Here is a 115,343-nt window from a genome sequence, read left to right on the forward strand (position 1 = left end):
TACGCCGGGAAAGCGTAGTGAATCCGCGCGGCCAGTTCGGGACAGATTCCCGTCGCGGGGTCTTTCGCGGCTTCGATCATGTGCGGCCGTTCCAGACCGATGCGGCGGGCCAGCTCGTTCACGCACAGCGTTTCGTTTTTGAGTATCGTGGCGATGCGATCCCACGAAGGGGATTGAATGATTTTTTTCATCAGGCGATGCGATAATTGAAATGACGGAATGGGTGAATTATCTGCGCCCGAGGATATTTACGGCAAAACCGGATAGATTCGCAAAGTCCGGTAACGGCATAAAAAGAGGGCGCAGGGACTTATATTCTCTAACTGTAGGTCTTAGGAAACCTTAAATCGGAAAATTGCCCTACGCCCAAGTTAGCCTTGACACAAACGGTCAAGGCGTAACATGGACTGGCAACTTTTATACCCGATTTAAACAACCTCATTACAGAGGCTTCCTAAGTTTACAGTTAGGCATAAAGAGTTGTTTACCCTTTATAATTTGCAGTAAAACTGCAAATTTATCGTCTATGTCGTATTACAATGTTTCCACAAAGATAACATAACTTTTTTATTTGATGTTGGTTAAAATGATTCCTTATTGAAAACAAAGATACAATATATTTTCCAACAATTACAGTACTGTCGTTATTAAAACACTCATTTTCTCCGGTTCTTTGTTAAATATGGGACGGGAAAGATATGATTACGAATTGTTGAAATGGACCGCCGATAGGCTAAAAGCACTACGGGAAGAGCGAGGTTTGTCCCAAGAAACAGTTTATTTTCATACCAATATTAATATCGGCAGAATAGAAATCGGCAAATCCAATATTTCATTGACATCATTGTCTATTTTGTGTAAATACTTCGGCATCTCCATTGAAGATTTTTTCAAAGGAATTTCGACAGAACAAGCAGGATAACCGCAAAGTAATAGATAGATACATACGCATATGTCGCGTATCGAAACAAGAAAAGTCAATTTTACAATTAGAACTTTATATAAAATTTCTATTGCACTCAATGTAAAATTAAAAGATATTATCGACATTGACGAATAATGATTTTATAAACACATTTTCAGCAACTTACCAGACACTACAATCGGGAAAAGCATAAAAGAAGGCGCATTTGCAGCTTCTAACAGTGAGGTATTGGGATACCCTGAATCGAAAGCTGTCCTGCGCCCTTGCCGGCCCCGACGCGCCGAATTGCCGACGACCGGGCCGGCAAGCAGACGCAATGCGGCGAAACGCTCCCCTTTTGGCACGAAAACTGAAAGATTCGAAAAACGTATTTTCGAATTTCCCGACACGATGGCTAAAAGCAAAAACATTACGACCATGCAACTCGCGCTGATGACGGCCGCCGCCGTAATCAGCCTGCGGGGACTGCCGATGATGGCGCAGGAAGAACTTACGATGTTCTTCTACATTTTTTTCGCTACGTTCCTGTTCCTTATCCCCGCCGCGCTGGTCGGGGCCGAGCTGGGCAGCGCCTTCGCCTCCCGGGGCGGCGGCGTCTATTCGTGGGTCAAAGAGGCTTTCAATCCGCACATGGGGTTCACGGCGATCTTCCTCCAATGGATTCAGAACGTGGTATGGTATCCCACCGTGCTGGGATTCGCCGCGGCGTCGATCGCCTACATGATCGGGATGCCCGCCCTCGCGCAGAACGGCGTTTTCGTCGGACTGTTTTCGATCGTCATGTATTGGGCGGCCACGTGGGTGACCCTGAGGGGCACGGCGACCGCTTCCGGCCTGACGAGCAAGGGATTCCTGATCGGGACGGTGCTTCCGGGCGTGGTGATCGTGGCGATGGCGCTGGCGTGGATCGCCGGCGGTAATGAAATCGCGTTCGAACACATCCCGGCGAGCGTTTCGCAGGTCGTAAGCGCCGACGCGATGCAGCACGCGCACCCCCGCCTTTTCCCGCACATCACGGGCATGAGCGACATCGCGTTCCTGGCGGGTATCCTGCTGCTTTTCGCCGGCGTCGAAGTGCACGCGGTGCACGCTCCCGAACTCAAAGAGCCGCAGAAACAGTTTCCGAAAGCCATGTTCCTGGCCGCGCTGATCTCCTTCGGGCTTTTCACGCTCGGCTCGCTGGCCGTAGCCGTCATTACGCCGTACGACCAGATCAACCTCCAATCGGGACTGTTCACGACGTTCGACATCGTATTCAAGCACTACCGCGTCGGCTGGCTCACGAACGTCATGAGCCTGCTGATCGCTTTCGGCGTCCTGGCGGGCGTGATGTCGTGGATATCGGGCCCCAGCCGGGGCCTGCTCTGGACGGCCAAAGAGGGCCAATTGCCCGAATTTATGAAAAAGACCAACAAGAACGGCGTCCAGGTCAACATCCTGGTGATCCAAGGCTGTATCGTCTCGGTGCTCTCGTCGCTGTACATCGTGATGAAAGACGTAAGCGTCGCCTTTTTCCTACTGAGCGCCCTCACCATCGGGCTCTACCTGATTATGTACATGATGATGTACGCCGCAGGCATCCGCCTGCGCTATACGCAGCCCGACCTGCCCCGCAGCTACCGCGTGCCGGGAGGCAACGCCGGGATGTGGTGCATCGGCGGCGGCGGATTCCTCGCCGTGCTGTTCGCATTCACCGTAACGTTCTTCCCGCCGTCTCAGTTGCCGGTAGGCAGCCCGGCGCTCTATACGGGGCTGGTCGTCGCGGGCACGGTCGTATTCCTGGCCATCCCGATCGTCATCAGCGTCGCAATGGGCCGCCGGGCGCGGAAAAACCGGCAGCCGTCGAAATAAAAAATTCCGGAAACGCTTCCCGGACAGTCGTTCCCCCTTCCGACGCATCGCTGCCGGAAGGGGGAACCGTCATTCCGGACAAGCCGGAAAGGTGCGGACAGGCCGCGCCGCAAACGGCGGTTTCGCTCCCCTGGCTTACCCGCTCCTCGCTTCCCCGCGTCATGGACGATCCGAATTTACAGCACCAAGGACGCCCCGCCCCGTTTATAAAAAACGAAACGATCTTGCTTTTCATTAAAATGATTTTTATATTTAGAATGGATTCATTTTAATAACCTGAAAACAAGTTCAATGAACAAAATTATCTACGCAACGGTTTTATCGTGTTTTATCGCGTCATTCGGTTTTTCGCAACAAAGTACGAAGTATCGGAAAATAATCGAGAACAACAGCCGGGACGACTGTACACAGACCGACGACGAAAATACGATTCCGCACGGATCTTATAATTTCGACAGTAAAACGGACATCGAGATGCTTTTTTTCGGAGACATCAATGCCAGGATCGAATATTTTCTGTCTCCTTCATTCGAAAGTCCGGACGGATTGCGAATTTTAAAGGATTCAACAAACAATGCGTATTTGCTGGAGGTAAAACGTATCGCGAACTGGAAAGAAGTAGAAAATCGACTGTCTGAAAAATATCCTTCGATAGGCATTCCGGGCGAGATATATTTCTCAACACCGGAAAACATACGAAAGTTAACCCGAGAGCATAACAACGCCATGTATCGCAAAAGAGAGAAAGAAAGGCTGAAACTCTATGCGGTCGAAACACAAACGTTTCCGATAAGTCATCGATTCGCAGAAGCGTTGTATGCCGGGTTCGTTACGTCGATAGAAGGCTTTGCTATGAAAGGAAGACCGGCAATGACAGGCGACGGTTACAGTGTGACTTTCCGCTGCGTCGTCGATGACGATGTTTGGACATTGACTATCCAAAATCCTCGGGTGGAAAACATACTCGAACTGTCCGATCTGTGCAAACGAATCATCGAAGACGCGGAAGCGGGCCGATTCGACGAATCGAAGTATATCGGATCGTTAGAGAATTAATGCGCTTGTCAAAAACCCGGACGAGCGGAGCGGTCGCCGAATCGCTCCGCTTGCTTTACACTTAAATTAATATCTAACCGGCAATCCGGATGAACGGCCACGGCATTTCAGAATACCCGGCGAAGACGCGAAAATACGGAGTCTTCACCCTGTCCTTTATCATCGTGATCGGGATGGGATTTTGCTACGTCGATCTGTTTACGGATGCCGGGTGGAAATCGAAATGGTACTGGCTTTATACCGCCGTATCCGTCTGCGGCCTATCGTTCTTTCTTACCGGAGCGGGGCGCCCGGAAACCGGGAAAACGTTCCGGATCGGGCTGCCGGACTGCCTGCTGGCGGCGCTCGTGCTGTACTGCCTGTCCAGGGCCGCCGCCGGGCAATTCGCGGAAGCTTTCCTGATGCGGTGCACCGCGTTCCTGCCGATCTACTGTCTGGCCGGCCGCGTAGTCCGGAACCGGTCGTTCGAACCGCTGTCGGCAGCGGTTGCGGCATCCGCACTGCTCCTGGCCCTGTACGGCATCGCGCAGTACGCAGGGCTGCTGCCGGCCGGAAAAACGTTCCGGGTAGTCGGAAATTTCGATAACCCGGCGGGTTACGCCTCGATGCTGGCGCTGAGCGTCCCTTTCATCCTGTATTTCGCCTTATCCGGCCGACGCCGGATGCGGTATGCGGTCGGCGTCGTCTGTGCAATCGTCGTCGGGGCGATCGTCTTGTCCGGTTCCCGCACCGGAATACTGGCCGTCGCAGCGACCGGTCTTCTGTACGCCGTAAGGCGGCGCAGCGACTTCCTTAGACGCACGACGGACGGCCTGGAAGAAAATCGTACTGGCAGCAACGGCCGTTTCCGTCGCGGCCGGATTGTATTTCATAAAAAAAGAGTCGGCCGACGGACGGCTGCTCATCGGCCGATGCACCTGGGAGATGATCCGCGAAAAACCGCTGACCGGACACGGATACCGGTGTTTCGAAGCCGGGTACATGCTCCGGCAGGCGCGTTATTTCGAACGGAATCCCGAAAGCGGATTCGCTCCGCTGGCCGACAACGTAAAACACCCGTTCAACGAGTTTCTGCTGTTGACCGCAGAATTCGGAGCCGTCGCCCTGCTGCTGACGGCGCTGTGGATCGCAAGCCTGATCCGGGCTTATCGGAAAAACCCGAACGACGAATCGCACACGCTCGCGACGGCACTGTCGGCCGCGGCGGCGCTTTGCTGTTTTTCATACCCGCTCTCGTATCCGTTCACCGGGTCGATCGTCGCACTCGCGGCAGGCGGCCTGACGGCCCAGTCGCGCCGAAGTTGCGAACGGTTCCGCGCGCGGCGGGCTTCCGGAATCCTCGCCGCGCTGTCGTCCGCCGCGCTGCTGGGATTTGCAGCGAAAGAAATGTATTACGAAAACCGATGGCACCGCGTGCAGAAAACCGCATCGTCCGATCGCCCGCCGCTGCCGGAATACGAGCGACTGTACCCGTTTTTGGATAAAAACGCTTATTTCCTCTACAATTACGCAGCGGAATTGAATGATGCGGGCGAAGCGGACAAAAGCCTCGAAGCGGCGACGGCCTGCGAAAAAATGCTGAACGACTACGACGTGCAGATGTTGAAAGCCGATGCCCACAAAAAGCGGCGCGATTTCCGCCGGGCGGAAGCCTGTTACCTGCTGGCGTCGCGAATGTGCCCCGGACGATTCATGCCGCTGTACGAACTGGTGAACGTATACGACAGCACGAACCGGCCGGACAGGGCGCAGGCTCTGGCGGCGGAGATCGCAGACAAACCCGTGAAAATACCGTCGGGACTCGTCTCCGCAATAAAAATAAAAATGCGGGAACGAGTCGGCGACTAATGCTAATTGCTGTTTCCTTCTTGTAGCCCCGCGCGCGCAGTCTCGAATGGCTCCGGAGTAGGCCGGAATGACAACAACATCAGAATCGGAGATACCGACGAGCTGTTCTACAGGAAAGACAAGAATGGATGGATTTCGCTGGGCAGGCAAAAGGCCCGGGATATCAAACTGACTTTCCACGACATACCGAACAAGGCCCTCTTTCTCTTACTGTATCTCAGCCCGGACAAGGAAATCGAATATTTACGGTCGACCGGGACGAGAAACAGATCTGGTAGTAATTCCGGAAAACGACCGCCCGGCAAACCGGATACGATCCGCAGGGAAAAAGCATTTTACGTTTCACGCGCGGATTCGTGCCGGCCGGAATCGATGAAAAATGCCGAAAGGCTCTCTCTCAGGAAATGTAAGTTATAATCAGGACGGCTCTCTCGCCCAAACCGGAAAATCGTTCTTTCATCGTCTTTACCCAGCGACATCCGTAGTTGACTGCAACACACAAACAACTAAATACAAAATATTTACAAAATAAAAAGAACGAAATTACAACGAAACAGTTGGAAGTAATGAAATAAATGTTTTAACTTTGACGGCGAATCGGTTCGCCTTTTTGCACTCAGAGAAAGGCGATAAAAGGGAACCGGGTGCGAATCCCGGACAGTCCCGCTGCTGTGAAACTCCGAACAACGTCCTGAAACGATCTGAATGGCCACTGGCGGCAAACGATAACGTCGGGAAGGCATCAGGACGGGAGTCAGTCAGAAGACCTGCCGGTTCAGGTGATGTTTTACCGTCCCGAGGGTTGGATGTTAAAACGTGGAAAGTTTAATCATTTTTTTTAATCCGGATCGTTCTGCTGAATGCAGACCGTTTGCGGTGTGTGATAACGATGGAAAAAGTTTGTCCTCGTTGCGGAACACGTTTTGCATGTTCCCTCGATGCTGTTATGGATTGCCTCTGCGCGGGCGTGGCTCTGGATGACGCCCAGCGTCGGTTCATAGCGGATAATTACGACGATTGCCTATGCAACGACTGCCTTCGCATACTCAGGGAGACCTTCTACTCGACAGGGATCAATCCCCGGTATGCTCCTATTGTAAAACCTAAATCATATAGCGAATGATCGAAAAAATCGTTATAGCCAACCGAGGAGAAATCGCCGTCAGAATCATCCGTTCCTGTCGCGAAATGGGAATCCGTTCGGTAGCTCTTTTCTCCGAAGCCGACCGCATGTCGAAACACGTCATGCTGGCCGACGAAGCGTATCCCATCGGCCCGGCTCCGTCGAAAGAAAGTTACCTCGACGTCGATAAAATCATCGAAACAGCTCTGAAATGCGGTGCGGACGCCGTCCATCCGGGATACGGTTTCCTATCGGAAAACGCCGGATTCGCACGAAAATGCGAAGTGGCGGGAATCACGTTCATCGGCCCGCGTGCGGAGACGATCGAACGGATGGGCGACAAGATCTCGGCCCGCCGGTCGATGACGGAAGCCGGCGTGCCCGTGGTGCCCGGCATCCAGCGCCAACTCGAATCGGCCACTGAAGCGGAACGGATCTGCCGAGAAATCGGCTTGCCGGTCATTCTGAAAGCGGCTTCCGGCGGCGGCGGCAAGGGTATGCGCCTGATCCGGTCGGAAAGCGAAATCGGCGAGGCGTACGCCGCCGCTAAATCGGAAGCTCTGTCGTCGTTCGGGGACGAAACAGTCTACATCGAAAAATACATCGAGGAACCGCACCACATCGAATTCCAGATACTGGGGGACGCGCACGGGAATATCGTCCATCTGTACGACCGGGAGTGTTCGGTACAGCGCCGCCACCAGAAAATCGTGGAAGAGAGTCCGTCGCCGTTCCTGACCGACGAACTGCGACAGGAAATGGGAAAGACCGCGGCGGCGGCGGCCCGGGCAGTCGGTTACGTCGGGGCGGGAACGATCGAATTTCTCGTGGACAAAAACCGCAACTTCTATTTCCTCGAAATGAACACCCGACTCCAGGTCGAACATCCCGTAACTGAAGAAGTGCTGGGCCTCGACCTGGTCAAAGAACAAATCTACATCGCCTCGGGCCGCCCGCTGCACCTGCGACAAACGGACATCGTCCAGCGGGGGCACTCCATCGAGTGCAGGATTTGCGCCGAGGATGCGGACAACGGCTTCATGCCTTCGCCGGGACTCGTCAAACAGGTTACCGAACCCAACGGGCTCGGAATCCGCATCGACAGTTACATTTACGAGGGTTACGAAATTCCTGTCTACTACGATCCGATGATCTCCAAACTGATCGTCCGGGCGACTACGCGCGAATACGCCGTCCAGCGTATGCGCGCGGCACTGGACGAATACAAAGTTACAGGCATCAAAACCAACATCTCTTACCTGAACGCCATCATGCATACGCCCGACTTCGTCCGGGGCGGCTACGACACGGCGTTTCTCGAAAAAAACGAAAAGATCATACACCGCTACTTACGGGAACCTTTCCCGGCCGGAGCGGATGACAGACTGGTCGAAGACCTGGTGCTGATCGCCGCACAGATCGACTATTTGGTCATGCAACAGGAAGGCGGAGGAAGTTCACCCGCGGCGACGGACACCGGCACGCTGAACCGTTGGCGCGAATTCGGCAAACGCAAAGGCGTAATGGGAATTTAAAACGAAACGTATGGAAATACATATCGGAGAACGGGTCGCCGAAGTGCAACTCGTCGAAAAAGAAGGGAATCAGGTACGCATCGCTGTAGACGGGCAGATGTACGACGTCGATATCGTGATTGCCGACAACGGGGTTTGTTCCGTCATCTTCAATGGACAGTCGTACAACATGGAGATCGTCCGTTCCGACAACGGCAAGCGATACAAAGTGAACCGGGGATTCAATTCGTACGATGTCGGGATCGTCGACGCCCAGGAGAAATATCTCCGTTCGCGCCGCAAAGACGACGGGCGCCAGGACGATACGATCACGGCGGCAATGCCAGGCAAGATCGTAAAAATAAACGTCGCCGCGGGCGACCGGGTAACCGACGGAGATACCCTGATCGTATTCGAAGCGATGAAAATGCAAAGCAACCTGAAGGTAGTCGGCGATTGCACCGTCCGCGAAGTGCTGGTCTGCGAAGGTGATCCGGTCGCTACGGGCCAACCGCTGATAAAACTCGATATTTTAACCAACGACCAAAACAATGAATAACGATAAGATCCTAAAAGATTTCCTCGCGAAAGACAAAGCCGCTGAACTCGGCGGCGGAACCCGAAAAATCGAAAAACAACATCAGGCCGGCCGAATGACCGCCCGCGAACGCATTGAGACGCTGCTCGACAAGGGCACCTTCGTGGAATTCGATAAATTCGTCACGCACCGCTGCACGAACTACCACATGCAGCAGGAGAAAATTCCGGGCGACGGGATCGTCTCCGGATACGGCAAGGTCGACGGGCGTCCGGTGTACGTCTACGCCTACGACTTCACGGTCTTCGGTGGATCGCTGAGCCTCACCAACGCCGGCAAGATCGTAAAAGTGCAGACGATGGCCCTCAAGAACGGGGCACCGATCATCGCGCTGAACGATTCCGGGGGCGCGCGCATTCAGGAGGGCGTCGACAGCCTGACCGGTTATGCCAACATTTTTTTCCAGAATACGATTGCATCGGGCGTCATCCCTCAGATCTCAGCGATCCTGGGCCCTTGCGCCGGAGGCGCATGTTACTCGCCGGCGCTGACCGACTTTATTTTCATGGTGAACGAAAAAAGCCACATGTTCGTCACGGGCCCCGACGTAGTGAAAGCCGTCACCCATGAAGAAGTTTCCAAGGAAGAACTCGGGGGCGCTTACACACACAACAGCAAAAGCGGCGTAGCGCACTTCCTGGGTAACTCAGAAGAAGAAGTGCTGATGGGCATCCGCGAGTTACTGAGTTTCCTGCCGTCCAATAACCTCGAAGACGCGCCGGCACGACCGACCGTGGACGATGTCCGCCGGGAAGACGAACGCCTGACGGATCTGATCCCTTCCGACCCCAACGTACCTTACGACGTGAAAGAACTGATCGAATCGGTGGCCGACGACAACTATTTCTACGAAATCATGCCGCATTTCGCCAAGAACGTGGTGATCGGCTTCGTCCGCATGGGCGGGCGTACGGCGGGAATCGTAGCCAACCAGCCGGCATTTCTGGCCGGGGTGCTCGATATCGACGCATCGGACAAGGCGGCCCGGTTCATCCGTTTTTGCGACTGTTTCAACATCCCGATCATCACGCTGGAAGACGTCCCCGGGTTCCTTCCCGGCTGTACGCAGGAACACAACGGCATCATCCGCCACGGAGCGAAAATCGTTTACGCCTACGTCGAAGCCACCGTGCCGAAAATCACGCTCATTCTTCGCAAAGCTTATGGCGGAGCCTACATCGTCATGTCGAGCAAACAGACCGGTTCGGACGTGAACCTCGCCTACCCGATGGCCGAAATTGCCGTCATGGGTGCGCAGGGAGCGATCAACATTCTCTACCGCAACGCGGACGACGACCGGAAAGCGAAAGAGCTCGAAGAATATGCCGCGAATTTCGCCAATCCGTATCAGGCTGCCGAGAAAGGATATATAGACGAAATCATCCTTCCCCGCCAGACCCGTTTCAAACTGATCCAGGCCCTGGAAATGACCCAGAGCAAACTGAGAACCAATCCGCATAAAAAGCACGGCAACATGCCATTGTAGTTGCCAAAAGCCGAATGAACGGGAAAACAGACCACCCCGACAGAATACTTTCGGAAACACGTAACGGAGACTCCTGTCCGTTCGAAGACCGGAGTGAACCCGCGCACGGACATGTTTCGTCCCCCGCGGACCGCGACAACGAGGCCCTGGCTTCGGAAGAACAGGCGAAGCTGACGCCCGGTACAGTCGTCGAAATTTTAAAGCAGGGCAACAGGGATTTTGCCGGTGGAGCCCTAACGGTACGGAACAATACGAAAAGGATACGGGAAGCCGCCTTGTGGCAATATCCCAAAGCGGTTATCCTTTCCTGTATCGATTCCCGGATTCCGGTGGAAGACGTATTCCATCGCGGTATCGGAGAGCTGTTCGTGGTGCGGATTGCCGGCAATTATGTCAATGCGGATGTGTTGGGCTGCCTCGAATTCGCCTGCAAGGTATCGGGCGCGAAATTGATCGTCGTATTGGGTCACGAACACTGTGGCGCCATAAAATCGGTCATCGACCATGTCCAGCTCGGTCATGTCACCGCCATGTTGTCGAACCTGCAACCCGCCGTAGCCCGCGCCAACGAAACATTCCGGGGAGAAAAAAATGCATCCAATCCGGAGTATGTAAAAGAAGTGTGTATTCGCAATATACAACATGCGGTTCGAGGAATCCGCTCGGGAAGCGATATTCTGAAAAAAATGGAAGACAAAGGAGAAATCGGAATCGTCGGCGCCATCTACCACATGAAAACGGGAGCCGTTACTTTTTTATGAGATGTTGCGCCCGCGTGTTTATCGAACGTTTATCGCAGGAGCCTGTCGTCAACACATGCCGTACAGGCAACCCCGTCCGGGATTATCCGTTCCCTTTCCGTATCCGTAAAAAACGGACCGCGTTACCGACGTCCTCGACCTGCTGCCGAACAGCAACATGACCCTGTGCGGCGATTCGCTCTACGTTTACAGCACCGAATGGAGCTGGATCACCAACAAAAACACGATCACCTACGCCATCGTCGATACGAAAACCAAGCGGGTCGTTTCGCGCAATTTCATCCGGGACGGAACGGACAAAACGATTCAGATCCCTTACGGCGTAGCCGTCAATCTCGACACGCGGGAGATATTCGTAACCGATGCGAAAGATTACGTGACGCCCGGCACGCCGAATTGTTTCGATCCGGACGGAAAAAAGAAATGGTCCGTCACGACCGACGATATCCCCGCGCACATCGCATTCACCTACCAAAAATTACGGCCGCTCGAATAATCGCGCAACGATTGCGACCGGTGAAGCAATCGCGGGCACACCCGCCCGATCGGAAAACCCGCCAGCGATCGAACGGGCGGAACAGGAAAAGATTTTTGCAGACCGAATAGTATTTTTCCTTTTTTTTAACGATCTTAGTCGTCTGACTTTACAAACCAACCGACTAACCGATCCGAACATGAACAGACTAAGCCCCAAACGGCGGTTGCTGTATGCCGCTTTTTTACTGTTTCCTTTTGCTTCCCTGACAGCGCAAGTACCTATCGTACCTCCGGCGGACGAGCTGAACAAGCCGTTCGGCGAAAGCGACGAAGAGGCTTTCGCGTCCCCCCCGAAAGTTTTTTATCCGGAAACATGGTTCCATTACATCGGGGGCAACGTATCCCCGAAAGGAATTACCGCCGACCTGGAAGCGATCGCGGCGGCCGGCTTTTCTGGAATACAACTGTTCCACGGACAGTTCGGCGGCGTTTGGCCCGGCACGGAATCGCAGATCGCCTGCCTCAGTCCGTTGTGGGACGATGCCGTCCGGCATACCGCAGAGGAGTGCAAGCGGCTGGGACTGCGCTTTACGATGCAAGGATGTCCCGGCTGGGCGATGGCGGGCGGCCCGTGGATCAAACCGGAACAGGCGATGCGCCATCTGGCATGGAGCCGGACGGACGCCACGTCCGGGGCCAGCAACGTAACGCTGCCCGTCCCGCAGCCGAGCGAAGAGGAGTGGCGGGATTACCGCGATGTGGCGGTCATCGCTTTCCCGACCCCGACGGACGACACCGGGAAACCGCTGGAACCGGAGGACGTCCGGAGCAACCGAGCAGGCGACTGGAAAAAATTCATAAAAGGAGAAGCCGACGCTCCGATGCAACTTTCGCCGGCGGGGGAAAACGATCCCAACTGGGTGGAAATCACATTCCCCGAAGAAACGGTCGTTCGGACGGTCGAATTCCCGTCGGTCAACAGCCTGACCCATGCCTGGTGTTACGAACCGGGAGTCGAACTGACCGTACAGGCGATCCTGCCGTCCGGCAGCGCCGAGGATATTCTGCACACTTACCTACCGCAGGGCAGCTGGCAGGACGACCGTCCCGTCTCGCTGGCCTGCACGGAAACGGAAGGAGTCCGGAAATACCGGATCGTTATCAGGAACGAACACGACATGACCCTGCAATCCCTCCGGCTGTTTTCGGCGGCCCGTAAGAACAACTGGGAATCGGAAGCCGGCTGGACGCTCCGCAGCATCGAGCGGAACGGACAATCGGCCGAACAATCTCCCGACACGTACGTGAAAATGTCCCGGATCATCGACCTGTCCGACAAACTGAACGAAGACGGCTCCCTCGATTGGAAAGCGCCCGAAGGAAAATGGACCGTCCTGCGGATCGGTCACGTAAATACCGGCATGAAGAACGGCCCCGCCCCGGCGGAAGGCACCGGATGGGAGTGCGACAAACTATCGACGGCCGGTTCCGACGCGCAGTTCGACGGATATATCGGCCGGCTCGCCAAATCCGGCGGCCCCCTGGCCGGCGGACTGCTCAACGGCGTGTTGTTCGACAGTTGGGAATGCAAAACCCAGACATGGACGCCGGAAATGGAAAAAGAATTCGTCGAACGCACGGGCTACGGCCTGCGAAAATGGATCCCGGCCCTGTTCGGTTACGTGATCGACACCCCGGAAGAGACCGCGCGCTTTCTGAACGACTGGCGGAGGGTCGTCGGCAACCTCTTCGCCGAAAACTTCTTCGGCAACATGGCGCGACGGGCCCGGGAACAAGGCCTGTCGATCTCGTACGAAACCGCCGCCGGCGATATTTTCCCGGCGGACATCCTCGAATATTACAAATATGCGGACGTCCCGATGTGCGAGTTCTGGCAACCGTTTTCCGAAGGGTACGTAGGCTCGCTGAACTTCAAGCCGATCAAACCGACGGCGTCGGCAGCCCGCCTGTACGGCAAACCTCGCGTCGCGGCGGAATCCTTCACCTCGTTCGCCCATACGTGGGACGAGCATTTCCAGATGCTCAAAGAAGTTGCGAACGTCAATACGACGGAAGGGGTCACCCACCTGATTTTCCACACTTACACCCACAATCCGCAGGTCGGCTTCCCGCCTCCCGGCACCTCTTTCTCCGGAGCGGGGATCGGAACGCCTTTCCTACGGGGACAGACCTGGTGGAAATACATGCCCGAATTTACGACTTACCTGGCGCGCTGCGGCTACCTGCTCGAACGGGGAAAACCCGTCTCCGACATCCTGTGGTACCTCGGAGACGAGATCGACCACAAGCCCGACCAGGAGATCCCCTTCCCGGCGGGATTCAAATACGACTACTGCAACACCGACATCCTGCTGAACCGCCTGAAGGTCGATAACGGCCGGATCGTTACGCCCGAGGGAATCGGATACCGCGTCCTGTGGCTGCCCGAAACCACCCGGATGCTGCCCGAGACCGCCGAAAAGCTGTATGCGCTCATAAACGACGGAGCGACCGTCATCGGAAACGCCCCGCAGGGTCCGGCCACGTTGATCGGCGGAAAAAAAGCCCGAAAACGGCTGGATACGGCCGCAGCGAAAATCTGGGGCAACTCCGCTCCCGGCATCCGCAACGTGGGAAAAGGCCGGATCGTCGCCGGCATATCGCTGGACGACGCGCTGAAACGACTGGCGATCGAACCGGACGTAAATGCGCCGGAAGTCCTGTGGCTGCACCGGACGACCGACCGGGCCGACTGGTATTACGTCTGCGCGCCCAAAGGAAAAGGTTTCCGGGGGACGGTGGACTTCCGGTGTAGCGGAAGGGTACAACTGTGGGATCCGGTAAGCGGAACCGTCCGCGACGTACCCGCCGAGCCGAAAGACGACCGGACGCGCGTCGGCATCGACCTGCCCGCGGCGGGCTCCTGCTTCGTCGTCTTCCGAAAGGACGGTTCGAAGGCTCCCCGGATCGAAGCGCCAGAAGTCGTATCGACCCAAACCCTGACCGCCCCGTGGGAACTCAAATTCCCGGAAGGCTGGGGAGCGCCGGTTTCGGTCGAACTGGTCGATCTGAAACCGTGGAAAGACCTGGATATTTCCCCCGAGGGCAAAGCCTTCTCCGGAACGGCCGAATACAACTCCGCGTTCGAAATCGGGCCGGTGAAAAAAGACCGGCATTACATCCTCGACCTGGGAGACGTGGAGCGCATCGCCGAAGTCTATGTCAACGGAGAGTTCGTCCGCACGCTCTGGACGCCGCCTTACAGCCTGGATATAACGGACCGCGTCCGGGATGGTAAAAATTCGATCACGGTAAAGGTGACCAACACCTGGTTCAACCGGCTGGTATACGACGCCGCCCGGCCGGAGAGCGACCGCAAAACCTGGGTGCTGAAATGGCCGGATAAAAACGCTCCGCTCAAAGAGAGCGGCTTGCTGGGCCCCGTGTCGATCCGCACCATGCAATAGATCCGGATGCGTAAACGCGACAAACCATCGCAGATTCCGATGGTCTGTCGCTTCCAGAACGAAGGCCGGCGTCCCGATGGACGCCGGCCTTCGTCATAACCGTTTCGGAAAGATCAGAAACGCACCTTCGCGCTCCGGCGGATATCCCGCGAGGAGTGACCGGCTTCGATCGTAAACTCGTCCGAATCGCGCACCCAGGCGCGGCGATCGGGATTCCAGTACGAGAAAGCGTCCTTATCGAGCGTAAAAGTCACTTCGCGGCTTTCGCCGGGCTTGAGGAAGACCTTGTCGAAGGCTTTCAGTTCGTGAACAGGACGCGTATAGCGGCAGTTTTTCTGTCCCACATAAATCTGAACCACTTCGGCCCCGTCGCGCGAACCGGTATTTTTCACATGCAACGTCACGACGCAGTTATCCCCGTCTTTTTTCACTTTCATCTTCGAATAATCGAAAGTCGTATAACTCAATCCGTAACCGAATTCGTACCGGGGCGTCACCCGTTTCGTATCGAAGTAACGGTAGCCGACCATCAGGCTGTCTTCGTAATTGACGTTGTCCACGTCCTGCGTCGCCAGTTCGTAAACCGGGGAATCCTCCAGCCGCTCCGGCCAACTGAACGTAAGCCGACCTGAAGGATCGGCGTCGCCGAAAAGGATATCGGCCATCGCGGTTCCCCCTTCCATACCGGGGAAAAACATATCCAGCACCGCCGGCACGCGGTCGATCCACGGCAGGTCGATCGGAGCCCCGTGCATCAGCACGACGATCGTCTTGCCGTTGATCGCCGAAACCTGACGGATCAGTTCGGTCTGCCCCTGCGGGAACTGCATCGACGTCCGGTCGCGCCCTTCGCAATCGAGGTTGTGGTCGGTGCCCCCTACGAAAACGATCGCATCGGCATCGGCCAACTGCTCTCTATACGGGGCGATCTGCCCGGCAATGATATCGGCATCGCTCGGCATGGCCCATTCCAAGCGCAGCGAAGGATTGTCTTTGGCCCAATAATTCATCTCCGTAGCGTTTTTTCGACCGTCGGGCGACTGCGAATAGTCGATCCGGACGTCGTAGGTCTTGCCCGCCTCGAAAAAGAACATCGCCGTATTGCGCTGCGGGACGCCCGCTTCTGCGTTGCGTACCGCCTGGGCCCCCATATCGCTGACCCACAGTTCGGCATGGTCGTCGGTAATCAAGCGCAGGGTATAGTTTCCGGTAACGGGAGCTTTGAGCTTACCTTCGACGGTAGCATGCACGTATCCGGGCTCGATTTTTCCCGGGACGGGCGATGCGTTGAACCAGGTGAAATCGACGACCGGCTCGATACGTTCCTGCTGCACGTCGCCGCTGCCCTGTTTGCGGTAAACGGCCGTAACGCCGTTGCGTCCGTCCTTGCCGACCCAGCACTCGTTCGGGATCGGCTGGAATTCCGAATCCCCGGTCAGCGGCAGGTAGGCCAAGTCGGCCTTGCCGGCCAGTTTGGCTTCCAGACCCTTGAGCGGCGTAGTCTCGTACACGGCCTGAGCGCCCGAACTTCCGCCGAGTCCCAGCACGCAGAAACGCTGGGCGCAATTGGGACCGATCAGCACGACCTTCTTCGTCTTGTCGATATCGAGCGGCAGCAAACCGCCGTCGTTTTTCAGCAGCACCATACTCTCTGCGGCAGCCCGGCGGGCCACCTGCTGATTCTCCGGCGTATTGAGCGCAGCGCCCGCCTTCATATCCTTGTGATCGAGCATACCGGTTTTCCACTTCACCCAAAGGATGCGGCGCACCATCTCGTCGAGCACCGACTGCGGCACATCGCCGCGGGCTACGGCGTCCATCAACGGTTTTCCGAATTTGATCGTCTCGAAATCGCCCCACGGCATATCGATATCCAGTCCGGCCAGAGCCGCTTTCTCGGTAGAACGGGAGTGGCAGAAATCGGTAAGCACCAGTCCCTTGAAACCCCATTCGCCCTTCAGCACATCGTTGAGCAGCCACCTGCTGTCGCTGCACAGGTCGCCGTTCAGTCCGTTGGCCGCCGTCATGCACCCCCACGGGTCGCCCTCTTCGACCGCTATTTCGAAACCGCGCAGGTAAATTTCGCGCAGCGTCCGCTCGTCTACGTTGCTCATGTACCAATTGCGATTCAGGTCGCGGCCGTTCGCCGCGAAGTGCTTGATGCAGGCCGAAACGCCTTCGCTCTGTATCCCGCGCACCTGTGCGGCGGCGAGCTTCCCGCTGAGGAAAGGATCTTCGGTCAGGTATTCGAAAAAGCGCCCGCCCAGCGGATCGCGGTTGATGTTGAACGCAGGGCCGAATACCATGGATATGCCGTTGGCCCGGCTCTCGCTGCCGATCACGCGTCCGGTCTCTTCGACCAGCGCGGGATTCCACGTAGCGGCCAACCCCAACCCGGACGGAAATACCGTCACCGCACCGGCGCGTATGCCCCGGGGACCGTCGGCCGCGTACATGGGCAGAATCCCCAGCCGCGGAACGCCCGGCAGCACCACCTCGCCGAACTTGTCTCCGCCGAAACACAACCGCACCTTCTCTTCGGGCGTCATCCGCTCGATCGCATTCTGAATCCGCTCCTCGATCGGAATGTTCGGATCGGCGATCACTTCCGGCTGGGCGGACAACGTCCCCCCGCAGCACAGCAGCAAGCCGATCCCGCATAACAATTTCTTCATTTTCCGTATTTTATTTTAAACGACTTAATTTCCGTTTCGCCGGCTGTCCCCTCCGCCGCGATGAAACGGCATTGCTGCGGACAAGACGTTCCGCCGGCAGAACGACTATTTTTTAAACAACTTCTCCATCTCCTCCAGCGACTTTCCTTTCGTTTCGGGGACAAATTTAACCATAAAAAACGCAGAGGCCAACCCCATCAGCGCATAAATCCAGTAAGCGAACCCGTGGTGGAAATGCTCGATCAGGTAGCTCGATTTGTCCATCATCGGGAAAGTCCAGGACACCACGTAATTGGCGACCCACTGCGCGGCAACGGCCAACGCCATGGCCTGACCGCGGATCCGGTTGGGAAAAATCTCGGACAGCAGCACCCAGCAGACCGGCCCCCACGACATGGCGAACGAAGCCGTATAACACAGCATGGCGGCCAGCGAAAGCCATCCCATATGCTGCGTATAGAAGGTGAGTCCGAGCGTGACCATACTGACGGCCATACCCAGACTGCCGATAATCATCAACGGTTTGCGACCGAAACGATCGACCGTAAATATGGCCAACACCGTAAAAGACAGGTTAATCACGCCTACGATAATCGTCTGGGCCAGGGCCGCGTTGGTACCCATGCCCATACTGCGGAAAATCTCCGGAGCGTAGTACAGCACCACGTTGATCCCCACGAACTGCTGGAATACGGAGAGCAGGACGCCGATCACGATCACGGCGGCGCCGTAACTGAACAGCTTCGAGCGGACGGAACCCGCGAGCGACCTGCGAATGTCCCGCACCTCGGCATCCGTATCCGTCGCGGGATCCACGCGGCGCAGGATCGCCGCGGCTCTTCGATCCTGTCCTTTCATCACCAACCACCGCGGACTCTCGGGAACGCAGAAAATCAGCAGCAGCAGGCAGGAAGCCGGAATCACCTCGGACAGGAACATCAACCGCCAACCGGTCGTCGTAAGCCACTGCTCGTCCCCGCTCAGTGCAATGCCGTAATTGACGAAGTAGACTACCAGCATTCCGAAAATAATGGCGAACTGGTTCCACGAAACCAGGCTGCCCCGCCGGCCGGCCGGCGCCATTTCGGCAATGTACATCGGCGACAGCATCGAAGCCAGCCCCACCCCGATACCGCCGATGATCCGGTAGACGATGAAATGGGGCAGGAACTCGTGCGGATCGCCGTCGCCGAATCCCATTTCGGGATAGGCCGACCCGACGGCCGAAACGATAAAAAGGACGGCGGCCGCCATCAGGCTCCGCTTACGCCCCAGCCGGGTAGCCATCACTCCGCCGATCAATCCGCCGATCACACAGCCGATCAGGGCGCTCGACACGGCGAAACCGAGCAGAGAACTGGCCGCCGTTTCGTCCAAGCCGAGCGGTACGACGAAATTGAGATCGAGGTATTTCACCGTCCCCGAAATCACCGCCGTATCGTACCCGAACAACAATCCGCCCAAGGTAGCCACCAGCGTCAGAAATATCAGATAACCGTTGCTTTTATTCATTTTCTTTTCAGGTTCATTTTGGACGAAAGGCGGGAGCGCAACGGAAAATTCGCTGCGCTCCCGCCTCACGGCATTAGATATACATCGAAAGCAGTTGCTCGTATTTTTCCTGTTTCCCGCTGACGGTCGCGGGTTCTCCGGCCGCAGCGGCCAGATCGCGCAACGCCTCGAGGGTCAGCTTTCCCTGTTCGAATTCGGCGCCTTTGCCGCTGTCGAACGAAGCGTAGCGCTGCTTGCGCCACTGTTCGAGCGGCGAATCGCGCAGGATCGTATCGGCGATCAACAAAGCCCGGGCGAAGGTGTCCATCCCGGCGATGTGGGCGATGAAAAGGTCTTCCGCGTCGGTCGAATTGCGGCGGGTCTTGGCGTCGAAATTCACGCCTCCCGAACCGAATCCGCCGTTGCGTAGGATCACGAGCATCGCCTCGACGGTCTCCTGCAGGTTGATCGGAAACTGGTCGGTGTCCCAACCGTTCTGCGCGTCGCCCCGGTTGGCGTCGATACTGCCCAACATCCCCGCATCGGCCGCACATTGCAGTTCGTGCTCGAAGGTGTGACCGGCCAGCGTGGCGTGGTTGACTTCGATATTCACCTTGAAGTCCTTGTCCAGGCCGTAGTGACGCAGGAAGCCGATCACGGTTTCGGTATCGTAATCGTACTGGTGTTTGGTCGGTTCCATCGGCTTGGGCTCGACGAGGAACGTCCCCTGAAACCCGTTTTTACGAGCGTAGTCGCGGGCCAGGGTCAGCATCGTCGCCAGGTGCTCCTTCTCCCGTTTCATATCCGTATTGAGCAGAGACATATACCCTTCGCGACCTCCCCAGAACACGTAATTTTCGCCTCCGAGGGCGATGGTCGCGTCGATCGCGTTTTTGATCTGCACGGCCGCGCGCGAAACCGCCGCGAAGTCGGGATTGGTCGCCGCGCCGTTCATGTACCGACCGTTACCGAACACATTGGCCGTCCCCCACAGCAACTTTACGCCGGTCTCCCGCTGCTTCTGCCCGGCATACTCCACGACAGCCTGCAAATTCTTCTCGTATTCGGCTACGGAGCCGCCTTCGCGGACGAGATCGACATCGTGAAAGCAATAGTACGGAGCGCCGATTTTCACGAAGAAATCGAAAGCCGAATCCATCTTGACCTTCGCCTGCTCCACCGGATCGGCGATACCGTCCCACGGGAAACGATGGGTGCCGCCTCCGAACTGATCGCTGCCGTCGGCGCAGAACGAATGCCAGTAAGCGATCGCGAAACGAAGGTATTCTTTCATGGTCTTGCCCGCCACGACCCGGTTCTCGTCGTACCAGCGAAACGCCAGCGGATTTTTCGAATCGGGCCCTTCGTACCCGATCTTGCCGAATTTTGAAAACATGGATTCCATCATCGTTTGATTCGATTTAGTATTGTTTTTAAAGATAAATTTCAAACTGAAGTTCCGTGCGACGCGCGGCCGAGCCGGTTTTCCAGTTCGGCTTTCCAGCGCGCGTATCCCCGTTCCAACACATCCCTGTCCGCAGGATCGGGACGCACTTCGTCGATCTTGCGGAGCGACGCGAACGTCTCTTCCCGGGAAGCGTACAGTCCGGCGCCGAGAGCCGCGCCCCGGGCGGCGCCCAAAGCCCCGTCGGTATTGTACAATTCGATGTCGGCGCCGCACAGGGTAGCCAACGTCTGCCGGAACACGGGACTGAGGAACAGATTCGCATACCCGGCCCGGATCACCCGGAGCCGCAACCCGGTCTCCCGCATGACGTCCATCCCGTAGCGGAACGCAAAAGCTATCCCCTCCTGCGCGGCGCGGAGCAGGTGGAAACGATCGTGCCGGTTGAGATCCAGCCCGATCGCTTCGGCCCCCGTATAACGGTTTCCGAGCATACGCTCCGCCCCGTTGCCGAAAGGCAGCATCAACACGCCTTCGCTACCGACCGGAATCTCCGCGCACCGCCGGTTCACTTCCGGATAACTCATATCCGGGACCGTCGTTTTCTTGACCCAGGCGTTCAGGATACCCGTACCGTTGATACAAAGCAGAACGCCGTAGCGCGGCCGCCGCGGCTCGTGATTCACATGCAGAAACGTATTGACCCGCGAAAACCGGTCCGGCCGGGGAACGTCGGTCACACCGTAAACCACGCCGGAAGTGCCTCCCGTAGCTGCCACCTCCCCCGGATCGAGCACGTTCAGCGAAAAAGCGTTGTTCGGTTGATCGCCCGCACGGTAAGAGACCGGCGTACCCGCTTCCAGGCCGAGATCGGCCGCGGCGGCCGCGTCCACCCGAGCCTGTATGCCGATGGACGGATGCGCCTGAGGAATCGTCCTCGGGTCGATCCCGTAATAACCGGCGACGAAACCGGCCGGCTTATTCTCAGTGAAGTCCCACAAAATCTGCTCGGACAGTCCGCTGCGGGTCGTAGACATTTCTCCCGTCAACCGGTACAGCACGTAATCGCCGGGCAGCATGAAACGATGCACTCCGGCAAAAACTTCCGGCTCGTTCTCCCGCACCCAGGCCAGTTTGGAGGCCGTAAAATTTCCGGGCGAATTCAACAGGCGTTCCAGACAGCGATCGTGTCCGAGCGCGTCGAACGCTCGATCCCCGATCTCCACAGCCCGGCTGTCGCACCAAATAATGGATTTTCGCAACGGCTCGCCCGCCTCGTCGAGGCACACGAGTCCGTGCATCTGGTACGTGATTCCGATCGCTTTCACGGTGCCGGCCCCTCCGGCCCGCGCGACGAGCGTCCGCACCCCTTCCCGCACGTAATTCCACCACATCCGGGGATCCTGCTCGGCCCATCCCGGCTGCGGCGCGTCGATCGGCATTTCAGCCGAAGGCAGCGTCACGGCCCCGGCACACTCGCCGGTCGCCACGTCGAGCAGCGAAACCTTGACCGAAGAGCTGCCGACGTCAATACCTAATGTTTTCATCCCGTTCGTACTATTATTCCGCAAACGACAGGGTGTAGACACGCCCCGTCTCGGTTTCTATATCGTATGTATATTTCGTCGGCAACGCCACCGGATGCAACGGCGCGCCGGGAGCGATCACCGGCGGATTGATCCGCTGAAGGGCGAACAGCGGATTCGGATTTTCGCCTTCGGCAGCGCGGAAACCGCCCCCTTTGCAAGAGCGCAGCGCCGAAGACGAGCGCACGCGGCAGTTCCCCCCGATCGTGGAGCGGATCACGGCCCGCGTCAGCCGGCCGCCGTCCCACTCCATCCGCACGATCTCGAAACCGCCCCGGGCCCGCAGGCCGCACACCCGTCCGCTCCGCCATACGTCGGGAAGCGCCGGCAACAGGTCAATCACCCCGTCGTGGCTTTGCAGCAGCATCTCGGCGATGCCGGCCGTACAGCCGAAATTTCCGTCGATCTGGAACGGGGGATGCGCATCGAACAGATTGGGATAGGTTCCGCCCGATTCGAAAGATTCGCCCTCCGGCGAGATCTGGTCGGTAATCAGCTTGTAGGCATGATTTCCGTCCAGAAAACGGGCCCACAGGCAAACCTTCCAGCCCATCGACCATCCGGTCGAAGCGTCGCCCCGGTGAATCAACGAAGTGCGGGCCGCATCGAAAAGATCGGGAGTCGTATAGGCCGAGATCTGGCGTCCGGGATAGAGCCCCCACAGGTGGGAAACATGCCGGTGACGATCTTCGGGATTGTCCCAGTCCTGCTGCCACTCCTGCAACTGTCCCCAACTACCCACCTGCATGGGAGCGAGCCGGGAACGCTTTTCCCGAAGCTCGCCGGCAAGATCCGCATCGCAGCCGAGGGTTTCCGCCGCTGCGATCGTATTGGAGAACAGGTCGAAGACCATCTGGTTGTCCATCGTCGCGCCGCTGACGACGGCATGGTGGATTCCCGCCTTCGCCGGAGTGTTCTCGGGAGAAATCGACGGCACGCAGACCAGCCAGCCGTGCTCGGGCTCCTCGGTCAGAAAATCGAGGAAAAACTCGCAGGCCCCTTTCATAACGGGATATACCTCCGCCAGGTAGACCGTATCGCCGCTGAACAGGTAACGATCCCACAAATGCTGGCAGAACCAGGCGTTCGACGTAGGCCACATCCCGCTGAGCGGGGTATCGACCATTCCGCTGATGCGCCAGATATCCGTATTGTGATGGGCCGTCCAACCCCGGGCGCCGTACATTCCGGAAGCCGCCTGACGCCCCGTAACGCTCAGGTCGCGGATCAGGTCGATCAGCGGGCCGTGCAGCTCGGACAGGTTGGTCGCTTCGGCGGGCCAGTAATTCATTTCGGTATTGATGTTGATCGTGTATTTGCTGTCCCAGGCAGGAAACGTCTGGTGGTTCCAAATGCCCTGCAACGTGGCCGCCTGTCCTCCGGGCTGCGACGAACAGATCAACAGGTAGCGGCCGAACTGGAAGTACAGCGACACCAATTGGGGATCGAAATGCGTGGCGAACTCGCGAACCCGCGCGTCGGTCGTCTTGGCGGCCTGAGCGTTGACGCCCAAATCGAGCGAAACCCGTTCGATCCACGGACGGTAAGCGGCGATGTGATCCGCCCGCAACCGCTTGTAAGACTTCTTTTTGGCCTGAGTCAAATAAGCCTCGGCCCGGGAGACCGGATCGCCGGAAATATCTTTGTAATCGTTGAAATTGGTTGCGATCGAAACCAGGATCGTAACCGCATCGGCTCCGGTCACCGTAATTCCGGCGCTGTCGGCGACCGTCGTTCCGCCCTCCGGAGAAATCTCCGCGACCGTACGGTACTCCACCTGGCCGGGGATCGTTTCATGGCCGTCGGTTCTGCCGTCGATCAGCAGCCGGTCGTTCCCCTGCGTGGTTACCCGGTAGTTTTGCATCGGGGTAGCGAACGAAATCCGGAACGAAATCCGGCGCCGTTCGGAAGCCGTCAGCCGCACGACCGCCACCTGATCGGAAAAGGAAGTAAACATCTCCCGCTTATAACGTATCCCATCGACGGCGTAGCCGACCGTAGCCGTGGCCGTAGCCAGATCCAGATCCCGGTAAAAATCCGAAACGTTCCGATGCCCCGGAAAGTCCAGCAACAGCGAACCGGCCGTCTGATACGGCATACCGTGCGAGGCATGCAAAGAGAAATTCTCGTCGCACAGGTCGAAAGCCTCTTTGTAGCGTCCTTCGAAAATCAGCCGTCGCACTTCGGGCAACGCTTCCCGGGCGGCCGGATTGACGTTGTTGTGCGGACCTCCGGCCCAGATCGTCTCTTCGTTGAGCTGCAGCTCCTCGCGTCCGCAGCCCCCGTATACCATAACGCCCAGGCGGCCGTTGCCCAGCGGAAGCGCCTCTTCCCAGCGGGAAGCGGGTCGGTCGTACCAAAGGGACAACGTCCCGGGATTCGGGCCGGCCGCCAGCTTTCCGCAAAAGCAGGTTGCGCCCAGTAAAAACAAACAAACGTATTTCATCGCGGTCGACATTTATTTAAGTATCAAAACGGGTTATGCAAAACGTCGTTCCGAAGCTAAAGCTGCCAGTTGATAAAATTGAGCCGGAATTTCTGCCGGACGTCTTTCTGGTACTTCTGCTTATCGAACGTGTAATACGCAGCCGGCTTGTGAGATACGTTTTTCTCTTTCTCGCCGGTTTCGCGGATGTAGCCGGACGACAACACTTTCTTACGAAAATTCCGGTTGTCGATCTCGATCCCCAAGATAGCCTCGTACAGCATCTGCAACTGACGCAGCGTAAACCGGCTCGACAGCAGTTCGAACGCGATCGGCTCGGTCATCAACTGCCGGTTGAGCATCTCCAAGGCCTGCGCGAGGATCGTCTTATGATCCATAGCCAGCCGGTTGACCGATTCGACGTCGAACCACCGCGCGCCTTTGTCCGCCGCGCAGGCGATCAGCCGGCTGTCCAGCTTGACCAGCGAATAGTAGGCCACCGTGACCACGCGGGTTGTATTCACGCGATAGTATTCGTTCAACCAACGCAGTTCGTCTCCCGAAACCCGATCCGGCCGGGAAAACACATGAAGCTGGCGCAGGTAGATATCGCGCGTGGACGTGTATTCGGCCAGCGTACGGTAAGCCGAAGTACGCAGATCTTCGTTCTCGAAGATCAGGTTGCCCGGCAACTTGTAATCGACGATCTTTTCGCCTCGGCCGTCGACGAACTCTCGTTCGACGAGCAGCACTTTGAGCGAATGACCGTCGAAACCGAAAATAACGCAATCCACCGACAGGGAATGATTCGTTTGCGGAGACATGGCTTCGTTTTTAATGACCGGCGAAGAGGTCAAAGTGTAATCTATACGCTATCTATACAAAAATAGCAACCCGCAATCACAAATCCAAACTTATCGTACACAATACGGTAACAGAACCGTTCACACACAACAAGAATCTAATTATCAACAAATAATAGCGAAGGCGTCTGCACATTGCAATACGTTTAGGGGATGCCGACCCCGTTATTTATCCCGCCGGATACGCCGAAAAACGCAGCGACCGAACCGCGATTGCGGTTCGGTCGCTGCGCCGGCTCCACGTCAGAATCCCGGCAAACCTCCGGAACGCGGCTTTGGCACCCCGGCGCTTCCGGCATCGAAACGATTTCCGTTAATAGCCGCCCGGCGACAGTTGCGTACTGATCGGGCGCGGATTGTCCGAAGCCGGGAATTCCAGACCGAAAAGCTCTTTTCCCAACGGCCGGAGCGAAGAGCCGTCCAACTTGCTCGGATCGTACCCCGTTTCACACTCGAAAGGCATCAGGTAAGCCAGCGCCGACCATCCCCAGAAACGTTTCAGGCCGAGTCCTTCGCCGCTCTCGCCGTTGTAGAATTCCCGCGTCACCTCGTTGCGCCGATAGACCAGCTCGACGGTCTTGCGAGCCAGTTCGCGGGCGATGTCCGCGTACCCGTAGTCGATCAGTCCGTGCATAATCATATAGTTGGTCGGAATCCACGTCGAACCCCGCCAATTGCAGCCCCAATCGCGGATATCCCCCTGCACGTAGTCGGGTTCGGTCTTGGCGTAACAGGCTATCGGAAACTCGATCCAGAACTCTTCGGGATTGGTCAGGTGCTCCTTGACCAGCCGTTCGGCGCGGCGCGGGGAGACGATGCCCGCCCACAACGGCAGGAATCCGGCCGCGGATTTCACCTTCACCAGTTCCCCCGTATGTTCGTCGCGGTCGTAATAAAATCCGTCCCGCTCGTCCCAAAAAATCGTATTGATCTTATCGGCCAGCAAAGCGGCGCACACGCCGAGTTCCCCGGCCTTCTCCGTCTTACCCAGCCGTTCGGCGATCAGTTGCATCGCCTTCAGTTCGCGGTAAACATAACAGGCAAGATCGACTCCCTCGTAACGGAAATCGTCCAACTTGCCCGCCCGACTGATCTGGTTGTCCATGCCGCTGTGATCGGAACTGTTCCAGACCGGCAGTCCGTTCCGGTCGAAATCGCAGTACCGCGTCCAGTAGTCGATGCTCAGCATCAACTGATCGAAATACGAAATCCCTTTGAATGCAGGACCGATCTGCACCCTCCCCCGGTCGCCTTTCTCTTCGAGCCACGTATAATCTCCGGTCTGCCGCGAACCCAGTTCGGCGATCTGCGCCAGAAACGGTTTGAAATGCTGACGTTCGCGCTTCTCGATCAGCGTGCGGGCGATGAACCCGTTGACGCACTGTTGGTTCAGAAAACTTTTCAGGTTCGTAAAACAGTAATCCGAAATTCCGAAATAGCTCATATAGAGATTCTCGAAATAGAGATCCCAGTCGTACATCTCGTGGTACGCATATCCGGTCAGCAACTTCCGGTTGTCGGGTTCGTACAGCACGATGCCTTTGTCGGCTATGTCGCGGTTCACCTCGTCGATCCGCGCCGCAAATTTCCGCGCGTCGTCGATCTTATACTCCCGAACCACCTTTTTTACCAGTTCTTGACCGGACTGACTCCGTCCCCCTAAAGATACGGTACAGCAAACGAATAACAAACAAACGAATCGGAACGTTCTCATTTCTTCTGAAATTTTATTATAACAAGACGGCAAAACGGTTTCGCCGGAAAAAACGAATCATTCCGGAAGCCTCGCAATCGTTGCAATTTCCGGAAAACACCGGCCGGATCATCCGTTTGGGAAACAAAAATCGAATCGTCCGTCCGATAAATCGCAACAATTTTACAAAAATTATTTTAAAAAACTATCTTTACGCTCGGATTATAACAAAAACAAACGTAACGGCATGATAACATGCCCAATGAATAGACTCGTCGATTTCGCAGCCGGGCGAAGGGATCTGTTTCCCCGCAGAAGATACAGATCCGCAGCCGTGCCGACAAAACCGTTTTTTCAGCTCCCTGCGCCATGAAGATCTCCAAACCCTTAAACGAATCCCTCCCGGCCGAACAAGCCGCGGAATTATACCGGTCCATTCTCGGAACGTTGCCGCTGACGACTTTTCTGTACGACCGAAACAAGAATCTCATCGAAGTTTACCATCCGTCTTCCGTATCCATCGAGAAATACCGCATAGAGTCGTACATAGGCAGCAATATCATGGATTACATCAACGACGAATCCTCCCTGCTGCACGACCAGTTCGTGAAGTTCAACGAAATTTTCGACCGGGTGCTGGCGACCGGAGAACCCGGGCGATTCGAATACGAAGTGGACGGCGAATACATCGAATCGGGAGTCGCCCCGCTCGGCGAAAACCATGTCATCTCTTATATGCGCAACACGACCCCGGCCGTCAAAAAACAACTGGAAACCGAACGCATGATCCGGAACGAACTTTCGCTGGCCATGACGGTCGGAGGGCTCGCTTCCTGGAGTTTCGACGTGGAAAAAGGGATTATTTCGACCAAACACGATAACGAGGTGATCGGAGACCGCCTGACTTACGACGAGTTCCTCGCCCGGATCGACCCGCAGTACCGCCACCGGGTATCCGAACTGTTCGGGAAAATAACCGGCGGGGAAACCGACCGGGCCGAAGCGACTTTGCCGATCACCGACATCCACGGCAAACAAATCTGGATCAACGTACACGCCATGGCGCAGGAATACGCGCCCGACGGAAAAGTTTCGGTTATCGTCGGCTCGCAGAAAGACGTTACGCGGGAACTGGCCGATAAAAACGGCCGCGAGGAGCTGCTCAAACAGAATGCGCTGATCATGAACAACGCCGCCTGCGGCTTCGTCTACATCACGCCCGATTACCGGGTGGCCTGGGAAAACACCGCCCATGTGCTGCCGCCCGAATTCGACGACGGCACCCGCTTTTTCGAGGTCGGCGAGCCGTGCTACAAAAACGAACACCGGATGCAAAATTCGCACACCCGGAAATTCGTCGAAGCGGCATTCCGGGAAAAAACCGTGCAGCGCATCGAAAAGAGGATTCAATCGCGGATATGGATCGACATGACGGCCAGTCCGGTCGTCGCCGGCAACGGAACGGTGGAAGGCGTCGTACTGAAAATCGAAAACGTCACCGAACGCGTGTCGCTGCGGAACGAGTATGAAAACCTGTACCGGCAAACCAAAACCATTCTGGACTCGCTGCCCGTAGGCGTCGAGGTTTACGGAACGGACGGGCGGCTTCTGTTCCTGAACGATACCGATTACCGGATCTTCGGGCTCGACAAAGAAAATTTCGACCTCTCGCGGATCAACATCCAGGACAATCCGAACCTGCCCATCGAAATAAAAGAAGGCGTGACGAAAGGAATAAATACCCATGCGACCTTCGCTTACCATTTCGACGCGGTGAAAGACGCCGGCTTCTACGCTACTTCGCAGGAGGGCGTCCTGCAGATCGAATGCGACGGGCATCCCGTGATCGACGCTTCCGGACGAATCGAAAATTACGTTTTCATCGTCCGCGACGTGACTGAACAGGAACATACCGACGACGAACTCCGCCAAAACAAACGCAAGATGGAACTGGCAATGCAGGATGCCGACATCATGCTCTGGGAGTTCGACGTACGGCAAAGACTCTTTTTCAGCGACAACGAACCGCTCAACGGCTACGATCATGCCCGACCGCTCACTATCGACGACTACCTGAGTTGCATCTATCCCGGAGACGAAGCCCCCGCCCTGGAAACCCTGCAAAAGATGTGCGCGGGGGAAGCCTGTTCTTTCAAGTTCGACGTCCGGATCAAACTTCCCGGATACCCCGACGAATGGCAATATTGCACCATCAACGGCTCCTCTTATCAGAGGGACGGAGAAGGGAAGGCGACGAAGTTCATCGGCACGCGCAAAAACAATACGGAACTCCAAAAAAAGAAACAACTGCAGGAAACCATCCTCAACAGCATCCCCGTCTCGATCCACATCAAGGACGTCGACGACAATTTCCGTTACGTTTTCTGCAACGACGAGAGCAAACGCCTGTTCGGCACCAGCGAGGATACGACCACTTACGACGTGATGGATCCCGACAAGGTGGCCCGTATCGAAAAGACCGACAAGGAGGTCTTCGCCACCGGCAAACCCTATTTCGGATTGGAGCATATCGAACTGAAAGACGGACGCGTCTACGACACGCTCGTCCGCAAAAGCGTCGTTTACGACGACGGCAGGCGCCTGCTGCTGAACGTCCGCTGGGATCAAAGCCTGCAGAACGACCTCGAACGCCGCGCCAAAGTGCTCAACATCACGATGGAGGCGATGAATGCGTACACCTGGTTCTACGAACCGGAGAAGGACAAGATCAGTTTCGGCGAAGGTTCCGACAAGTTCGGACGCGATATTTTACACTCCGATTCACTCGAAAAATTCATACGTTTCATTCATCCGGACGAACGAAAACTCTTTATGGAGTCCATCCGGAGGCTGATCCGTAACGAGACCGACGAATGGAACGTGGAGTACCGGGCCGACCTCCGCAACAGCGGCGTTTACGAATGGTGGCAAACACGCGGTATGCTCGAAACGACCCTGCGCGACGATATCCCATATACCTATATGTTCGGCATGACGATCAACATCGAGGAACACAAGCAGACCGAACTGACCCTTTTGAAGAACCGCGAGGAATTGAACCACCTGATCCGACAAAACGAAATGGTGCTCAACAACGCCAACTCCGGCCTGGCGTACATCTCTACGGATTACATCGTCCAATGGGAAAATATCTCGATGTGTTCGGCCAGTCTGTCGCACGAAGCCTACCGGAAAGGCACGATCTGCTACCAAAGCACCCGCGGCCGCACGTCGCCCTGCGAAAACTGCGTCATGCAGCTTTCGATGCGCTCGCGTCAGATGGAACAGGCCAAATTCACGTTCGACAACGGACATACGGTCGAAGTCTTCGCAACTCCCGTATTCAGAAGCGACCGGACGATCGACGGAGTCGTAGTCCGCATAGACGACGTGACCGAACGCGAACGGATGATCAAAGAACTGAAACAGGCCAAAGCGCTCGCTGAGCAGTCCGACAAACTGAAATCGGCTTTTCTGGCCAACATGAGCCACGAGATCCGTACGCCGCTGAACGCCATCGTCGGATTCTCCGGCTTGTTGATGGAAACGACCGAACAGCAGGAGAAGGAGGAATACATCAAAATCATCCATATCAACAACGAACTGCTGCTGAAACTGATCAACGACATTCTGGATTTGTCGAAAATCGAATCGGGATCGGTCGAACTGCAATACGAGGACTTCGACCTGTCGGAATATTTCGACGACATGGTGACCTCGATGAAACAGCGCATGACCAATCCCGGCGTACGGCTGATAGCAAGCAACCCCTACTCCGGCTGTAAAGTCAGGCTGGACAAGAACCGTATCGCCCAGATCATGACCAACTACGTGACCAACGCGATCAAATACACCCGGAAAGGATTTATCGAGATGGGGTACGAGTCGAAAGACGAAGGCATCCGGCTCTACGTGAAAGACAGCGGCATCGGAATCCCGGAAGATAAAAAGCACAAAGTATTCCACCGTTTCGAAAAGCTGGACGAATTCGCCCAGGGAACGGGTCTGGGCCTTTCGATCTGCAAGGCGATCGCCGAATCGATGGGTGGCTACGTAGGGTACGAATCGCGCTACGGCGAAGGATCGCTTTTCTGGGCCGTGTTGCCTTGCAATGCCGAAGTCCAGCCTTTTGAGAAGCAATTGGACTCCCTGACCGAAACGCCGGATATCCCCGAACGTAAAACGATCCTGGTCGCAGAGGATATTCCGAGCAATTACCGGCTGGTTTCGGCCCTGCTGGAGAAGCGCTTCGACCTGATCCATGCGAAGAACGGCCGGGAAGCCGTGGAAATCGCCGGGAGCGGGCGGGCCGACCTGGTGCTGATGGATATGAGAATGCCCGTGATGGACGGGCTGACGGCTACCGCGGAAATCAGGAAATTCGATCCGGAGATCCCGATCGTCGCCCTGACGGCCCACGCTTTCGACACGGATCAGTTGGCAGCGCTCGAAGCCGGATGCAACGAATACCTCCTGAAACCCATCGACAAGACGAAACTCATGGCCGTACTGCGAAAATACTGTCATAAACCCTAAACCGACGCGGGACCGGCCGCCCGCAAAAAAACAAAACACCGTTTCGCCTATGAAAAACATTACATGCTGTCTCAGCATCCTGTCCGGACTTCTGCTGCAATCCTGCGACATCACGAGGATGGAAACCCCCGCTTATAAAACAGACAGGGCGAGCACGAGAACATACGAAAATCTTATCTTTTACGAGGTACTGACCGACGGGCAGCAGTACGACGCCGCCCGGCTGAGCCTGATCGCGTCGAATATCCGGAAAAACACCGACGTAAAATACACCGCTCTGTTCATCGAATACAAAGAATACGGATCGGCCCCTTCTTACGCGGCGACTTCGATGAACGGGGACTCGGTCGTCACCAGGCTGAAATCCGGGGAAGAGACTCGAAACGGACAGGAAACCGATGCGCCTCCGGCCGATTCTTCGGTCGATTCCCTGAACGAGCCGGAGCAAAAGACCGAAACGGCCGACAGACGCAAGCAGCCGTCCGACTCGGACGACAAAACGGTACTGGGCCGTTTCAGGGATCAGTTTTCCAGCGTTTATACCGTTTACGAACAAGGCGGCAGACATTATCTCGACAATGCTTTCGCGGACGGTTCCCACAGCTTGCAGGAGTTGGAAGTTCGGACGAGGAACGGCGCCAAAACATATCATGCGGCGGATTCCCCGGATGAATTCTACGTAATCCGGAACGGAAAATTCTACTGTTACGACCTGGACGGCAATTTAGGCGTCGTATACGATCCGTACTAATTAAACGAATATTTCCCATTCGACGAAAAAACCGATGATCTTCTTGATTATACTCGCGGTACTGACCGGAACGACCGCCGCCGTACTGAACCACCCCTCCTTCGGCCGGGCGCCGCGAGGCGAACGACTGGAACGCATCGGGCGTTCGCCGAACTACCGCGACGGCAAATTCCATAACATCCACCCGACGCCCATTACGACGGCGGAAAAAGGCGGCCTGAGCGGGATATGGCATTTCTTGTTCGGTAAACGGCGCGATCTGAAACCCGAAAACGACCTACCGACCGTAAAAACCGACCTGCACGGGCTCGACCGGAACGAAGAAACGGTCGTATGGTTCGGGCATTCGTCCTATTTTATCCAGAGCGGCGGCAAGCGGTTCCTCGTCGATCCGGTACTGACGAACCGTCCCCCGATGTCGCTCATGTTCCGGCCGTTCAAAGGCACGGACGTCTATACGCCCGACGACATTCCCGACGTCGACTTCCTGATCGTCACCCACGAACACTGGGATCACCTGGACTACAACACGGTAAAACGGCTGAAAAACCGCGTCGGAAAGGTCGTCTGCCCCCTGGGCGTAGGCGAACATTTCGAATACTGGGGATTCCCGCCGGAGCGCATTGCCGAAATGGACTGGTACGACACGCTGTATGCGGACGACCGGCTCGCGATACACTGCCTGCCCGCCCGGCACTATTCGAACCGGATACTAAAAAGGGATCGGACGCTGTGGGCCTCGTTCATGATAGACGGCCCGCAGCGGATTTACCTGTCGGGAGACGGCGGCTACGACACCCATTTCGCGGAGATAGGCGAAAAATTCCCCGGCATCGACCTGGCCGTCATGGAGAACGGGCAATACGACCGGGATTGGCGTTACATCCACCTGATGCCCGACGAACTGGTCCGGGCGATCAACGATCTGAAACCCCGAACCGTACTTACGGTGCACAACTCGAAGTATGCGTTGTGCAAACACCCGTGGCACGAGCCGCTGGACAACATCCGCAAAGCATCGGCCGGCCGGCCGTACCGACTTCTCACGCCCCGGATCGGTGAAAAAACGAGTCTTCGCGATACGGTCGCCACGAGCGGCAAATGGTGGTAAGGACGGAGCGAACCGGGCATCCGGTTTCGAAGCGGGCCCCGGTCTTTTCGAAAAGACCGGGGCCCGCTTTACCCTTCCTGCTCCATCTACAAGGTATGCCGCAATGCGGAACGGAAGATTCCCCCGGGATTCCGAAACAGATCGGCTCAACCTCATCCCCGGAACATCCTACCCGGCGCCTTTTTGTCCTAAAAATCATGTAAAACGGACGCTTATGTCCGTTTCCGGACACCCGCACAAAAGACAACAAACTGACTAACAAAACACAACATTCCAGGCATTCCTATTGCTGTCACACCCCGTACAAAAGACAGAATATGGATCGGGAAATACCTGCCGAAGTAAAAAAACAAAAAATGCTGAAACGACTGCTGCGGCTCGCCGTCACGGGAACCGCGGCGACGGCCGCGCTGCTCATTCTGTCCCGAGTACTGGGAAACGACCTGCATGAGAACGAACTTTTCATCCGAAAAGTCGACCGGGGCCCGATCGAGATCAGCGTCAGCGCATCGGGCAAACTGATGCCGCTGCAAGAGGAGATCATCGTCACCCCGATCAATACCCGGATTCTGGAAGTATATAAAAATCCGGGGGATTCGGTAGACGAAGGAGACCCTCTCCTCAAACTGGAACTCGCCTCAGTAGAAACGGAATACCGGCAGAAACTGGACGAACGCGAGATGATGAAAAGCAAACTGGAACAGGCCCGCGTCCGGCTGAACGGCACGATCTCCGAACTGGAAATGCAGCGCCGGGTAAAAAGTATGCAGGCAAAACAGTTGTATACGGATCTACAGGACGAACGGTACCTCGACAGCATCGGCGCCGGCACGCCGGACAAGATCCGCCGCGCCGAACTCAACTACGAAGAGACGAAGCTCGAACTACAACTACTGGAACAAAAGATCGAAAACGAACACAAGAACGCCCGAGCCGAACTCCGCGTGCAAGAACTGGAACTGGGCATCCTGGACAAAACGCTCGAAGAGAAAGCACGTCTGCTGAAAGACGCCCGGATACTGTCGCCGCGAAAAGCGACCCTGACCTTCATTAACCGGCAGATCGGATCGCAGGTACCCCAGGGAACCCAGGTCGCGGTCGTTTCCGACCTGACCCGCCTCAAGGTCGACTGCGAAATAGGAGACCGACACCGTGAAAAACTGTCCGTCGGGGCGAAAGCTGTCATCAAAACCGGGGATGCCGAACTCCGGGGAACCGTCGTTACGGTCACGCCTTCGGTTACCAACGGCATCGTCTATTTCACGGTCGTTCCGGACGAGGCCGACCACCCGGGCCTGCGGAGCGGTCTCAACGTCGACATCCACGTCCTATACGGATTGCGGCAAAACGTGCTGCGCATCCCGAACGGTACGTTCTTCAAATACGGGCCGGGACTTTACGACCTTTGGATCGTACGGGAAGGACGCGCCGAAAAACGGGAAGTATCGCTGGGCGAAAGCAGTTACGAATATGTAGAAATCACGGACGGCCTGAACGAAGGCGACCGGGTCATCCTCTCCGACATGGAACGCTATAAAGATAAACAAACGCTCAAAATACGCAAAAACTAACTCACCTAAAACGAACACGAAATGGGAATTATCAACTTGCAGGGGGTCACGAAAATCTACCAGACCAAAGAGGTCGAAACCGTAGCGCTCGAAAACGTCAATCTCGAAGTGAAAGCGGGCGAATTTCTCTCGGTCATGGGGCCTTCGGGCTGCGGCAAGAGTACGATGCTCAACCTCATCGGGTTGCTCGACGTGCCGACCGAAGGCGCCGTCACGGTGGACGGCGCCGCCACGGGCCGGATGAAAGACGCCGAAATGGCGGAGTTCCGAAATAAAACGCTGGGATTCGTCTTCCAGAGTTTTCACCTGATCAACTCGCTGAACGTGCTGGACAACGTCGAACTGCCTCTGCTCTACCGCAAATCGACCGAAAAATCGCGCCGGGAAACGGCCAGGGCCGTACTCGAAAAAGTGGGGCTCTCGCACCGGACGAAACACTTCCCTTCGCAGCTTTCGGGCGGACAGTGCCAACGGGTGGCGATCGCGCGGGCGCTAATCGGCAATCCGAAAATCATCCTGGCCGACGAACCGACCGGCAACCTCGACAGCAAAACGGGCGAAGAGATCATGCGCCTGCTGTTCGAACTCAACCGGGAAGGGACGACCATCGTCATGGTGACCCACGACGAGCACATGGCCCGAAAGACGCAGCGGATCGTCCGCTTCTTCGACGGACGGCGCATTGAATAACCCCAAACGAGCGAACTATGTACAAGACCTACTTCAGACAAGCCGTCGGGATGCTGAAACAGAATCCCTTCATCAGCGTCATCTCGATACTGGGAACGGCGCTCGCGATTATGATGATCATGACGATGATCGTAACATTTCAAATCAAAAACGCCTCGGTCGCCCCGGAAGCCTTTCGAGACCGCACGCTGTACCTCGTCTCCTTTGCGGTACGCGATACCAGCGGAGGAAACAAGAGTTATCAGAGCTACGGCGGCCTTCCCTACGACGCCCTGAAAAACTACATCGTCCCCGCGATGAAAACTCCGGAGCTGGTCGTCGCAACAGTCAATAACGTCGCCGTCGTAAAAAGAGAAGGGGCAAAAGATGCCCTGTACCAGTCCGTCCGGGGAACTGACGCCGATTACTGGAAACTCTATACCCATACGTTCACCGCAGGAAAACCGTATGCCCGGGAGGATTTCGAATCGGGAATCCGGACAGCCGTGCTGTCGGAAACCATGGCCAAAATGCTATTCAAAGGGGAGGATCCGATCGGGAAAAACATCGAAATCGATTTCAACTCCTACCGGGTAACCGGCATCGTACGGAACGTATCTCCGCTGTTCCAGGAGGCTTATAGCGAAGTATGGATTCCCTACACTGCGAGTCCCGGCTACGAACGAAGTTACTACGACGTCATGCTGCTGGCGCGGAACACTGCCGACTTCCCGAAAATACGGGAAGAAGTAAACGAGGCCAAACGGAAACTCGACTTCGAGAAATCGCCGAAATTCGTGGACTTTGCCGGTCCCAGAGACCACCGGGCACTGGCGACAGTCAGCGCCCGGGGAACTACTTCGGAACAGATAAGCGACTACGCCCGGAAAACGCGCCGCAGAACCGTTTTCCTGTTCGCCGTCATGCTGCTGGTTCCCGCCCTGAACCTTTCGGGATTCAGCCTCTCGCGCATCCGCAAAAGGATGGCTGAAATCGGTATCCGCAAAGCGTTCGGAGCCAAACGGCACGTCATCCTGATCCAGGTGCTGTACGAAAACCTAATCACCACGCTGATCGGCGGGATCATCGGGCTTGGACTCTCTTACGGGATCGTTTTCGGAATGCGCAAATGGCTGCTCGGCATCCCGGCCGACGGCAGCCTTCCGCTGAACGCCCTCGTCTCCGGCACCACGTTTCTGGCCATTTTCGTCGTATGCCTCGTACTGAATTTGATTTCGGCCGGCGCGCCGGCTTACCGGGCATCGCGGATGAACATCGTCGATTCACTCCATCAAAACAACAGAAAATGACACGACATATTTTCAAAATCATTTGGAACGAACGCCGGGGCAACGCATGGCTACTGCTCGAATACACGGTCGTCTTCTGTATACTCTGGTTCTGCTGCGATTACGGCTTCTCGCTGTACCGCAGTTACTATGCAGAAAACGGAATCAACGTCCGGCACACCTACCGCATTCAGTTGAGCAAACGGGCCGACCTGCCCGAAACCGACCGGTACGCCACGCTGCGGACCTTAAAGGAACGCATCGAACGCTATCCCGGCATAGAAACCGTCGCATTCGGAAGCTGGAGTCTTCCCTACGGAGGCAGTTACGCGCAGAATGGATTCGTAGTCAATTCCGATACGGTCGGCGGACGAAAAATATGCAATACGCAGGAAGTGCATGTAACATCCGACTTTTTCAACGTTTTCAGGATCGACCTGCAACAGGGAAAGCTGTTCGACGGCACCGATCCGAAAGCGGCGGTCATCTCGCCGTTCGATGCAAAAGGCAGGCTGTTCGGATCTTACACGGAGTTCCACGAACCGATCTCCGAAATACATACCGTGCTTCCGTCGTGGGGCGACTCGTCGTTCGCCCTGCATGTGACCGGAATCACGAAACCGGTAAGAATCATCCGTTACGGAAGCAATCCGATGTCGCTCGTATTCCATCCGCTGACCCCGGAACGCGCCGACCCCACACAGGACATCATGGTACGGATACGACCCGAAGCCGAAACGGATTTCGCGGAAAGGTTTACCCGCGACATGCGCGAGCAATTCACCATAGGTCCCTACTTCCTGCTGTCGGTCACCCCGATCGAAAACGAGAAAAAAGCGAGCGACGAAAGTACGTTTTACCACATGAAAGGCGTATACGCCATCATCGGATTTCTGGTAATCAACGTATTCCTCGGACTGCTGGGCAGCTTTTGGTTCCGGGTACAGGCCCGCCGCAGCGAGATCGGCCTGCGTGTGGCGATGGGTTCGTCCAAACGAAAGGTGAGGCGTATGATCGTCTCCGAAACCCTGCTGTTGCTGAGCATGGCCTGCGTAATCGGCACGGCCGTATGCCTGAACCTGTCGAAAACAGACCTGGTCGAAGCGATCGGAATTCCGATCGCCAACCGTGCGGCATGGGGTATCGGAGCCGAGCAGGACGCGATCAATTTCGCGGCGACGTCCGTATTCCTCGCGATCGTCTCGGTGTTCGCCGTATGGTATCCCGCCCGACAGGCGTCCGAAGTCCCGCCGGCAGACGTTCTGCGGGAAGAATAACGCAACCGGGATCGTCCGCCGCGTTTTCTCGGCGGACGATCCATTCCCCAAGCCGGAAATCCGCGAAGGGCGCAACGCATACAATCCGGCCGGAAAATACACAAACACATTTATTCGGAAAAAGATGAAACGGATATACAGTATCATCGTCCCGATTCTGGGCTTTTGCCTCGCCCGGGTCCATGCGCAAGATACGGTACGGCTCGAACTGACCGAAGCCATCCGGTTGGGAAAAGAGCGTTCGGTTCAGGCCAAAGCTGCCGAAAGCGAATACCTGTCCGCTTACTGGGCCTACCGGACTTACCGGACGGAACTGCTGCCGGAAATCGTCCTGAGCGGAACCGTCCCGTACTACTCCAAATCCTTCAATACGAGGCAGAACGAAGACGGAAGTTGGAACTACGTCGAAAACAATTACAACCGGATCGACGCCGGGATTTCCGTCACGCAGAACATCCCGTGGACGGGCGGAAAAATCACCGTAGGGAGCAGCTTCGAGCGGCTGCGCCAATACGGGGACGGGGACTACACCCACTACCGGTCGATCCCGGGAACCATTACGCTCGAACAACCCCTGTTCGGCTTCAACCGTATCAAATGGCTGCAACGGATCGAACCGGTGAAATACCGGGAAGCTTCCCGAAAGCGCATCAGCGACCGGGAAGAAGTGACGCTGACGGTGATCCAGTACTATTTCGACCTGCTGGCCGGCCAGACCAACCTCGACATTTCGGTGCAGAACCTGGACAATGCGGAACGTCTCTACGGAATCACCGAAGCCCAGCACCGTATCGGCCGCCAGTCGGAGATCGACCTGATGCAGATGAAACAGACCCTGCTGAACGCGCAGTCCGCCCTGACCGACGCGCAGATATCGCTCGAAGCCCGGATGTTCCAGTTGCGTTCGTTCCTCGGAATCGACGAAAGCGTCGTATTGCAGGCCGTCGTTCCGTCGTTCATCGCCGAACGTATCCCGACCCTGCGCTACCGCGAAGTGGTCGAACTGGCCCTGCAAAACAACCCGTTCACGCAAAACATCCAAAAAAGGATGCTCGAAGCGTCGCGCAACGTCAGCCAGGCCAAAGCCGACCGGTGGAACGTCAACCTGTTCGCTTCGTTCGGCTTGTCGGGAACGGCCGACGCCTTCTACCGGGCGTACAGTTCGCACAACCGCCGCAACGACCAGGTGATCTCGGTGGGGGTCAGCATCCCGATTCTGGACTGGGGGAAGCGAAAAGGGAGAGTCCTGGTAGCCGGGGCCGACAAAGAAGTGACCGAATCCCGGATCGAGAAAGAGAAAATGGATTTCAGCCAGAACGTTTTCCTGCGCGTACAGTACTTCAATAACCAGCCCCGCCAACTGCAACTGGCTCGGGAGCGGGCCGACCTCGCGCAAAAACGGTACGACACCTCCGTAGAGGCTTTCGTGCAGGGAAAAATCGACATCCTCAACCTGAACGACGCGCGTTCGTCGAAAGACGCGGCGCTGCTGAATTACATCGAGCAAATGCACTGGCTCTGGAGTTATTACTACCAGATACGCAGCCTCACGCTGTACGATTTTATCGGCGGCCGGCCGCTGACGGCGGAATACGACCCCGGGTAACGGTACCCGGAAATTGCGTTCCTCGGTCGGATACTCCGTCGAATATTATTATATTTACCTGAATTTTTAATCGAGAAACAACCGTATGATCCTGATTTGCGACGACGACGCGACCATCCGTTCTTCACTGTCCCTGGTGCTGAAACGCGCCGGCTACGAAGTCGCTTCGGCGGAAAATCCGCACGAAGCGCTCGGCTTCGTGCGCGGGCAATGCCCCGAACTGATCCTGATGGACATGAACTACTCGAAAACCACGACGGGGGAAGAAGGACTCGAACTGCTGCGGAAAACAAGAGTTTTCTGTCCGGACGTCCCGGTCATCCTGATTACCGCCTGGGGATCGATCGGCCTGGCCGTCCGGGGCATCCGGGCCGGGGCTTTCGACTTCGTAACCAAACCCTGGAACAACCTCGCACTGCTGAATACGATCCGAACGGCGATCCAGGTCAACGAAGAGAGTAAAGAACAGGCCCGCCCGGCGGAAAGCACTGCGAAGACGGTATTCCGGCGCGAACGCATCATCGGCCGGTCGCCGCTGCTGACGCAAGTGCTCGACACGGCTTCGCGCATCGCACGCACCACGGCGCCCGTACTGATTACCGGCGAAAGCGGCACGGGCAAGGAGCTGATCGCCGAAGCGATCCACCAGAACAGCAAGCGCAGCAAGTCGCCTTTCGTCAAAGTCAACCTGGGCGGAATCTCCCAGTCCTTGTTCGAAAGCGAAATGTTCGGCCATAAAAAAGGCGCTTTCACCGATGCTTTTTACGACCGTACCGGTCGCTTCGAAACGGCCGACAAAGGGAGCATTTTTCTCGACGAGATCGGCGAGCTGGACATGGTCAGCCAGGTAAAACTGCTGCGGGTATTGCAGGATCAGACTTTCGAGCCGCTCGGCGACAGCCGACAAAAACAGGTGGATACCCGAATCATCAGCGCCACGAACCGCAACCTGCAGGAGATGGTGCGCGACGGCTCGTTCCGCGAAGACCTGTTCTACCGGATCAACCTGATCACGATCCGTATGCCGGCCCTGCGGGAGCGTCCGGACGATATTCCGCTGTTGGTCGATCACTTCGTCGGTCTTCAGCGGGAACTGAACGGCATCCGTGCGGTGGAAGTTTCGGCCGAAGCGATCGACTACCTGCAAAAACTTCCCTACCCCGGCAACATCCGCGAACTGAAAAACCTGGTAGACCGGACGATCCTGGTATCGGACAAAAACGTCCTGACCGATCGGGATTTCAAGGCCCAATACTCCGAAATATCGTCCGCAACGGCCGCGTTCGATTCGGTGCATTCGCTGGAGGAAATCGAAAAAAACATGATCCGCAAAGCCGCCGAACAATTCGGGAACAACCACACCAAAATCGCGACGGCGCTGGGACTAAGCCGGCAGGCGCTTTACCGCCGGCTGGAAAAATACGGCATCCGTCTGCCGGAATAAGTCCGTCGCCATGAAATCGAAACGACTTTTCTGGCTGTTGGCCGCACTGGTCTTCGGATCGCTGATTACGACCGGAATCCTGTTTTCCGACACGCACCCTGCCCTGTTTTGGACGATGGAGGGGATTGCCGCGTTGTCCCTGATCCTGTTCGTCTCCCTTTACCGGCGATTGATAAAGCCTTACCATATCCTGCTGAACGGAATGGAACTGCTCAACGAACAGGATTTTTCGAACCGGCTGCGCCTGGTAGGCAACGACGAAGCCAACCGGCTGATCGAAATTTTCAACCGCATGATGACCGAACTGAAAAACGAACGGTTGCAGGTGCGCGAGACCAACCGCTTCCTCGACCTGTTGATCCGGGCCTCTCCGCAGGGCGTCGTCATCCTGGACTTCGACGAACGCATTTCCGAGATCAATCCGGCGGGACTTATACTACTGAAAATCAACGATATCGAGACGGTCAAAGGGAAAAAGATCGGAGAATCCGATTTCAAACTGGCCGCCGACCTGGCCGGGTTGGAATCGGGGGACGACCTGATCGTGCGCATCCCCGGACAAGCCATTTACCGCTGCGTCCGTTCGTCGTTCGCAGACAGGGGATTCGACCACCCTTTCATCCTGATCGAGGAATTGACCCGCGAGCTGATGCGGATCGAAAAGGCCTCCTACGAACGGATCATACGGATGATGTCGCACGAAGTCAACAACTCGATCGGAGCGATCGGGGCCACGCTGAACGTCGTCTCCGACATTCTGCGGCAAACCCAAGACAGTGACTGGCAGGACGTGCTTCCGGCGGTTTCGGCCTCGTTCGAGCGCTGCGGGAACCTGGCCCGATTCACCAGTAAACTGGCGGACGTCGTACGAATCCCCGAACCCGTGCGAGCCGACCTTTCGCTGAACGAACTGGTGCGGTCGGTCAACGCCCTGACCCGGATCGAATGCCGGAAAAGAAACATCTCCCTGTCGCTGTCGCTCGCCGATCCGGACACGATCATCCGGGCGGACGGCATCCAGTTGGAACAGGTACTGGTCAATATCGTAAAAAACGCTTACGAAGCGATCGGACACGACGGCAGAATCCGAATCGTCACCACTGCGGATCCTCCGTCCGTAACGGTCGAAGACAACGGCCCCGGAATCCCGGAAGAGATTCGGAAGCAACTGTTCACGCCCTTTTTTACAACGAAACCGTCCGGTCAGGGAATCGGCCTGATGTTCGTGCGCGAGGTGCTGAACAACCACCGCATGGCATTCAGCCTCACCTCGCAAAACGGGTGCACCCGATTCGAAATCTCGGTCTGACCGCCCGAACGCACATCTCTCCGGAGCCCCCCCCTGCGAACGAAGCGGGTGGCTCCGACAGTCGCAAATCTTGCGGCGCGGTCAATCGCGCCGGACGGGATTTGGTTTTATTCCATCTATTTTATAATTTTACAAGACCCGGAGCGACCTTTTTCCGGGTCGGATCTTACAACCGAAGTACATCGGATCCTATAAAAACTACTAAATTTAAAACCTATGAAAAACAAGTATTCGGTAATTTTAGGCAACCTGGGCAATACCTGCGACCGTTTCTGCAAAAGTTACAAAGACAATCCTTCGACCCTCGAAATGCTGTCGCAGGCGGTTAAGATCCCGCATGTGGAAGGAATCGAGCTGGTCGGCACATGGGACATCGGCCCGGACAACGTCAAAGAGATGAAAAAACGCTTCGCCGATTACGGCGTACAGTGCGTATCGATCATCCCGGACGTTTTCGGCGACAAGGCATACGGGAAAGGCACGCTGACCAGTTCCGATCCGGCCGTCCGGCAAAAAACGCAGGACTACCTGCGCCAGATGAGCGAAGTGGCCCTCGAAATGAACTGCGGCATCCTGAACATGTGGATGGCGCAGGACGGCTACGATTACCTGCTGACCACCGACTACGACCAGAAACGGGAGTGGCTGAAAGAAGGAACCGCCCGGCTGGCCAAAGAGTTCCCGACGCTGAAGTTCGCGCTGGAATACAAGCCCAAAGAGCCGCGCAATTTTTCGTTTCACGCCCGCATGAGCGACACGATCCTGGCGGCCAAAGAGACCGAATGTCCGAACGTCGGCGTCACGATCGACACCGGACACGGATTCGTAGCCGGCGAAAACGTAGCCGAAGCGGTCGTACTGGCCAAACGGGCCGGCGACCTGCTGTTCCACATGCATTTCAACGACAACCACGGCGCATGGGACGACGATATGATCGTGGGCAGCGTCCACAGCACCGTTTACGTAGACCTGATCTACTGGCTGAAAAAAACCGGCTACGCCGGGTGGCTGTCGATGGACCAGTACCCGTACCGCGAAAACGCCGTCGACGCGATCGCCGAGAGCATCGAATGGGTAAGGCGTTTCGAAGCGATCGTCGACGATCATTTCGACGAAATAGACCGGCTGGTAAAGCTGAACGACGCGGTAGCGACCTCTCGGTTCATGCGCAAAGCGCTGTTCGGCTAAACGGTAAAATATCCGAAACGATTGAAGAATAACCGAATGAAGAAACAATTGCTTTACGGCATCGGCCTGCTGCTGGCCGGATGCCTCGGAATGATGCAGGCGGCAGGCAGGCAAGCTCCGGCCGCCGACCTGCGGATCGAAGGCCTGCGCTGCGAATACGCGACCGACCCGATCGGACTGGACGTCCGGTCGCCGCAGTTCAGCTGGCGCACCGAATCGCAACGGCGGGGCGTATTACAATCCGCTTACCAGATCGTCGTCGCCCGGTCGCAAGAAGAACTGGCACAGGACAACGGCGTTTGGAACAGCGGCCGAATCGAATCGTCCCGATCGGCGGGCATCCGCTACGAAGGCCCCGCACTCTCGAGCAAGGAACGCTACTACTGGAAAGTACGCGTCTGGACAACCGACGGAGGACAAAGCGACTGGTCGGCGGCGGGATCGTTCGAAATGGGACTGCTCGACGAAAAGGATTGGGTATCGGACTGGATCGCGTACGTACCCGGAAAACCCGGCCGGATCATCTATTTCAAAGGAACGTTCTGCCAGCAGAAAGAGGTCGAAAAAGCCCGGCTGTATATCTCCGGGTTGGGTTACTACGAAATGTACATCAACAACCGCAAGGTCGGCGACCATGTGCTGGACCCGGCCCAGAGCAGTTATGACAAGCGGGTCTACTACGCCTCCTACGACGTAAAAGACTACCTGTCGCAGGAGAACGTGCTGCTGGTAGCCGTCGCCCCGGGCTGGTACGGGATGCCGAAGCTGCGGATGCAGATGGAAATCGCCTACACGGACGGCAGCGCAACGACGCTGACGGCAAACCACCTGAGGGCCGTAACGACCGGCCCGACCGTCTATTCGACGGTCTTCGACGGCGAGTTGTACGACGCGCGCCTCGAAGCGCCCGACATCTACAAGCCCTTCGTGCCGGCCGGCCTGATGAACAAGGACTGGGGGCTGGCCCATATCGCCGACTCGCCCGGCGGGAAAATGGTGTCGCAAAAAATGGAACCCATCCGGGTAGTGGATACGCTGACCCCGAAGATCATCACAGAACCGAAGCCGGGAGTCTACGTTTTCGATACCGAACAAAACCTCGCCGGATGGGCTTCGTTGACCGTCGAAGGGGAGCGGGGCCGCGAAATCACGCTGAAATTCGCCGAAACGCTGTATGACGACGGACTCGTAAACCAGGAGAACCTGCGGAATGCGAAGGCGACCGACACCTACATCCTCAAGGGCGAAGGCGTCGAAACCTGGGAACCTAAATTCACCTACCACGGATTTCGTTACGTCCAGGTCGAAGGCCTGCCGCACGCTCCGAAAGTCGGGGACATCCGGGTAAAAATCGTGCGCAATGCAGTGGCTCCGGTCGGGAAATTCCATTGCAGCAACGAACTGCTGAACCGAATACACCGGATGGTCGTGGCCACCGAAGCGAGCAACCTGCACGGCGTGCCGACCGACTGTCCGCAGCGCGACGAACGGATGGGCTGGCTGAACGACCTGACCGTCCGCATCGAACAGGCGGTGTACAACTTCGACTTCTCGCGTTTCTACGCCAAATTCATCGACGACATCGCCGATACGCAACACGAAGACGGGACGATCACCTGCGTAGCCCCGTACCGCTTCGGAGCGCGGCCGGCCGACCCGGTATCGGCCAGCTACCTGCTGCTCGCGTGGAAATCGTACGAATATTACGGCAACCGGAACATCATCCGCGACCATTATGACGGCCTGAAAGGATGGGTCGATTACCTCGCATCGCGTACCCAAGACGGGATCGTCGATTATAGCTATTACGGCGACTGGTCGCCGCCGACCCAGTTCGCCGCAGCGCCCGGATCGGCCGTATCGCGGGACACTCCGGGCCAGTTGATGTCGACCGGTTACCTGTACTACTGCGCCTCGATGCTTTCGAAAATGGCGGAACTGACCGGCCGCGACAGCGACAAAGCCCGCTACGCGCAGCTCGCCGAACGGACGGCCGAAGCGTTCAACCGGACATACTGGAACGAACAGACCGGCGGATATGCGGCCAATAACCAAGCCGCCAATTCGTTCGCGCTGTTTCTGGGTATCGTCGACGAAACGCGTATCCCGCGGGTCGTGAAAAATCTGGCCGACGACGTCGAAAAACACGACTACCACCTCACGACGGGAAACCTGTGCACGAAATACCTGATGGAGATGCTAACGCGCTACGGCCACGCCGAAACCGCCTACCGAATCGCGACCCAGACGACCTATCCCAGTTGGGGATACATGCTCCAGAACGGCGCGACGACGCTGTGGGAGCGATGGGAATACGCCACCGGCGACGAGATGAACTCGCACAACCACCCGATGATGGGTTCGATCGACTCGTGGTTCTACAAATACCTGCTGGGAATCGTGCCCGACGCCGAACATCCCGGTTTCGACCGGTTCACCATTCACCCCTATGTAGTCGACGACTTGGAATTCGCCGAAGGAGAGTTCAACTCGGTAAAAGGGACGATCCGCAGCGGTTGGAGCAAAAAGAACGGGGTGTTGTCGCTGAACGTAACGATTCCGGCCAATTCGGTCGCTACGGTGTACGTGCCCTCTTCGCGCGTAGGAAGCATCACCGAGAGCGGTAAAAACGCGGCGAAAGCGCCATCGGTACGGTTCCTCGGAGAACAGGACGGCTGCGGCGTCTTCGAAGTGGGATCGGGGGACTATCGTTTCCGGTCAACGCTGAAAAAATAGGCCGGGCCGGAGATCGCGCCGGAAAACGGCGAACGGCCGGACCGAAAGATTCCGGATTCCCGTATACCTTGAAGGTAAAACGGGGATCCGGACTTTTTACGCACCGGGCGACCGGCAAAGCAGATTGCACCTGTTACCGGACATTTAAGGCATTTCGATCTCTTTACAGGGGTCCCAGAAAACCTTCCTCCAACCGACGATCCGGTCGCCGGCGACCTGCACGCCCTCCGATTCGAGCAGTTCCCGCATCCGGGACGGGCTGCCGAAAGCATGACTGCCCGAAAGCCGTCCCTGGCTGTCGACGACCCGGTGGGCCGGAATGCGGGCTTCGCCGCAGCTTCCCAGGATACGCCCGACCAGCCGCGCCCAGCCGGGACGGCCCAAAGCGCGCGCAACGGCCCCGTAGGAAGTGGCCCGTCCCCGGGGAACCGCAGCGACGATCTGACAGACCGCCTGCCTCAACTCGCTGAAATCGGATTGCTGCATCATTTTTCCGTATCGTTCAATCGACGGCGATTCGCCGCCTCAAAATTCCGGCGAACCGCTTCGAACCGACATTCCCCGAAAACCGCCGGGCGGCGGATACGCACACCGCTCGATGACTTTCCAAAATCAGATCAATCGTCATAAAAATACACATCCGAACGGTAATATACAAACATTTTTCCGATAGAATGCTCCGATATACCCCGATTCGCACATCCCGCAGCGAACGGCATACGCGAACGAAGGTCGGGACGGAAGACCGGTCCGTACGAAAAGGGAAGCGATCGCCTGCGGACGGCCGCCTCACATCGGAAAACGTTGCGGTTATCGGACTCAGAACCGGCAGGCAAGCCGAAACGTCCGGCGGATTTCAGACGAACAGGTCGTTCAGCGCTTCGCTGACGCTCGGGTGCGTGAAAACGAAATCGCGAAGAAAAGCGGCAGTGCGTCCGGATTTCATCGCCACGGCGACCGTATTGATGACCTCGCTCGATTCGGGACAAAACAGCGTACATCCCAGAATCCGGTTCGTGCGGGCGTCGATCACCGCTTTCAACAGGCCGTCCGTCTCGCCGATGGTCCGCATCCGGGGAATCGAAGCGACGGCTATCCGGTTGACCCGGACATCCAGGTTGTTCCGCCGGGCCGTCTCTTCGGTAATGCCGATGTGCGACAACGGCGGGTCGATGAATACGGAGTAGGCCACCGGATCGCGGTCGCCGGTTTTCCGCACCGCCGCGCCGAACAGATCGTCCCGGATAATCCGGTAATCGTCCAGCGAAATGTAAGTGAACTGGAGTCCCCCCTTCACATCGCCGATCGCGCGGATATTCGGATTGGACGTCCTCAGCCGATCGTCCACGATGACGGCCCCGCGCGAATCGACCTTTACGCCGGCAGCTTCGAGATTCAGTACTTCGGTCGCCGGCCGGCGGCCCGCAGCGATCAGTACAGCGTCCGCTTCCAGTTCCCCGACCCGGCCCTCCCCGGCCTGCCGCCAGGATACCTTCGCCGCCCCGCCGGAATCGCGCACGGACAATACGTCGGCGCCCGTTCGGAAAACGATCCCCTTTTTCTCAAGAGTCTCCCGGACGCTGTCGGCGACATCCCGGTCTTCCCTCGGCATCAGCACAGGCCCCCCTTCGAACACCGTCACTTCCGAGCCGAAAGAGGCGTACATGGAGGCGAATTCGAGCCCGATGTACCCGCCGCCCACGATCGCCAGCCGGCGCGGTAACTCCTTCAGCTCCATGATCGACGCGCTCGTATGGACGAAACGGCTCGCAGACAGCCCGTCGATCGGCGGCAGGACGGTCTCGGCCCCGGTATCGATAAAGATGTATTTCGCTTTCAGCACCTGCCTGCCTTCCGCGCCCTCCACCGAAACCTCGTCCGGGGAGACGAACGAGCCGACGCCGGTATAGACCGCGATCCCCGGACGGTCGGCCAGGTTGTGGTAATTCCGGTCGCGCAACGACGAAACGACCTCTTCCTTGACCGCGACGGCCCGGCGGTAAAACTCTTTTTTCCGGTCGAACGGAAGTTCGAGGCGCATGGCCGCCGCTTTCGCCTGGTGTATCAGCGTTTTGGTCGGAATGCATCCGGTATTGATACAAGTTCCGCCGTACATCTTCTCGGAACGTTCGACTACGGCCACCGTCCATTCGCGTTTGGCCAGTTCGACGGCTAAGGTCTTTCCGCCTTTGCCGAAACCGATAATAATCGCATCATAAGTCTTCATCGCCGTTGTTTTTTTGTTCGTTCAATAGCCTTCTGGCCGATTCGGAGAGCAGGATCACCGCCCCGGCCAAAATCGCGATATCTTTGACGACCAGCCTCCCCGCCCCGCTCAGCAGCGGAAATCCGTGCTCCGCCCCGAGGTCGGGAACCCACGCTTCGGGAGTCGTCGCAAGGAACGACAGGGTGCCGACAGTCATCAGGATTGCAAGGATTGCACCAACAAGGCCCGCTTTCGGAAAAAACATGCCGAGAAACGCCAGCACCCCGATCCCCATAATCAGGACGCCCAGTCCGCGCGAGAACCCGTACGTATTGTTCGCCGTATGCCAGTCGCGTTTAGCCGGGTCGAATTCGCCCTCGCGGAGCTTGTAATCCCTGTATTCGGGCGCGGATTTCGTATAGAAGAAGCTCATGAAAGGGCTGTTGGCGACGAAAGGGACGATCCCTTCGGCCTCGTAATTCCAAAATTTCAGGCCGCCGATCCAGACGAAGATCACGAAGATAGCGACACGCATCAGGCCGATGCCCAGTTTCCGGCAGCCGGCAGTCAATCTCAGCGAACCGACGTAAAGTTTTTTGAGTTCCGTCATCATCATTTCTCTTTTGAGGTTTAACGATGATGCAAAGATCCGCCGTTTACGCCGGCCGGTAAATGGCGATTCTGCCGGATGTGTTGGCAATTATTCCCTATTTCCCGCGCCGGTACTCCGAAATACTCTTCCCGGTCGCCCCTTTGAAGAACCGGCTGAAAGAGGCCGCGTCTTCGAATCCGAGGATACCGGCGACCTCCTTGGCGCTTTTCGAAGTATAAAGCAGCAGGCGCCGGGCTTCGGCCTGCGTCCGGTCGCGGATGACCTGCAACGGCGACGGCAGGCCGTAAACGGCGAAAAGATTCGACAGCGTTTTCGGGGAGCGGTGCAGCAGAAGGGCATACTCCTGCACCTGCTTCTTTTCACGGAAGTACCGGTCGACCAGCACATAGTACCGGCGGACGATGTCGAACTGCCGTTCGCTGCCCGCCCCGGCTGCGAACCGTTCCCGCGCCATGCGCGTACAAGTAATGATAAAACGTTTCAACAGAATGCGCAGCATCTCTTCGCGCAGGTTGTCGGCGACCGCGTATTCGGCAACCATCCGGTCGGTGATCTCATGCAGCGCTTCCGACTGTCCGGCGGTCAGCTTCAGCCGCATAACGTCCGACGATCCGTTGAACAGCAGGCCGTTGCACGACACTTCGTCGTCGTGCCCGTAGATGCAGTAAAAATCGCTGTTGAACAGCAACGCCAGATACTCCGCGCCGGACTCCCCGAATTCGATCCGGTGCAACGGAGTGAGCGAAACGATCTCGCCGGCGGCGAGTTGCGTTTCCACATGGTCGATCACGAGAGTCAGCATCCCGCGCTGCACCCAGATGAATTTATACAGGCTCCGGTCCCGGCGCAGCACCGGATCGGCATGAAAGCTGCCGGTCATCGCGACGACTCCTTTCAGACGGGTGGTAACGCTGTAATCCATAGGGCTGCTGTTTTCCGGTAGTAAAGATAAGCATAATCCGCCGATAAAACCGCATTTTCCGGCGCCGCGAAACTCACTGTTACGCGGAAAATGTCCCGTTCGCGCGAAAATGACTACCTTTGCGTCCGTCACTGAAAAACACGGCTATGAACATTCGCCCCCCCGAAACCCGGCTGTTTGCAGATCCGACGAAAAGAAAAAGATACCTTTTCGCCCTGACAACGATCCTGCTGATGGTAGCGGTCGCCGAACTGTCCGGCGAAAAAGAGATCATTTTCCCGGAAATGGCAGCCCTCACGATCGGCATGTGGATAGTCGACAAGCAGGTATGGCGGGTCAGCCGCGCGCGGATGGTGGCGCTGATGACCGCAGGCGCCGTAGCCGGAGTCTGCATCGTGCGCTACTCGCCGCTGCCGCTGATAGCCGACATCGCGGTTTCGTTCGCCTTTACGGCCGTATGCCTGATGCTGTTCCGCGCTTCGCTGCCCCCGCTGATCTCGGCGGGCATGCTGCCGATCCTGCTTGGCACCGACAGTTGGATCTATCCGGCGGCCGTACTGACGATGACCCTGACCGTAGCGGCCGGGCAACGCCTGATGGAACGGGGCCGCCTGCGGACGGCAGCCGATTTTACGCCGGCTGCAACGGAGTGGAAAAAAGAGACGCTCCGTTGGCTGTTCCTGCTCGGCACGATTCTGGTCGTCGCGGCCGTTCCGGTCTATACGTCGAACCTCTATTTCATCCTGCCGCCGCTGATAGTCACCTACGTCGAATTCGCCGAGTCGAAAGCGGGCTTCCGGAACCGGCCGGTTCAGATCTTCCTGTTACTGACGGCCGCCGCTTTCCTGGGCACGCTGTTCCAGTGGGCCGGGCACGTCCGTATGCAATGGCCCGAATGGGCGGTAGCGCTCGCGGTCTTCACCAGCCTGTTCCTGCTGTTCGAACGCATCGGCAAATTTTTCGCCCCGGCCGGAGCGGTCGCGCTGATCCCGATGATCGTGCCGCAGGAAGACCTACCGCTACTGCCCTTCGAGATCGCCGCCGGCGCAGCCCTGTTTATCGCCGCGGCAATGCTGCTGTTCCAGCAATGTTACCGGTGGCAGCGGGCTCAGTTGATCGTTTGCCTGGTACCGGCTCCGCTGCGGAAACACCTGAACCGGGACGGACGCCGGATGCGGAAAGCGGTACGGAAATTTTAGATCAGCGTCATCCGGGACTGCAACATGTCCAGTATCTGCCCTTTCAACTGTTTCGCATTGATCGGCTTGGGCATGTAACCGTCGAAGCCGTTCTGCATCACTTTCTGCTCGTCCGACGCGAAAGCGAAGGCGGTGACAGCGAGCACGGGCACGTCGGAAGATATTTTACGGATCTCGCGCGTGGCTTCGTAACCGTCCATTACCGGCATATTGAGATCCATCAGCACCAGGTGCGGCCGGTATTGTTCGAACAATTCGACGGCCTCTTTTCCGTTCCACGCATGTACCAGCCGGTAATCGTGCCGGAGAATGGTTTCGAACAGTCTGTAATTACTGTCGTCGTCCTCGGCGATCAGGACGGTCAGTTTGTCTTTTTCGACCGCCACGAGCGGACGCTCTTCCGGCTCGTCCTCCGGCCGGAGCGTGGCCGGCGTATAAGGGATCGTGAACCAGAACGTCGAACCTTTGCCCTCTTCGGACTCCACGCCGATCCGTCCGCCCATGTGCCGGACGATCGTATGGCAGATCGAAAGGCCGAGACCGGTGCCCTGTTCGAAGTGGTTCAGTTTGACGAACCGTCCGAAAACGCTGTCTTTCTTATCCTGCGGAATTCCGCAGCCGGTATCGGTCACGTAACAATAGATCTCCTGGCCGCGCAGTTCGTAGCCGAACCGGATACTTCCCTGCTTGGTAAATTTGATCGCATTGGATATCAGATTGATCAACAATTGGGAAAGCCGGTTTCTTTCGGAGCGAATAGGACATTCGGCCAAAGGCCGTTCGAACGCCAGTTCCACCCGATCCGTCTTCAGGCGCATCCGCATCACGCGTTCCTTCTCCTGCATCAGTTCGTTCAGATCGAAATCCGAATAGACGAATTCGAGCGTTCCGGCTTCGATCTTCGACAGATCGAGAATGTCGCCGATCAACTGCAACAACAATGCGTTGTTGTTCTCGATAATGCCGACGTACTCCTGCTTCTCCTGCTCCGAATCGGACAATGCCAGAATCCCCGAGAAACCGACGATCGCATTCAGCGGCGCCCGGATTTCGTGGCTCATATTGGCGAGGAAAGCCGACTTGAGCCGGTTGGACTCTTCCGCCCGGTCTTTGGCCGACATCATCTCTTGCTCCATCTTCTTCCGCTCGGTAATCACCTGCGACGAACCGACCAGCACCAGCGGTTTGCCCGATCCATCCCATGTCTCGACGGCCGCCTGCGCCTCCACCCACTCCTGCCGCCTACCCCGGCCTTCGCCGACGATCACCCGGTACTCCTCCTTCACTTTCGCTACCCGGCCTTCCGCCAAATCCCGGTAAGCGCGGCGCACCCTTTCCCGGTCTTCCCGGCGGATTTTGGCGAAATACTGCGTATCCGGCACGGAAAGCTGCTCTTCCCGGACATCGCCGTCCAGTCCGCCCAGTTCGATCGGCCGGTTCACATCGCACAGAATGGTGCGTTCCCGCAGGTTCCACTTCCACGGAACGATGCTGGCTATCTCCAGGGCCATCGACAACTTCTTGTTCGTAGTGGAAAGTTTCTGCTGCACGTCGTGAAGCTGGGTGCTGTCCAGGCAAAATACGTCTATAATTCCCGGCATATGCGAACAGCACAGCACCACCTCGTAGAACGTGTCGATCGACTTAAAATAGTAAGTAAAAGTAATGCTCCGCCGTTCGGCGATCGCGATCCGGATAAAATGCAGGAATTCGGGCATCGACTCGGGAAAAATTTCGCTTCCCTTCTTGCCGATAATTCGCTCCTTGGGATAGAACGACCGTTCGAAAGACCGGTTCACGTCGCAGAACACGGTATCGACCGGATCGCCGGATTCGTCCAGCACTACACGCTCCTGCATGTATATGATCGGCATGTTGTCGAACAAGTTCGTATAGTTTTCACCGATCTGGATCTCCCGCAGTTGCGCCTTACTGAGTTTTTGTAACATGCGGTTGCGCTTCGACTGAAAAAGAAGCAGGGCGACGACGAAAAGAACGACCGTCCCGAAAAGGACGTACTTGTACTGCTCGAAAAAAGAGGGAGGCCGGTTGTAAACCACCGCCCCTTTCGGCGTATCGGCCAGAGAAAACCCGTTGCCGACCAGCGATTCGTAATTGAACGTAGGAATGCCCCGCGGAAAATAAAACGGAATATCCCGCGGCTGACGACCGGCCAGCACCCCGGAAATGGTTTCGATCAACTTTTTATTGAACGCTTCTTGACTGTAAACGAAACCGCCGACGATACCGTTGGAATCCCTGATCCCCGACGGATGCAATGAAAAAAACGGCAGAGCGAACGTGGTGATTCCCCGGTAAGCGTCCGTCATCAGCACGGTATTGCCCACGAAGTTTTTTTTATACCACCAGGACGAATAGAGTACGCCCGTGGTTTTCCTGTCGATCGTTTTCAAAGAATCGAACAACTGCCCGGTCGTCATGTCCGCCGCGGAAAAATAACGGTAGCTTAGTTCCGGATAATCCGTCCGCATCAGTTCGGAGAGTTCCTGTTCGTCCTGCCGGTTGATATACAAGTCGTCGCCCAGGAATACCAGCTCTTTCATTCCCGGAATCATCCGGCGCATCAGATCGACGCTCTGCCGCAGAAAAACGGGCGTTTGTAAGACCGTCAGGTTGTACTCCGAAACCAATTCGGACAACGGGGTTCTCAGATCGGGCGGAATCGGATTTCGCTTCAGATACAGACTGTCCGTTCCCACATACTCCTTGTCCGCGCAAAAAAGGATCGGAATGTCGCCCCAGTGTTTTTTTACATCTTCCAGCAATATCTTCGCCGGGTTCCCGATCAACAGCAGCATCCGGGGCGGGTGTTCCCGGTAATTCGCGAACAGCCTCCGCTTGAACTCGGTCGCCAGCGTATCGTTGTCGATCAACAACATGTTCATGTATTCGGAATACACGTTCAGGTTCTCGATCCCGGCGGCCATGTTGATGACAGGAATAATGATGTCGTTGCTCCATGCGGAGGCCTCGGCATAAACGCTGACGACCAGCATATAATCGGTTCCCCGACCCTGCTGTTTTCCGAATCCGGGAAAAACCGCGAGCAGGCAAAAAACAAAAAGCAATCCGCCCTTTATCGGGCGAAACAAACGGACATCAGGCCTATCTATCATAATAAACTATATACAAACCATTTAACATTCAACTTCATTGTTCGCGCACAATATGGCATACAAATATAATATATACCTTTTATTCCTGCAAAACGCACGATACGAGTTTTTTATAATCCACCGGAAGCGTGCCGCCCGGGTGTTCGGGCGCAATAAAGTCGGAATATGTTTTAAACGGGTTTTCTCCATACAAAATTTCCGTAAAAGCCCTATCGCTTCGGTTTCGCGGAACGAATGAAATTCCATATCTTTGCGACAAATCCGGAACAATGAAAAACCGCCGCATGGAGAAGAAGACGATCCTGAAATACCTGCTCGCCGTTCTGGCGTGCACCGGATTCGCAGCCGCCGCACGGGCAGCCCTGCAAGACGTCGTTTCCGGGGAAGACCGGCAGACGACGATCCGGGTCTATCCGAGAGAGTCCGCCGGAAAGATCAAACCGGTGAACGGCGGCAACCTGGCCCCGCCGCTCGAAGACGAAGAGATGCCCGGATGCAACCTCCGCGAAGCGTTCGCCGGAATGCACATCCCGATCACGCGGCTGCACGACGCTCCGCTGGAGAATCCCGGCATGAGACTGGTCGATCTTCCGCTGATCTTCGCGAATCCCGAAGCGGACGCGGAAGATCCGGACAACTACTATTTCGCCCAGACGGACGACTATATTGCGAATTGCATCGCGTGCGGCACGGAAGTCTATTACCGGCTGGGAACCTCGATCGAGCACAGCGTCAACAAATATTTCGTGCACCCGCCCGAAGACGTGCGAAAATGGGTCGACGTCGCATCGAACGTCATCCGTCACTACACGGAAGGAAAATGGAACGGGTTCCGTTACGACATCCGTTACTGGGAGATATGGAACGAACCCGATCTGGGCCCGAAAATGTGGACCGGGACGTTGCAGCAGTTCAACGACTTCTATGCGCAGGCGGCGACCGAACTGAAAAAACGCTTCCCGCACCTGAAATTCGGCGGGCCAGGGCACTGCGCCTTCGGCGAACAGGCGGTCAGGGATTTCGCAGGGAACTGCGCCCGTCACAAAGCGCCGCTGGACTTCTACTCGTTCCACTACTACTCGCCCACCGATACCGAATTACTGCAAATGGCCGTAGACGCACGCCGGTATCTGGACGAATGCGGCTATCCCGAGACGGAGATCCACTTGAACGAATGGCACTACAACCCGTACGGCGGAGCGCTGTGGAACATGGGCCCGGCGGAGCAGAACGAAGCGATCCGGTTCATGCGCGGACTGGAATCGGCGGCTTTCCTGAACACGGTGATGATCGGCTGGCAGGATACGCCGCTCGACAAAGGATTCTACTACACGGTCACCACGACGCGCTGGGGCGTATTTGAAAACCGGACGCCGGTCAAAACTTACTACGGCATGAAAGCGTTCGGCGAGTTGACCGCCTATCCCGAACGGGTACGCACCGAAACGGACGGTATGCCCGCCGGAAGCCGCGTGCTGGCCGGCACGGACAGCCTGGGCAACCTGGCGATCCTCGCCGCCTGCTGGAAATCGGGCCCCCGCGAGTTCACGCTGGACATCGATGGCATCGGGAAATTCGCCCGAACCGAAGTATTCCTGCTCGACGAAACGCACGACCTGAGCCGGGTGTTCGAAACCGGGCGGACGGCAGGTCCGTTGAAGATCGGGACGGTTTCCGACTCGGGCGTGATCCTGATCCGGCTTTCGAAAAACGACTAACATGTACCGAACCGAAGAGACCGCCGCGACGATCCCGGCCGGGGAGTACGTCGCCCGCTACCGGAACGCTGAAAAATTCATCGTATTCTGCCAAGCATGTTCCCGCTACGGCGCCTGCTGGGCCTGTCCGCCGCACGGATTCGATGCGGACGAATACCTGTCCGGATACCGCACGGCGTTGATCATAGGCACACGGATCATCCCCGAGCCGTCCGCCCGCGCCGAATGCGCGACGCCGGAACAAGGCCGGCAGGCGGGACAGCGGATGATCGTCGAAGTCCGGCGGACGCTCGACGCCCGGCTATTGGAACTCGAACGGAAATATCCGGGCAGCCGCGCTTTTTATGCCGGAACCTGCCACCTGTGCCCGGAAGAGACATGCGCCCGGAGCGAAGGCCGGCCGTGCCGCTATCCCGACCGGATACGCCCTTCGCTGGAATCCCTCGGTTTCGACATCGGGAAAACCGCGTCGGAACTGCTGGGCATCGAACTGAAGTGGAGCGAACCCGGATCGTCCGGACTGCCCGAATATTTCACACTGGTCAGCGGCTTTTTCTCCAGCCGCCCCGCAAACGACGGATCATGGTAAGCGGGAAGCGCGAAAAAGCCGTTTTCAACTGGAGCGGAGGAAAAGATTCCGCGCTGGCGCTGTACAAGGCGCAGCAGAGCGAAGCCTACGAAATCGTATCGCTGCTGACGACCGTGAACCGCGACAACGCGCGCTCGTCGATGCACGGCATCCCCGTCGGACTGCTTCGTCGGCAGGCCGACAGCATCGGCCTGCCGCTCTACACGATAGACCTCGCGCCGGACGGCACGATGGAGAACTACGAAGAGGCGATGGCGGCGGCGGTCGGACACTTCAGGGATACGGGCGCCGATCGTTTCATTTTCGGAGATATTTTCCTGCACGACGTGCGCTCCTACCGCGAAAAGCAACTGTCGCCCTACGGCATCACGGTCGTCGAACCGCTGTGGGGCAAATCTTCCGCGGAAATCATGCGGGAATTTCTCGCCTCGGGCCTGCAAACCGTGATCGTCACGACGACCGCCGACCGGCTCGGCCGCGACTTCATCGGGCGGCGAATCGACGAAACGTTCGTACGGGACCTGCCCGACGGCGTCGACGTATGCGGCGAAAACGGCGAGTACCACACATTTTGCTACGCCGGCGGTCCGTTCCGCACGCCCGTGCAGTTCGCGCTCGGCGAACCGTTGCAGCGCAGGTACCCGGTCAAACTGGACGACGGCACGGTAAAAAACTACGCCTACTGGTTCGCCGACATCCGGGAAGGCTGATCCGCCCGCGCGCACCTACCCTATCGTTCTCCCTCGCCGGCAACAATACCTACCTCCGGGTATTGCTTTAAACGGACGATTTTACTTTTTTTACTCCTTAAAACAACGGGGCCGCAGGTTATTGCACACTATTTGCACAGAACCGATATCCGGAGCGTCGCGGCGACGGAGAGCCGCGCATCCGCCGCACGGGCACGGAACGCCAGCCTGCAACCGCGTCCGACATGGAAAATCAAACCGCATAAGACTATGAAAAAAATCGTTTTGCTCCGACACGGAGAAAGCATCTGGAACCGGGAAAACCGCTTTACCGGCTGGACGGACGTCGACCTGACCGAAAAAGGCGTCGCCGAAGCCGACAGGGCCGGCGAATTGCTGAAAAAAGAGGGTTTCGCATTCGACAAAGCCTATACTTCGTACCTCAAACGCGCCGTCAAAACGCTCGACCGCGTGTTGGACAAGCTCGACCAGGACTGGATCCCGGTCGAAAAGAGCTGGCGGCTGAACGAAAAGCATTACGGTATGCTGCAAGGACTCAACAAGAGCGAGACAGCCGCCAAATACGGCGACCAACAGGTGCTCGTCTGGCGACGCAGCTACGACATCGCACCCGATCCGCTCGCCGAGGACGATCCGCGCAACCCGCGTTTCGACCCGCGCTACCGGCTGGTTCCGGACGGGGAACTGCCGCGCACCGAATCCCTGAAAGAGACGATCGAACGGATCATGCCGTACTGGCAGTGCGCGATCTTTCCGAACCTGAAAACGGCCGACCAGTTGCTGGTCGTCGCGCACGGCAACAGTCTGCGGGGGATTATCAAGCATCTGAAGCGCATTTCGGACGACGACATCGTCAACCTGAACCTGCCGACGGCCGTACCGTACGTCTTCGAATTCGACGACCGGCTGAATCTTACGAAGGATTATTTTCTCGGCGACCCGGAAGAGATCCGCAAACTGATGGAAGCCGTCGCCCGCCAGGGTAAAAAACAACAATAAATTTAAACCGTTATAGAATATGAGCCAGATCATCAATTTATTGGGAGACAAAACCGAATATTACCTGAATCACGTTTGCCGGACGATCGACAAGTCGCTGATCCACATCCCGTCGCCGGACACGGTCGACCGGACATGGATTCCGTCCGACCGCAACGTCCGCACGCTGTGCAGCCTGCAAACGCTGCTCGGCCACGGCCGGCTGGCCGGCACGGGCTACGTGTCTATCCTGCCGGTCGATCAGGACATCGAACACACGGCCGGCGCGTCGTTCGCTCCGAACCCGGTCTATTTCGACCCGGAAAACATCGTCAAACTGGCAATCGAAGGGGGCTGCAACGCCGTAGCTTCGACGTTCGGCAACCTCGGCGCAGTGGCCCGCAAATACGCGCATAAGATACCGTTCATCGTCAAGCTGAACCACAACGAGTTGCTGACCTACCCGAACACGTACGACCAAGTGCTGTTCGGATCGGTCGACGAGGCGTGGAACATGGGAGCCGTCGCGGTCGGCGCGACAATCTATTTCGGTTCGGAGCAGAGCCGACGGCAGTTGGTCGAAATTTCGGAAGCCTTCGAACGGGCGCACGAACTGGGTATGGCGACGATCCTGTGGTGTTACCTGCGCAACGGCAGTTTTAAAAAAGACGGCGCCGATTACCACGCGTCGGCCGACCTGACCGGGCAGGCCGATCACCTGGGCGTCACGATCAAGGCCGACATCGTCAAACAGAAACTGCCGACCAACAACGGCGGGTTCACCGCGCTGCATTTCGGCAAAACGAACGAAAAAATGTACATAGAGTTAGCGTCCGACCATCCGATCGACCTGTGCCGCTACCAGGTGGCCAACGGTTACATGGGCCGCGTCGGACTAATCAACTCCGGCGGCGAATCGCACGGCGTATCCGATCTGAAAGACGCCGTCATCACGGCCGTCGTCAACAAACGCGCCGGCGGCATGGGGCTGATCAGCGGACGCAAAGCGTTCCAACGCCCGATGAAAGAGGGCATCGCGTTGCTGCACGCGATTCAGGACGTTTACCTCGATCCCGGCATCACTATTGCATAATCTACCGGCAATAGGTTCCGGCAAATCCGCTGAATAATTCAAACCGGCATCCATCGAAAAATCGCTGGGTGCCGGTTCTTTATGCCGTTCGTTCCGGAAAACCGTCCCCCGCGATCTCCGAAAACGGGATACCCGCCGCAGGACATCGCCTTACGAAAAGCCGCTACGACCCGGAAAATTACCGGCCGCCGAAAAGCCGCAGACGGCAGAGCAAGTGCCCGAACGCATCGAGCGGACGATACCACAGCAGGCGGGGACCCGCATAACGCATCACGCACCGCATCCGTTCCCGCATGGATATTTTGTAGCAATGAACGGGGCATTTCTTGCAAACCGGTTTCCTGTCGCCGAACCGACAGCAATCCAACCGGACAACGGCATACGCGAGCAATTCCCGACACTCCGGACAAAGCTCCCGGTTCCCTTCCCGGTGGATACAGTAAAAACGGATCATCCGCTCGACGACCCGCTTCTCATAGTTTATCCGCCCCCCCGGAAAAATCATACGTCCGATCTTACAATCACTCAACTCGCTGCAAATCAATTATCCACAAATCTCGAATACGGCACCGTACAGAAACGATCATTACCGCCATACCCGTTTTCCAAACCGCCCGGACATCTCGCAATTCCGCCGTACCAAAGCATTTTGTACAAATATAATCAAATTGTACGGATATTTGTATTTTATCCGGACGCTGTTTACTCCCGTCTCCGGGAAATACCCTCGCCGCATAACATGCTATTTTAGAAACGGAAACCGTCACGGCCCCGTTCCGAAAGAACGGTTCCGACTGACAGAAAACTCATTTATCCTGGACCGAATGCAGTATCCCCGACACCGTACAGCGCTAAAAATTTTAGTCACTTTCACTATTATTTTTCATTTAGATCCAAATACTTAAGAAATTCGGACCGAAACCGATCCGACCAATTATCGATATGTATGCATTCTATCAGTTATTTAATCAGAGCAAAAGAAATCCAGGACTTTGCAGCACAATTTTACGAACCGGGACGGCACGACAAATGTTACAAACAGGTTTGGCTGAAACACGTATTTCCTAAATACGGCTTCAACTACGATACGTTCCTGCGTTACATGCGCGTGGACACCAGTTGTCTCGAAGAACTTCTGGTCGAACAGGAATAAAACCGACCGACAGCGGCTATGGCGATCCAGGATTTCCATTTCGTTCCGGGAGAGCTGTATCTTTTCTCCCTCGATCCCCGGCGCCACGACCCGGACCGCTGCCTGTGGGGAATTTTCGACAAACTCGAAAACGGGAACGTCGTTCTGGAGGTCATGACCGACGGATTGACCCGATTTTACAGGGACGCCTGCGTCCCTCCCGAATACGTATCCGTCAGGCGGGCGACCCGCAACGAACTCAAAGATTTCTATTTCAGTTACGGGCACCGGAGCGGGAGAACCGGAGAATAAAATCTTCGGCAGATAATCCGCATCGTCGAATATCTCATCCATCGACCGGCGATTTGGACAGGAATTTGCAAGCTATGCATTTTATTCGTAAAATGCACAGAATTATGGAAACTACCGAAAGAAAACCGCGTTTCAGAAAAATCGTCCGGACGGCGGGGATCGTCGTCGTCGCCGTCCTGCTGCTGCTTGCGGGCGCAAACCTCTGGATCGGCCGGATCGTCCGGCAAAAGATCGAAAAAGAGGTCGCCGAGCAGACCGGCGGAACGTGCCGGATCAGCATCGACCGGGTGCGTTTCAATCCGGTCGGCCGGTCGATGCGGCTCAAAGGCATCGTCCTGACGACCGACAGCTTGCTGCTCGCAAAACGACATCCCGGCCTGCGGATGTTCCGGCTCACCGCAGCACAGCTTTCGATCGGCGGAATCCGCCTGACGCAACAAGACGGAGACCGGACGCCGACGATCGCCGAAATCGAAGTGTCGGCACCGCACGTCGACATCGTCCGCAACTTCAGCGACTCGGTTCCACCGGTCGACTCGCTGCAACGGGCATCCGGACAGACCGTCCGGACGATCGGCATCGGCCGGCTCCGGATCGCGGACGGCTCGGTAACGTACTGCGAGATCCGGAACGGACGGCAGACATGCCATACGTTGCGGGGACTCTCCGTACAAACCGACGATTTCCGCCTGAACGCCGGGAATGCGAACGACAGCGGATGGCTCGACAACGGCATCCGCACTTCCGTCGAATCGGTAAACTATCAGCTCGACGAAGGAGCGGTCGCGTTGCAGGCCGATACGCTGATAATCGACACCCGCAAAGGCGAATGCTCGGTAGCGGGCGTCCGCCTGTTGCCGCAATACCCGAAAAGCGAATTCGCCTCGCTGGTAGCAGGCCATCCGGACTGGACGCAGGTCGTCGCAGGCCGGATCGCGTGCACGGGAGTGGACTATCCCGAGATCGCGCGGAACAAAAAGCTGAAAATCGACAGCGTATGGATCGGCAACGTGGAAATCGGCAGCTTCAAGAACCGACAGATCCCGCAAAAACAGCGCATCAAACCGCTCTTTTACCAATCCCTGCAAAAACTCTCTTTCGGAGTGGAAGTTCGTAGAATAAGTTTCAGCGACATTCGCGCCGTGTACGAAGAACTGTCGGCGACGGGAACCGTTCCGGGTACCGTCACCTTCGACAGTCTGAGAGGCGACCTGTACGGACTCGCCAACGCCGCCTCGCCGGAACATCCGCGCATCACCCTGAAAGCCAGCGGGCGACTGATGAACCGGGGAGTCTTACAGGCGACCTTCCTGCTGCCGGCCGATTCGCTGGACGACCGTTTCGAAGTGGACGGAAAGCTCGGCCCGATGGAACTGCAGGCGATGAACCGGGCGATCGAACCGCTGGTGAACGCGCGAATCAATACGGGGCGAATCGACGGAATGAATTTCCGCATCGCAGGAGACTCTCGTCAAGCCGACGTACAATTACTACTGCTGTACGACAGCCTGAACGTCTCGCTAATGAAACAGGAGAAAGACGGGCCCAAGGCCCGCCGGTTGCTTTCGGCCATCGTAGACGACCTGTTGATCCGCACCGGCAATCCGGAAGACGGAGTGACCCGCACCGGCGAAGGCGCGACCGAACGGGATCCCTACCGCTCGCAGTTCAACTACCTGTGGAAGTCGCTGATGCCGGGTATCAAACAGACGGTCGTCGGACACGGAACGGTCGTCAAAAGACACCGCCACCGGGACGACCGGCGATAAGCGGCCGTCCGCCGGTTCAGGATTCCGACGGCGGCAGCAACCGGTATTCCTTGTAATAGATCCGAATCAACAGCAGGAAGGCGGAGATCAGCAGCGGCCCGAAAATAATCCCCCAGAAGCCGAAAAGCGGAATCCCGAGGATCACCCCGAAAATCACGATCAGCGGGTGGGTATTGGAGATCTTCTTCATCAGGATGATCCGGCACAGGTTGTCTACGTTGGCCACGATCAGTATGCCGCACGCGATCATGATGATCCCCATCCAGACGCTGTCGTCGAAAATCATATAAACGCCCATCGGCACGGTGACGATCGCGGTGCCGACCATCGGTATCAACCCGCAGACGGCCGTCACGAAAGCCCAGAAGACCGCATTGTTGACGCCCAGCGCCCAATAGACCAGAAAGGAGGCCGCCGCCTGCGCGAACATGACCAGCGGAATGCCGACGGCATTGCTGAAAATAATGCTCTTGACTTCGCTGCGAATCACCTGCTGGCTATGACCGCGGAACGGCAGGTAGCGGTTCGCGCTTCGTTCCATAGTCCGAGCGTGCAGCAGCATGAAATAAAGGATCACGAGCATCATGAACACGTTCGCTGCGAAACTGTAAGTCGTATTGAGCAGCATCGAGGCCATTTTCGTGATCGTCCCGCCGGAACCTTTGACGATATTTTCCGGCACGATCGCAAAGCCCAGCAGATGGTTCGCCCGCCGGAGCAGTTCGTTGAAAACGTCGACGATTTTCGAGGTGTCCACGTTCGGGATCTCGGAGGCGATCACCTCGAAAATCAGAAATCCCAGCCCGGACAGCAGCAGCGTCGTAGCCAACACCAGCATCAGCGAGGCGACCCAGGGCTTCCAGTTCCAGCGCTCGGTCAACCGGAACAGCACCGTCCGCAACACGACGTACATCGTGATCGCCCCGAGGAACGATCCTACGAAAAATTGGAGTTGTGTGAAAATTACCAGCCCGATCGTAATCAGGATGCCGATATAAAGCAGTTGCCGGAAAAAAGCGTTGTTTTTCCCTATCGTTCCGTCTGTCATAGCTCTAAGAATGGATATTGCGGATCACTCCGCAAATATTTCACCAATTTTTCGGTGAAAGCAAAAACAAAACGAAAAATCGGAACGATCCGGACGAAACGGCGATTCCGGGCGGCGGGGAATTACCCGGCCGCGACGGTCTCTCCGATCTCGTCGAGTTCGACCAGCTTGTTGACGATCGCATAGATGGTCAACCCGGCCGGACTGTGTATCTGCAATTTGCCGGCGATGTTGCGGCGGTGGGTAATCACGGTATGCGCCGACAGGCACAGCCGCTCGGCGATCTGCTTGTTGGTCATCCCCTTCACCACGCAGACCACAACGTCTTTTTCCCGCGGACTCAGCAAGTCGCGCCGGGATTCGGGTTTTTCGTCCCGGTTGGCGAGACGGGACAGTTTGAGCCGGATCTGTTCGGCCGTATCGTACAGGGAGATCGTCTCGTCGTAGATCCTCAGCGACAGGGCGTCGGCCAGCGCGCATTGCAGGGCCACGCATTTCATCGTCTCGCACCCCGATTCGTGCCGGATGCGCTGCAACGAAAAAAGCCCCGGCAACGCCGGATTCACGATCAGGATGTCGGGCTTCTGCCAGCAAAGCGACTTGACCAGTTGTTCGGGATCGGCGATCTCCACGACGCTCACATTCAGTCCGGGTAGCCGTTTCAGCACCGCAAGAAGACCGCTGCGGATAATTTGCGAAGACTCGGCTACGGCTATTTTCAACGAAACGCTCATCATTGCGAACCGTTTTTACGCTCCAGTTCCACGACCGCCGGAACGAACAGGTGGTCTTCGATCCGATTGTGCGAAGCCAGGTCGCGCTCGCACGAAAAAATATCGAACAACGCGCTGTTGAGTTCGTTGCTGCCGCTGCCCGGATAGTAGCGGATCAGGATGTTCTTCAACTCCGTCAGCCGGGCCTCCACCTGATCGTGCTGTCTCCGGAAAATATCGATCCTGTACCGTCCCTTCTTACGCCCTTCGAGCAAAGAACGGACATAAGGAAAAACTTTCTCTTCTTCGTAAAGCATGTGCCTGCGCACCTCAGCCGCATATTCATCGAAAAAACGGAGCACGGCGAACGAAACGTCGCCGTGATCGCTGCCGAGCGCATCGGCCAGTTCGCGGCGGATCACCGGCAGACGAAAATCCAGGAAATAGGCGTGCGAATTCTGCAAGTACCGTACGAGCGCTCCGACCGACAGCGGAGCATCGGCCGGAGCGGCTGATTCGTCCTCGTCCAACAGCAGGTTCACGACGGCCAGAAAAGTCGGCGTATCGACCCCGTTGTCCGCGCACACCTGCGCGATATCCTTGTCGCCGAACCCGAGCGAAATACCGAACCTGCTAACTACCAGAAGAATCGGATAGTTTTCACAGATCAGGTCGCCCATTTTGTCGGTTTCCTTATATTGACTGAGTCTGTACATGGCATGAGTCTTTTGACGGATGGGAGCATCCGGCGTAAAGATAGCGTTTTTCTCCGGAAACGCGAAGTCCGGCACGCCGCCTCCGCCGGTCATAGGGCGAACCGGCTCCGCTGCCGGCAAAAGCGTTCGCACTGCTGGATGATATCGTAACCGAGCATGGCCCCCAGCATGAAATCCTGCTCCGGGGTGAGCCGGTTCAGCGGCTTGTCGATAAAGGCCCGCACCGCATCCAAACAGGCGCGTTTTCCGAAATAAAGGTTCACTTTATTGTCCGTCACTTCCTGAATCAGGTACTCGATCCGCTGCCCCCGAAGCCGTTCTGCCACCAGCGCGGCACAGGTCGGGCACATCGTGCAGAGCACCAGATTCCGAACTCCTTTCTTGAATTCGTAAATCTGGTGCATGAAGATTTTCAGTTCGCCGAAACGGACGTAATCCTGTTCGCTCATACCCCTTCCTCTTTCAGTACCGCGATCCATTGCTTCAGGTGTTCCGACGAAACGGCTTCCGAGTCCGCCTCGTCGATAGCCAATCCGACGAACTTTCCGTCCTCGCACACTTTCGAATCGGTAACGGAATAGTTCTGCGGCGCGTAGGCTCCGACGAACCGACATCCCGTCCCGGCGAGCTCCTCGCGCAGAATCCCGACGGCGTCGCAGAACGTATCGGGATACATGCTGCTGTCGCCGCATCCGAACAGTGCCACGCTCTTCCCGGACAGATCCTGCCCTTTGAGCCCTTCCAGAAAACCGAACCAATCGTCCTGCAACTCCCCGCATCCCCATGTGGAGGAGCCCAGCAGCAGGCAATCGTAACGCTGAACCGCATCCGCCGCCGCGCCGGCCACATCGTGCACGTCCGCCGCGGCGATTCCCAACTCCTCCGCGATGCGGCCGGCCAAAGAACCGGTAGTCCCGGTAGTGCTTCCGTAAAATATTCCTTTCATTTCCAAATTTGTTTTTCGTTTGATGCAAAAGTAGCAAACCGGCCCCGGCGGAAAAATACCCAGAAAAAGCGAAAAAAGAGAGCCCCGATACCTAAAACCGTCAACCGAGGTCCGTTCCTTGCATTACCAACGCCTTAGAAAAGAGTGCCGTAAAAAGGGCGTTTCGCAAAGTAACCGTTTCGTAACAATCGCTTAACGGGAGCGTAACAACAAACCCCTAATATTGCAACATCAATTTAACGACTAAAATTTCGAGAAGTGAAAAAATTGATTCTCATCGCATTGGCCGCCGTTCTGGCCGCCTGCGGACAATCTCCGAAAGGGAGCGGCCGGGAAAAACTGGCCGGCGCGGGCGCAACGTTCCCGCTGCCGTACTATAATCTTGCATTCAAGACCTATCGCGACAGCGTTCCGGCGGAAGTCTCCTACGGCGGTATCGGAAGCGGCGGCGGCATCCGCAGCCTGAAAGACCGGATCGTCGATTTCGCCGGCAGCGACGCCTACCTGACCGATGCGGAAATGGCCGCGATGCCCGACAGCGTGATCCACATCCCGACCTGCATGGGCGCCGTGGTAATGGCCTACAACCTGCCGGGCGTGGAAAAATTGAAACTGACCGGCGAACTGGTGGCCGATATCTACCTGGGTAAAATTACCCGCTGGAACGACGCCCGCATCCGCGGGATCAACCCCGGCGTACAGCTTCCCGATCTGGAGATCCATCCGGTATACCGTTCCGACGGCAGCGGCACGACTTTCGTATTCAGCGATTACCTGACAAAAGTAAGCCCCGCATGGAAAGAGACGATCGGGGCCGGCAAATCGCTCGAATGGCCGGCCGGCCTCGCCGCCAAAGGCAATCCCGGCATATCGGGGACAGTCAGCCAGACCGAAGGGGCCGTCGGCTACATCGGGTCGGAATACGCTTTTGCACAGCATATCAGCTACGCGAGCCTGCAAAACAAGGCGGGCCGCTTCATCGACCCGACCCTCGAAAGCATCTCGGCAGCGGCCGCGGGCGACCTGCCGACCGACACGCGTTGCATGATTACCGATCCGGACGCGGCGGACGCTTACCCGATCAGTTGCTTTACGTGGATTCTGCTGTACAAGGAACAAGGCTACGACAAGCGCACCCGCGAACAGAGCGAAGCCCTCGTCGACTTGCTCGGATGGATGCTCGGCAGCCAAGCGCAGGATCTGGCCGGCAAGGTCAATTACGCCCCGCTGCCGCAACAGGTGATCGACAACGGGCGCGCACAACTGGGCACAGTTACGTATAAAGGAGAAAAACTGCTGAAGTAATGATCCGCACAGCCGCACGCGACCGTATTTTCAAAGGACTGCTGCTGGCGGCGGCGGCCGCCATCATACTGATCTGCGGGGGAATGTTCTACTCGCTGATCAGCGGAGCGGCGCCGGCGTTCGACCATTTCGGCTTTTTCCGCTTCATCGCCTCGTCGGACTGGAACCCGAAGACCGGCTCCGAAAGCTACGGGGCGCTGCCGTTCATCGCGGGGACCGTGCTGACTTCGCTGCTGGCCATGCTGTTCTGCCTTCCGCTGTCGCTGCCGGTCGCCCTTTTCACCGGCGAATATTTCCGGGGCCGGCGGATCGCGAAAGTAATCGGTACGGTGATCGACCTGCTGGCCGGCATCCCGTCGATCGTCTACGGGCTGTGGGGATTCTACGTGATCCGGCCGGTGATCGTCGACCTGGGACTGTCGTCGCAGGGATTCGGCATCCTGACCGCATCGGTCGTACTGGCGATCATGGTGATCCCGTATGCCGCGTCGCTCAGTTCGGAGTTTATCTCGATGGTGTCGCGCGAACTGAAAGAAGGAGCGTACAGCCTCGGCGGAACGCGGCTCGACGTGATCCGCCGCGTCGTCTTTCCGGTCGCCGGGTCGGGTATTTTCGCCAGTTACGTACTGGCGCTCGGGCGTGCGCTCGGCGAGACGATGGCCGTCACGATGCTGATCGGTAACACGAACCTGATTCCGACCGGCCTGACCGCCACCGGCAACACGATGGCCAGCGTCATCGCCAACCAGTTCGGCGAGGCCGACGGGCTGAAGCTCAGCTCGCTCGTCGCCATCGGGCTGCTACTTTTCATTATCACCGCCGTAATCAACCTGATCGGGCGGCTCATTCTTCGTAAATTCCGATAACTATGACGATAACGGTTCCTAAATCGCGGACGCGGTTCCGCAAGGCGAAAGAACGGGCGTTCTTCTACGTGGTCTGCGGATTCTCACTGCTCACGGCCGTCCCGCTGCTGCTGATTATCTGGGAAGTGGTACGCAAGGGATACCGTCAGATCTCGCTGTCGTTCTTCACCGAGAACGCGCCGAGCACGCTGGACGCGATGCTGGCCAAAACGGCCGGCGAGTCGATCCCCGGAGGCATCGCGAACGGCATCCTCGGCACGCTGTCGATGACGCTGATCGCGGCGCTGATCGCGATCCCGTCGGGGATTCTCGCAGGAGTTTACCTGTCAGAAAAGCGTAAAACGGCGTTCGCAGGCATCGTACGTTTTCTGACCGAACTGCTGCAAGGCACCCCGTCGATCGTGATCGGGATCATCGCCTACGCCTGGATCGTCGTACCGCTGGGCAGTTACTCGATGCTGGCCGGCAGCGTGGCGCTTGCCGGAATCATGCTGCCGCTGATCGTCCGCTCGACCGAGGAGACGCTGAATATGCTGCCCTCACCGCTGAAAGAGGCCGGGCTGGCGCTCGGAGCGCCTTACCGCTCGGTCGTGATGCGTATTCTGGTGCCGTCGGCTTTCGGCGGGATGTTCACCGGCATCCTGCTGGCCGTATCGCGGGCGATGGGCGAAACCGCCCCGCTGATGCTGACCGCGCTGGGCTGCGCAACGCTGAACTTCGACCCGCTGCACCCCACTTCGGCCGTTCCGCTGCTGATCTGGGAGTTCTACAACGATCCGAACCTCGTCGACCTGATCTGGGGCTGCTCGCTGCTGCTGCTGATCCTGACGCTGGTGCTGAATATCATTGCCAAACGAATCGCTGCAAAATGGAAAATCTGAAACTGCAAATAAACGACCTGTCGGTCGCCTACACTCCGGAAAAACTGGCCGTGAAACACGTCACGACGGGCATCCTCGAACGGACGATCACGGCGATCATGGGCCCGTCGGGCTGCGGTAAAAGCACGCTGCTGCGGGCGATCAACCGTATGCACGAGCTCTATCCGGACATCCGCGTGACGGGCGAAATCCTGCTCGACGAACGAAATATCTTCAAAATGAATCCGATGGAGGTGAGACGGATGGCCGGCATGGTGTTCCAGCGGCCGAACCCGTTCCCGACGATGAGCATTTACGACAACGTGCTGGCCGGATACAAGCTGAACGGCATCCGGTTGTCGAAAGCGCAGAAGGACGAGATCGTCGAAACGAGCCTTACGAGCGTCGGACTCTGGAGCGAAGTGCGCGATTCGCTGTTCCGCAAAGGAGGATTCCTCTCCGGCGGACAGCAGCAACGGCTGTGCATCGCCCGCGCGATCGCGCTGAAACCCGAAGTGCTGCTGATGGACGAACCGACCTCGGCGCTCGACCCGATCGCGACGCACCGCGTCGAAGAGCTGATGCTCGAACTGAAAAAAGAGTTCACGATCGTCATCGTGACGCACAATATGGCGCAGGCGGCGCGGATCTCGGACTACTCGCTGTTTATGTACCTCGGCGAGCTGGTCGAATCCGGCCGCACGCAAACCCTGTTCACCACACCGAAAGACAAACGGACCGAAGAGTACCTCTCCGGCCAGTTCGGATAAAAACACACCTATTATGAACCGATTGAAAGACACCGTTTTAAAACCGGTAGGCGACCAGTTCGACCGGCTAACCGAACTCATCCTGAGACAACTCTCCATCACCCGGCAACTGCTCGCGGGAAATTCGTCCGCCGAACTGCGCGACGAACTGAACCGCAACGAAAGCGCGATCGACGGCCTGGAAGTCTCGATCCGCGACGAAGTGGTCAACGTGATCGTACTGCACGCGCCGCGCGCCTCGAACCTGCGGATCATCATGGCCTGCTACGATACGACCTCGAATCTGGAGCGCATCGGCGACCTGATCCACAACGTCTACGAATTCACCGGCGGCACGGCCGTCAGCACCGGACTGTACCGCCGCAAAAGCGACGGACTGCTCAAAATGTTCGACCTGGCGGCGGATATGGTGAAAAACGTTATTTTTGCGATGAACTGCAGCGACGAACGGCTGGCGCGCGAAGTGATCCGCAGCGACGACCGCGTGGACGAATGGTGGCGGCGGATTTCCGGCGAGTTGAAAAGCACGGGAACCCAGCGGACGCTGACGGCCGAAGAGATGGAAGGGATGCTGTCGGTTTTCGGCATCGCGAACAACCTCGAACGCATCGGCGACCAGGCGACGAACATCGCCGAGGCGGTGATTTTCGTTACCGAAGGGAAAGACATCAAGCACACGGACAAAAACCTGTTGTAAAAATGGCAAAACGCGAGAAAATACTGGTCGTGGACGACGAACAGGATCTGTGCGAGATCCTGCGCTTCAACCTCGAATGCGAAGGGTTCGCCGTCGAAACGGCCGAATCGGCCGAGCAGGCCCTGAAAATGCTGCCGGACGGCTACGACCTGATCCTGCTGGACGTGATGATGGAAGGGATGTCGGGATTCCGGATGGCAGAAAAGGTGCGCAAGGAGCAGAAACTGCAAGTTCCGATCGTCTTCCTGACGGCCAAGGACACCGAAAACGACCTGCTCACCGGATTCAGCCTCGGAGGGGACGACTACATTCCGAAACCGTTCTCGATCAAGGAAGTGACGGCCCGCGTAAAGGCCGTGCTGAAACGGAGCGCCGCAGCGCCGGCCGATACGAACCGTACGATCGAACTGGGCGAACTGACGATCGATCCCGAAACCAAGAGCGCGACGCTCGGCAACGAACACATCCTGCTGACCAAAAAGGAGTTCGAAATCCTTATGACGCTGGCGCGGACTCCGAACAAGGTTTTTTCGCGGGAGGATATTCTCGAACGCGTCTGGAAAAAGGAGTCCTACGTGCTCGAACGCACCGTAGACGTGCACATCACACGGCTGCGTAAAAAACTGGGAACTTTCGGCGAACGCCTGACGAACCGTTCCGGATATGGATACTGCATCGAATTTTAACCCGATAACCGATACCGCCATGCGCCTGAGCTATCGAAAAAAACTGTTTTTTTACTTCCTGATCGTATTCGCCGTTTTCGCGGCGATCGTCGTCTTCGTCCAGCAAAACCGCGAACGAACCTTCAGAAACGACGAGTTCAAACGGGGAATGGACGTTTACGCGACGCTGATCTCGAAATACATCGCCGAAAACCATCTGACCGCTCCGGATTCGATGTCCCGGCTTGACAGCCTGCTGCCGCTGCTGCCCCGGGATCTGCGGATAAGCATCATCGACCGGCGCGGCAACGTGCTGTTCGACAACGGCTCCGACGGAAAACCGATCGTCGAGAACCACCTGTCGCGGCCCGAAATCGCCCAAGCGCTGATCCGCGGCGGCGGAAGCCACATTCGGCACTCGGCAACCACCGGAAAAACTTATTATTACTATGCGCGGCTGTTCGGCAACGATTTCGTCCGGGTGGCGCTGCCTTACGACAACGCGGCGAAACTGAGCCTGAAAGCGGACGATTTCTTTCTTTATTTCATGTTGCTGCTTTTCTTTGTCGCGCTGATCTCGTTGCTGTACCTGTCCGACCGTTTCGGCAAGGCGGTCAGCGGATTGCGCGACTTTCTGGTCTCGACCGAGAACAACCGTCCCGATTTCGACAAGGTCAGATTCCCGGATACCGAACTCGGCGAGATAGGCAACCGCATCGTCACCAATTACCGGCTGCTGCGCGAAAGCCGCAACCTGCTCGATACGGAACGTGAAAAACTGATCCGCCACTTCCACTATTCGGACGAGGGAATCTGCATCTTTTCGCCGGACGGAGACAAAATTTATGCGAACTCGCACTTCATACAGCACCTCAACACGATCCTCGACGAACCGACCTCCGACGCGACCGCAATTCTCCGGGCCAAAGATTTCGGCGACCTGCGCGAATTCCTGCAACGGCACCGGCCGGTCAACCCGCAGTCGGCCTCGATCCCGATCTACGAAACCAAGCTTACCCGGGAAGGCCGTCATTTCGCCGTCCGGCTGCTGATTTTCAACGACAACAGTTTCGAAATCACGCTCGATAACATCACCGCGCAGGAGAAAAACCGGCTGCTGAAACAGGAGATGACCAACAACATCGCGCACGAACTGAAAACCCCCGTCACCAGCATCCGGGGATACCTCGAAACCCTGCTGCAACAGCACGAGATCAGTCCGGACAAACAGCGCTTCTTTCTCGACCGGGCTTATACCCAGGCATTGAGACTGTCCGACCTGATCCGCGACGTCGCGCTGATCACCAAGATCGAAGAGGCGACCGACTTGTTCGAGCGCAAACCGGTCGACCTGAAACAGGTCGTCGAAGAGGTGATCGCCGACCATAAAAATACGCTGGACGCTCACCGCGTGCAGATCGTCGACCGCATCGGCCGCGGAACGACGGTCGAAGGAAACCACACGCTGCTTTACTCGATCTTCTGGAACCTGACCGACAATGCGGTCAATTACGCCGGCGAAGGCGTCACGATCACGATCGAGCAATACGCCGAGGACGACGATTTCTACTACTTCTCGTTCCACGACAACGGCTGCGGCGTACCGGAGGCCGATCTGGAAAAAATATTCGTCCGTTTCTACCGGGTCGACGAAGGTCGGAGTCGCAAAAACGGAGGATCGGGACTCGGACTGTCGATCGTCCGCAACTCGGTATTGTACCACAAAGGACGCATCTCGGCCAAAAACCGGAAAGAAGGGGGACTCGAATTCCTGTTCTCGCTGGCCAAAAAGAGCTGACCGAAACGCGCTTCCGCCAAACGCTCCCGTTGCGAAGAAACTGTTCGCAACGGGAGCGTTTTCATAAGATATATTCCGGCCGAATACGCCGGTTGCCGGACAGAGGTCGTCCGTCGAAAAAATTACCGCCGCGCGCCGAATTCCAGCCAATCGACCCGAACATCCCCGCTGCCGGGCTTCGTCTTCAGAAAGATATAGAACGCATCCTTCCCGTCGCGGGTTACGGAAGCCGGGGCTTCGACCTTCTTCCATTCGCCGTCGGTATTCGGCAGATCGACGGCGGCGATCAACTCCCCGTCCGCAGAGCCCCGGCGAATTTCGAGCGACCCGCCGGCGGCTTCGGTGCAGACGCTCATGCCGACTGTCGAAATTTCCGGTGAGAAATCCATAAAACGGTATCCGATCCACTGTCCCGGCTCGTTGTAAAAAGTGTACGGATAACCGACATACCGGAAAACATACGGATTGGCGGTCGGCTCGCGCCGCGTCACCAGCCTGCGGTCGTTACGGCCGCCCGAATAGACGACCCCGCTGGAGCTGCGGATCCGTTCGCCCGGTACGAAACAGCCCTTTACGCCGGACGAAGTCGGCTCGGCCCGCCGGATCGTCCCGTCATCGTCGAATTCGATCCGGTCGAGGCAGGCGGCACGGGTCAGACCGAGCTCCGACACCGGCATATGGTACGACACGTACCACTGTCCGTCGAACGGTTCGATCGAGCCGTGTATGTTTCCGGAAGCCGGATAATCGTAATTGGTAACGATCACGCCGCGGTAGGTATACGGGCCGAGCGGATTTTCGGCCGTCATATACCCCATCAGCGTCGGAACCGCGCCGTCGCGTTCGATATTGCCTTTATTCTGAATATAGATGTAATAGTAAATGCCGTTGCGTTTCCGCAGCGAAGGCCCTTCGAACGGCTCGTCGCCGACCGGCATATACTGCGTCACGTCGCGGCAGGTTTCGGGCATCACCCGCGAGTAGTCCGACGGGTCGAGCCGGCAGATAAAGAATTTCGGACTCGCCAGGTACACCTTGCCGTCATCGTCGACCAGTACGCCCGGATCGATCTGCGGGATGGGCTCGCCGTTCAGCGTTACGAGTCGGACGTTGCCGAAAGGCCCTGTCGGGCTCGTCCCCTCGGCGATATACACCGGCTGGCCGTTGCCGCAAAACAGCAGGTAATACTTGTCTTTTTCGGTCGGGCTTTTGAAGACGTCCGGCGCCCACAGCCGCCGCGTATTTCCGCGGATCTCCGCCGGAATACTGTCGATCGAGATGCTGACGCCCGCGTCCGTCCAGTGGATCAGGTCGTCGGAATAGATCACATGGTAGTCGGTCGAACAGAAATCCCGTTCGCCGTTCGGCAGAAAACCGTTCGTCACGTCCCGCGACCCGAAAATATACATCCGTCCGTCGAAAACGTGCGGCTCGCCGTCGGCGATAAACAGTCCCCACGTCGGCGGCAGGATCGGATTCTGTCCCTCGTAACCGACCGACACGATGCATTCGGCTTTCGAACCGGCCGCTGAAGCCGTAATTACGGCATCGCCTTTCGAAACGCCGGTCACCACGCCGCTCCGGGAAACCGTCGCCACCTTTTCATCGCTCGACGTCCACTGCACGCCGCCGGCAGGAGCCTCCGCCAGGCGGATTTTCATCTTATCCCCGCTGTCGATCATAAACGCCGCCTTGTCCAGACGGATTCCGCCGCCCGCAGCGCCGCTGCATACGCCCGCTCCGAAAACGAACGAAAAGAGCGTCAGCGACCACAAAAAAAACCTTTTCATAAACGATAGAATAACGTTAGAACGCCCGATGCGTCCGACCGGGTACTTTCAAATATAACTAAAAGAAATTTTTCCGGCAATTCCGCCGGCCGCCTTACCGCTCCGTTTTTACGCGAAGAACCCCGGTCGCAACACCCGCAACGGCCTCGGTTCAAAAGCGAAAAGGCCCGAGAAAGCAATATAGGTCTGATTCTTGCAACAGACCGGACGACGATTTCGGAAACCTGAAATACGGTAAGTCGCGCCGTTTGCCGGCTGCCGGCACATATTCCGGCCCGTTTGCGTAGAGCCCGGAAACACACAGATTCAAAGCATTCATTATAAATACATTGAACGATTTATCCACAAAAAAACAGCGTTGAAATTTGCAAGGTTCGTATTTATTCCTACATTTGCGGTATTAATAGATATATTAAATTAAACTATTAACACATGAAACAGACGGAAAAAACGGCGAAAAACGAAACCGAACCGATGGAACAGGCGATCCTGCGGGCGGCCGAACGGCTGTTCCTCGACAAAGGGTTCGCACTGACCTCAACGACCGAGATCGCCCGGGAAGCGGGCTGCAACCAGGCGCTCGTTCATTACTATTTCCGCACGAAAGAGAACCTTTTCGAGAAAATTTTCGAACAGAAAATACGGATGCTGATCTCGAACATATTTTCGATCGACCGGGAAGGCGGAACTTTCGAAGAGAAACTGCGGCGCAAAATCGAAGCGCATTTCGAAATCCTGAAAAAGAATCCGAAAATCCCCTTTCTGGTCATCAACGAGATCACGACGAACCCGGAACGGATCGCATCGCTGCGCGACAGCATCGGCGAACTGCCGCTGAGCGTTTACGCTACATTCGAACAAGATCTGCAAAAAGAGATCGCGCAGGGACGAGTCCGCGAAACCAATGCGCTCGACCTGATGTTCAGCGCGCTGTCGCTGAATCTCGCCACGTTCCTGGTCCGACCGGTACTGCAGAACATTCTCGGCCTGACGGACGAAGCGATGGACGGCTTCCTCGAGCACCGCAAAGAGGAGAACGTGAAAATCATCCTGCAAAGCCTCAAGCCGTAAAACATCGGAAAACCTTCACTTCACTCATGCATAAATTCAGTAAAACGATGAAAATAATCCGATCCATCCTGCTGCTGGCCGTCGGTTTCGGAACTTTGCCGGCACAGGCGCAACTGACCATCGACGCCTGCCAGCAGAAAGCGCAGGCCAACTATCCGCTCGTGGCCCAGTACGGACTGATCCGACAATCGGAACAGTACGACCTGGAAAACGCCAACAAAGGCTACCTGCCTCAGTTGTCGCTGTCGGCCAAAGCCTCTTACCAGACCGACGTGACGAAAATCCCGTTCTCGTTGCCGGGCATCGACATCCCGACCCTCAGCAAAGACCAGTATCAGGTCGTAGCCGAGGTGAACCAGGTAATCTGGGACGGCGGGAACATCCGTGCGAAAAAACAGAATGTCAAAGCGTCCGCCGAAGTCGACCTGCAACAGCAGCAGGTCGATATGTACGCGATCCGCGAACGGGTCAATTCGCTGTTCTTCGGCATTCTACTGACCGAGGAACAACTGGAACTGAACCGGCTGTACGACGAGGAGCTCGAACGCAACTACCGCAAAATAAGCAGCTTCATCGAGAACGGGGTCGCCAACCAAGCCGACCTCGACGCGGTGCAGGTCGAACAGCTCTCGAACCGACAGCAGCGCGTCTCGCTAGAAGCGACCAACCGCGCGTACCGGCAGATGCTGGGAGCCTTCATCGGCGAAAACGCCGACAGCGCCGAACTGATCTGCCCGGAAGTCGGAAGCGAGCCGGCGCCTACCGACGTGAACCGTCCGGAGCTGCGCCTGCTCGACGCCCGCAACACGCTGCTGGACGCCCAACTGAAACAGTTGAACGCCCGGAACCGCCCGACCCTCGGTCTGTTCGTACAGGGAGCCTACGGCAAACCGGGACTGAACATGCTGCAAGACAAATTCAAAGCATTCGCGATCGGCGGCGTGCGGTTTTCATGGAATTTCGGCAATTATTACACGCATAAAAGCGACGCGGCCAAGATAGACGTCGCGCGCAACGCGCTCCGCACACAACGCGAAACGTTCCTGTTCAATACGAACCAGCAGGTCGAATCCTCGCAAAGCGAACTCGAAAAATACCGCCGCACGCTCTCCGACGACGACCGGATCGTAGCGCTGCGCGACAATATCAAACGCGCGTCGGAGGCGAAGGTCGCGGAGGGCACGATGAGCGTTACCGACTACATGCAGGAGGTAACCAAAGCCGAAACGGCACGGCAGAACCGCGCGTTGCACCGGATGCAACTGATCATGACGACATACAACCTGAAAAATATAACCAACAACTGATATGAAACGATTTCTGATTCTCGCGCTTTGCGCCGGGGCGACGGCCTGCGGCGGCAATAAAAACGGTTACGACGCCTCCGGGACGTTCGAGGCGACCGAAGTGATCGTATCCTCGGAAGCCAACGGACGAATTACTTCGTTCGGCGTGGAAGAAGGCCGGCGGCTCGCGGCCGGACAAACCGTCGGCACGGTCGACAGCGTCCAGCTCTACCTGAAAAAGCTGCAACTCCAAAAACAGCTCGGGGCGACGCGCAGCCGCACGTCCGACATCGGCAAACAGATCGCCGCCACGCAACAGCAGATCGCCACGCAGCAGCGCGAAAAACGGCGCGTCGAAAACCTGCTGAAAGCCGACGCCGCGAACACCAAACAACTGGACGATATCGACGCGCAGATCGCCGTACTCGAAAAACAGCTCGCAGCGCAGCTCTCGACGCTCGAAAACAGCAACCGCGGCGTCAACGAAGAGAGCTCGGCCATCGAAATCCAGGTGGCTCAGATCGAAGACCAGCTCGCCAAATGCCGCATCGTAAACCCGATCGACGGGACGGTACTGGTCAAATACGCCGAAACGGGCGAAGTGACCGCCCAAGGCAAACCGCTGTTCAAGATCGCCGACGTCGATCGCATGGAACTCCGCGCCTACATCACATCGGGCCAACTGACAGGCCTGAAACTCGGCGACAGGGTGCGCGTGTTCGCCGATTCGGGCGACAAAGGCAGCCGCGAATACGACGGCGAAGTGATCTGGATCTCGGACAAAGCCGAGTTCACGCCGAAAACGATCCAAACCCGCGACGAACGCGCGAACCTGGTCTATCCGGTCAAAATCGCCGTCCACAACGACGGCCTGCTGAAAATCGGCATGTACGCCGACGTCAAATTCTCCGAATAATGGCTTCCGCAGTAACCATACGCGACCTCACGAAAAGCTACGGGCGCATCGAAGCGCTGCGCGGAGTGAGCTTCGATGCGCAACGCGGCGAGATCTTCGGAATTATCGGCCCAGACGGGGCCGGCAAGACGACACTGTTCCGCATCCTGACGACGTTGCTGCTGCCCGACAGCGGCCGGGCGACGGTCGACGGACTCGACGTGGCGGCCGACTACAAACAGATCCGGCGGCGGGTCGGTTACATGCCGGGACGGTTCTCGCTGTACCAGGACATGAGCGTCGAAGAGAACCTGCGCTTTTTCGCAACGCTTTTCGGGACGACCATCGAGGCGAACTACGACCTGATCCGCGACATTTACAGTCAGATCGAACCGTTCCGCACGCGGCGGGCCGGAGCGCTTTCGGGCGGGATGAAGCAGAAACTAGCGCTCAGTTGCGCGCTGATCCACAAACCGTCGGTATTGTTCCTCGACGAGCCGACGACCGGCGTCGACCCGGTATCGCGCAAGGAACTGTGGGAGATGCTCGCCAAACTGCGCTGCCAGGGCATCACGATCCTCGTATCGACGCCCTATATGGACGAGGCGTCGCGCTGCGACCGGATCGCGCTGATCCGCGGCGGCCGGTTCCTCGATATAGACACGCCGAAACGCATCATCGAAAAATTCGGAGAGCGGCTGTGGGCCGTATCGGGCGACCGGATGCCGGCCATGCTGAAAACGCTGCGCCGTCATCCGCAGATCACCTCGGCCTTCGCGTTCGGCGACACGCACCACGCGACGCCCGACGCGACGCTGACCGAAAAGCAACTGGCCGCTTACCTGACCGCGGAAGGATACCGCAATCTGCGGATCGAGGCGATCGAACCGGGTATCGAAGATTGTTACATGAAACTGGACCGTACCAATGAATGATAAAGTAATCGAAACGAAAGGACTGACCAAGCGGTTCGGCAGCTTCACGGCGGTCGACCGCATCAGTTTCGAGGTCGGGCGCGGCGAGATCTTCGGATTCCTCGGCGCGAACGGCGCCGGCAAAACGACCGCAATGCGGATGCTGTGCGGCCTGAGCCGCCCGACCGAGGGCGGCGGTACGGTCGCCGGGTTCGACATCGTGCGCCAAAGCGAGCAGATCAAACGCAACATCGGCTACATGAGCCAGCGCTTTTCGCTGTACGAAGACCTGAAAGTGTGGGAAAACATCCGGCTGTTCGGCGGCATCTACGGCATGGGAAGCCGGCAGATCGCCGAAAAGACCGACCGGGTGCTGCGCCGGCTCGGATTCGCCGAAGAACGCAACACGCTGGTGAGCGCACTGCCGCTCGGCTGGAAGCAGAAACTGGCTTTCTCGGTAGCGATCTTCCACGAGCCGCGCATCGTCTTCCTCGACGAGCCGACCGGAGGGGTCGATCCGGCTACGCGGCGGCAGTTCTGGGAGCTGATCTACGACGCGTCGGAACGGGGCATCACGGTTTTCGTCACGACGCACTACATGGACGAGGCGGAGTACTGCAACCGCGTCTCGATCATGGTCGACGGGGCGATCCGGGCGCTGGATACTCCGGCCAACCTGAAACGAACTTTCGACGCGCCGAATATGGACGAGGTGTTCCACCGCCTCGCCCGCGAAGCTAAACGGGGAGAATAACGCCATGAAACAATTTCTGTCTTTCGTCTATAAAGAGTTCTGCCACATCCTGCGCGACAGCCGCACGGTGCTGATTCTGCTGGTAATGCCGATCGTGCAGATCATCCTGTTCGGATTCGCTATCTCGACAGACGTCAACAACGTCCGGCTGGCCGTCTACGACCCGTCGAACGATGACGCCACACGGCGGATCGTAGAGCGTTTCGACGCAAACCGCTACTTCTCGTTGGTCGAAACGCTCCGCACCCCGCAACAGATCGAGGAAGCGTTCCGTTCGAACCGGGCCGACCTCGCGCTGGTCTTCGAGGAGAATTTCCAACAAAACCTGCTGCACGGCGGAACGGGGAACGTCCAGTTGATCTGCGACGGAACCGACCCGAACACCGCGACGCTGGTGACAAGTTACGCATCGAACATCCTGGCCGCATACCAGGCCGAGCTTTCGGCCGGCACCCCCGCCCCGCTACAAATCGTTCCGGAAGTGAAACTGCTGTACAATCCGCAAATGAAAGGGGCGTACAACTTCGTGCCGGGCGTGATGGGTATGATCCTGATGCTGATCTGCGCGATGATGACGGCCATTTCGATCGTTCGCGAAAAAGAGCGCGGAACGATGGAAGTGCTGCTCGTGTCGCCGATGCGACCGATCTACATCATCCTCGCCAAAGCCGTCCCCTACCTCGCGCTGTCGGCCGTAAACCTGGCGACGATCATTCTCGTAGCGGTTTACATCCTGCAGGTTCCGGTAGCGGGCAGCCTGTTCTGGCTGTCGGTGATCTCACTGCTGTTCGTCATCACGGCACTGGCGCTCGGATTGCTGATCTCGACACTCGTCAAAACGCAGGTAGCCGCGATGCTCGCTTCGGGGATGGTGCTGATGATGCCCACCACGCTGCTCTCGGGCATGATGTTTCCGATCGAAAGTATGCCGGGCGTATTACAGGGACTGTCGGCCGTTATCCCGGCGCGCTGGTACATCGAAGCGGTCAAAAAAGTGATGATCGAAGGACTCGGCATCACCTACGCGCTCAAAGAGGTGGCGATCCTCAGCGCAATGGCCGTCGTGCTGGTCGTCGTAAGTCTTAAGAAATTCAAATACAGACTCGAATAGCCATGTTGAAATACCTGATCGAAAAAGAGTTCAAACAGATCCGCCGCAACTCGTTCCTGCCCCGGCTGATCCTGTTCATGCCGTGCCTGACAATGCTGGTACTGCCGTGGGCGGCCAGTATGGAGGTACGCAACATCAACCTGGCCGTCGTCGACAACGACCGCTCGGCCTACTCCGGGCGACTGACCGAAAAAGCCTCGGCGTCGGCCTATTTCAACCTCGTCGACGTCGCGTCCTCGTACGAAGAAGCGATGGAAGGCGTCGAATCGGGACAAACCGACATCATCCTCGAAATCCCGGAAAAATTCGAACGCAAGCTGACTACCGAAGGCGCCGCGCAGGTGCTCATTGCGGCCAATGCGGTCAACGGAACGAAGGGGGGACTGGGCAGTTCGTACCTCACCGCCATCGTGAACGACTTCTCGGCCGACTTGCGCAACGAAACCGCCGCGCAGTCTCGGATTTCGGCCGCGCCGGCCGTTCGGATCACCCCGCAGTACAAGTTCAATCCGCATTTGAATTACCAAGTCTATATGGTTCCGGCGCTCATGGTAATGCTGCTGACGATCGTCTGCGGATTCATGCCGGCGCTGAACATCGTCAGCGAAAAAGAGATCGGGACGATCGAACAGATCAACGTGTCGCCGGTCGGCAAATTCCAGTTCATCCTCGCCAAGTTGATTCCGTATTGGGTAATCGGATTCGTCGTGCTGTCGATCAGTTTCGTATTGGCATGGCTCGTCTACGGGCTCGTACCGGCGGGCAACCTGCTGACGATCTACGCCGGGATGGCGCTGTACGTGCTGACCGTGTCGGGCCTCGGCCTGCTCGTATCGAACACTTCCGACACGATGCAGCAGGCAATGTTCGTGATGTTCTTTTTCATGATCGTGCTGATTCTGATGAGCGGACTGTTCACCCCGATCAGTAGCATGCCGGGCTGGGCGCAAAAGATCACGCTGTTCAATCCGCTGCGGTACTTCATCCAGATCATGCGAATGATTTACCTCAAAGGGAGCGGATTCGCCGATCTGCTGACGCAGTTCTCAGCGCTGGCCGTCTTCACGGTGACGATCAACTTATGGGCCGTGCTGAGCTACCGCAAAAACCGGTAAACAGAAAAGTCGGCCGACGCTTGCAGTTCCCTCGCGGATTGCTAAATTTGCAGGTATGAAACAGACATTCACCATAGCAGGCGTCGGGGAACTCCTGTGGGACCTGCTGCCTTCGGGCAAGCAACTGGGCGGAGCGACGCTCAACTTCGCATTCCATGCGGCGCAGTTCGGCTGCCGGTCGGCAGTCGTCAGCGCGGTCGGCAACGATCCGTATGGCCTCCAAATTCTCGAAAAGCTCCAGGAAGCTCAGCTCGGCACCGCATACGTACAGCAAAACGACTATCCGACCGGCACCGTCGACGTGCGGCTCGACGCGCGGGGCGTTCCGTCGTACACGATCCACAAGCCGGTAGCCTGGGATTTCATCGCATGGAACGAAGGCCTCGAACGACTGGCTCCGCAGTTGGACGCCGTATGTTTCGGTACGCTCGGGCAACGCGGCGAAACGTCCGCCGCGACGATCCGAAAACTGCTGTCGCATGTGAATAAGCAGTGTCTCAAAGTGTTCGACATCAACCTGCGGCAGGATTTTTACAGCGAAGAGACCGTCCGCGCCTCGCTCGAACAGGCCGACATCCTGAAACTGAACGAGGACGAACTGCCCGTCGTGGCGGGGATGCTGTCGCTGCACGGGGATGCCGACAGCCAACTGGAACAACTCCGACAACGCTACGACCTGCGGTACATCGTCTACACGCTCGGCAGCCGGGGCAGCCGGGTGACGGCCTCGGACGACTTTTCCGTCATGGAAACTGCAAAGGTCGAAGTCGCCGACACGGTCGGCGCAGGCGACTCGTTCACCGCCGCCTTCGTCGCAGGCATCCTGCAGGGCCGGCCGCTACACGAAGCGCACCGTCGGGCGACCGAAACCGCCGCCTTCGTCTGTACTCAGGCAGGCGGCACGCCCGTGCTGCCCGATTCGCTGATATACTGACAAAACGAGATTTCCGACCGGAAATCCGAAAGGGGCCGCATCCGATCCGAATGCGGCCTCTTTCGGGTATCAGCGATCCGGGCCGAACGGCCCGCAAATCAATACAGATGGTCGCCCTCCTCTTGCAGTTCCTGTTCGGAGATGCGTTTACGGCCCATCGCGCGCCATACGTACCAGATGTACCCCGCCACGAACGGGACGAGTATCGACACGATCGCCATCACGTAAAGCGTGAACCGGCTCGAAGAACTGTTGTAGATCGTCAACGAACTCTGCAGGTCGGTGAGCGACGGATAATAGGCCGTATGGTTGTATCCGGCGGTCAGCAGCAGCGCGAGCACCGTCAGTACGGTTCCCGCTCCGGCAGGCCAAATCCCGCAGCGACACCCTCTGAAAATACCGACTCCGATACCCCATAGCACCCCGACCACGCCGGCCAGCAGTGCGACGAGCACCAGCGGCATGGCCAGCAGGTTGTGCAGGTATTTGTACGGCTCGACGGAAATCACGCCGGAGACGGGATCAACCGCTGCGCCTTCCGACAGCAGCAGCAACAGCAGAAACGGCAGGAAGAACAACAGGAAAAGCCCCGCATTCCACTTCAAGTAACGCCGCGATCGCGCAAAAATCGTTTCGTCGTCGATGCTGTTCATAAAATAGAGCAGGCCGAGCACCCGCGACAAGAACAGCACCGCCAAGCCGAGCAGGATGTTGCGCGGATCGGCCAGCGCATCCAACCCGTACCAGGAAGTGGACCAACGCGAAATCGTATTGAAACCTTCCAGATTGCCGAAGTTGGCGCGGTCGACCGTGAACGGAGCGCCGGTGAACAGCGTCGCCACGGCCGTTCCGAGTAGGAAGGCTCCGAGCACGCCGTTAATCAGCAGGAACCAGTTGTAAGTTTTCTCGCCAAGGAAATTGGACGGTTTGCGCCGGAATTCATAGGCTACCGCCTGGATTACGAAAACCAACAGGATCAACATCCACACGTAGAACGCGCCGCCGAAACTCGTGCTGTAAAACAGCGGGAACGATGCGAAGAACGCGCCGCCGAACGTGACCAGCGTCGTGAAAGTCAACTCCCATTTACGTCCCAGCGTGTTGACGATCAGGTTGCGTTCCGTATCGGTACGCCCGATCAGGTAGAGCATCCCTTGGCCGCCCTGCACGAACAGCAGAAACACCAGCAGCGCGCCGAGCAACGAAATGATAAACCACCAGTAGTGTTGCAGAAAAATATATACCGTATCCATAAAATCGCTCTTTTTTATTCCGTCAATTCGTTTTCGGCCGCCGTTTCCGCCGGTTTAGGCCCGATTTTGATCTGCCTGAACATGATCATCAGTTCGGCGATCAACAGCACCGTAAACAGTGCGAGGAAGATAAAGAAGGTCGCCTTGACCGGCCCCGGAGCGATATCCGACACCGACGCGGAAACAGGCAGCAAATCCTGGATCGTCCACGGTTGTCGACCGACCTCCGCGACGATCCATCCGGAAACCGAAGCCAAATAGGCCAGCGGAACCGACCACATCATCACGCGGAACCACCACCGTCTGTCGTACAGTTTCTTCCGGTACACGAAGAAAAGCACCCCGGCGAAAAACAGAATGAAATAGACGCCCAGCATGAACATAACGCGGAACGAATAGAACACCAGCGGCACATTCGGAATCACGTCCGTCTGATTTTTCAGGTATGCGTAACCGAGATATTTCAGTTCCCAGCTACAAAACCTGGCCCCCTCTTCCGTCTGAGGATCGAATCGGGCCTTGTAACGGGCTTTGGCGACCGCATCTCCCCCGGCCATGACCTCCCGATAATCTTCAATGGCCCGCACAGCCTCCCGCCCGGCTTCCATCTTCACGCCGACCGGAGTGATCAACGGATCGAAATTGCCGTATACAAGGTCATTAATGCCCGGGACATAGGCATCCGCATCCCGAAAACTCAGCAGCGACAGCATCTTGGGGATCTCCAGTTTGAAATAAAAAGCGCTTTCGTTGGACATGATCAGCTCCCGGTCGTTCACTTCCGGACGCAATATCCCGAACGCGACCAGTCCGGCTTCTTTCTTACCGTCGTAGAGCGCTTCCATCGCCGCCAGTTTCATCGGTTGCGTCCGGGCCACCTGTACGGCCGATCCGTCGCCGGTCATCGCCAACAATAGAGAAGCGGACAGGCCGAACCACGAAGCGATCGCCATGCTTTTGCGGGCCATCTTCCGCTCGCGTTTTTTCAACAGGAACCAGGCGCTGATACCGATAACCACCGCGGCGGCCACCACATAACCCGAAGTCACCGTATGAAAAAACTTGTTAATCGCCACCGGAGAAAACAGCACATCCCAGAACGAGGTCATCTCCTGGCGGGCCGTTTCGGGGTTGAAGGCCGTTCCGACCGGATACTGCATCCACGCGTTGGCCACCAGAATCCACAACGCCGACAGGTTCGCGCCGATGGCCGTCAGCCAGGTCGCCGTAAGGTGAAAACCTCTGGACACCTTATTCCAGCCGAAAAACATCACGGCGATGAACGTACTTTCCAGAAAAAAGGCCATAATTCCTTCGATTGCCAGCGGCGCTCCGAAAATATCGCCGACGAAATAGGAGTAATTCGACCAGTTCGTCCCGAACTCGAATTCGAGGATCAGTCCGGTGGCCACGCCGATCGCGAAATTGATCCCGAAAATGCGCATCCAAAACTTGACCGTCCGTTTCCAGAACGGATCGCCGGTACGGTAGTAAACGGTCTCCATGATGGCGCAGATGAAACCCAGCCCGAGGGTCAGCGGCACGAACAGCCAATGGTAGATGGCCGTCATCGCAAACTGGGCCCGCGACCAATCCACCACCTCCGCCAACTCATTTGCAGTAAGAATCATAATATCAATGATTTGTATTCAACAATCGTTCCATCATATACTCGCTCCGCTCCCGGTCGGTGTCGAATTTCCCCATCACGTCCGGGAAAAAGAACAGCCGCAGGATCGCGAACATGATAAACAGCTTGACGAGGATCACCGCCCACAATGTCCGCCCCAGGCTGGTCATCTCGCGAAAACCATCCCGGTAGAAACGGAAAATACGAACGAACACGTTGCGGCTCATGACGTCTTTGTCTATACGGTTTACCGAAAGTCAAATATATGAATTATTTCGAAATTTCCTATCTTTGTCCGGTAACAGCGAATAATCCAAATGAAAAAGATAAGAACCATCATATTCGACCTGGGCGGCGTACTGATCAATTACAGCATCGAAGCGACCGTCCGCAAATTCGAACAGATCGGCTGTATGAACGCCGCCGAATTCATCAATCCGTACAAACAGTCCGGCGTGCTGCTGCAACTCGAACGCGGGGAAATCCGCCCCGAAGATTTCCACGACGCGATCATCCGGGAAATCGGACGCCCGGTCGACCCGCAGGCGATCGACGACGCGCTGTGCAGTTTCCTGCTCGACCTGCCGCAGTACAAGCTCGACATGCTGCTCGACCTGCGCCGGCAGGGCTACCGGGTCTTCATGCTCAGCAATACGAACCCGATCATGATGCGCTTCATGATGGAACACCGCTTCAAACAACAGGGGCTGACCATCGACGCCTATTTCGACCGGTTGTTCCTCTCTTACCGGATGAAGCTGGTGAAACCGTATCCGGAGATTTACCGGAAAATGATCGACGAATCGGGTATCCTACCTGCCGAAAGCCTGTTCATCGACGACTCCGAAGCCAACATCCGAACGGCCGCTTCGCTGGGATTCAACACCTACCTGGCCGCACAGCACGAAGACTTCCGAAATCTGTTTTCGCAATACGAACCGTTTACCGAAAAATAAAAGTTATGAAAAAGCGCATTTCCCTTGCGGCGGTTGCCGTAGCGGCTGTCGCCTGCTCGTCCGCAGAAAAAACGCCGACAACGCCCGTTCTCACCGATAAGATCGTATTCTGCGAAGCCACGCTGCCGCTGGACGGCAAACTGCTGGTCGGCAGCTTCGGCTCCGACGAGTTCAATCCGCTGAACACCGAGGGTAAAGGCTATATCCTCGAATTCACCGACACGGTTTCGCGGGTGCTGATTCCGGCCGACGGCACGCTGTCGGCGCCCAAGGGACTGCTCGTAAAAGACGATTACCTGTTCATCGCCGATGTCGGCAAAATGGCGGTCTACAACCTCGCCGCGCCGAACGAGAAGCCGAAAATCGTTCCGTTCCCCGAAGGCGAACTGTTTGTCAACGACATGGCCCTGCACGGGAACACCCTTTACGTGACGGTGACCAACACCGGCAGCATCTACGCGCTGAACGTCGCCCGGCCGTCGCAGCTCGACACCGCGGGACTGAAACCCTACGTGACGGTACCCGGAGCGAACGGGATCGTCATCCGGGGCGACACGATGTATATCGCATCGTATCCGCCGGACGGCGTCACCACGCAGGATAACGTGATCTACCGCATCGACAACATATCCACTCCGGTAGCCACCAAGTTGTTCGACCGTCCGGGACAGTACGACGGCCTCGCGCTGAGCGGCGACGGGAGCCGCCTGTATTTCACCAATTGGGTCGATTCGGAAGTCGGCTATTACGATCTCGGAACGGGAAAGACCGAACTGTTGACTCCGGGCGTCGGAATCGAAGGGCCGGCCCGGCTGTCGACCGACGGCAAAAAACTGTACGTTCCCGATCTTCCGGGCAGTAAAGTAGTCGAGATAGACATCCGTTAACGATCTCCGTACGAAAAACGACGCAGGCATCCGGCATCCGCCGCGAAACGCCTGCGTTTTTTACGTTTGCGCTTTCCGGAACGAATGTTCCGGCCCGCCGGCCCGCAGAACCGTATCCCGCATGTGAAACGGAAATTCCGCCGGCCGGAGAAAAGTCCGTTTTTAAATTTATTAAATTAATGCCGAAATATTTTTTGCATCAAAAACTTTTTTTTATACCTTTACACAACTATATGTATATAGGTTAAAGGCCTGATAGTTTCAACGACCCGACTTAACTTGCTAACTTTAAAACAAAACCTAAATATTTGAAACCATTATGGACAGAAGAGAATTCCTCAAGAAATCAATGTTGCTGACCGCCGGAGCCATGGTCGGCGGTTCCCTGTTTCCCGAAGCGACCCTGTCGGCCGCCCAAAGCGGAAGCGCCGCCGGGAAGAAAAAAACGATCGGGCTCCAGCTCTATTCGATCGGGGGCGATATGGGCAAAGACGCCGCCGGATCGTTGAAAAAAATATCGGACATGGGTTATTCGACCGCCGAAACCGCTTCATACGGAGACGGTAAATTCTACGGCCGCACGCCCGCCGAATTCCGCAAGATGGCCGAAGACGTCGGCATCCGGGTCACCGGAGCGCACCTCGGCCGCGGATACGACGCCGGATGGGAAGACTGGTGGAAGCAGGCTTGCGACGCGCAGGCTGCCGTCGGCGGCAAGTACATCGTACTGCCGGGCATCGATTTCGGGAAGACGGAAGCCGATCTGAAAAGAACCTGCGAATACTTCGACAAGGTGGGAGCCATCGCCAATGCCGCCGGCTTGAAATTCGGCTACCACAATCACGCCCACGAATTCAACAAACAGGACGGATACGTGATCGAGAACTACCTGCTCGAACATACCGATCCCGAGAAAGTGATGTTCGAACTGGACGTTTACTGGGCCAGCAAGGGCGGCGTCAACCCGTCGGCTTACATCCAGAAATACGCAGGGCGTTTCCCGCTGTTGCACATCAAGGACGACAATGTCATCGGAGCCAGCCAGACCATCGACTTCGAAGCGATCTTCAATGCCGCCTACAAACAGGGACTCGAAGCTTACTACGTGGAGATCGAAGCCAACGACATCCCGCCGATGGAGTGCGCCGAAAAGAGCGCCGAATACCTCAGCGCAGCTAAATTCGTTAAATAACCGACATAACCAACCAAACTAAAACCTTTATATCTTATGGCAGAAAAAATATCCCGGAGAGACTTTTTGCGCACGAGCGCAGTCGGCCTGGCCGGACTGACCATCGTTCCGAGTTCCGTTTTCGGTAAAGCGGCCGGACAAACCGCCCCGAGCGACAAACTGAACATCGCGGCCGTCGGTATCGGCGGCATGGGCGCAGCCAACCTGTCGAACATGGAAACGGAGAACATCGTGGCCCTGTGCGACGTGGACTGGCAATATGCGAAAGGAACTTTCGACCGCTATTCGAAAGCCAAACGGTACTGGGATTACCGTAAGATGCTCGACGACATGGGCAAGAGCATCGACGCCGTGCTGGTGGCTACCGCCGACCACACCCACTGTATCGTCGCCGCCGAAGCCATGACCCTCGGCAAGCACGTTTACGTACAGAAACCGCTGACCCATTCGGTTTACGAATCGCGTCTGCTGACCAAACTGGCCAAGAAATACAAAGTAGCTACGCAGATGGGTAATCAGGGCGCGTCGGGAGCCGGCGTACGCCAGGTCTGCGACTGGATCTGGAACGGCGAGATCGGCGAAGTGACCCGCGTGGACACCTTCACCGACCGTCCGATCTGGCCGCAGGGGCTGATGCGCCCGAGCGAAGTGGATCAAATTCCCGAAACGCTGAACTGGGATCTGTTCATCGGACCGGCTCAGATGCGTCCGTACAACAAAATCTATACCCCGTGGAACTGGCGCGGTTGGTGGGACTTCGGCACCGGAGCCCTCGGCGACATGGCCTGCCACATCCTGCACCCGGTATTCAAAGGTCTGCAGTTGGGTTATCCCGACCGCGTACAGGGCAGTTCGACGGCCCTGCTGACCGATTGCGCCCCGAACGCCCAGATGGTGAAATACGTTTTCCCGGCCCGTGCGAAAAAAGAGAAAGTCAACATGCCCGAAGTGGAAGTAACCTGGTACGACGGCGGTCTGACCCCGCCGCGTCCGGCAGGCGTACCGGCAGGCAAATCGCTGAACGACAGCGGCGGCGGCGCTATCTTCTACGGAACGAAAGATACGCTGATCTGCGGTTGCTACGGCGTGAACCCGTGGCTGGTATCCGGCCGCAAACCGGAAGTTCCGAAGATGAACCGCGAAATCACCGCCAGCCACGAACAGGACTGGATCCGCGCTTGCAAAGAGAATCCTCAATCGCGCGTACAGACCTCGTCCGACTTCAGCGAAGCGGGTCCGTTCAACGAAATGGTCGTAATGGGCGTGCTGGCAGTACGTCTGCAGGGTCTGAACCGCGAACTGGAATGGGACGGCGAAAAGATGAAGTTCAAGAACATCGGCGCGAACGAAACGATGCAGATCATGATCGAAGACGGGTTCACGATCCACAACGGGCACCCGACCTTCAACAAACGCTACACCGATCCGTTCAACGCGAAAGAGTTCGCAGAACAGATGATCAAGCACAATTACCGCGACGGCTGGGAACTGCCGGCCATGCCCAAGTAATCAACGAATTATTAATTAATACACGAAGACAAGAAAATGAAACGATTAATGTGTGCTATCAGTTGCATGGCCGTTGCCGCAATGGCAGCTTCCTGCGTATCGAATCCGAATAAGAAAGCCGCGGCCGACAGCACGGCCACAGCCCAGACTGCCGACGTAGAAGAAGGCTTCGTTGCCATCTTCGACGGCAAAACGTTCGACGGATGGCGCGGCTACAACCGTACCGACGTGCCCTCGGCATGGACCATCGAAGACGGCTGCATCAAGATCAACGAGTCGGGCATGGGCGAAGCCGGCGCCAAGGACGGAGGCGATATCATTTTCGCCAACAAGAAGTTCAAGAACTTCGAACTGGCATTCGACTGGAAAGTCGATAAGGGAGCAAACAGCGGCGTTTTCTACCTGGCTCAGGAGATTCCGAACCAACCGATTTACATCTCCGCTCCGGAATACCAGGTGTTGGACAACGAGAACCATCCCGACGCCAAATTAGGCGTCGACGGCAACCGCCAGTCCGCTTCGCTGTACGACATGATCCCTGCGAAACCGCAGAACTCGAAACCGTTCGGCGAATGGAATACGGCCAAAATCCTCGTATATGACGGAACCGTGGCTCACTTCCAGAACGGCACGCAGGTCGTGGAATACCACTTGTGGACCCCGAAATGGAAAGAGATGCTCGACAACAGCAAATTCAGCAAGGACAAATGGCCGGAAGCCTACGAACTGCTGCTGAACTGCGGCGGTGAAAACCACGAAGGATACATCGGTCTGCAGGATCACGGCAACAACGTATGGTTCCGCAACATCCGCGTTAAGGAACTGTAAAATCGTCCGCAACCGGCGAAAATTCCGTCGGACTTCGCATATTCGAAAACCGGAACAGTATAGATTACTGTTCCGGTTTTTTATTCCGGTAATAAACAAACCGTTCCTATTTGCGGAAAATTATCGAAAAAGACACGGACGCCCCCTTTCCGCATTTTTTAAAATGCAAAAAAAATCATTACTTTGCTATATTAAACGATACTTTCTATCCGACTGATATCGCCGACAGACAGGAAGATACCGTTCATTGCTATTTTAACTCGGACGATAATGCGTATAAGAATATATCTGCTGCTGTGTATTGCGTTGTTGACAGGCGATTGCATACACGGCTCCGCTCGCTCGAAAGACGGTATCCTGGTCATCAGCTCCTATTCCCCGCTGAAAGAAAACGGCAACCACGTTATCGCGTCCCTGGTCGGCGCGCTCCGGGAAGAAACCGACAGGAACCTGTTCGTCGAATACATGGATTGTGAAAATTCGCCCGAACTGGCGGAGTGGAAATCATGGATGAACTCGATGTTCAGGGCGCACGACGAAACGCCCGAAGCGGTCGTGATCCTCGGCGGGGAAGCATGGACGACCTATCGGGAATGCGTCCCCGATACCTGGCGCGACGTTCCGGTCGTCCTGGGATTGGTAAAAAGAGGGTACATCGATTACGTAGCCCGGGAGAAAAAGAAAATAACCGATATACGGCAGATCTCCCCCATCGATTCGACGTTCGACGGTTTCCGGGTGACGGGTTATTATTACGCCGATTATTTCAACGAGAACATCGATTTTATCAAACGGTTGCAACCCGAGGTCACCCGCATCGCATTTTGCTATGACGACCGTTACGCGCACGATTTTTTCGAACCGTACCTGTCGCAACTGGTCGCCTCCCACCCGCCGCTCGAACTGGATTACCTGGTCGGCAGCCGGCTGTCGACCCAGGAACTGCTGAAAAGTATCTTCGCGATGGACAGCAGCTACGCGTTGCTGACCGGAGGATGGTACACCGACCGGAACCGTTACCCGCACGCCTATTCGATGCTTCACAACGAACTGACCCGACATTCGACAAAAAACATGTACCAACTGCAGGAGCAGGATCTGACGGAAGCCAACTACATCGGGGGCTACTTCGTTTCCGGCAAAGAACTCGGCCGAGACATCGCCGGACTGACCTACAGCGTACTGACCGAAGGGATCGAAAACAGCCCGGCATTCGGCCCCACCCCGTCGTCGCCCCGGCATCACGTCAATTACAAAACGCTCCTCAAAATGGGGATCGATCCGTCGCGGCTCCCCGCCGACACGGTACTGCACAACACCGACCCCACGCTATTGGAGAGATATCCGGTCGAAGTCGCTCTCGTCTGCTGTCTATTGCTGCTACTGACCGCCAGCGCGATCTTCGCGCTGGTCTACCGCAGAAAACGCGAGCAACAATACAAAAAAAACTCGCAGAAGATGCAGCACCTGCTGGGATCGATGCCCAACATGGTCGTCATCTTCGACCGGGAGATGAACATCGTCGATATCCTCAATCCCGACCGGGTCATCATGCTCGGCAAGACGGTCGACGAACTGAAAGGCAACAACCTATACCGTCTGCAAGAAAACTTTCCGACATTTTCCGAAGCGGCGGACACATTGATTTCCCATGTAACTTCGACGGAAAAAACGAAACAGGCCCGCGATTTCAGTTACGAAGTCACCACGACCCGGAACGAAACGCTGTACATCGAGGCCCGTTCCGTACCGTTCGAAGACCGCAAGGTGCTGCTTTTCGTCCACGATACGACGACACGGGTCGCGGCCGAGAAAAAAGCGGTCATGCTGAAAGATTTCCTGCAGTCGATCATCCACAGCCTTCCGGTCGGCGTATTCGTAAAGGACGCCAACGACCAATTCCGCTACCTGTTCTACAACAAAAAAGCGAACGACTTCTACAAAGAGGAGAAGGAGGTCAAGCTGGGTAAGAACGATTACGAACTAGACAGCCCGGTAGCCCGGCAATACCGCGAAGAGGACGAAAAAGCGCTGGAAAGCGAAACGCCGCTGGTGTTCGACCGGGTCATGTACGATAAAGAGACGAAATCCTACTGGTTCGGCGTCGCAACCAAATCGAGGCTGATCCGCGACGACGGTTCGCGGTATATCATCACGACCATCGCGGATATGACCGACCTGCATAAAAAGGAGACCGAACTGGACAACATCCGCAACGAACTCTCGATCGCCCTTGATGCGGGATCGCTGTCCGCATGGATTTACGATGTGGAGGAGGCGAAATTCATGTCGCTGTACAGCAACACGCTTTCCGACGGTTCGCCCAATCCGGACGTCATTCAACACATGGCGCATCCGGAAAGCCGCGCCGACCTCGACCAATTCATGGAAGCCCTGCTTTCGGGCAGGGAGCCGAAGCGCCGGGGCGTATTCCGTTTCATGCGCAACGGACAGTACGGATGGTACGAAACGTACGCCATCGCCCAGAAATCACCCCGTACGGGACGCGTCGTGCGGATCGTCGGAACCGAACGGAACATCAGCGACGAAATCGAGCAGCAACAGAAAAAAGAGGAGTACCGGCTCCAATTGGAGCTGGCATTCGACGCCGCGGGCATTACGCCGTGGTCTTACGACGTCGAGAACGACGAATTTACCTCTCCGAGCGATAAATCGGTACTGTACGGACACCGGTATTCGTTGCAGGAAGCCGTGCAGGTGCTGATGCCCGACGACCGCAGGGCCTCTTTCCTCGAAGCGATCGGGCACCTGATCGACGGCACGACGCAGGCGATCGACGCCGTTTTCCTGTTCAAGCAGGCCTCCGGAAAGCAAGAGTGGTCTCAGATCGCCGCCAAAGCCTTCAAACGCGATTCGAACGGACGGGCCCGGAAAATCGTCGGAACCCGGAAGTACATCACCGAATCGTTCGAAGCGGAAAAAAAGTTGAAAGCCTACAACTTCAAATCGGATCTGGCGATCAAATCGAGCGGCATCGTCCAGTGGGATTACGACGTTCAGACCGGCATCATCTCTTCGCCGAACCAAAATGCATTCCTGCGCGACGGCCTGCCGATCGGAACTTATCTGAAACTGATCCATCCGGAAGATGCGAACCGCTTCAAAGAAGCCCTGCAAGGTATGATCGAGCGGGGAGACGAAACGATTCACCACCAAATCAGAATCAATATCCAACAGGAAGGCGGATATCGTTGGGCGGATATTCACGGCGTAGCTTTCGAACGCGACCCGAACGGACGGATCACCAAGATAACCGGGCTGCGGCGCGATATCACCGACCTGAAAAACATGACGCACGAGTTGATCGTTCTGCGCGACAGGGCCGAGGAAGCGAACCGTCTCAAAACGGCGTTCCTCGCCAACATGAGTCACGAGATACGCACTCCGCTGAACGCGATCGTCGGTTTTTCGAACCTGATCGCCCAAACGCGGAATCCCGAAGAGATCGCCGAATTCTGCAAAATTATCGAAACGAACAACGAACTGTTGCTGCAATTGATCAACGATATCCTCGACCTGTCGAAAATCGAAGCCGGACAGCTCGAGTTCGTCTACTCGGACATCGACATGAACGAACTGTTCCGGAACCTGGAGCAAATTTACCTTTTCCGACTCAAAGGAACGGTGCAATTGATCTGCAACCTGCCCGAACGAACGTTCGTCACCCATTCGGAAAGGAACCGGCTCACGCAGGTCGTGTCGAACTTCCTGAGCAACGCCTGTAAGTTCACGACGGAAGGATCGATCACGATGGGATACGAATGCTCCGACGGTCTCATCCGTTGTTTCGTCACGGATACGGGCAAGGGCATCGCCCCGGAAAATCTTCCTCACGTATTCGAACGGTTCGCCAAGTTCGACGCTTTCATTCAGGGAACGGGATTGGGGCTTTCTATCTGTAAAACGATCATCGACAAACTGGGAGGCGAAATCGGCGTCGAATCCGAGGAGGGAAAAGGGACGACTTTCTGGTTTACGATTCCGCCCCGGCCGCCCGAAGGCGGAGACCCGGAAACGATCGCGGATCTCTGACCGGTCAAAAATACGAACCCCGGCCGATTTTTCCGGCGGAACCGATTTATGGTATGAAAATAGCAGTTTTGCGACTGTAATGTTTCGGCGGCCCGGCCGCCCAACGAATAAACGACATAAAAAACAATACGATGGAAAAAATTGCCAAACGACTGACCGATCTGATCGGCAACACTCCGCTGCTCGAACTGAACCAATACGGCAGCAAACACGACCTTCCCGCCCGGATCATTGCAAAACTCGAATATTTCAATCCGGCCGGCAGCGTGAAAGACCGCATAGCGTTGGCCATGATCGACGACGCAGAGAAAAAAGGCCTGCTCAAACCGGGCAGCGTCATCATCGAGCCGACCAGCGGCAACACCGGAGTCGGCCTGGCGCTCGTCTCCGCCGTTCGCAAATACCGGTTGATCCTGACGATGCCCGACACGATGAGCGTCGAACGCAGAAACCTGCTGAAAGCCCTTGGCGCGGAGATCGTCCTGACGCCGGGGGCCGAAGGCATGAAAGGAGCCATCGCAAAAGCCGAAGCGCTGAAAGCGGAGCATCCGGGGGCGATCATCCTGCAACAATTCGAAAACCCGGCCAATCCGGCTGTCCACGTCGCCACGACCGGCGAAGAGATCTGGCGCGACACGGACGGAAAGGTAGACCTGTTCGTCGCCGGAGTCGGAACGGGCGGAACCGTCAGCGGTGTCGGGAAAGCGTTGAAGAAGCACAATCCGGCCGTCCGGATCGTGGCGGTCGAACCGCAGGACTCACCGGTACTCTCCGGCGGAAAGCCCGGCCCGCACAAAATACAGGGCATCGGGGCCGGATTCGTCCCCAAAATTTACGATGCTGGCGTAGTGGATGAAATAATCCCCGTAAGCAACGACGATGCGATCCGCACCAGCCGCGAGCTGGCCGCCGAAGAAGGACTGCTCGTCGGCATATCGGCCGGAGCGGCGGCGGCGGCGGCGACGCAACTCGCTCTGCGGCCCGAAAACAAAGGGAAAAACATCGTCGTCCTGCTGCCGGACACCGGCGAACGCTACCTGTCGACCCTACTCTACGCATTCGACGAATATCCGCTGTAAAACACGGCTGACGCCGGCTCTGGCCAGGAGTTCGAAAAAAGATTCCGCCGCCTTTCCGGAACGCCTTAAAATTGATGTAACAGCCTAATAAATAGGGCTGTTACATTTTTTATAATAGGACGAGGTAACGAAAAAGCAACGGTTCTATTTTCCGTGTTTTGCTTTTGGATTCACACTATCAAACAACTGATAATAAGGCAATAAAACACTTCGAGAACAGCAAATTCTGGAGCTCTTCTATTCAGTTCAGACCTTAATCATATTTTTCTCCAATGCTTCCGGCTTTAGTAGCTTGCTGTGCAGTACCGATTTACAAACGACGAACAGTCTCTATGAAAAGTGTAGTTTATCATAAAACAGGTGAAAATTCCGCATCCGTCCAGTCATCTCCTCTCGGAGCGAAATAAACCTTCCATTATGTATTAAGTATCTACGATGATTTTTTGTTCGTTTTCATTTGTATTTGTTTTACGCAATAGCGTCAGTAAAACGTCAGTAATAAAAAAATAAGAATAAAAAAACAGGTTAGAAACCTAATCTAACCTGTTGATTTTTAACTTGTCGGGGTGAAAGGATTCGAACCTTCGACCACACGCCCCCCAGAGGTATTTTCTGATTATTCCTTTAATTTGACTTCTTTATATTAAGCAGGTATTTTATTGATAATCAATGACAAGATTGTTATTGTATTTGCTTTATTTTTCTTACTTGTGTTCCAAATGTGTTCCACTAAAATATCATTGTAAATTTATCGGATTAAAATTATTTCTTTTTTTGCAAAATGGTTATTGCTTGACAATCAATATATTGAGCGCAGACACATCAATAAAGGCCCTTAACCTTAAATTTCTCAATCGTATTATAAGAGTATGTAAAGATTTACAGCTTCGTTACATACAGCAGTTAAGGCCATGATAAGTTTTATAAAAAGGAATGATGTTACCAACGCTCAGGGATTGAGTGCCATTCGTTTACGGGTGTGTAAAGATAGGCAGCGCAAATATTTTACGTTGAAAATATTTGCAGATGACCAATATTGGGATGCCGATAACGAATGCTTCGTAATCCTCAAAAATGTACGGGACAAGAAACAGAAGGAAGAAAACGAACAACGCAAGCAATATAATTACATACTCAGCAATTATAGGGTACGGGCACAGGAAATCATAGATCGTTTTAATAGGGAGCATATCGATTGGACTTTGAATCAGTTCGCAGATGCGTTTCTTCATAAGTCGAAGCAAGGTAAAGTGAGAATTTACATGGAGAATTATATCGAGATTCTGCGTGAGACGGGACATATCGGTAATGCGAATTGTTATGCGGCCACTTTAAATATGCTGGGGCACTATGACAACAAATTTGACAAAAGAGTGTTTTCTGAAATCGATATAAAATTCGTAAACGGGTTTGATGTATTTCTGCAAAAAAGAGGATGTAAAGGGAATACAAGAAAGTATTATTTCAAAGCTCTTAGAAGTATCTTGAATAAGGCCATCCAAGAAAAAGAAGCTACAGAGAAAACCTATCCTTTCGGTAAAGGTGGTTTTCAAATAGCGAAATTGGATGAAGAAACGGAGAAACGCTACCTTTCCGTAGCTTCTTTGAATAAGATAAAAAATACAGTATCGCTCAAACCTCAACGGGAGTATGCCCGTAAATTGTTTCTGCTATCTTATTACTGTTACGGAATGTCGTTTATTGATATGGCCTATTTAACGCGAAAAAACATCGTGCATTTTGACGGTGGGGAATATATCGTGTATAAACGTCATAAGATTCAGCATCAGAAAAGGGCGAAGCCGATAAAAATAAAAATGACGGAAGAAATCGGGGATTTATTAAACAGCCTCAAAGAGATTAACCCAACAATAGACGATTTTATAATCCCGATTGTTACGATCAGTGGCTATACAGGAGAAAAATTATATAATCACATTCGGTATCGGTATAAAAAATACAATGACTATTTGGCCGAATTATCCGAAGAACTGAAAATAACCGATATAAAATTAACTACCTACGTTAGTCGGCATACGATGGCTATGATGTTACAGCGTAACGACGTGGCAAGGGAACACATTTCCCAGATATTGGGCCATACGGATATGAAAACGACTAATACTTATTTAGATAGTTTTGATACGAGTGTGATAGATGAAGCCGCCAAAGTTTTATATGATATTTGATTTAGGATATGTTTCGACGCTCCTATTTCGCTCAATAACAAGCAATAAAGATAAAAAAATAGACTTTGTTATAAAAAATTGTATTAGAAAAATATTATTTATAATTTTGTAATGAGGCTCAGGCGAAGAGCAGAATTAACATAATTAATTGATAATTCCTCTTCAAAAACCCTCCGACGAGGCGAACACTAAAATGTGTGGCGTTTCTTGCATTACAAAAAGTGTGTGGAGCAGTCTGTCTTAGCCGGGCACACAAAGATTATCTTTCAATACCCTGATTTATAGTCAAATCAGGACTATTCTTTTTTTTAGTATTAACTTGCTTTTTAGAACAGAGATTTCGTGTTCTATTATAGCGCATTCAGAATTATTATGAACGATAATCATGTCATTCATAATGAGGCTCTGGTAATACACTTAACGGTTGGTCAGATAAAGACCATCATTGAAAGCGTAATCCAAGAAGCGTCATTATTATCCAGAAACGTCCAATCTGAAATTCTCTCTATTGAAGAAGTATCAGAAATAACAGGTTACAAGAAAGCTACTATCTACAAACTTATTCACGAGCGGAAAATTCCTTTCCATAAGCCTGCTCATGGTGGTCGAAAAGTATTTTTTAAAAAAGTAGAAATTGACCAATGGTTGCAATTTAACAGTATTGGAATTTATGGAGAATTTTCCGATGCAAGAAATGAAAAAATTTAAAAGAAAAAACAAGCATGAAAACACAAAAAAATATTAATTCGGAAATTAATGTAAGGGGTAGTTTTGTTTTTTATCGCTCATATTATGAAGCCATAAACATGTTAAGTAAAAAAAATCGATTGTTAGCGTATGAAGCAATTGCCAAATATGCCCTTAACCAAGAGGTCGAGGGAAATTTACCTCCACAGGTGTTAATCGTATTGAAAATAGCTATGCCTAATATCGATGCGAATATTCGAAACTACAATAGGAGGGTCAAAAATAACAATAAAAAGAGCGTATGCACTTTTGATGAGGAATCAGAAGAAAAAGTACCCTTACCAAAAAGGGAAAGCATACGGATAGAAAACGATACCCTTGCAGACGACGACAACATTGAATCTGAATTAGATTCAATTTAGGTTAGTTTTAGAATCAAAAAATAATGTAAGTAATTTAAAACAAGCATTATGAGTAGCATAAAAAACATCCCTAATGATAATTCAAAAAAAGAAGAAAAAGAGAAAAAAATTTTTAATGTAAATAAGAATGGGAGCGACAGAATCTTTAACCCCTTTGAGGAACCAATGGTATCTTTATTCGAAAATATTTTTAGTACTGAACCTATTCGGGAAGTGTCACTGCATAAGTTTTTACATACGAGCAAATTTAAAGCAGAGGTCGAAAAGTATAGGACATGTACTGACGACAAATTAAGAAAAAAGATTAAAGGACGACTTATATGCGTTACGCCAAGTGGTTCATTTTGTCAAAGGCGAGAAAGCGGCCTTATTCGTCACACCGGATTGTTATGTGTCGATATCGATTTTAAAGACAATTTAGACATTGATTTGCAGAGATCTAAACATATAATAGGGCAACATTGTCCGAGTCTGTATTATGCCGGATTGTCCCTTAGCGGGAAGGGGATATTTTTAATTTTCAGAATATCAAACCCAAAATTTCACAAACAACATTTTGAAGCACTTGCTCTATTCCTAAAAAACAAGTTTGGGTTACAAGTGGATAACAATGTAAAAAGTCCCGTAAGTTTGCGAGTCGTGAGCTATGATCCAAACCCTTATTACAATCCAAATCCTATTCCGTTTCAGTACACAATGGAAACAGATAAAAAATCAGGACATGTAATCAGGACAACTGCCGAAAAAGCAAAAATTCTTGAACGAGTAGAACAAGCTGTGGCGATTATTAAGGAAAAGCGAATTGATATTACTAATCAGTATGCGAATTGGTTCAAAATAGGGTGTGCATTGGCTTACGAGTTTGGAGAAGAAGGCAGATATTGGTTTCACGTAATCAGTCGTATGTATGAACGATACGACGAGGGTGATTGCGATATACAATATCAACGATGTGTAAAATATAAAAAAGAGGATGGAGCTAAAATTGGAACCTTCTTTTATATATGCAGGCACTATGGAATAAAAGTATGATTTTTGGGAGAAAAACTTTTATCAGATTAAAATATCTCTAATATGCTAATAATCAAAGTATAGAATCCTTTTGTGTAGGTAATTTTAGAGGAGGAAATGTAAAAACAGACCTTACATTTCCTCTTTTTTAATTTTCATTTTCGTATTATATAGTACAGCCCAGAACAAAGAAGGCGATATTCTGTTATTCGAATGTTATTTTGAAGCAAACTTTAGTATCTTTACCGAACCACTGAGGTGGTACGTAATAGTGAAAGTGTTTCGCTTTTATCCTGTACCGGAAATCTGACAGTTTCAAAGAAACAGGGATAAGCAATAACATTCGTCACTTGGATAGCTATATGTGTAAAAAACATATACTAAACAAGTGTGGAGTATTGTTTATTTGTTTCTGGGCTTTGTCAGAGCCTCCGGTACGATAAACGAACGACTCCACACTTTTCTTTTTTAATCTTGTCATTTAGGGAGTCGGATGGCAACAACTTTTATAACGATGACCGGATTGGAATTTATTAAGTCGAAGCAACAGAATTGGGCGAAACGACAGGGTTTCGAATTAGTAGGGGGTACGATTCCCGACAGGGGAGAGAAAAATTATCTTTACGATTTAACGGATAATCTATTTGAGCCGCTATCCGATGAAAATCTAATTTACTACGATTCGGGAGACGGAAACGAAACGAGGGACAGTAAAACCCGATTGGCAAAAATGAAAGCATTGCATTCGTCCTCCGCACTCGTAGTCAATATGTTTCAATATTGGCAGGGGAAAGAAAATACCCCGCTTCTATACGCTTGCGGGTTATCGTCCAAAAAATCCTCCGAATCCTCTTGTGTAATTGAGAATATCAGTTCCGATACTCCAAAAGTACTTCCTATTACCGGACGTACTTTCGAGCCCAAAATCAAGTTTGAAGAGCAGTTTGAGATCAGTGACGATAAGTCCCGATTTCCTCATTCCCCGAATATCGATGTTGTTATCGAAACCGGATTGTCTGATATTGCTATCGAATCTAAGTTTACAGAGCCGTATAACGGCAGAAAGCATGAAGGGCTTAAGCAAAAATATGTCGAGGATGTTTCTTTCTGGAATGAATTACCGAATTTGTACGAATTGGCAAAAGAGATATCGCCCGATAACAACAGATTTCAGTATCTGGATGCGGCACAATTAATTAAGCACATATTGGGACTGAAAAAGAGGTGTGAAAAACAGAATTTGCATTTGAAACGCAAAATTTGTGGATTCCGTCTCCTGTATTTGTGGTATGATGTAATCGGAGAGGACGGCGTGAAACACCGAAATGAGATCGAACAATTTGCAGAGATTGCCCAAAAGGATAATATAAACTTTAGTCACACTACCTATCAAGAAGCAATCACAAAACTATCCAAAGAGTATTATGTGGGAAATGAAAAATACTGCAATTATTTAACGAACAGGTATTTATAGTAAAACAACTAACAGGAAATAGGATGATGCCTAAAATATATTTAGTCCTTTTACTATTATGCAGTAGCATGACAGTAAGTGCTTTATCAGCACAGAATGTGCATAAGGACACGGTTCCATTACCCCCAAAAGCAAAATTTGAAACCATTCGGTATAAAAAATCCAATTATGAAATTATTGGGAATGTGTACAAAAAACATTTTGTAGAGGGACATAAATTGACTTTTATGAGAATTGAACCTTCCGATACTATTATGAGTGGCACATATTTTATCAAGGATGGATATTCGTGTATAGAAGGTACTGTAAATGGAGAGGCGAAAGGGGTGTTTAGGGTCAGTAACGATATTGGAAAGAGACACTTAAGTACTGATAAGAGAAATACAGGGAAGCTATATGTTGAAATAGTGGATATTACAGCACTTGTGTATAAATATGCTAAAAAATATCCGCTTATCTTACTTAAGTCATTATCCGCAGACGATTATCAATTAAGAATAAAATTTAAAGATAAAATTTTGTCACTGACAGTCAGTCCTGATATTATTGCCAAATATGGATTTTATGCGTTCGATGATATGATTAAAAACTCCGAGAATGTAAAATTGACTTATCCTAAAGGGGATGTTTATACTGGTGTCGTCGAAAAAAATGATGACACAGGAACTTGGGGGGATATCTATTTTGATGATCGAATTCGAGTCCCTTGTAAAGGAACGACTGTATTTGCAGATGGAACGGTTGTCAATGGAGATTGGCTGAAACCTTTCACTTTTAGTAAAAAAGAGTGGGAACAAATTTATGCAAATAGTAACACTTTGACAGAGATTCGGGATAACGCACGTCAAAAACAGCATGAATTAGATATGCTGGAACGAAAAAGGATTGAAGCAAAGAGAATTGCAGAACAGAAAAGACAAGAAGAACTAAGAGTTGAAGAACAGAAAAAACAAGCAAAATTAAGAGCCGAAAGGGTGCGTACGCAGAGGTGTATTGCGAAATATGGAACATATTGGGGTAATCTGATTAATAACAGGGAATTTACTGTTGGTATGACCAAAGAAATGGTCAGGGAAATCTTAGGGTCGGAGGAAGGTTTTTATGTAAAAAGTGTTTCGACCTCATGGGGAGTACAGGTCGAGACATGGAGATTTAGCTACGATTCGAGCGTGGGTGCCCTGATAATAGGACTTGCAGACTTATACGGCAGGAGTATATCGCAATATTATCCCACTTTGGTATTTACAAATGAAAAACTAACCGGTATTTACAGATGAAATACTGTACATATTGCGGCAAAGAGCTCGGGTGGCGGGTACATAAGTGCCCCCATTGCGGGCATTTGGTAGCTACGGATACGATTCGTACTGATGTGCCGACCGTTCGACGGAATCGACCGTATGAACCACATTCAGATCGGAAAAGTCGGTCGAATCGTTCTAAATCGGTACTTTACGGTGTGCTGTGGGTGGTTGTTGCTTTCATGGGTATTTTATTATTGGGGTATGCGATAGGATCGATCGGAAACGTAATAAACAGCGATACGGAGGCGGGGTATACTATTGATGTTTTCCGTTCTGATAAAGATCAGGTTAACGAAATGGCAAAACCAACATTGCAAGAAATTCTCAATGAAGAGTTTCCTGCTGCCGGAATAGAGGTTTTAGAGACCAGTGTCGTAAAAAAAGATCGTTCGAGTAATGAATATGATGGGATCGCACTTATTCGGATCAATGGGGATGAGATATACATCGGGTTTAACGTGATTTTTGACGGAGAGGATGCTATTATATCCGTTCCCCCTGAAGAGGTACTGCGATTACGATTTCTTTGATTTTTAATATTGTTAAAATTATGGGAGTCGATTATAAATACTGTCCGTATTGCGGGCAGGAAACATATGAACAGGGTGCCCGATATTGTCCCTCTTGTGGTAAAGCATATCCGAATGTGAATATATCCCCGGATAATCGGAATGAGAATAGTTATTCTAATGAGGTAATGTCGGAACGCCCGTTGAAATTGTTAAAATTCAACTGGGGTGCGTTTTGCTTTTCATGGTTATGGGCTGTTTTCAATGGAATGCCGTGGATGATACTGTGTATATTATTCGGTGCAATTATGGTGTCATTAGAAGATACGGTGCATTCGGATATTCGAATATGGTTTATCCTTGTGAGGGTTATTTGTGTGCTTACACTATCTGTTATTTTCGGTATCTTCGGTAACCGGTGGGCATGGAAATATAAAAAGTGGAAAAGCGTACAGCATTTTGAATTTGTCCAGAGCCGTTGGAAACAGTGGGGTTTTTTCTATGTGGGAATTCTGTTTTTATTACGGTATTGGAATGTTATTTGAATGATCACAAATATCAGTATATACTTTTACCTACCCCTGTGCGATAAGGATGCAATAAATATCATCCCGTTTTATATTTTGTATGTGTTCCAAAAGTGTTCCACTAAAAATAAATCAGCCACTTATTTTTCATTAAGTGGCTGATTTTCAATGTCGGGGTGACTGGATTCGAACCAGCGACAACACGCCCCCCAGACGTGTACTCTAACCGGGCTGAGCTACACCCCGTAGCCGTAAAAGCAGTGCAAATGTAGCATAAAAAAGTCATTCTGCAAAACTTTTACACGTCATTTTCCACGGCAGGCGTTTTCAAACGTTCCACAAATAGATTAAAAGTCATTTCCCCCTTATCCGAGATCTCCACGGCTTCACTTCCCGACGCCGAACCGACCGGCCGTAGCGTAAATACGATATAGAAACGATGCTTTTATTTGTTCTGTCCGAATCCTTTTACCGATATCCTGACAGGCAGATCGTACCCCTCCGCAATCAAATCGGCCTCCTGCTCGAAGTGCCCCGGAACGACCGGGTGTACGCGCAAACGCACCGAAGCCGTATCGCCGGGAGCCAGCGGACGGGGACGCAGACTCACTACCGACAGGCAGCCGCAGGTCGTTTCGATCCGGTCGATCTGCAAAGGCTCCGTACCGGCGTTTCTGTAAACCACGTTAAACACGGTATCCCGGCTGATCGGGAACTTCCCCAAGTCGATCAACGTATCGGTTTCGATCTCCGGAGACGCGGACGCCGCACCGTTCCCGCATCCCGGCCAGCCCAGACACACCCCGGCAAGCCCCAAAAGAGAACATGCGATTTTCACCGTTTTCATCAGATACTGTCCAAAGGATAATAAACGATAACCGGATTGTCGTTCTCTTCGGTCGAATCAACGATCTCGCGGATCCGGGGATCGGAATAAATCGGGTCGTCGTCCATCTTCGCCCGGTCGATCCCCGCAATCTCGTAAGCGGGGATGCAACTTACCAACGCATTCTCGGTAGCCGTGCAAAAAGTTTTCCGCCCGGGATAAAACAGACTGCTCCCCCACGTCCCCGCCGGGGAGTAATGAATGGCCCGGCGGGTCTTCAGATCCCAAATCAGGTAATTGACGGCATGGAATGTAATCTCTTTCAATTCGTTATTCAAATAATACGTTCCTGTTCCTCGATAGATGTGATATTCCGCACAACCGAACTTCTCGGTCAACCAGACCCGTTCGATTCCGCTGGAATAACCTTTTTTTTGAGCCTTACTGACCACTTCCGGATAATAATCATAGGGACCGCCATCGTCAATCGCCTTTTGAGGGAACGCTTGTTTACCGGTCTGTATTACATACAAAGGGTCTACGCGTCCGTCGTGCCACGTGTATAATGTATCGTTCAGGACGGAAGTCATCAAGAACATACCGTTGTTTTTAGCCATCGACGGTTGCGCTACTCCGCATGACGTCGCACCTGTCACCCGATAAGGCAACGCATAATCCCGAAACGCGTAATTACCCGCCTTAAATACCCCGTATTCATTAGGATAATCCTGAGCATTCGTGAATAGTACGACCAGGTTCTGATCGTCGGCCAGAGACATATCCTTGATAAAATCCATCTCCTCGGCATAACCGACCTTTTCGAGCAATTTTCCATCGAAGCCGTAACGGAAAATCTTTTTACGCAAAATATCGTATACGCCTATAAACTCGCCTTGACCGTCGACATAGAAAGCCCCCATACTCAACTGTTCTTGGGGACCTCTGCCGATCTGCCCGATCCGATTTCTGAATGCGCCGGTCGAATCGAAAACCAAAGTACGTTTGTCATCCTGAACGACAATAAAGTTTTTATGGACGGCAACCTTTTGGATTTGACCGATCAGACAATCGTCCGAGGTCTCTAATTTCACAAATCTCCACCTATCGGGAAGACTGTCTTTCAAAAACGGATTTTTTACCGGGCAATCTTTCGTACGGAAGACCGTCACCCCGGAAAGAACCCGATCGTTCGGTTGACTACATCCTACTGCTAATAATATTAAAACCAATACGGCATACTTCACAATAACAATCTCTTTTACTGTTTAGATTCTCTTGATCTTTCCAATATGCGTTTTTAAACAGCAATTATTTCTAAACGCATTACAACTCCCTACGAGAATATTGTAAGTACTGCCGCCTCCAACCGTTCCGGATACAGGAATTTCCACACCTCCGACCGTAATACAAACCTTACCATCAATACCCGTATGTTCCGTTACTTCGTATGGACCATCAAACCCTTCCACGGCATCACGCACGTATGTAAAAATATCACAATCATCCACCCCTTCATCTCCACTCAACGCTTCGACATTGGCAAGCAGCAGATCCGAAGAAGCGGAATTGCCCTGAAAATAAACGGTCGCAGAAAAAGCGACAACGCCGGCAGCCATAACGGCAAAGAGTAAATTCTTTTTCATTTTTGTAAAATTTAAGATTATTGAATAAGGTAAAATATCGTATTTATACTATCAAATATAGCATCGAAATATTTCTTGAACAATATTTTGTCAACAAAAATCGCATAAAAGGCTTTTTCTATCAAGAAAAAAGCCTTTTATGCGATTTACACTCAGTCTCTTCGACGGAATATTTTTAACCCGACACTTAAAACAATACGGATCAACAACATACCGTTTTTAATCGCCGCTCACAAACATCGCCCGTTACACGATCTGCTGCGTCCGCTGGATGACCATGTCCTGCCACTCTTTGCAGAGCGTCGTGAAACGGGCCGACCATCCGGCTACGCGCACCGGTAGGTTCGGGTACTTCTCCGGGTGCATCTGCGCGTCGATCAGCGTCGCCGAATCGACTACGTCGATGTGCATGTAGAAACCGCCCTTCTCGCGGAACGTCTTGGCCAGCGCGACCAGCGCGGCGATCCCGTTCTCGTCCTTGACCGAATCGGGCAGGACTTTCAGTTCGACCGTAGCGCCGTTCGGACAGCGGGTGAAATCGAGTTTGCAGTACGAATTCAGCACGGCCGTCGGCCCCTTGCGGTCGCTGCCGGGCGTCGGCGAACAGTTCGTCGCCAGGATATCCCCGACGCGACTGCCTTCGGGTGTCGCCCGCCGCGCCATCCGCCAGTCGATCTCGCGACCGAACGTACTGATTCCGCACGGACGTTTCAGTCCGTTGCGCTCCTTGACCCGGCCGACGATCGAGGTATAGTCGTCGAACACCCGTTTCATCATATCGTCGGCCTCGGCGTGGTCGTTGCCGTAAAACGTAAAACGGTTCTGCACCAGTCGCCGCAGGCCCTCGTTGCCCTCCCAGTTGTGACGAAGGATATTGACGAAATGGTTCAGCCCGATGTAATTTTCTTCGAAAACCAGCTTTTTCAGCACCAGCAGGCTGTTGGCCGTATCGCTGACTCCGCCGTAGTGGATACCGTTGACCGTATATTTCGGGCCGCGCTCGTAATAACCGCGTCCCTTCTCGATGCATCCTTCGACGAACATCGACACCAGCGGATTGGGGTTGTTCGGATCGTTCCAACTGCCGTCCAGCGCTTTTTGCAGATTGTCGATCTCCCGGCCGAGTTCCGCCGTAAAACGGCCGTAGACCGTTTCGAAATCGTCCGCTTCGAGCGGAACGTCCTTATCGAGGTTCAGTGCGCGGAACAACGGCTGCATCATGTCGCAAGGCGAATAGATGAACGCGGTCTTGCCCGGAATGATCGCTTCCCAGCAACCGTCGTTGGTAAACTCGCGGGCTTCTTCGAGCGGATAGCCGAACTGCACCAACCCGTCGATCACGGTATTCTCGTTGTACATCGAAACGATCCCGCCACCGAAACGTTGCACCTCGGCAATCCGACGGAACAGTTTCTCGGGCGTATGGTCGCCGATACGCACGGCGATCGGATAATCGCTGATATGCAACTCTTCGACGACATCCAGGACGAGGTAGGTAATCGGATTGGTCACTTCGTTCCCGTCCTTGTCGATCCCGCCGAGGATAATGTTCTGATAGAACTGGGCATCCCCCGAACCGTTGAATTCGCCGATCCACTCGGTTCCTTTGATCCAAAAATGGGCGATCAGTTCGCGGGCTTCGTCCAGCGTGATCTTCCCTTTCTGCAGGTCGGCCTCCAGATAAGGCCACAACATCTGGTCGAAACGCCCGATCCCCGACCAGTTGCCCATCAACCGGTGAAAAGCGTACAGCGACCATAGCGACTGCACCGCTTCGCGGAAGTTACGCGGCGGATTCTCGGGGACGTTTTCGAGCGTATCGATGATATTCTGGTAAAACCGGCGTTCGCTGTCCGGCGCATTCCCTTTCATCTCCTTGAGCAGAGCGATGTTGCGCTGCTGCCACAGCGCAGCGGCATCGAGAGTCATCAGCATGGATTCGAGCAGGTCGGTTCCGTGCGAATCCAGCCCGCCCCGGCTCAGCCGTTCGTCGATCTCGGCCCGTAGCCCCTTATACCCCTGGTGCAACACTTTGGCGAATCCGACGGTAGTATGGCTGACCGAGCCCATGTTCAGCGCCGGAATGCGGTGTTGCGCCGCTTCGCGCAGCGTGGCCGACCCGACGATCAGTTCGCCTGGCAGAATACGCAACGGAGCATTCCGCGCCACGCTCAGAGCCGCATAGCCGTATTTGCGGTTATTCGACAATTTTTCATCGCGCCCTTCGGGAAATTCCCAGTCGACGGTAGGCATGTTGCGGCCGTGCTGACCGGACAGCCCCATTTGCGCCAAGTGGTGCGTGATATCGCTGAGACGTTTCGGCGATTCGGGATGCCACGCCTGCCCCCAGTTATAGAGATGTTCGCCCGGTTCGGACAAGGCTTTCGCCGGCGCGCTTCCGGCAAACACTTTTTCATTGAGTCCCACAAACAGGGCGCACAATCCGAGCGACGAGCGTTTCAGAAATTCGCTTCGCGAAATGCGTTCTTGATTGTTCATCGTATTTCAGGTTTATAGGTTTTAGCGTCAATTCTTACGCGGCAATTCCCGCCCCCATTCAAACGCACACCGCCTTTTGGCGAAGTTAATAATTAAAATACGGAAATGCAATACATTATTCCGTCTCCGTCCGATCTTTTTCCGGGGCGGACCGCCCGTCTCCCACAGCTTCTTCCTGCACAGATCGCGCGGCCGGCCGCACTCCCGTCCCTGCCCCGCGACTTCTCCGGCCGAAAACGGAAAGCGGAGAAAACTTCCGCATGGAAATTTTCTCCGCTTTCGGTACAGGGAAACCGCCGGCCGTTATTTGACGGCGATCTCCTTCACCTTCTTCGCTTCGACGGCTTCCTGTTTTTTCGGAATGTCGATGGTCAGCACGCCGTTCTGCACTTTCGCGTCGATCTTATCTTTTTCGACGTTCTCCGGCAGGATCATCACCTGCTGGAAACGACTGTACGAAAATTCGCGACGCAGGTACCTGCCCTTCTTGTCCTCGTCCTTGTGTTCTTCTTTTTTCTCCATCGAAACGACCAACTGGTTATCGGCGTCGATTTTCACCGAAAAATCATCCTTGGTCATTCCCGGCGCAGCCAGTTCGACTTTATAATCCGTGTCCGATTCGATGATGTTGATGGCCGGCGAAGCGCTGTTGGCTTTTTCGATCCATTCGTTCCCGAAGAAATCGTTGAAAATTCCCGGTAACCAATTCTGAGATTTTTTTACAGGCATCATAGTTTTGTCCTCCCAAATATTTTAAATTATTAAACATTCTTTTAAACCTTACCCGGGCTCTCTCTTCCCGGTTCCGGAAAGAAAATACTCAAAATATATGCCACGCATACCAAACAAAAAGCCACAGGACGCTGCCCGAACGGCTATGTCCTGTGACTCTGTAAATTAAAAAAAACGAATGCCCGGCGCCGGAATCCAAACAAGTTGTCAACTTGTCACGCATCTATGAAAAAATGTCCGGAACAATGTCATTTTTTCACTGACAATCAACTAATTGCCAACAACATCATGTCATACAAATCAAATCCCCGTAATTTTTTTAATCTCACTCAGTTTATTGAGCGCTTCGAGCGGCGTCAGCGAATTGATATCCAGCCCCCGGATCTCGTCCCGGATTTGCTTGAGCACCGGATCGTCCAACTGGAACATACTGAGCTGTATGCCGTTGCTTCCATACTGGGCGACCGTGGGAGCTTTCTTCTTATTGTCCTTGAGCTTGCCCCGGTGGGCCGACTCCATATCGTTCAGTATCCGGGCTGCCCGCTCGGTCACCTGCCCCGGCATCCCGGCCATTTTCGCCACATGGATACCGAACGAGTGCTCCGTACCGCCGCGCACCAGTTTCCGCAGGAAGATCACCTTGCGGTTCACCTCTTTGACCGACACGTTGTAGTTTTTCACCCGTTCGTACAACTCTTCCATCTCGTTCAGTTCGTGATAGTGCGTCGCGAACAGCGTCTTCGCCCGCGCCGTCGGATGCTGGTGAATGTACTCGACCATCGCCCAGGCGATCGAGATCCCGTCGTAGGTACTCGTCCCGCGTCCGATCTCGTCGAGCAGCACCAGGCTGCGCTCCGAAATATTATTCAGGATGCTGGCCGACTCGAGCATCTCGACCATGAACGTCGATTCGCCCTGCGAAATGTTGTCCGAAGCGCCCACCCGCGTGAAGATCTTGTCCACGATCCCGATACGGGCCTCTTTCGCCGGCACGTAGCATCCCATCTGCGCCATCAGTACGATCAGCGCCGTCTGCCGCAGCAGCGCCGACTTACCGGACATGTTGGGGCCGGTAATGATGATGATCTGCTGCGACGAGTCGTCGAGCAGCACGTCGTTCGGAACGTACTCCTCGCCCACTTTCATCAGCGTCTCGATCACCGGGTGACGCCCTTCGCGGATGTCGAGAACCGACGAATCGTTGACATCGGGCCGGCAATAGTTCCGTTCGACGGCCAGCGACGCGAACGACAGCAGACAGTCGATCCGCGCGATCGCCGAAGCGTTTACCTGGATCTGCGCGGTATACTGCGCCAGTTCGGCCAGCAGCGCCGCAAACAACTCCTGCTCAAGCACCAGGATACGGCTCTCGGCTCCGAGAATCTTCTCCTCGTACTCCTTGAGTTCCGACGTGATATAGCGTTCGGCTCCGGTCAGCGTCTGCTTGCGTATCCACGATTGCGGCACCTTGTCCTTGTGGGTATTGCGCACTTCGATGTAGTAACCGAACACGTTGTTGAAGCTGATCTTCAGCGACGGGATGCCGGTCGCTTCGCTCTCGCGCTGCTGGATACCGGCGAGAATCTCTTTACCGTGCGCCGCGACGTTACGCAGGTCGTCCAGCTCGATGTTGACGCCCGAAGCGATGACGCCCCCCTTCTGGATCTGGTTCGACGGATCGGGATAGACCTCCCGCTCGATCCGGTCGCGCACCTGCAGGCACAGGTCGAGCTTGTCGGCCAGCTCCCGCAACGGCTCCGCCCCGGAGCGTTCCAGCGTATTTTTGATCTTTTCGACGGCAAAAAGGGCATTTTTGAGCTGCACCACCTCGCGCGGAGTCACCCTCCCTACGGCGATCCGCGAGATGATCCGTTCCAGATCTCCGACCACGCCGACGGCTCCGGCAAGCGTTTCGCGCAGCGCGGCGTCGCCGATAAACAACGACACGATGTCCAGCCGGCGGTTGATCTGCCGCAGATCCTTCAGCGGCAGCGATATCCAGCGACGCAACATCCGCGCGCCCATCGGCGACGAAGTCCGGTCGAGCACATCGAACAGCGAACGGCCCTCCTCGCCGCCGTTGGCCGAAAACAGTTCGAGATTCCGAATCGAAAACTTGTCGATCCACACGAAGCGGTCCTCGTCGATCCGCGCGATGGACGATATGTGTTTGGTATCGCGGTGCTCGGTAAATTCGAGGTAATAAAGAATGGCTCCTGCCGCCACGATGGCTTCCGGCATCCGGTCGATGCCGAATCCCTTCAGCGAAGCGGTGCCGAACTGGGTTTGCAACTTCTCCCTGCCGGCATCTTCGGCGAACATCCACGGGTCAAGCCGGTAGGTATAGTACCGCGATCCGAAAGCTTCCGTAAATTCGGCTTCGCACCCTTTCTGGTAAATGATCTCTTTCGGCGACAGGTTGGCCAACAGTTTGTCGACATACTTGTCGTCGCCTTCGGCCGCATAAAATTCGCCGGTCGAAATATCCAGAAACGCCACGCCGGTGCGCTTCTTACCGAAAAAAACCGATGCGAGAAAAGTATTTTCCTTGCAGTTCAACACGTTGTCGCTATACGACACGCCCGGCGTAACCAATTCGATCACGCCGCGCTTGACGATCTTTTTCGTGGTTTTCGGGTCCTCGAGCTGCTCGCAAATCGCTACCCGTTCGCCGGCGCGCACCAATTTCGGCAGGTAGGTGTCGATGGCATGGTACGGAAACCCGGCCAGTTCGACGAACGAAGCCGAGCCGTTGGCCCGGCGCGTCAACGTAATGCCCAGTATCCGGCTGGCCCGGATCGCATCCTCGCCGAAAGTTTCATAAAAATCGCCCACCCGGAACAGCAGGATGGCGTCGCCGTGCACCGCTTTCACGCCGTAGTACTGTTTCATCAGCGGCGTCTCGACGTATTTGGTCTCTTTGGTTTTCTCTTTTGCCAAGGTTCTTCTATATTTTATTGGATCGATCGGACGGTAAAATTAGCTATTTTCCGTCAAAAAATCGCTCGTCGAAATTGATAAAGTACAATTTTTCGGTCGCCCGTGTGATCGCCGTATAGAGCCACCGCAGCAGGTCGCGGCTGATCTGTTCGTCGCCGAACAGCATTTTATCGACGAAAACGCAGCGCCACTGCCCGCCCTGCGCCTTGTGACACGTCACCGCATAGGCGAACTTCACTTGCATCGCATTGAAGTAAGGATTCTCGCGCACCTGTTTATAGCGCTTCGCCTTCGACGGAACGTCGGCGTAATCTTCCGCTACCGCGAAAAACAACCGGCTGCCCTGCTCGCGCGTCAGCGACGGAGAATCGCTGCCGAGCGTGTCGAGCAAAATCTTACACTCCAGTTCCAGGTCGTCGTAATCCGGGAACGACAACCGGGCCTGCGCGAAACGGAACCCGTAAAAATCTTCGAACTTGCGGATGCGTCTCAGCAGCGCGGTATCCCCGTTGGCGATAAAATCGACGCTGCACTCCTCCTCGCGTCCGGTATAGTGGTAATTGTTTTTGACCACCATCAGCATATCGCCCGAACCGATCTCTTCCTCGGCGAACAATACGTGCCGGCGGATCGCCTCGTTAAAACGGTTGGCCCGTTTATTCGACCGCGTGATGACGATCGTCTCTTCCATGCCGTACCTGTCGTAAGCGCCCTGGATCGCCTCAAGGATATCCCCGCCGTCGACGGCCTCCACATCGTCGAACGAAGTGTCGAAAAGCGGAATATCGATAATCCCGGCTTCCAGCATACACCTCACGAGCGTTGCATTGAACAGAATGCCGGAATCGGCCTCCTGCCGCACCACGTCGTCCAGCAGAGCGGCTTCGGCCGTCCCGTACACGCTCATTTTCTGCGGATCGAGCGCCGGACTGCCGTCGTGACCCACCGGGGGCAACTGCGCGCTGTCGCCGACGACGATCAGCCGGCAGTCGCAGCCCTTGCGGATGTAGGCGATCAGGTCTTCGAGCAACTGCCCGGAGCCGAATATCGAACCGTCGGACGAATAATTGGACAGCATCGACGCCTCGTCGACGATAAATACGGCCCCCTTCTCTTTATTATAGTCGAGCGAAAAGGAAGCGTCCTCGGAAGCCAGCGATTTCTGCCGGTAAATCTTCTTATGGATGGTGTAGGCTTTCGCTCCGGCGTAACGACTCATCACCTTGGCAGCCCGCCCCGTAGGCGCCAGCAGGATCGTCCTGACCCGAAGTCCGGACAAGGTTTTCACCAACGCGGCGATCAGCGAAGTCTTTCCCGTTCCGGCGTATCCGTTCAGGATAAAAATCCGATCCTGCGCATCGCCGCAGAGGAACCCGCCGAGGCGCTCGATCGCATTTTTCTGCGCGGGAGTTGGCTCGAATGCGAAATTCTCGTAAATTTGGGAGGCGATATGTTCTGCTAACATGGGCGTTATTGAGTTGCGGACGACACAACGGCCGGAGTATCCGGACTTTCGGATAACGGCCGGCCGACCGTTACAAATTTACGTCAATATTTCCGGGGTTGAAAACGATTTTCCCGGATTTATTCCGGCGGCACAGTCGAAAACCGGTATTTTAAAACGATGAAATTACACGAACGATGGAAACGACCGACGCGCCCGACAGGCTGCTGATCCAGTTTTCGGACGGAAGGTTCGCCTTCTGCCCGGTGTCCGGCGGAAAGATCGGAACGCTGGCGTCCTGCCCGCTGCCGCACGGCGAAGAACAGGCCGACGCGCTGCGGTCGCTGCTGCGACAGAAAGCGCTGCAATGCCCGGAAGGCGGAGCG

At 55.2% G+C, this 115,343-nt stretch carries 92 protein-coding genes, 1 tRNA gene, 1 pseudogene and 1 riboswitch (1 of these 95 running past the window's edge); of the genes and pseudogenes, 62 read left to right on the forward strand and 32 right to left on the reverse strand.

Going from position 1 to position 115,343, the window contains the following annotated elements; translation table 11 throughout:
- A partial coding sequence (locus C1A08_RS08645) for a hypothetical protein (RefSeq protein WP_145996550.1) occupies positions 1 to 191 on the reverse strand: 191 nt, incomplete at its 3' end.
- 491 nt (positions 192 to 682) lie between these two features.
- Here C1A08_RS08645 and C1A08_RS08650 point away from each other — a divergent pair.
- The 3 genes from C1A08_RS08650 (at position 683) to C1A08_RS08660 (ending at position 3,832) form a co-directional block, all read left to right on the forward strand.
- The gene (locus tag C1A08_RS08650; RefSeq protein WP_101572754.1) at positions 683 to 922 is read left to right on the forward strand and encodes a helix-turn-helix domain-containing protein; all 240 of its coding nucleotides are present in this window, start codon (positions 683 to 685) and stop codon (positions 920 to 922) included.
- Positions 923 to 1,315: 393 nt separating this feature from the next.
- Entirely contained in the window at positions 1,316 to 2,776 is a 1,461-nt protein-coding gene (locus C1A08_RS08655; protein WP_101572756.1) for an amino acid permease, read from the forward strand.
- 291 nt (positions 2,777 to 3,067) lie between these two features.
- A complete protein-coding gene (locus tag C1A08_RS08660; RefSeq protein WP_101572757.1) occupies positions 3,068 to 3,832 on the forward strand; it encodes a hypothetical protein in 765 nt (254 codons plus the stop codon).
- Positions 3,833 to 4,427: 595 nt separating this feature from the next.
- Here the strand turns inward: C1A08_RS08660 and C1A08_RS13115 are convergent.
- Entirely contained in the window at positions 4,428 to 4,634 is a 207-nt protein-coding gene (locus C1A08_RS13115) for a hypothetical protein (RefSeq protein WP_180951554.1), read from the reverse strand.
- A 26-nt stretch (positions 4,635 to 4,660) separates the two neighbouring features.
- Between C1A08_RS13115 and C1A08_RS08665 the strand changes: the two genes are divergently transcribed.
- From C1A08_RS08665 to C1A08_RS08700, 8 genes and pseudogenes are all read left to right on the forward strand, one after another.
- Positions 4,661 to 5,680: an O-antigen ligase family protein gene (locus C1A08_RS08665; RefSeq protein ID WP_306345980.1), complete on the forward strand. Its 1,020-nt coding sequence runs from the start codon at positions 4,661 to 4,663 to the stop codon at positions 5,678 to 5,680.
- Positions 5,681 to 6,261: 581 nt separating this feature from the next.
- Positions 6,262 to 6,469, forward strand: a riboswitch (cobalamin riboswitch).
- Positions 6,470 to 6,569: 100 nt separating this feature from the next.
- The gene (locus C1A08_RS08670) at positions 6,570 to 6,803 is read left to right on the forward strand and encodes a cysteine-rich CWC family protein (protein WP_153498267.1); all 234 of its coding nucleotides are present in this window, start codon (positions 6,570 to 6,572) and stop codon (positions 6,801 to 6,803) included.
- Positions 6,800 to 8,338, forward strand: coding sequence for an acetyl-CoA carboxylase biotin carboxylase subunit (gene accC, locus C1A08_RS08675; RefSeq protein ID WP_101572761.1), 1,539 nt, complete (start codon positions 6,800 to 6,802; stop codon positions 8,336 to 8,338). Before C1A08_RS08670 ends, accC begins: the two co-directional genes overlap by 4 nt.
- A 10-nt stretch (positions 8,339 to 8,348) precedes the next feature.
- Positions 8,349 to 8,876, forward strand: coding sequence for an acetyl-CoA carboxylase biotin carboxyl carrier protein subunit (locus C1A08_RS08680; RefSeq protein ID WP_101572762.1), 528 nt, complete (start codon positions 8,349 to 8,351; stop codon positions 8,874 to 8,876).
- Entirely contained in the window at positions 8,869 to 10,401 is a 1,533-nt protein-coding gene (locus C1A08_RS08685) for an acyl-CoA carboxylase subunit beta (protein ID WP_101572764.1), read from the forward strand. Before C1A08_RS08680 ends, C1A08_RS08685 begins: the two co-directional genes overlap by 8 nt.
- Positions 10,402 to 10,415: 14 nt before the next feature.
- Positions 10,416 to 11,162: a carbonic anhydrase family protein gene (locus C1A08_RS08690; protein ID WP_101572766.1), complete on the forward strand. Its 747-nt coding sequence runs from the start codon at positions 10,416 to 10,418 to the stop codon at positions 11,160 to 11,162.
- A 112-nt stretch (positions 11,163 to 11,274) separates the two neighbouring features.
- Positions 11,275 to 11,658, forward strand: a pseudogene (locus C1A08_RS08695) (YncE family protein); the annotation flags it as partial.
- Between the two features lie 178 nt (positions 11,659 to 11,836).
- The gene (locus C1A08_RS08700; protein ID WP_101572770.1) at positions 11,837 to 15,106 is read left to right on the forward strand and encodes a glycosyl hydrolase; all 3,270 of its coding nucleotides are present in this window, start codon (positions 11,837 to 11,839) and stop codon (positions 15,104 to 15,106) included.
- Positions 15,107 to 15,219: 113 nt separating this feature from the next.
- Here the strand turns inward: C1A08_RS08700 and C1A08_RS08705 are convergent, their stop codons facing one another.
- From C1A08_RS08705 to C1A08_RS08735, 7 genes are all read right to left on the reverse strand, one after another.
- Positions 15,220 to 17,781, reverse strand: a complete 2,562-nt coding sequence (locus C1A08_RS08705; protein WP_055205007.1) for a beta-glucosidase — start codon at positions 17,779 to 17,781, stop codon at positions 15,220 to 15,222.
- 105 nt (positions 17,782 to 17,886) lie between these two features.
- On the reverse strand, positions 17,887 to 19,293 hold the full coding sequence (gene xylE, locus C1A08_RS08710; RefSeq protein WP_055205005.1) for a D-xylose transporter XylE: 1,407 nt from the start codon (positions 19,291 to 19,293) through the stop codon (positions 17,887 to 17,889).
- Positions 19,294 to 19,366: 73 nt separating this feature from the next.
- Positions 19,367 to 20,680 carry a xylose isomerase gene (xylA, locus tag C1A08_RS08715; RefSeq protein WP_216645973.1) on the reverse strand — a complete coding sequence of 438 codons (1,314 nt, stop codon included), beginning with the start codon at positions 20,678 to 20,680 and terminating at the stop codon, positions 19,367 to 19,369.
- Positions 20,681 to 20,718: 38 nt separating this feature from the next.
- The gene (locus tag C1A08_RS08720) at positions 20,719 to 22,224 is read right to left on the reverse strand and encodes a xylulokinase (protein WP_101572772.1); all 1,506 of its coding nucleotides are present in this window, start codon (positions 22,222 to 22,224) and stop codon (positions 20,719 to 20,721) included.
- A gap of 13 nt (positions 22,225 to 22,237) precedes the next feature.
- Positions 22,238 to 24,709, reverse strand: coding sequence for a glycoside hydrolase family 95 protein (locus C1A08_RS08725; RefSeq protein ID WP_101573138.1), 2,472 nt, complete (start codon positions 24,707 to 24,709; stop codon positions 22,238 to 22,240).
- Positions 24,710 to 24,765: 56 nt separating this feature from the next.
- Positions 24,766 to 25,512, reverse strand: coding sequence for an NUDIX hydrolase (locus C1A08_RS08730; RefSeq protein ID WP_101572774.1), 747 nt, complete (start codon positions 25,510 to 25,512; stop codon positions 24,766 to 24,768).
- 352 nt (positions 25,513 to 25,864) lie between these two features.
- Complete coding sequence (locus C1A08_RS08735; protein WP_101572776.1) at positions 25,865 to 27,265, reverse strand: MGH1-like glycoside hydrolase domain-containing protein; 1,401 nt, start codon at positions 27,263 to 27,265, stop codon at positions 25,865 to 25,867.
- A 348-nt stretch (positions 27,266 to 27,613) separates the two neighbouring features.
- On the opposite strand from C1A08_RS08735, the gene C1A08_RS08740 reads away from it, so the two are divergent.
- The 12 genes from C1A08_RS08740 to C1A08_RS08795 all read left to right on the forward strand — a co-directional run bounded on the left by C1A08_RS08740 (position 27,614) and on the right by C1A08_RS08795 (position 46,731).
- Positions 27,614 to 31,780, forward strand: a complete 4,167-nt coding sequence (locus C1A08_RS08740) for a response regulator (protein ID WP_257937087.1) — start codon at positions 27,614 to 27,616, stop codon at positions 31,778 to 31,780.
- A 49-nt stretch (positions 31,781 to 31,829) separates the two neighbouring features.
- Positions 31,830 to 32,531 carry a hypothetical protein gene (locus tag C1A08_RS08745; RefSeq protein WP_101572778.1) on the forward strand — a complete coding sequence of 234 codons (702 nt, stop codon included), beginning with the start codon at positions 31,830 to 31,832 and terminating at the stop codon, positions 32,529 to 32,531.
- 34 nt (positions 32,532 to 32,565) lie between these two features.
- Entirely contained in the window at positions 32,566 to 33,642 is a 1,077-nt protein-coding gene (locus C1A08_RS08750) for an MBL fold metallo-hydrolase (RefSeq protein ID WP_101572780.1), read from the forward strand.
- A gap of 356 nt (positions 33,643 to 33,998) precedes the next feature.
- Positions 33,999 to 35,213 (forward strand): efflux RND transporter periplasmic adaptor subunit, encoded by a 1,215-nt coding sequence (locus C1A08_RS08755; RefSeq protein ID WP_257937088.1) that lies wholly within the window; start codon positions 33,999 to 34,001, stop codon positions 35,211 to 35,213.
- Positions 35,214 to 35,234: 21 nt separating this feature from the next.
- The gene (locus C1A08_RS08760) at positions 35,235 to 35,903 is read left to right on the forward strand and encodes an ABC transporter ATP-binding protein (RefSeq protein WP_081032600.1); all 669 of its coding nucleotides are present in this window, start codon (positions 35,235 to 35,237) and stop codon (positions 35,901 to 35,903) included.
- A 17-nt stretch (positions 35,904 to 35,920) separates the two neighbouring features.
- On the forward strand, positions 35,921 to 37,192 hold the full coding sequence (locus C1A08_RS08765) for an ABC transporter permease (RefSeq protein WP_101572784.1): 1,272 nt from the start codon (positions 35,921 to 35,923) through the stop codon (positions 37,190 to 37,192).
- Complete coding sequence (locus C1A08_RS08770; protein ID WP_118457585.1) at positions 37,189 to 38,448, forward strand: FtsX-like permease family protein; 1,260 nt, start codon at positions 37,189 to 37,191, stop codon at positions 38,446 to 38,448. Before C1A08_RS08765 ends, C1A08_RS08770 begins: the two co-directional genes overlap by 4 nt.
- Before the next feature lie 124 nt (positions 38,449 to 38,572).
- Positions 38,573 to 40,054 carry a TolC family protein gene (locus C1A08_RS08775; protein ID WP_101572788.1) on the forward strand — a complete coding sequence of 494 codons (1,482 nt, stop codon included), beginning with the start codon at positions 38,573 to 38,575 and terminating at the stop codon, positions 40,052 to 40,054.
- Between the two features lie 85 nt (positions 40,055 to 40,139).
- A complete protein-coding gene (locus tag C1A08_RS08780) occupies positions 40,140 to 41,498 on the forward strand; it encodes a sigma-54-dependent transcriptional regulator (RefSeq protein ID WP_055204975.1) in 1,359 nt (452 codons plus the stop codon).
- Between the two features lie 10 nt (positions 41,499 to 41,508).
- Complete coding sequence (locus C1A08_RS08785) at positions 41,509 to 42,807, forward strand: sensor histidine kinase (protein WP_101572789.1); 1,299 nt, start codon at positions 41,509 to 41,511, stop codon at positions 42,805 to 42,807.
- A gap of 216 nt (positions 42,808 to 43,023) precedes the next feature.
- Positions 43,024 to 43,995, forward strand: coding sequence for a sugar phosphate isomerase/epimerase family protein (locus tag C1A08_RS08790; protein ID WP_055204971.1), 972 nt, complete (start codon positions 43,024 to 43,026; stop codon positions 43,993 to 43,995).
- A gap of 36 nt (positions 43,996 to 44,031) precedes the next feature.
- Positions 44,032 to 46,731 carry an alpha-L-rhamnosidase gene (locus C1A08_RS08795; RefSeq protein ID WP_101572790.1) on the forward strand — a complete coding sequence of 900 codons (2,700 nt, stop codon included), beginning with the start codon at positions 44,032 to 44,034 and terminating at the stop codon, positions 46,729 to 46,731.
- Positions 46,732 to 46,875: 144 nt separating this feature from the next.
- Here the strand turns inward: C1A08_RS08795 and C1A08_RS08800 are convergent, their stop codons facing one another.
- From C1A08_RS08800 to C1A08_RS08815, 4 genes are all read right to left on the reverse strand, one after another.
- Positions 46,876 to 47,220, reverse strand: a complete 345-nt coding sequence (locus tag C1A08_RS08800; protein ID WP_228385786.1) for an MGMT family protein — start codon at positions 47,218 to 47,220, stop codon at positions 46,876 to 46,878.
- Between the two features lie 367 nt (positions 47,221 to 47,587).
- Positions 47,588 to 48,958, reverse strand: a complete 1,371-nt coding sequence (locus C1A08_RS08805) for an FAD-dependent oxidoreductase (RefSeq protein WP_101572791.1) — start codon at positions 48,956 to 48,958, stop codon at positions 47,588 to 47,590.
- Positions 48,945 to 49,550: a DUF417 family protein gene (locus C1A08_RS08810; protein ID WP_055205151.1), complete on the reverse strand. Its 606-nt coding sequence runs from the start codon at positions 49,548 to 49,550 to the stop codon at positions 48,945 to 48,947. Before C1A08_RS08810 ends, C1A08_RS08805 begins: the two co-directional genes overlap by 14 nt.
- A gap of 94 nt (positions 49,551 to 49,644) precedes the next feature.
- A complete protein-coding gene (locus tag C1A08_RS08815; protein ID WP_101572792.1) occupies positions 49,645 to 50,472 on the reverse strand; it encodes a helix-turn-helix domain-containing protein in 828 nt (275 codons plus the stop codon).
- 146 nt (positions 50,473 to 50,618) lie between these two features.
- On the opposite strand from C1A08_RS08815, the gene C1A08_RS08820 reads away from it, so the two are divergent.
- Positions 50,619 to 51,671, forward strand: coding sequence for a hypothetical protein (locus tag C1A08_RS08820; protein WP_101573142.1), 1,053 nt, complete (start codon positions 50,619 to 50,621; stop codon positions 51,669 to 51,671).
- Here the strand turns inward: C1A08_RS08820 and C1A08_RS08825 are convergent.
- Positions 51,668 to 54,808, reverse strand: a complete 3,141-nt coding sequence (locus C1A08_RS08825; protein WP_180951555.1) for a hybrid sensor histidine kinase/response regulator — start codon at positions 54,806 to 54,808, stop codon at positions 51,668 to 51,670. The two genes, C1A08_RS08820 and C1A08_RS08825, sit on opposite strands and share 4 nt — an antisense overlap.
- Positions 54,809 to 55,077: 269 nt before the next feature.
- On the opposite strand from C1A08_RS08825, the gene C1A08_RS08830 reads away from it, so the two are divergent.
- From C1A08_RS08830 to C1A08_RS08850, 5 genes are all read left to right on the forward strand, one after another.
- Complete coding sequence (locus C1A08_RS08830) at positions 55,078 to 56,526, forward strand: GH39 family glycosyl hydrolase (protein ID WP_101572793.1); 1,449 nt, start codon at positions 55,078 to 55,080, stop codon at positions 56,524 to 56,526.
- 1 nt (position 56,527) lies between these two features.
- On the forward strand, positions 56,528 to 57,115 hold the full coding sequence (locus C1A08_RS08835) for a DUF2284 domain-containing protein (protein WP_101572794.1): 588 nt from the start codon (positions 56,528 to 56,530) through the stop codon (positions 57,113 to 57,115).
- A complete protein-coding gene (locus C1A08_RS08840; RefSeq protein WP_101572796.1) occupies positions 57,109 to 57,825 on the forward strand; it encodes an ATP-binding protein in 717 nt (238 codons plus the stop codon). Before C1A08_RS08835 ends, C1A08_RS08840 begins: the two co-directional genes overlap by 7 nt.
- Before the next feature lie 249 nt (positions 57,826 to 58,074).
- Positions 58,075 to 58,824, forward strand: a complete 750-nt coding sequence (gene gpmA / locus C1A08_RS08845) for a 2,3-diphosphoglycerate-dependent phosphoglycerate mutase (protein ID WP_101573146.1) — start codon at positions 58,075 to 58,077, stop codon at positions 58,822 to 58,824.
- A 19-nt stretch (positions 58,825 to 58,843) separates the two neighbouring features.
- Positions 58,844 to 59,896, forward strand: coding sequence for a class I fructose-bisphosphate aldolase (locus tag C1A08_RS08850; RefSeq protein WP_101572798.1), 1,053 nt, complete (start codon positions 58,844 to 58,846; stop codon positions 59,894 to 59,896).
- 178 nt (positions 59,897 to 60,074) lie between these two features.
- Here C1A08_RS08850 and C1A08_RS08855 read toward each other — a convergent pair whose 3' ends face one another.
- Positions 60,075 to 60,401: a nitrous oxide-stimulated promoter family protein gene (locus C1A08_RS08855; RefSeq protein ID WP_055204949.1), complete on the reverse strand. Its 327-nt coding sequence runs from the start codon at positions 60,399 to 60,401 to the stop codon at positions 60,075 to 60,077.
- 441 nt (positions 60,402 to 60,842) lie between these two features.
- Here C1A08_RS08855 and C1A08_RS08860 point away from each other — a divergent pair, with 441 nt between their 5' ends.
- The 3 genes from C1A08_RS08860 to C1A08_RS08870 all read left to right on the forward strand — a co-directional run bounded on the left by C1A08_RS08860 (position 60,843) and on the right by C1A08_RS08870 (position 63,109).
- Positions 60,843 to 61,049: a hypothetical protein gene (locus tag C1A08_RS08860; protein ID WP_055204947.1), complete on the forward strand. Its 207-nt coding sequence runs from the start codon at positions 60,843 to 60,845 to the stop codon at positions 61,047 to 61,049.
- Between the two features lie 18 nt (positions 61,050 to 61,067).
- Entirely contained in the window at positions 61,068 to 61,340 is a 273-nt protein-coding gene (locus tag C1A08_RS08865) for a hypothetical protein (RefSeq protein WP_055204945.1), read from the forward strand.
- 104 nt (positions 61,341 to 61,444) lie between these two features.
- On the forward strand, positions 61,445 to 63,109 hold the full coding sequence (locus tag C1A08_RS08870) for a hypothetical protein (protein WP_101572800.1): 1,665 nt from the start codon (positions 61,445 to 61,447) through the stop codon (positions 63,107 to 63,109).
- 16 nt (positions 63,110 to 63,125) lie between these two features.
- Here C1A08_RS08870 and C1A08_RS08875 read toward each other — a convergent pair whose 3' ends face one another.
- The 5 genes from C1A08_RS08875 to C1A08_RS08895 all read right to left on the reverse strand — a co-directional run bounded on the left by C1A08_RS08875 (position 63,126) and on the right by C1A08_RS08895 (position 66,532).
- Positions 63,126 to 64,157 carry an AI-2E family transporter gene (locus C1A08_RS08875; RefSeq protein ID WP_101572802.1) on the reverse strand — a complete coding sequence of 344 codons (1,032 nt, stop codon included), beginning with the start codon at positions 64,155 to 64,157 and terminating at the stop codon, positions 63,126 to 63,128.
- A 122-nt stretch (positions 64,158 to 64,279) separates the two neighbouring features.
- A complete protein-coding gene (locus C1A08_RS08880; protein WP_101573149.1) occupies positions 64,280 to 64,891 on the reverse strand; it encodes a response regulator transcription factor in 612 nt (203 codons plus the stop codon).
- Positions 64,891 to 65,586, reverse strand: a complete 696-nt coding sequence (locus C1A08_RS08885) for a hemerythrin domain-containing protein (RefSeq protein WP_101573151.1) — start codon at positions 65,584 to 65,586, stop codon at positions 64,891 to 64,893. The genes C1A08_RS08880 and C1A08_RS08885 overlap by 1 nt, the downstream gene beginning before the upstream one ends.
- Before the next feature lie 89 nt (positions 65,587 to 65,675).
- Positions 65,676 to 66,035 carry a DUF2023 family protein gene (locus C1A08_RS08890; RefSeq protein ID WP_055204940.1) on the reverse strand — a complete coding sequence of 120 codons (360 nt, stop codon included), beginning with the start codon at positions 66,033 to 66,035 and terminating at the stop codon, positions 65,676 to 65,678.
- Entirely contained in the window at positions 66,032 to 66,532 is a 501-nt protein-coding gene (locus tag C1A08_RS08895; RefSeq protein WP_055204938.1) for a flavodoxin, read from the reverse strand. The genes C1A08_RS08890 and C1A08_RS08895 overlap by 4 nt, the downstream gene beginning before the upstream one ends.
- Before the next feature lie 258 nt (positions 66,533 to 66,790).
- Here C1A08_RS08895 and pstS point away from each other — a divergent pair, with 258 nt between their 5' ends.
- Genes pstS through C1A08_RS08930 form a run of 7 tightly spaced genes read left to right on the forward strand, consistent with a single transcriptional unit; the run spans position 66,791 to position 73,493 of the window.
- The gene (gene pstS, locus C1A08_RS08900; RefSeq protein WP_055204936.1) at positions 66,791 to 67,837 is read left to right on the forward strand and encodes a phosphate ABC transporter substrate-binding protein PstS; all 1,047 of its coding nucleotides are present in this window, start codon (positions 66,791 to 66,793) and stop codon (positions 67,835 to 67,837) included.
- On the forward strand, positions 67,837 to 68,703 hold the full coding sequence (pstC, locus tag C1A08_RS08905; RefSeq protein ID WP_055204934.1) for a phosphate ABC transporter permease subunit PstC: 867 nt from the start codon (positions 67,837 to 67,839) through the stop codon (positions 68,701 to 68,703). The genes pstS and pstC overlap by 1 nt, the downstream gene beginning before the upstream one ends.
- Before the next feature lie 2 nt (positions 68,704 to 68,705).
- On the forward strand, positions 68,706 to 69,584 hold the full coding sequence (gene pstA / locus C1A08_RS08910; protein ID WP_055204932.1) for a phosphate ABC transporter permease PstA: 879 nt from the start codon (positions 68,706 to 68,708) through the stop codon (positions 69,582 to 69,584).
- Positions 69,572 to 70,333 (forward strand): phosphate ABC transporter ATP-binding protein PstB, encoded by a 762-nt coding sequence (gene pstB, locus C1A08_RS08915; RefSeq protein WP_055204930.1) that lies wholly within the window; start codon positions 69,572 to 69,574, stop codon positions 70,331 to 70,333. Before pstA ends, pstB begins: the two co-directional genes overlap by 13 nt.
- Positions 70,334 to 70,346: 13 nt before the next feature.
- The gene (locus C1A08_RS08920; protein ID WP_055204928.1) at positions 70,347 to 71,030 is read left to right on the forward strand and encodes a phosphate signaling complex PhoU family protein; all 684 of its coding nucleotides are present in this window, start codon (positions 70,347 to 70,349) and stop codon (positions 71,028 to 71,030) included.
- A 2-nt stretch (positions 71,031 to 71,032) separates the two neighbouring features.
- Positions 71,033 to 71,716, forward strand: a complete 684-nt coding sequence (locus C1A08_RS08925) for a response regulator transcription factor (protein WP_101572805.1) — start codon at positions 71,033 to 71,035, stop codon at positions 71,714 to 71,716.
- Complete coding sequence (locus C1A08_RS08930; RefSeq protein WP_257937090.1) at positions 71,694 to 73,493, forward strand: sensor histidine kinase; 1,800 nt, start codon at positions 71,694 to 71,696, stop codon at positions 73,491 to 73,493. The genes C1A08_RS08925 and C1A08_RS08930 overlap by 23 nt, the downstream gene beginning before the upstream one ends.
- A gap of 122 nt (positions 73,494 to 73,615) precedes the next feature.
- Here the strand turns inward: C1A08_RS08930 and C1A08_RS08935 are convergent, their stop codons facing one another.
- Positions 73,616 to 75,283 carry a family 43 glycosylhydrolase gene (locus tag C1A08_RS08935; protein WP_081032596.1) on the reverse strand — a complete coding sequence of 556 codons (1,668 nt, stop codon included), beginning with the start codon at positions 75,281 to 75,283 and terminating at the stop codon, positions 73,616 to 73,618.
- A gap of 432 nt (positions 75,284 to 75,715) precedes the next feature.
- Between C1A08_RS08935 and C1A08_RS08940 the strand changes: the two genes are divergently transcribed.
- The 8 genes from C1A08_RS08940 to C1A08_RS08975 are packed head-to-tail and all read left to right on the forward strand — an operon-like array spanning position 75,716 to position 83,363.
- The gene (locus C1A08_RS08940) at positions 75,716 to 76,354 is read left to right on the forward strand and encodes a TetR/AcrR family transcriptional regulator (RefSeq protein WP_101572807.1); all 639 of its coding nucleotides are present in this window, start codon (positions 75,716 to 75,718) and stop codon (positions 76,352 to 76,354) included.
- Positions 76,355 to 76,401: 47 nt separating this feature from the next.
- Positions 76,402 to 77,661 (forward strand): TolC family protein, encoded by a 1,260-nt coding sequence (locus C1A08_RS08945; RefSeq protein WP_101573152.1) that lies wholly within the window; start codon positions 76,402 to 76,404, stop codon positions 77,659 to 77,661.
- Between the two features lies 1 nt (position 77,662).
- Positions 77,663 to 78,556 (forward strand): HlyD family secretion protein, encoded by an 894-nt coding sequence (locus tag C1A08_RS08950; RefSeq protein ID WP_101572809.1) that lies wholly within the window; start codon positions 77,663 to 77,665, stop codon positions 78,554 to 78,556.
- On the forward strand, positions 78,556 to 79,470 hold the full coding sequence (locus C1A08_RS08955; protein ID WP_055204916.1) for an ABC transporter ATP-binding protein: 915 nt from the start codon (positions 78,556 to 78,558) through the stop codon (positions 79,468 to 79,470). The genes C1A08_RS08950 and C1A08_RS08955 overlap by 1 nt, the downstream gene beginning before the upstream one ends.
- Entirely contained in the window at positions 79,463 to 80,203 is a 741-nt protein-coding gene (locus C1A08_RS08960) for an ABC transporter ATP-binding protein (RefSeq protein WP_101572811.1), read from the forward strand. Before C1A08_RS08955 ends, C1A08_RS08960 begins: the two co-directional genes overlap by 8 nt.
- A gap of 4 nt (positions 80,204 to 80,207) precedes the next feature.
- Positions 80,208 to 81,314 carry an ABC transporter permease gene (locus C1A08_RS08965; RefSeq protein WP_101572813.1) on the forward strand — a complete coding sequence of 369 codons (1,107 nt, stop codon included), beginning with the start codon at positions 80,208 to 80,210 and terminating at the stop codon, positions 81,312 to 81,314.
- Between the two features lie 2 nt (positions 81,315 to 81,316).
- Positions 81,317 to 82,429 (forward strand): ABC transporter permease, encoded by a 1,113-nt coding sequence (locus tag C1A08_RS08970; RefSeq protein WP_101572815.1) that lies wholly within the window; start codon positions 81,317 to 81,319, stop codon positions 82,427 to 82,429.
- 55 nt (positions 82,430 to 82,484) lie between these two features.
- Positions 82,485 to 83,363: a carbohydrate kinase family protein gene (locus tag C1A08_RS08975; protein WP_101572817.1), complete on the forward strand. Its 879-nt coding sequence runs from the start codon at positions 82,485 to 82,487 to the stop codon at positions 83,361 to 83,363.
- A gap of 98 nt (positions 83,364 to 83,461) precedes the next feature.
- Here C1A08_RS08975 and C1A08_RS08980 read toward each other — a convergent pair whose 3' ends face one another.
- Genes C1A08_RS08980 through C1A08_RS08990 form a run of 3 tightly spaced genes read right to left on the reverse strand, consistent with a single transcriptional unit; the run spans position 83,462 to position 86,473 of the window.
- The gene (locus C1A08_RS08980) at positions 83,462 to 84,616 is read right to left on the reverse strand and encodes a cytochrome d ubiquinol oxidase subunit II (protein ID WP_055204908.1); all 1,155 of its coding nucleotides are present in this window, start codon (positions 84,614 to 84,616) and stop codon (positions 83,462 to 83,464) included.
- 14 nt (positions 84,617 to 84,630) lie between these two features.
- The gene (locus C1A08_RS08985) at positions 84,631 to 86,247 is read right to left on the reverse strand and encodes a cytochrome ubiquinol oxidase subunit I (protein WP_101572819.1); all 1,617 of its coding nucleotides are present in this window, start codon (positions 86,245 to 86,247) and stop codon (positions 84,631 to 84,633) included.
- Positions 86,248 to 86,251: 4 nt separating this feature from the next.
- Positions 86,252 to 86,473, reverse strand: a complete 222-nt coding sequence (locus C1A08_RS08990; RefSeq protein ID WP_055204903.1) for a DUF4492 domain-containing protein — start codon at positions 86,471 to 86,473, stop codon at positions 86,252 to 86,254.
- A 90-nt stretch (positions 86,474 to 86,563) separates the two neighbouring features.
- Here C1A08_RS08990 and C1A08_RS08995 point away from each other — a divergent pair, with 90 nt between their 5' ends.
- The 14 genes from C1A08_RS08995 (at position 86,564) to C1A08_RS09060 (ending at position 104,367) form a co-directional block, all read left to right on the forward strand.
- Positions 86,564 to 87,202, forward strand: a complete 639-nt coding sequence (locus C1A08_RS08995) for an HAD family hydrolase (protein WP_101572821.1) — start codon at positions 86,564 to 86,566, stop codon at positions 87,200 to 87,202.
- A 5-nt stretch (positions 87,203 to 87,207) separates the two neighbouring features.
- A complete protein-coding gene (locus tag C1A08_RS09000; RefSeq protein ID WP_180951556.1) occupies positions 87,208 to 88,089 on the forward strand; it encodes a hypothetical protein in 882 nt (293 codons plus the stop codon).
- 319 nt (positions 88,090 to 88,408) lie between these two features.
- Positions 88,409 to 89,281, forward strand: a complete 873-nt coding sequence (locus tag C1A08_RS09005; protein ID WP_228385788.1) for a sugar phosphate isomerase/epimerase family protein — start codon at positions 88,409 to 88,411, stop codon at positions 89,279 to 89,281.
- A gap of 36 nt (positions 89,282 to 89,317) precedes the next feature.
- Complete coding sequence (locus tag C1A08_RS09010) at positions 89,318 to 90,790, forward strand: Gfo/Idh/MocA family protein (protein ID WP_101572825.1); 1,473 nt, start codon at positions 89,318 to 89,320, stop codon at positions 90,788 to 90,790.
- Between the two features lie 36 nt (positions 90,791 to 90,826).
- On the forward strand, positions 90,827 to 91,618 hold the full coding sequence (locus C1A08_RS09015; RefSeq protein ID WP_101572827.1) for a 3-keto-disaccharide hydrolase: 792 nt from the start codon (positions 90,827 to 90,829) through the stop codon (positions 91,616 to 91,618).
- A 270-nt stretch (positions 91,619 to 91,888) separates the two neighbouring features.
- On the forward strand, positions 91,889 to 95,671 hold the full coding sequence (locus C1A08_RS09020) for an ATP-binding protein (RefSeq protein ID WP_101572829.1): 3,783 nt from the start codon (positions 91,889 to 91,891) through the stop codon (positions 95,669 to 95,671).
- Positions 95,672 to 95,802: 131 nt separating this feature from the next.
- Positions 95,803 to 96,750 (forward strand): cysteine synthase A, encoded by a 948-nt coding sequence (gene cysK, locus C1A08_RS09025; protein WP_101572831.1) that lies wholly within the window; start codon positions 95,803 to 95,805, stop codon positions 96,748 to 96,750.
- Between the two features lie 911 nt (positions 96,751 to 97,661).
- Positions 97,662 to 98,939 (forward strand): site-specific integrase, encoded by a 1,278-nt coding sequence (locus C1A08_RS09030; RefSeq protein ID WP_101572833.1) that lies wholly within the window; start codon positions 97,662 to 97,664, stop codon positions 98,937 to 98,939.
- Between the two features lie 372 nt (positions 98,940 to 99,311).
- A complete protein-coding gene (locus C1A08_RS09035) occupies positions 99,312 to 99,647 on the forward strand; it encodes a helix-turn-helix transcriptional regulator (RefSeq protein WP_101572836.1) in 336 nt (111 codons plus the stop codon).
- A gap of 14 nt (positions 99,648 to 99,661) precedes the next feature.
- Positions 99,662 to 100,048, forward strand: coding sequence for a DUF6291 domain-containing protein (locus C1A08_RS09040; protein WP_101572839.1), 387 nt, complete (start codon positions 99,662 to 99,664; stop codon positions 100,046 to 100,048).
- 48 nt (positions 100,049 to 100,096) lie between these two features.
- The gene (locus tag C1A08_RS09045; protein WP_101572841.1) at positions 100,097 to 101,080 is read left to right on the forward strand and encodes a PriCT-2 domain-containing protein; all 984 of its coding nucleotides are present in this window, start codon (positions 100,097 to 100,099) and stop codon (positions 101,078 to 101,080) included.
- A 493-nt stretch (positions 101,081 to 101,573) separates the two neighbouring features.
- Positions 101,574 to 102,533 carry a PGN_0703 family putative restriction endonuclease gene (locus tag C1A08_RS09050; RefSeq protein WP_101572845.1) on the forward strand — a complete coding sequence of 320 codons (960 nt, stop codon included), beginning with the start codon at positions 101,574 to 101,576 and terminating at the stop codon, positions 102,531 to 102,533.
- A 68-nt stretch (positions 102,534 to 102,601) separates the two neighbouring features.
- On the forward strand, positions 102,602 to 103,810 hold the full coding sequence (locus tag C1A08_RS09055; RefSeq protein WP_101572848.1) for a hypothetical protein: 1,209 nt from the start codon (positions 102,602 to 102,604) through the stop codon (positions 103,808 to 103,810).
- 182 nt (positions 103,811 to 103,992) lie between these two features.
- On the forward strand, positions 103,993 to 104,367 hold the full coding sequence (locus tag C1A08_RS09060) for a hypothetical protein (RefSeq protein WP_101572850.1): 375 nt from the start codon (positions 103,993 to 103,995) through the stop codon (positions 104,365 to 104,367).
- 677 nt (positions 104,368 to 105,044) lie between these two features.
- On the opposite strand, the gene C1A08_RS09070 is transcribed toward C1A08_RS09060, so the two are convergent.
- The 8 genes from C1A08_RS09070 to C1A08_RS09105 form a co-directional block, all read right to left on the reverse strand.
- Positions 105,045 to 105,119, reverse strand: a tRNA-Pro gene (locus tag C1A08_RS09070).
- A gap of 199 nt (positions 105,120 to 105,318) precedes the next feature.
- Positions 105,319 to 105,720, reverse strand: a complete 402-nt coding sequence (locus C1A08_RS09075) for a DUF1573 domain-containing protein (protein WP_101572854.1) — start codon at positions 105,718 to 105,720, stop codon at positions 105,319 to 105,321.
- Entirely contained in the window at positions 105,720 to 106,943 is a 1,224-nt protein-coding gene (locus tag C1A08_RS09080) for a 6-bladed beta-propeller (RefSeq protein ID WP_180951557.1), read from the reverse strand. The genes C1A08_RS09075 and C1A08_RS09080 overlap by 1 nt, the downstream gene beginning before the upstream one ends.
- Positions 106,944 to 106,964: 21 nt before the next feature.
- Entirely contained in the window at positions 106,965 to 107,342 is a 378-nt protein-coding gene (locus C1A08_RS13120; RefSeq protein ID WP_145996553.1) for a hypothetical protein, read from the reverse strand.
- Positions 107,343 to 107,588: 246 nt separating this feature from the next.
- The gene (locus C1A08_RS09090) at positions 107,589 to 109,841 is read right to left on the reverse strand and encodes a pyruvate formate lyase family protein (protein ID WP_101572858.1); all 2,253 of its coding nucleotides are present in this window, start codon (positions 109,839 to 109,841) and stop codon (positions 107,589 to 107,591) included.
- Positions 109,842 to 110,144: 303 nt separating this feature from the next.
- Entirely contained in the window at positions 110,145 to 110,573 is a 429-nt protein-coding gene (locus C1A08_RS09095) for an Hsp20/alpha crystallin family protein (protein WP_055203750.1), read from the reverse strand.
- Between the two features lie 300 nt (positions 110,574 to 110,873).
- Positions 110,874 to 113,465 (reverse strand): DNA mismatch repair protein MutS, encoded by a 2,592-nt coding sequence (gene mutS / locus C1A08_RS09100; protein ID WP_172970802.1) that lies wholly within the window; start codon positions 113,463 to 113,465, stop codon positions 110,874 to 110,876.
- A 91-nt stretch (positions 113,466 to 113,556) separates the two neighbouring features.
- Positions 113,557 to 114,978, reverse strand: coding sequence for an ATP-dependent DNA helicase (locus C1A08_RS09105; protein ID WP_101572860.1), 1,422 nt, complete (start codon positions 114,976 to 114,978; stop codon positions 113,557 to 113,559).
- A gap of 176 nt (positions 114,979 to 115,154) precedes the next feature.
- Here C1A08_RS09105 and C1A08_RS09110 point away from each other — a divergent pair, with 176 nt between their 5' ends.
- Positions 115,155 to 115,343 carry the start of a DUF3822 family protein gene (locus C1A08_RS09110; protein WP_101572862.1) on the forward strand. The gene runs 576 nt beyond the window's last position, so the window shows 189 of its 765 coding nt (coding positions 1–189); its start codon is at positions 115,155 to 115,157; the stop codon falls past the right edge of the window.

This window comes from Alistipes sp. cv1 (assembly GCF_900240235.1).
Classification (GTDB): Bacteria; Bacteroidota; Bacteroidia; order Bacteroidales; family Rikenellaceae; genus Alistipes_A; species Alistipes_A hominis.

Coding starts and splice junctions, on each gene's coding strand:
- C1A08_RS08650 (WP_101572754.1), top strand. CDS start 683: ATGGGACGGGAAAGATATGATTACGAATTGTTGAAATGGACCGCCGAT.
- C1A08_RS08655 (WP_101572756.1), top strand. CDS start 1,316: ATGGCTAAAAGCAAAAACATTACGACCATGCAACTCGCGCTGATGACG.
- C1A08_RS08660 (WP_101572757.1), top strand. CDS start 3,068: ATGAACAAAATTATCTACGCAACGGTTTTATCGTGTTTTATCGCGTCA.
- C1A08_RS08670 (WP_153498267.1), top strand. CDS start 6,570: ATGGAAAAAGTTTGTCCTCGTTGCGGAACACGTTTTGCATGTTCCCTC.
- accC (WP_101572761.1), top strand. CDS start 6,800: ATGATCGAAAAAATCGTTATAGCCAACCGAGGAGAAATCGCCGTCAGA.
- C1A08_RS08680 (WP_101572762.1), top strand. CDS start 8,349: ATGGAAATACATATCGGAGAACGGGTCGCCGAAGTGCAACTCGTCGAA.
- C1A08_RS08685 (WP_101572764.1), top strand. CDS start 8,869: ATGAATAACGATAAGATCCTAAAAGATTTCCTCGCGAAAGACAAAGCC.
- C1A08_RS08690 (WP_101572766.1), top strand. CDS start 10,416: ATGAACGGGAAAACAGACCACCCCGACAGAATACTTTCGGAAACACGT.
- C1A08_RS08700 (WP_101572770.1), top strand. CDS start 11,837: ATGAACAGACTAAGCCCCAAACGGCGGTTGCTGTATGCCGCTTTTTTA.
- C1A08_RS08705 (WP_055205007.1), bottom strand. CDS start 17,781: ATGAAGAAATTGTTATGCGGGATCGGCTTGCTGCTGTGCTGCGGGGGG.
- xylE (WP_055205005.1), bottom strand. CDS start 19,293: ATGAATAAAAGCAACGGTTATCTGATATTTCTGACGCTGGTGGCTACC.
- xylA (WP_216645973.1), bottom strand. CDS start 20,680: ATGATGGAATCCATGTTTTCAAAATTCGGCAAGATCGGGTACGAAGGG.
- C1A08_RS08720 (WP_101572772.1), bottom strand. CDS start 22,224: ATGAAAACATTAGGTATTGACGTCGGCAGCTCTTCGGTCAAGGTTTCG.
- C1A08_RS08725 (WP_101573138.1), bottom strand. CDS start 24,709: ATGAAATACGTTTGTTTGTTTTTACTGGGCGCAACCTGCTTTTGCGGA.
- C1A08_RS08730 (WP_101572774.1), bottom strand. CDS start 25,512: ATGTCTCCGCAAACGAATCATTCCCTGTCGGTGGATTGCGTTATTTTC.
- C1A08_RS08735 (WP_101572776.1), bottom strand. CDS start 27,265: ATGAGAACGTTCCGATTCGTTTGTTTGTTATTCGTTTGCTGTACCGTA.
- C1A08_RS08740 (WP_257937087.1), top strand. CDS start 27,614: ATGAAGATCTCCAAACCCTTAAACGAATCCCTCCCGGCCGAACAAGCC.
- C1A08_RS08745 (WP_101572778.1), top strand. CDS start 31,830: ATGAAAAACATTACATGCTGTCTCAGCATCCTGTCCGGACTTCTGCTG.
- C1A08_RS08750 (WP_101572780.1), top strand. CDS start 32,566: ATGATCTTCTTGATTATACTCGCGGTACTGACCGGAACGACCGCCGCC.
- C1A08_RS08755 (WP_257937088.1), top strand. CDS start 33,999: ATGCTGAAACGACTGCTGCGGCTCGCCGTCACGGGAACCGCGGCGACG.
- C1A08_RS08760 (WP_081032600.1), top strand. CDS start 35,235: ATGGGAATTATCAACTTGCAGGGGGTCACGAAAATCTACCAGACCAAA.
- C1A08_RS08765 (WP_101572784.1), top strand. CDS start 35,921: ATGTACAAGACCTACTTCAGACAAGCCGTCGGGATGCTGAAACAGAAT.
- C1A08_RS08770 (WP_118457585.1), top strand. CDS start 37,189: ATGACACGACATATTTTCAAAATCATTTGGAACGAACGCCGGGGCAAC.
- C1A08_RS08775 (WP_101572788.1), top strand. CDS start 38,573: ATGAAACGGATATACAGTATCATCGTCCCGATTCTGGGCTTTTGCCTC.
- C1A08_RS08780 (WP_055204975.1), top strand. CDS start 40,140: ATGATCCTGATTTGCGACGACGACGCGACCATCCGTTCTTCACTGTCC.
- C1A08_RS08785 (WP_101572789.1), top strand. CDS start 41,509: ATGAAATCGAAACGACTTTTCTGGCTGTTGGCCGCACTGGTCTTCGGA.
- C1A08_RS08790 (WP_055204971.1), top strand. CDS start 43,024: ATGAAAAACAAGTATTCGGTAATTTTAGGCAACCTGGGCAATACCTGC.
- C1A08_RS08795 (WP_101572790.1), top strand. CDS start 44,032: ATGAAGAAACAATTGCTTTACGGCATCGGCCTGCTGCTGGCCGGATGC.
- C1A08_RS08800 (WP_228385786.1), bottom strand. CDS start 47,220: ATGATGCAGCAATCCGATTTCAGCGAGTTGAGGCAGGCGGTCTGTCAG.
- C1A08_RS08805 (WP_101572791.1), bottom strand. CDS start 48,958: ATGAAGACTTATGATGCGATTATTATCGGTTTCGGCAAAGGCGGAAAG.
- C1A08_RS08810 (WP_055205151.1), bottom strand. CDS start 49,550: ATGATGACGGAACTCAAAAAACTTTACGTCGGTTCGCTGAGATTGACT.
- C1A08_RS08815 (WP_101572792.1), bottom strand. CDS start 50,472: ATGGATTACAGCGTTACCACCCGTCTGAAAGGAGTCGTCGCGATGACC.
- C1A08_RS08820 (WP_101573142.1), top strand. CDS start 50,619: ATGAACATTCGCCCCCCCGAAACCCGGCTGTTTGCAGATCCGACGAAA.
- C1A08_RS08825 (WP_180951555.1), bottom strand. CDS start 54,808: ATGATAGATAGGCCTGATGTCCGTTTGTTTCGCCCGATAAAGGGCGGA.
- C1A08_RS08830 (WP_101572793.1), top strand. CDS start 55,078: ATGAAAAACCGCCGCATGGAGAAGAAGACGATCCTGAAATACCTGCTC.
- C1A08_RS08835 (WP_101572794.1), top strand. CDS start 56,528: ATGTACCGAACCGAAGAGACCGCCGCGACGATCCCGGCCGGGGAGTAC.
- C1A08_RS08840 (WP_101572796.1), top strand. CDS start 57,109: ATGGTAAGCGGGAAGCGCGAAAAAGCCGTTTTCAACTGGAGCGGAGGA.
- gpmA (WP_101573146.1), top strand. CDS start 58,075: ATGAAAAAAATCGTTTTGCTCCGACACGGAGAAAGCATCTGGAACCGG.
- C1A08_RS08850 (WP_101572798.1), top strand. CDS start 58,844: ATGAGCCAGATCATCAATTTATTGGGAGACAAAACCGAATATTACCTG.
- C1A08_RS08855 (WP_055204949.1), bottom strand. CDS start 60,401: ATGATTTTTCCGGGGGGGCGGATAAACTATGAGAAGCGGGTCGTCGAG.
- C1A08_RS08860 (WP_055204947.1), top strand. CDS start 60,843: ATGCATTCTATCAGTTATTTAATCAGAGCAAAAGAAATCCAGGACTTT.
- C1A08_RS08865 (WP_055204945.1), top strand. CDS start 61,068: ATGGCGATCCAGGATTTCCATTTCGTTCCGGGAGAGCTGTATCTTTTC.
- C1A08_RS08870 (WP_101572800.1), top strand. CDS start 61,445: ATGGAAACTACCGAAAGAAAACCGCGTTTCAGAAAAATCGTCCGGACG.
- C1A08_RS08875 (WP_101572802.1), bottom strand. CDS start 64,157: ATGACAGACGGAACGATAGGGAAAAACAACGCTTTTTTCCGGCAACTG.
- C1A08_RS08880 (WP_101573149.1), bottom strand. CDS start 64,891: ATGAGCGTTTCGTTGAAAATAGCCGTAGCCGAGTCTTCGCAAATTATC.
- C1A08_RS08885 (WP_101573151.1), bottom strand. CDS start 65,586: ATGTACAGACTCAGTCAATATAAGGAAACCGACAAAATGGGCGACCTG.
- C1A08_RS08890 (WP_055204940.1), bottom strand. CDS start 66,035: ATGAGCGAACAGGATTACGTCCGTTTCGGCGAACTGAAAATCTTCATG.
- C1A08_RS08895 (WP_055204938.1), bottom strand. CDS start 66,532: ATGAAAGGAATATTTTACGGAAGCACTACCGGGACTACCGGTTCTTTG.
- pstC (WP_055204934.1), top strand. CDS start 67,837: ATGATCCGCACAGCCGCACGCGACCGTATTTTCAAAGGACTGCTGCTG.
- pstA (WP_055204932.1), top strand. CDS start 68,706: ATGACGATAACGGTTCCTAAATCGCGGACGCGGTTCCGCAAGGCGAAA.
- pstB (WP_055204930.1), top strand. CDS start 69,572: ATGGAAAATCTGAAACTGCAAATAAACGACCTGTCGGTCGCCTACACT.
- C1A08_RS08920 (WP_055204928.1), top strand. CDS start 70,347: ATGAACCGATTGAAAGACACCGTTTTAAAACCGGTAGGCGACCAGTTC.
- C1A08_RS08925 (WP_101572805.1), top strand. CDS start 71,033: ATGGCAAAACGCGAGAAAATACTGGTCGTGGACGACGAACAGGATCTG.
- C1A08_RS08930 (WP_257937090.1), top strand. CDS start 71,694: ATGGATACTGCATCGAATTTTAACCCGATAACCGATACCGCCATGCGC.
- C1A08_RS08935 (WP_081032596.1), bottom strand. CDS start 75,283: ATGAAAAGGTTTTTTTTGTGGTCGCTGACGCTCTTTTCGTTCGTTTTC.
- C1A08_RS08940 (WP_101572807.1), top strand. CDS start 75,716: ATGAAACAGACGGAAAAAACGGCGAAAAACGAAACCGAACCGATGGAA.
- C1A08_RS08945 (WP_101573152.1), top strand. CDS start 76,402: ATGAAAATAATCCGATCCATCCTGCTGCTGGCCGTCGGTTTCGGAACT.
- C1A08_RS08950 (WP_101572809.1), top strand. CDS start 77,663: ATGAAACGATTTCTGATTCTCGCGCTTTGCGCCGGGGCGACGGCCTGC.
- C1A08_RS08955 (WP_055204916.1), top strand. CDS start 78,556: ATGGCTTCCGCAGTAACCATACGCGACCTCACGAAAAGCTACGGGCGC.
- C1A08_RS08960 (WP_101572811.1), top strand. CDS start 79,463: ATGAATGATAAAGTAATCGAAACGAAAGGACTGACCAAGCGGTTCGGC.
- C1A08_RS08965 (WP_101572813.1), top strand. CDS start 80,208: ATGAAACAATTTCTGTCTTTCGTCTATAAAGAGTTCTGCCACATCCTG.
- C1A08_RS08970 (WP_101572815.1), top strand. CDS start 81,317: ATGTTGAAATACCTGATCGAAAAAGAGTTCAAACAGATCCGCCGCAAC.
- C1A08_RS08975 (WP_101572817.1), top strand. CDS start 82,485: ATGAAACAGACATTCACCATAGCAGGCGTCGGGGAACTCCTGTGGGAC.
- C1A08_RS08980 (WP_055204908.1), bottom strand. CDS start 84,616: ATGGATACGGTATATATTTTTCTGCAACACTACTGGTGGTTTATCATT.
- C1A08_RS08985 (WP_101572819.1), bottom strand. CDS start 86,247: ATGATTCTTACTGCAAATGAGTTGGCGGAGGTGGTGGATTGGTCGCGG.
- C1A08_RS08990 (WP_055204903.1), bottom strand. CDS start 86,473: ATGAGCCGCAACGTGTTCGTTCGTATTTTCCGTTTCTACCGGGATGGT.
- C1A08_RS08995 (WP_101572821.1), top strand. CDS start 86,564: ATGAAAAAGATAAGAACCATCATATTCGACCTGGGCGGCGTACTGATC.
- C1A08_RS09000 (WP_180951556.1), top strand. CDS start 87,208: ATGAAAAAGCGCATTTCCCTTGCGGCGGTTGCCGTAGCGGCTGTCGCC.
- C1A08_RS09005 (WP_228385788.1), top strand. CDS start 88,409: ATGGACAGAAGAGAATTCCTCAAGAAATCAATGTTGCTGACCGCCGGA.
- C1A08_RS09010 (WP_101572825.1), top strand. CDS start 89,318: ATGGCAGAAAAAATATCCCGGAGAGACTTTTTGCGCACGAGCGCAGTC.
- C1A08_RS09015 (WP_101572827.1), top strand. CDS start 90,827: ATGAAACGATTAATGTGTGCTATCAGTTGCATGGCCGTTGCCGCAATG.
- C1A08_RS09020 (WP_101572829.1), top strand. CDS start 91,889: ATGCGTATAAGAATATATCTGCTGCTGTGTATTGCGTTGTTGACAGGC.
- cysK (WP_101572831.1), top strand. CDS start 95,803: ATGGAAAAAATTGCCAAACGACTGACCGATCTGATCGGCAACACTCCG.
- C1A08_RS09030 (WP_101572833.1), top strand. CDS start 97,662: ATGATAAGTTTTATAAAAAGGAATGATGTTACCAACGCTCAGGGATTG.
- C1A08_RS09035 (WP_101572836.1), top strand. CDS start 99,312: ATGAACGATAATCATGTCATTCATAATGAGGCTCTGGTAATACACTTA.
- C1A08_RS09040 (WP_101572839.1), top strand. CDS start 99,662: ATGAAAACACAAAAAAATATTAATTCGGAAATTAATGTAAGGGGTAGT.
- C1A08_RS09045 (WP_101572841.1), top strand. CDS start 100,097: ATGAGTAGCATAAAAAACATCCCTAATGATAATTCAAAAAAAGAAGAA.
- C1A08_RS09050 (WP_101572845.1), top strand. CDS start 101,574: ATGACCGGATTGGAATTTATTAAGTCGAAGCAACAGAATTGGGCGAAA.
- C1A08_RS09055 (WP_101572848.1), top strand. CDS start 102,602: ATGACAGTAAGTGCTTTATCAGCACAGAATGTGCATAAGGACACGGTT.
- C1A08_RS09075 (WP_101572854.1), bottom strand. CDS start 105,720: ATGAAAACGGTGAAAATCGCATGTTCTCTTTTGGGGCTTGCCGGGGTG.
- C1A08_RS13120 (WP_145996553.1), bottom strand. CDS start 107,342: ATGAAAAAGAATTTACTCTTTGCCGTTATGGCTGCCGGCGTTGTCGCT.
- C1A08_RS09090 (WP_101572858.1), bottom strand. CDS start 109,841: ATGAACAATCAAGAACGCATTTCGCGAAGCGAATTTCTGAAACGCTCG.
- C1A08_RS09095 (WP_055203750.1), bottom strand. CDS start 110,573: ATGATGCCTGTAAAAAAATCTCAGAATTGGTTACCGGGAATTTTCAAC.
- mutS (WP_172970802.1), bottom strand. CDS start 113,465: ATGAAACAGTACTACGGCGTGAAAGCGGTGCACGGCGACGCCATCCTG.
- C1A08_RS09105 (WP_101572860.1), bottom strand. CDS start 114,978: ATGTTAGCAGAACATATCGCCTCCCAAATTTACGAGAATTTCGCATTC.